We start from the raw sequence: 112,837 nt of genomic DNA, 5'->3' as shown, positions 1-112,837 counted from the left end.
AGGCCGCGAAGTTCGCCGGCGATGTCCTGGCGCCCCTGAACGTCGTCGGCGACCGCGTCGGCTCGAAGCTCAAGGACGGTACCGTCATCACCCCGCCGGGCTGGAAGGAAGCCTATCACGCCTGGGCGCAAGGCGGCTGGAACGCGCTGCCGGGGCCGGAGGCCTATGGCGGCCAGGCCCTGCCGACCTTGGTGCAGTCGGCCTGCACCGAAATGTGGAATTCGGCTGCCTTCGCCTTCGCGCTTGGCCCGCTGCTGACGGTCGGCGCGATCGAGGCGCTGCATGCCCATGGCTCCGACTATCTGAAGGAGACCTACCTCGCCAAGCTCGTCTCCGGCGAGTGGATGGGCACGATGAACCTGACCGAGCCGCAGGCCGGCTCGGACCTCAACGCGCTGCGCTCCAAGGCCGAGCGCGCCGGCGACGGCACCTACCGCATCAGCGGCCAGAAGATCTTCATCACCTATGGCGATCACGAGATGACGGACAATATCGTCCATCTCGTCCTTGCCCGCCTGCCCGATGCCCCTCCCGGCACGCGTGGCATCTCGCTCTTCCTCGTGCCGAAATTCTTGGTCAATGCCGACGGCTCGCTCGGCGCGCGCAACGATGTCCGCTGCACCGGCGTCGAGCACAAGCTCGGCATCCATGCCTCGCCGACCTGCGCGATGAGCTATGGCGATGAGGGCGGCGCGATCGGCTGGCTGATCGGCGAGGAGAATCGCGGCCTCGCCTGCATGTTCACGATGATGAACAATGCCCGCCTCAACGTCGCGGTGCAGGGCGTCGCCATCGCCGAGCGCGCCTACCAGCAGGCGCTTTCCTTCGCGCAGGAGCGCAAGCAGGGCACCGCGCTCGATGCGCCGAAAGGCGCGCCGATGAGCCCGATCATCGTCCATCCCGACATCCGCCGCATGCTGATGGAGATGCGCGCCAAGACGCAGGCTGCGCGCACGCTTTCCCTGCTGCTGGCCGCATTGCTCGACCGCTCGCATCGCGACCCCGACGAGGCCAGGCGCAAGGCGGCTGCCGAGCGGGCGGCGATCATCACGCCCATCGCAAAGGCCTACGCCACCGATATCGGTGTCGAGGTCGCCTCCACCGGCGTCCAGATCCATGGCGGCATGGGCTATGTCGAGGAGACCGGCGCCGCCCAGCACCTGCGCGATGCCCGCATCGCCACGATCTACGAGGGCACCAACGGCATCCAGGCGATCGACCTCGTGCTGCGCAAGCTGCCGCTCTCCAATGGCGACGCGGTCAAGGCGCTGATCGGCGAGATGCGCGGCGTCGTCGCGCAGGTGCGCGAGGCTAACACGCCTGGCTTCGGCCATAGCGCGGCCCGGCTCGGCGCCGCCGTCGACTCGCTGGAGCGCGCGACCGAATGGATGCTGGCGACCATGGGCATCGACCAGGCGAGCGCGCTCGCCGGCGCGACGCCTTATCTCAAGCTGTTCGCGCTCGCCCAGGGCGGCACCGGCCTCGCCAAGAAGGCGCTGGCGCTGCAGGGAGAGGATCAGGGTGCCGCGGCGCTCGCCACAGCCCGCTTCTATGCCGAGCACCATGTCGGCGAGGCCACGGCGCTGGAGTTGGCGGTGACCGAGGGCGCCGGCGCGGTCGAGGATTCGGCTGCGGTCTTCGCGGCGTGACGCTGTCCGCCGCGCCTGACCTATCGCACCGGCTTCCGCACCCGCATGTGCAGGAACAGCGGCGCGATATAGGTGTCGGCGAGATAGGGCACGGCCTTGGCCGTCTGCGCATCGACGCCCGGCTCGTGCATGTGCTCGATCCGGAGGCCGCTCGCGACGAGCAGGTTGATCCAGTCGCTCAGCGTGCGGTGGAAGCGCGGCACGCGGAACGGCTCGACCCTGGCCTTCTCCTCGGGCGGCGCGGCGCCGAAGCGCCAGCTCTCGATCTCGCCGTCGGTGACGCGAAAGTACTCGCGCACCTCGATGCCGAGCACCGTGCCCGTCTCGTCGCGCATCACCTTGCGACCGGGCGTGGCGAAGCAGGGATGCAGGATCGAGAACTGCAGGAAGCCGCTCGGCTTCAGCACCCGCTTGGCCTCGGCCAGCACGCGGTCCTGATGAGGCATGTCCATCAGCGACATGAAGGCGGTGGCGAAATCGAACGAGGCATCGGCGAAAGGCAGGGCCATGCCGTCGGCGACGCGGTAGTCGATCCCGAGCGGGTTGGCGGCCTCGGTTTCCCGCGCATGGCGGATGAAGGTGGGGGCGATGTCGATCGCGGTGACGCTGGCGCCGGCCTCAGCGAGCTTGCGCGTGTTCGAGCCCTCGCCGCAGCCGATGTCGAGGCCGTCCAGTCCGTCGATATCGGGCAGGTGCGTAAAGAAGGCCGGGGTATTCTGGGCATCCCGGTAGAGGTCGTAGCCGGCGCGCGCATGCCGGGTCCAGGTTTCGGCATTGGCCTCCCAGCAGGCTGCGACATCGCTCGCTTCCATGACCGTCCTCGCCGTTCGGGGGAGGGGGCTTCTAGCGGAGCTGCTCGCATTGCGCCAGCGGTATCGCCATGACCGATGACAGCCCGCAAAAGCCGCTAGCCGGCAAGGTCTGCCTCGTCGCAGGCGCCTCGCGCGGGCTGGGGCGCGGCATCGCGCGGGCGCTCGGCCAGGCCGGCGCCACCGTGATCGTCACAGGCCGCTCCAGCGAGGCCGGGCCGCGCACCGACCAGCGTTCGGAGACCTTCGAGGACACGGCCCGCGAGGTCGAGGCTTCAGGCGGCCGCGGCGAGCCCTATCGCTGCGACCATACCAATGAGCGCGAGGTCGATCAGCTCGTCGCCTGGTCCCTTCGGCGCTTCGGCCGGCTCGACTGCGTCGTCGATGCGGTCTGGGGCGGCAATGAGGGCTATGACGGCGAGCGCTATCCTGATGGCTCCGCCTTCGGCGCGCCGTTCTGGCGCCGCCCGGTGGCGCGGCTTGGCGAGAGCTTCGAGAGCGGCGTCTACGCGCAATTGCTGCTGGCGCGTGCCGTCGCGCCCGCCATGGTCCAGATGCGGCAGGGGCTGATCGTCACGGTGAGCTTCGACACCGCCGGCGGCTATCTCGGCGATGTCTTCTACGACCTGTCCAAGACAGCGATGAACCGGCTGACGCTGGCGATGGCGCAGGAGCTGAAACCCTATGGCGTCACCGCGCTGGCCTTGTCCCCGGGCCATGTCCTGACCGAGCGCGTGCGTGATGCTGGCATGGCCGCCGAGACCACCGAGACCCCGCTCTATGCCGGCCGCGCGGTCGCGGCGCTCGCCGCCGACCCCGATATCGCCCGCCACGCCGGCCAGGTGCTCCATGTCGCCGATCTGGCGCGCGCATATGGCTTTACCGATGCCGACGGCAGTCAGCCGGACCGGTTCATTTTGCAAGACTAATGAGGGAGGACACCATGTCGCTCAAGGGCAAGACGCTCTTCATCACCGGCGGATCGCGCGGCATCGGCCTCGCCATCGCCATCAGAGCGGCGCGCGACGGCGCCAATGTCACCATCGCCGCCAAGACGGCCGAGCCGCATCCCAAGCTGGAAGGCACGATCTATACCGCCGCTGCCGAGATCGAGGCCGCCGGCGGCAAGTGCCTGCCGCTGATGGTCGACGTCCGCGACGAGCAGAGCGTCGCTGAGGCGATCGCCAAGACGGCCGAGACCTTCGGCGGCCTCGACATCGTCGTGAACAATGCCAGCGCGATCTCGCTGACCAATACCCAGATGACCGACATGAAGCGCTTCGATCTGATGCACCAGATCAACACGCGCGGCACCTTCATGGTCTCGAAATATGCGATTACGCATCTGGAGAAGGCAGAGAACCCGCATATCCTGATGCTGTCGCCGCCGCTCGACATGAAGATGCGCTGGTTCGCGCCGCACCTGGCCTACACCATGGCGAAGTATGGGATGAGCCTGTGTGTGCTGGGCCTTGCCGGCGAGCTGGCGCCCAAAGGCATCGCCGTCAACGCACTCTGGCCGCGCACCACGGTCGCCACTGCTGCGGTGAAGAACCTGCTCGGCGGCGATAAGATGGTGCAGGCGAGCCGCACGCCGGAGATGCTGGCCGATGCCGCCTATATGGTCTTCAACAAGCCCTCGCGCAGCTTCTCGGGCAATTTCCTGATCGACGACAACTTCATGGCCGGCGAGGGCGTCACCGACTTCACGCCCTACCGGGTCGATCCGTCGGTGCCGCTGATGCCGGACTTCTTCGTGCCCGAGGAGATCAAGCCGCCTGAGGGGGTGAAGGGCGGCGTCTGAGCCGGAAGGCTCAGAACTCTTCCCACTCGCGGTCCCGCGCTCCGCCGTTCGCGACCTTGCGGGCGGGCATCGCAGCTGCCGGGGCAGGTTGTGCCTTCCGCGCCGGAATGCGCGGCGCCGAGCGGGTTTCCGACATGGCGGCCGCGGCGAGGTTGCGCAGGCGCTCCGGCTCGCTGGTCGAATGCGCAGTGCTGCCGGCGATGCGGAAGGCCGCGACGAGCTGATCGAGGCTGTGGATCTGGTCGGCGAGCGAAGCGGCCGAGGCGGCGCTCTGCTCGGCCAAAGCCGCATTCGCCTGGGTCATCTCGTCCATATGGGCGACGGTCTGGCTCATCTCGTCGATACCGTTGGCCTGTTCGCCTGCCGCTGCCGAGATTTCGACGACGGTCGCCGCGACCTGCCGGGAGGCGGTGACGATCTTGTCGAGCACCGTCCCGGCCGAGCGCACCAGCTTCACACCCTCCTCGATCTCGGTGGTCGAGGACTGGATCAGGGTCGTGATGTCCTTGGAGGCTTCGGCGGAGCGCTGCGCCAGCGTCCGGACCTCCGAGGCGACCACGGCGAAACCCTTGCCGGCATCGCCCGCGCGTGCGGCTTCCACCGCAGCGTTGAGCGCCAGCAGATTGGTCTGGAAGGCGATGCCGTCGATCACCGAGGTGATGTCGGTGATCTTGCGCGAGGCCGCCTCGATCCGTTCCATCGCCTCGACGGCGTTCTGCACGATCGCGCCGCCCTGCTGCGCTACGTTCGTGGCCTCGTCGGAGGACGATGCCGCCACCTTCGAGGAGCTTGCGCTGGCCTTGACCGAAGCTGCGAGTTCCTCGGTCGTCGCGGCCGTCTCCTCGAGCGAGGCGGCCTGCTCCTCGGTCCGCTTGGCGAGATCGTCGGCGCCCGCCTTGATCTCGCGAGCGGAGGCCGAGACCTGCGAGGTCGTCGCCTGGATGCCGCCGATCGTCTCCGAGAGGCGCTCGACCGTCTCGTTCACGGAGTGCTTGAGCTCGGCGAAGCGGCCCTGATAGCTGGTCGCGACGCGGCGGGTCAGGTCGCCCTGCGAGACCGACGCCAGAATGTCGGCGAACTCGGTGGTCGCGCCGTCGACCACGGCGTTGATCTGGTTGATGCCGTCGACCAGCTGCTGCATTTGCGCATCGGCGCTTTCCAGGCGCAGGCGCGCGCTGAAATCGCCCGCAGCCGCAGCCGCGACGACCGTGCCGACATCGCTGACCACGGCGACCATGGCTTCGGTCCGCGCCGCCCGCTCGGCCGCGGCGGCGCGCTCCTGCGCCTCCAGCGCCTGGACACGCAAACCGTTCTCCTTGAACACCCGGACGGCGGCGGCCATGCCGCCGATCTCGTCATTACGGCCGCTGTCGATGACCTCGGCGGTGAAGTCGCCCTGCGCCAGCTGCTTCATCGAGGCGGTCAGCGCAGTGATCGGGCGCGTCACGCGGCTTTGCACCAGCCAGAGCCCGATGAGTGCGAGCGCCAGCGCGGCCAGCAGGAGGAGGCCGTAGACGATGAGCGAGCGCATTGCCGCATCGGCCTTCGCGTCCGCCACATCCGAGACGACGTCAATGGCGCGGCTCGCCACGGCGCCGACTGTCTCGGAGGCGGCGACGATCTGGTTACGCCATTGATCGGGATTGATCGCAGGCTTGCGGCCGCCCGTCACGTTGGCGACGAGATCGGCCCGCGTCGCCTTGAAGGTGCCGCCGAAATAGGTGTTCTCGGCGGTGGTGAGCGCGTCCTTGAGCGCCTGCGGGGTGCTGGCCTGGCCGATGAGCTGCCTCACCACGCCCCAGGCGAACTCCATGCGCGCATCGTTGACGAGGACGGCATTGCTCTCCTTGGCGTCCAGCGGCCGGTCCTGGGCGACGGCGTTGTTGAGGACGATCGTCGACGATCCGCTGAGCGAGCGTGCGGCCCAGGCCATCGAGCGGACGGAGGTCAGGTTGGCGAAGCTGGCGTCAAGCGCGAGAATGCGTTCCTCCAGCGTCGCCGAGGCAGCCTCGAGCGCGCTCAGGAACTTGCCGGTCTGGGCCATGCTGGCCCCGGCCAGCTCCTTCTCCCGCGACTCCAGCGGCAGCTTCCAGTTGCCGTCGACCTTCGCGCGTAAGGGCTTGAGCGCTGCGACATGGCCGTCGATCTCGGTCGAGACGGTCTTGGCGACCTCATAGCCGTTGTCCCGGACGATCGTCTGGGCCGTGGCGATGGCGTCGTCCAGACGCTTTCGGCGCGTCAGCACGTCCTCGATCATCCCGGCGTTCTTGTCGGTCGGCATGGTCAGCGCGCTCGCGCCATTGCCGCGCTCGTAGCGCAGGTTCTGCAGCGCCGTGAAATAGGCCTTGTTCAGATCGGCGAGAGCGGACACCTCGACGGCGGTATTGTGGCGCGTCCAAGCCTGCCAGAGCGCCTGCGACGAGAGCGTGACGATCGCTGCGCTGGCAAGGCCGAGCACAGTCAGAAGCATAGTCTTGATGCTGAGATTCTTTGCGGCGTTGAGCATGACAAGTCCGGAGGGGCGACGGATTCGTTCAGCTTCTCATCCGGCGATTGATATTGTGCTAACCCTGCCGCAGCGCTGCCATATTTCTGGCCCGAGCGGGAATACCGCGGCGGGATCAGCCGCTGCCCCAGAACCGTCATCGGTTTGACACCGCCGGACGTTTGGAGTTGTTGCGGCACAAATCGCGCCTTGCGGTGCCCGATTCCGGACGACCGACCATGCTCCTGATCCACGGCATCTGCCAGACGAGCGGCGACAAGCTCGCGCCGCGCAACCTCATTGCCGAAGACGAGATCCCGCCGGGGTCGATCTGGATCGACCTGCTCAACCCGACGCCGGCCGAGGACGCCAGGGTCGAGCGCCATCTCGGCATCTCCATTCCGACGAAGGAGGAGATGCACGATCTCGAACCGTCCGAGATCATCTACGCCGAGAACGGCGCGCATTATATGACGGCGCGGATCATCTGCCAGTCCGACACAAACGTCCCGCGCCTCGCCGACGTCACCTTCATCCTGACCGAGAAGGCGCTGGTGACCGTGCGCTATGACGAGCCCGGCGCCTTCAACATCTTCAAGAACCGCGTCACCAAGCCGGGCGGCTGCGAGCTCGAGCCTGCCGGCGTCATCGAGGGGCTGATCGAGGCGATCGTCGACCGCGCCGCCGAGGTGCTGCGCGGCGTCGGCGATCGCGTCGACATGCGCTCGCGCCAGATCTTCGACGGCGACAGCGCCCATGTCGAACAGGGCCGCGTCTATCAGGCGGTGGTGCGCAAGATCGGCCAGTACGAGCACATCATCTCGAATGTCCGCGAGAGCATGGTCTCGGTCGAGCGCGTGCTGCTCTACCTCTCCGCCAATTTCAAGCGCACCAAGAAGGCGGCCGGCGGTTTCAACCCGGAATGGCGCTCCGCCTTGCGCGACGTTCAGGCGATCGAGGAGCATGCCACCTTCCTATCGAGCAAGCTGCAGTTCATGCTCGATGCGACGCTCGGCCTCGTCAGCATCGAGCAGAACAAGATCATCAAGCTGTTCTCGGTCGTCTCGGTCGCGCTGATGCCGCCGACCCTGATCGCCTCGATCTACGGAATGAACTTCAAGACCATGCCGGAGTTGGAATGGCAGCTCGGCTACCCGATGGCAATCGGCCTGATGATCCTCTTCGCCGTGCTGCCCTACATGTTCTTTCGCTGGAAAAAGTGGCTTTGACCGCGCCCGGGGCGCGCCCCTTCGGATAGCTTGCCCGGATGACGCTGCCACAGATTCTTTCTTGCTCACTAGTCGCCGCGATGATGGCCGCCTTCGTCTGGGGCAAGCTGCGCTATGATGTGGTCGCGCTCCTGGCCCTGCTGGCGGGCGTCGCGCTCGGCGTCGTGCCGGCCAGGGAAGCCTTCAAGGGCTTCTCCGACGACATCGTCATCATCGTCGCCAGCGCCCTGATCGTCAGCGCCGCGGTGGCGCGCTCCGGGCTGGTCGAGACCGCGCTCGCCCGCATATCCCCCTCACTGCGCTCGACGCAGGCGCAGGTCGCGGTCCTCGTCTTCGTCGTCGCCGCCATGTCGGCGATCATCAAGAACATCGGCGCGCTCGCGATGATGCTGCCGATCGCCTACCAACTCGCCCGCAAGGACGGGAAGTCGCCTTCGGTCTTCCTGATGCCGATGGCCTTCGCCTCGCTGCTGGGCGGCATCGTCACGCTGGTCGGCACCTCGCCGAACGTCATCGTCGCGCGCGTGCGGCAGGAGCTCGGCGGCGAGCCCTTCGCCATGTTCGACTTCACGCCAGTCGGCATCGGCATCGCGCTCGCCGGCTGTGCCTTCCTGAGCGTTGCCTACAGGCTGCTGCCGAAGGATCGCCAGGGCTCGCGCTCGCTCGACCAGGCTGTCGACATCAAGGACTATGTCACCGAGGCGCGTCTCCCCGAGAAAGGGGCGCTCACCGGCAAGACCGTCGCCGATCTCAGGAAGCCGGGCGATGGCGAGGTCGAGGTCGTCGCCATCCTGCGCGATGGCGAGCGCCGCCGGGCGCCGCTGCCCGATGCCAGCCTGCGCGCCGGCGACATCCTGCTGCTGCGCGGCGAGCCCAAGGCGCTGGAGCGCGTTGTCGCCGCGGGTGAACTCGAACTCGTCGGCCAGCATCGCTCGACGCAGAAGGAAGGTTCGCTCGATCCGGCCCGCACCGGCGAGGCGATCGTCACGCAGGGCTCGCTGCTCGAAGGTGTCAGTGCCGCCGAGATCGACCTGCACGCCCGCTTCCACATCAACCTGCTCGGCATCAGCCGCGCCGGCGAGCGCTTCACCGAGCGATTGCGGGACATCCGCCTGCGTGCCGGCGACGTCGTGCTGCTGCAGGGCGACGAGGACCTGCTGCCCGAGCGCCTGCGCGAGCTCGGCCTGTTGCCGCTGGCGGCGCGCAGCCTCCAACTCGGCAGTACGCGTCGCCGTCTGGTCACCGGCACGATCGTTGCCGCGACGGTCGTCGTCGTCGCGCTCGGGCTGCTGCCGGTGGCGATCGCCTTCTTCGCCGCTGCGGTGCTCCTGCTGGTGACGCGCGCCCTGACGCTGCGCGACGCCTATGACTCGGTCGAGGCGCCGATCCTGGTGATGCTGGCGGCGCTGATCCCGGTCAGCGACAGCCTGCGCGTCACCGGCGCGACCGATGTCTTCGCCGGCTTGCTGGCGCAGCTCGGCGCCGGCCTGCCCAGCTGGGGCGCGGTCGGGCTGATGCTCGTCGCAGCCATGGCGGTGACGCCCTTCCTCAACAATGCAGCGACCGTGCTGGTGATGGCGCCGATCGGCGCGGGCTTCGCCAAGACGCTCGGCTACAACCCCGACGCCTTCCTGATGGCGGTGGCGATCGGCGCGGCCTGCGACTTCCTCACCCCGATCGGCCACCAGTGCAACACGCTGGTGATGGGCCCCGGCGGCTACCGCTTCGGCGACTATGCGCGGCTCGGCGCGCCCTTGTCGCTGCTGGTCATCCTGCTCGCCGTGCCGCTGATCCTCTTCGTCTGGCCACTGCGCTGAACGGAGGCATTTGCGGACATAGAAACGAAGCTGGAGAAAATTATTCTCCGTGGAGTAGTTTCATGGAGAACGGTCCTGCTGTTCTGTCGGTGCAATATGGCCGTGTCTGGCTTCCCGCAGTTTGGTGCGGTGCTTATATAAGCGGCAGACATGTGCAGCCGCGCTGCGGCAATTTGACGAGTTTCCATCATGACCACAGTGACGCCCCGAGCCGGCGCGGCGACCGCCGGCCCCAAGCCATTTTTTGCGAGCTTCGGCTTTCAGGTCCTGGCCGCCATGGTGATCGGGCTCGCGCTCGGCTGGATCGCGCGCAATATCGGCCCCGATGCGGCCGGCCAGCCGAACTGGCTGACGACGACTTTGGCGACGACCGGCTCGATTTTCGTGCAACTGCTGCAGGCCTTGGTGCCGCCCCTGATCTTCACCGCGATCGTCGCCTCGATCAGCAATCTCAGGCAGCTCTCCAACGCGGCCGCGCTGGTCTGGCAGACATTGCTCTGGTTCGCCATAACCGCCTTCATCGCCGTGCTGATCGGCATCGCGCTTGGCCTGATCATCCAGCCCGGCATCAATTCCGGCGCGATCGCCGCCAGCGCCAAGGCGCCGGGCGCAGTCGGCTCCTGGCTCGACTTCCTGAAGGGCCTCGTCCCCGCCAACATGCTCGGCCTGCAGGCTACGACGAGGGTCGACGGCGGCGCGGCGACCACCCGCCTCGGCTTCAACGTGCTGCAATTGCTCGTCATCTCGATCGTCGTCGGCATCGCGGCGCTTAAGGTCGGCGAGCGCGCCAACAGCTTCCTCGCCTTCAACGAGTCGCTGCTGGCGATCACCCGCAAGATCCTGTGGTGGGTGATCCGCCTGACACCGATCGGCACCATCGGCCTGCTCGGCAATGCGGTGGCGCAGTATGGCTGGCAGACGCTGCAGCAGCTCTCTTGGTACGCCTTCGCGATCTATCTCGGCCTCGCCATCGTGCTGCTGATAGTCTACCCGGCGCTGCTCATCCTGCACGGCCTCTCGCCGCTGCGCTTCTTCGCCGGTGCCTGGCCGGCGATCCAGCTCGCCTTCGTCTCGCGCTCCTCGGTCGGCACCTTGCCGGTGACCGAAGCCGTGACCGAGAAGAGTCTCGGTGTGCCCAGGGAATACGCCGCCTTCGCCGTGCCGCTGGGCGCCACCACCAAGATGGATGGCTGCGCCGCGATCTACCCGGCGATCTCGGCGATCTTCGTCGCGCAGTTCTACGGCGTCCCGCTCGGCATCCAGGAATATGTGCTGATCGCCTTCGTCTCGGTGATCGGCTCGGCCGCGACCGCGGGCCTGACCGGCGCTACCGTGATGCTGACCCTGACCCTTTCGACCCTCGGCCTGCCGCTCGCCGGTGTCGGCCTGCTGCTGGCGATCGACCCGATCCTCGATATGGGTCGCACCGCCGTGAACGTCGCCGGCCAGGCCCTGGTGCCGACCATCGTCGCCAAGCGCCAGGGCATGCTCGACCAGGCGCAGTACGACCGCGCCGGTGATATCGAGGCGATCGACGCCGGCGCGCAGGTGGCATGACGTCGCCCAGTTACAGGCTGGTTGCGGGAAGCCGCTCCAGCCTGTCGCCGATCGCGATCGCTCCGCTTTCGATCACCCGCGCCGTGATGCCGCCATGGCCGCGCACGGCGTTGTAGCCGCCCTGGCCGAGAACCTCCTCCATCCGTGAGCAGGGATGGCATTCGCCGGTCCAGGCGAGGATGGCGCCGCCGAGGCGAAAGTGATGGCCCTTCAAGGTCGCGAGGTTGATGCCTTCGACGACGATGTTGCGGCGCAGCTGCTCCGCAGCGACCCCCTCCAGCCCGAGATGGCTGGCGATCGCTGCGAGATGTTCCCGCTGGATCAGCGTGACCTGCCGCGAGCCGCTCCGGCCGCTATAGCGATCGCCGACAAGGCCTTCCGCCGCACTCGCCGTGGCCGTCTCGACGCTGGTCATCGCAGCACGTCGTGCCGGTCGCAATCCGATCCAGACGATCCGACCTTGACGGATCGGCGCATTCAGCAGCGCGGAGAGAAGTGATCCGGTCGGCGGGCGCACGGCGTCTAGGCCATTACCTTCGTCAGCACGTCCTTCAGCCCGCCATCGCGCTCCAGCCAACCGGGCACCGGCAGGTTCTTCGAGCGCAGGAACTCCGGGTTGAACAGCTTCGACTGATAGCGCGTGCCGTAGTCGCAGAGGATGGTCACGATGGTGTGGCCGGGCCCCATCTGCTTCGCCAACCGGATCGCGCCGGCGACGTTGATGCCGGAGGAGCCGCCGAGGCACAGGCCCTCTTCCTCCAGCAGCTGGAAGCAGAGCGGGATCGCTTCCTCGTCGGTGATCTGGAAGGCGACGTCGATCGGCGCGTCCTTGAGATTCGCCGTGATCCGGCCCTGGCCGATGCCCTCGGTGATCGAGGAGCCCTCGGCCTTGAGTTCGCCGGTGGTGTAGTAGGCGTAGAGCGCCGCGCCCATCGGGTCGGCGAGGGCGATGCGGATCTTCGGGTTGAAGCCCTTCAGCGCAATGGCGACACCGGCGAGCGTCCCGCCCGTGCCGACGGCGCTGACGAAGCCGTCGACCTTGCCATCGGTCTGTTGCCAGATCTCCGGGCCGGTGGTCTCGATATGGCCCTGGCGGTTGGCGGTATTGTCGAACTGGTTGGCCCAGATCGCGCCGTTCGGCTCGGTTCGGGCCAGCTCTTCTGCGAGGCGGCCGGAGACCTTCACGTAATTGTTCGGATTGACGTAGCCGACGGCCGGGACCTCGACCAGCGTCGCGCCGGCGAGCCGCAGCATGTCCTTCTTTTCCTGGCTCTGCGTCTCCGGGATGACGATCACCGAGCGATAGCCGAGCGCGTTGCCGACGAGCGCGAGGCCGATGCCGGTATTGCCGGCCGTGCCCTCTACGATGACGCCGCCGGGGCGCAGCGCGCCGCTCTTCTCGGCGTCGCGGATGATGGCGAGCGCGGCGCGGTCCTTGACCGACTGGCCGGGGTTCATGAACTCGGCCTTGCCGAGGATCTCGCAGCCGGTTTCCTGCGAAGCGCGCTTCAATTTGATCAGGGGTGTGTTGCCGATCGCTTCGACGACGCCGTTGCGGATAGTCATGTCAGGCAACTCCAGCCATTTCCCTGTCGCTCGCCACCTGATAGGCCAAACCCGCAATCACGTCACGATCTGGAAACACATGTCCGCCCTCGCCATGAATGAAACGCTCGCGATCGCGCGGCTCGGCCAGCGCGGGGACGGCGTAGCCGAGACGACGGGCGGCCCGGTCTTCGTGCCTTTCGCCTTGCCGGGCGAGAGTGTGCGGGTCGTGCGCGACGGCGACCGCGCGCAGGTCGTCGAGATCCTGACGCCCTCGGCCTCGCGCGTTGCCGCGATCTGCCCGCTCTTCACCCGCTGCGGCGGCTGCGCGGCGCAGCATATGGGCGAGGGGCTCTATGCCGAATGGAAGCGCCAGCAAGTGGTGACGGTGCTCTCCCGCGCCGGGCTGGAGACAGAGGTGCTTCCTGTCGTCGATGCACATGGCGCTGGCCGCAGGCGCGTCACCTTCCACGCCAGGCGCGAGGATGAAGGCATGCGCGTCGGCTTCATGGTGGCAGGTACACACGACCTGATCGAGGTCGAAACCTGCCCGGTGCTGGCGCCGGGGCTGGAGCGGGCGCCGATCGTGGCGCAGCATCTCGCCAACCGCCTGCGCGCCTCGAACAAGCCGCTCGACATCCAGCTCACCGCCTCGCAGGCCGGGTTGGACGTCGACATCCGCGGCCACGGGCCAGCCGGCGACAGCCTGCGCCGGCAACTCACCGAAGCCGCCGAGCGGCTCGATCTCGCCCGGCTCGCCATGCATGGCGAGATCATCGTCGAGCGGCGCGCGCCCTTCCAGCTGATGGGCAAGGCCGCGGTGACGCCAGCCCCCGGCGGCTTCCTGCAGGCGACCGCGGAGGGCGAAGCGATCCTGTCGCGCCTGGTGCTCGAGGCGATCCCGAAGGCAAAGCGTGTCGCCGACCTCTTCGCCGGCTGCGGTCCGTTCAGCCTTCGGCTCGCCGAGAAGGCGCAGGTTTCGGCTTTCGAGAGCGACAAGGCCGCGATTCAGGCGCTGAGCCGGGCCGCCAACCATACGCAAGGCCTGAAGCCGGTTGCTGCGGAGGCGCGCGACCTCTTCCGCCGCCCCTTGCTGGAGCACGAGCTCAACGTTTTCGATGCCGTCGTGCTCGATCCACCCCGCGCTGGCGCGGAGGCGCAGGTCAGGCGCCTCGCGGTCTCGAAGGTGCCGCTCATCGCCTATGTCTCCTGCGATGTCGGCAGCTTTGCCCGCGACGCAGCGCTTTTGGTCGCAGGCGGCTATGCGCTTGAGCGCGTGACGCCGGTCGACCAGTTCCGCTATTCCGCCCATATCGAACTCGTCGGCGTCTTCCGCAAGGCCGCCGCCGGCCGCAGATAAGATCGCCTTGGAGGCAGGATGAGCGCGTCCGTTATCGAAGCTCTGGCCGGTATCGTCGGTGCCAGGAACGTCATCAGCGACCCCGACGCGATGGTGCCCTATCTCAAGGAATGGCGTGATCTCTTCCGCGGCAAGGCGCAGGCCGTCGTCCGGCCGGGCTCCGTGGCCGAAGTCTCGGCCGTGATGAGGTGGGCAAGCGAAAACGGCGCGACCGTCGTGCCGCAAGGCGGCAACACCGGCCTGGTCGGCGGGCAGATCCCGATCGCCGAGGGCCGGGAGATCATCCTCTCGCTGCAGCGGCTCGATAAGGTGCGCTCGGTCGATCCCGCGGGCGACACCATGACGGTCGAAGCCGGCGTCTCCTTGCAGCGTGCGCAGGAGGCGGCCGAGGCCGCAGGCCGGCTCTTCCCGCTTTCGCTGGCCTCCGAGGGCTCCTGCACGGTCGGCGGCAATCTGTCCACCAACGCTGGCGGCACGGCGGTGATCGCCTATGGCAATGCCCGCGAGCTCTGCCTCGGCCTCGAGGTGGTGCTGGCCGATGGCCGCATCTGGAACGGCCTGCGCCAGCTCCGCAAAGACAACACCGGCTACGACCTCAAGAACCTCTTCATCGGCTCGGAGGGTACGCTCGGCATCATAACCGCCGCCGTGCTGAAGCTCTTCCCGCTGCCGGCGGCGCGCGCCACCGCCTTCCTTGCCGTGCCCGATCCAGAGGCCGCGCTCGCCTTGCTGAACAAGGCAAAGGCCAGTGCCGGCGGCACGCTCACCACCTTTGAGATCATGCCGCGCATCGGCCTCGACTTCGTCGTCCGCCATGCCAGCGGCGCCCGCGATCCGCTTTCCGAGCCATCGCCCTGGTATGTGCTGATGGAGGTCAGCGCCCAAGCCGAAACCGGGCTTAGCGACGCCGTCGAGGCTTTCCTCGGCGAGGCGCTCGAGGAGGGTCTCGTGACCGACGCCGTGCTCGCCGGCTCGCTCGGCCAGCGCGCCGATCTCTGGAAGCTGCGCGAGATGCTCTCGGAGGTGCAGACCCATGAGGGCGGCTCGATCAAGCACGACGTCTCCGTGCCGATCCAGGCGACGCCGGAGTTCCTGAAGCGCGCGATCGCCGCTGTCGAGGCGCTGGTGCCGGGCTGCCGGCCGGTGCCCTTCGGCCATCTCGGCGACGGCAACATCCATTTCAACGTCAGCCAGCCGGTCGGGGCCGACAAGGCCGCTTATCTCGCCGGCTGGGGCGCGATGAACGAGGCGGTCCACGCCATCGTCACCGAGCTCAAGGGCTCGATCTCGGCCGAGCACGGCATCGGACGCCTCAAGCGCTCACTCCTGCCCGGCGTGAAGGACCCGGTCGAGCTGGACCTGATGCGGACGGTGAAGGCGGCGCTCGATCCCAAGGGTCTGCTCAATCCCGGTTCGGTGCTGTAGCGGGCGAGGGTCGTTGGAAGGCCGTGTCGCCCTTGGTGACGCGGCAGACCTCGGCGAGCGCCAGCACCAGATGGTACAGCACCCGGACAGGGACCCTGTCGCTGATCGGCTGCCCCCGGTGGTCGAGCTGGTTGACCCAGATTCCGCTCTCGCGATCGACGAAGTGCCGGAACATCAGGCGCAGATGCTGGTCGAGCCGTGCTGCGGCATCGGCGTCGCCCTCGAATTCGATGCGTGCGACGAGCGCCTTCAGGTATTCGGTCTGAGGCCAGAGCAGCGCAGCGCCGTTCAGCACGCGCCCTGCCGGGTCCACCTCGTTCACGACGAGCCGCAATGAACTGGCGGTAGCGTCGACCTGACGCTGCCCGAACGCATGGAGCTTGCGCGCCGTCTCGCGAGCTTCGGCCGACCCGGTCAATCGCTCATGGTGATAGAGCAGCCACGTCCACTCGAAATGATGGCCGGGCTCGCGGATCAGTCCGCGCGAGCCGGGGAGGGCCGCCCAGTCCTCGCCGAAGAACTCGCCGAGCGTGCCATTGGCGTCCAGCATCCGCTCCCGCATCAGCTGCACGAGCCTGTCGGCCGTCGACAGCCAGCGCGGGTCGTGCGACCTCGCCGCGAGGGCGTGGCAGGCCTCGAGCAGATGCATATGCGGGTTCTGCCGCCGCGGCTGCGTACCCAGCGTGTCCTCGCGAAAGCCCCCGGCGGGGTCGGCCAGCTCGCCATCAAGGAAGTCCATCACCTCGCCGGCGATTGCCAGCACGTCCGTCTCGCCGGTCGCCTTCGCGAACCAGCCGAGCGCGAACAGCACGAAGGCGAGGTCGTAGAAGTCGGTCTCGCCAACGACGATTTCGCCACGCTCAGTGCAGGAATGGACGAAGCGCCCGTCGGCGCGCCGGCAGGCGCCGGTCAGGAAGGCGAGGCCGTGGCGCGCGGCGGCAAGCGCCCCCGGGACCCCCAGCAGATGCGCGTGGCTGAAGACATAGGTCAGCCGGGCCGTGACCAGCGTCGTACGCAGGTCACTGGTCTCGGGCGTTCCATCCGGCCTGAGATACTCGACGAAACCGGGCCGCGACGGGTCGTAGGCGCGGGCGATCCAGCCCGGCAGCAATGTATCCGTCAGCCAGGACTGAAGATCGTCGGGGGCCGTGCTCACAATGCTTCCATCCTTGGCGCCGCCGGCGAAGGGCCTCGACGTGGCGCTGTGGCCGCTCAGGGCGTCGCGACATAGCCGTCGCGGCGCGGATCGCAGGCACCGGTCAGCCGCCCGCTCGCTGGATCGCGCGACACCGCCTGCATGCCGCCGACACGCATCGTCCAGCCGCCTTCATTGGCGAAGATGCCGTGCCCACGCTCGGCCAGCGCCGCGATCGTCCCGGCAGGAATGCGGTTTTCGACTTCGACCTCGCGGCCATCCCAGAGCCGGGCGCGCGGGGCCTCGATCGCATGCTGCAGCGGCAGCCCGAAATCGACATGCTGGACCATGGCCTGCACCTGCGTCTGCATGATGCCGTAGCTGCCGGGCGTGCCCAGCGCGAGGACCGGCGCACCGTCCTTGGTCGAGAGCGTCGGCGACATGCACATCGGCAGTTCCGAGCCGGGCAGCGAGCGGTTCGGGCTGCCCGGCTGGACATCGGCCCAATAGAGGAAGTTGTTGAGGGTGATCCCGGTGCCCGGCACCACGACTCCGCTGCCGAACGGGCTGCCGATGCTCTGCGTCACGCAGATCAGGTTGCCCTCGCGATCGGCGATCGAGAAGGAGGTGGTGTGGCCGGGGTCTTCGCCCGCTGGCGCCTGCGGCATCCATTGCTCGGTCGGGCCGTCGATCGGCTTGCCGTCGCGCACCCGCGCCCGTAGCCGTTCGACGAAGGCGTCGGACAGGATCTCGGCGAGCTTCTCGGGATTGGGGTTGTTGTTGTTGATCCGGACGCCGGCGGCGAGGCGGATGGCGCGGTAGACGATGTCGAGATGCTCGGTGCCGTTGCGTTCGAGCTTGCCGAGGTCGAAGTCGTCGAGGATGCGCAGGGTCAAGAGGAACTGGAAGCCCTCGCAGGCGGGCGGCGGCACATGCACCTGCCGGCCGCGATAGTCGGCGGCGAGCGGCTCGCGCCAGCGCGGGGCGACCTTGGCGAGATCGGACATGGTGAGCGTGCCGCCCTGCGCCTTGAGATGGCTTGTGATCGTCTCGCCGAGCGCGCCCCGATAGAGATGATCGGGGCCCTTGGCGGCGATGTCGCGCAGGGTCGCGGCCAGCTCGGGCTGGCGCAGGATCTGCCCGAGCGTGACGCTCGTCCCACCGTCGCGCAGATAGTTTCGCGCCCAGTTCTCGTAGAGATCGGGCCGTTCGCGCAGCAGGGGCGCCTGCTCGTTGAACTCGATCACGCCGAACTCGGCGATCGGGAAGCCGTCCTGCGCGAGCGCGATCGCCGGCGCCAAGATCTGCTCCAGCGAAAGGCGGCCATAGGCGCGGTTGAGCTCGCACCAGCCGGCGAGGTTGCCGGGCGGAGCGACGGCGAGCGCCCCGCGCTCGAGCTCGGAGCGCTGCGTGAAGCGTTCGAGCGGGAAGCTCTCCGGCACGGGCGGCACGAAATCGAGCACGCGGACGCGTTTCTCGGCAGCGACCCACATGATCGCCGACCCCATGCCGGCAAGGCTCGACATGAACGGCTCGACCACGTTGAGTGCGGACGCGACCGCGCCGACGGCATCGAAGACATTGCCACCCTGGCTGAGGATGCGCGCGCCGGCCTGCGCTGCCAGCGGGTGGGCAGCGGCGACCATGCCGTGCAGGGAGCTCATCGTCGGGCGGCGGCCATCCATGTCGTGCGTTCCCACTATTGGTCTCGTTTGGGACCAGAGTAAGCGCGCGGATATGGCCAGCGCTAGAACAGGCTGCCCTGTGCATCGTCGGGGCCGCCCCGACGGGAACGCATGGCAGGCTTGGGAGCAGGTGCCGGTTCCGAAGCAGGGTCGAACGGCTCCTGCACCGCCGGGCCGTCATTGGCGACCTTGTTCACGCCTGCGCCGAGTCGGAACATCTCGAAGAAATCGTCTGGTGGCGGGCGCATCAGGCTCTGCACGGCGGCAGGCTCCGCCGAAGGATCGAGCCAGGCATCAAACGCTTCGGGCGGCACGACGACCGGCGAGCGGTGATGGATCGCCGCCATCTGCCCGTTCGCCGGGCCAGTGACGATCGCGACCGTGTCGATCTCGGAGCCGTCCTGGCTGTGCCAGGTCTCCCACAGCGCCGCGAAGGCGAAGATGCCGCGATCCGGCCTGCGGAAGAGATAGGGCCTGTTCTCCTGCTGGCGGCCCTCGCCGAGGCGGTGCCATTCATAGAAGCCGTCGGCCGGCATCAGGCAGCGCCGGCGGGTGAGGGCGGCGCGGAAGGACGGTTTTTCGCTGGCACTCTCGCTGCGGACATTGATGACCAGAGGGTAGTCCTTGGGATCCTTGACCCAGCCGGGAATGAAGCCCCAGCGCATCAGGATGAACTGGCGCCGGCCCTCGTCGAGACGCACCACCGGCACCGGCTGCGTCGGCGCGATATTGTAGCGCGGCGGGAAGTTCGGCTGCTCGCGATAGGCGAAGGCTTCGCGCATCGCCTCCGGCGGCAGGGTAACGGCATAGCGACCACACATCCTCCGGTGTGTTCCGCCTTATCGTGACCGGATCAAGACTTTGTTTGCGGTTGGCACAGCATAGTCGCGGTGCTTCCGGGGCCTCTTCATGTCTGCTTCCGCCACCGAGACATCACCGACTGCGGTGAGCGGAGCTGCTCCGCAACTCTCGACCGACTACCTCAACCGGCACAGCGAGGCGCTGATGCTGCTGGAGATGGTGCCGATCGACCGCGAGATCGTCGGCGACCTCAAGGCCTGGCGCGCCCTCGGCTATGTCGAGCATTTCGCGGCCTCGCCGTTGCGCTGTGCAGGCGAGGCCATGGCGGCCTATCGCGGGCTCGATCAGAGCCATGCCCGCAGCTTCGATGCGCTCTGCGCCGCCATGGACCGCCTGATCTACACGGCGACGGCGCTGCTCGACGAGATGCCGGCGGAGGAGGATCCGGGGCTGATCGTCGACGTCGCCAGCCTGTCGCTGCGCCGCCTGATCGCCCGCGCCACCGCCTTCATCAACGCCAATGGCCAGGGCGAGGCGGCCTATATCGATCCAAATGCGGTACAGGCCGATATCGACGCCGTGATGGCGAGCTAAGCCTTTCGCTCGCCGCCAAGCAGGAATTCGCGGTTGCCGTCGCCGCCCTCGATCGGGGAGGGGATGAGTCCTGCAATGGCGAAGCCGAGGCCGGCGGCAGCGTCTGCGATCTCCATGCAGATCTGTTGCTGCAGTGCTTCGTCGCGCAGCACGCCCTTCTTCAGCGCCGAACGCTTCGTCTCGAATTGCGGCTTCACCAGCGCGACCAGCCGCGCCTCCGCGGCGAGCAGCGGCGCCACCGCCGGCAGCACGAGCTTCAGCGAGATGAAGCTGACATCGATCACCGCGAGCGCCGGTGCCTGTCCAAACAGGCCAGGATCGAGCGTGCGGATATCCTGGCTCTCCAGGCTGGTCAGGCGCGGATGGCCGTGCAGGCTCTCGTGCAGCTGCGCCTGGCCGACATCGACGGCATAGACATGCGCGGCTCCGCGCCGGAGCAGCACGTCGCTGAAGCCGCCGGTCGAAGCGCCGACATCGAGGCAGGTCAGTCCGTTGGGATCGAAGCCGAAGGCATCGAGCGCTGCGGCGAGCTTCACCCCGCCGCGTGAGACGTAAGGATGCGCCGCCTGCGCTTCGATTGCGGCCGTGTCGGGGACAGTCTCCGAAGCCTTTCGCAGCACGACACCGTCGGCGCGGACCAGGCCGGCGGCGATGGCGGCCTGCGCCCGCGCCCGGCTTTCGAACAGGCCGCGCTCGACCAGCAGCAGGTCGGCGCGCACCCGGCGTGGCAGGCCGGTGGTCACGGGTTCAGGCGCGGCGAATGACGCTGGCGGGGCCGAGCGCCTGTTCGACGGTGCGCACGATGCCCGCCGCATCGAGCCCGGCCTCGGCGTACATCGCCTCGGGTTTGTTGTGGTCCTGGAAGATGTCGGGCAGCACCAGGCTGCGGATCTTCAGGCCGCGATCGAGCGCGCCCTCGCGTGCCAGCAATTGCAGGACGTGGCTGCCGAAGCCGCCGACCGAGCCTTCCTCGACGGTGACCAGCACCTCGTGCTCCCTGGCGAGGCGCAGGATCAGCTCCTCGTCGAGCGGCTTGGCGAAGCGGGCATCGGCGACCGTCGTCGAAAGTCCGCGCTGGCCGAGCTGGTCGGCGGCGGACAGGCATTCGGCAAGGCGCGTGCCGAGCGAGAGCAGGGCGACCTGCGTCCCCTCCCTGACGATCCGGCCCTTGCCGATCGCGAGCGGGACGCCATGCTGCGGCAGCTCGACGCCGACGCCTTCGCCACGCGGATAGCGGAAGGCGATCGGCCCCTCGTCATAGGCGGCCGCGGTCGCGACCATGTGGGTCAGCTCGGCCTCGTCCGCCGCCGCCATCACCACCATGTCGGGCAGGCAGGCGAGATAGGCGATGTCGAAGGCGCCGGCATGGGTCGCGCCGTCGGCGCCGACCAGGCCGGCCCGGTCGAGCGCGAAGCGCACCGGCAGCTTCTGGATGGCGACGTCGTGCACGACCTGGTCATAGGCACGCTGCAGGAAGGTCGAGTATATCGCGCAGAAAGGCTTGAACCCTTCCGTCGCAAGGCCGGCGGCGAAGGTCACCGCATGCTGTTCGGCGATGCCGACATCGAAGGTGCGGCCAGGGAACTCGTTGCCGAAGGCGTCGAGCCCGGTGCCGGACGGCATGGCGGCGGTGACGGCGACGATCTTGTCGTCCTCGCGCGCCGCCTTGATCAGGGCGTTGGCGAAGACATTGGTGTAGCTCGGCGCATTCGCCGGCGCCTTGGCCTGCAGGCCGGTCACGGGATCGAACTTGACGACGCCATGATATTTGTCGGCGCTGGCCTCGGCCGGGGCATAGCCCTTGCCCTTCTGCGTCACGACATGGACGAGGATCGGCCCGGTCTGCGCATCGCGGACATTGCGCAGCACGGGCAGCAGATGGTCGAGATTGTGCCCGTCGATCGGGCCGACATAGTAGAAGCCGAGCTCCTCGAAGAGGGTGCCGCCGGTCCAGAAGCCGCGGGCATATTCCTCGGTACGCTTAGCTTTCTCATGGAAGAAGCGCGGCAGCCTCTCGGCGAGGTATTTGGCGACCTCGCGCAGCGAACGATAGGTCCGGCCCGAGACGAGGCGAGCAAGATAGGCCGACATCGCCCCGACCGGCGGCGCGATCGACATGTCGTTGTCGTTGAGGATGACGATCAGCCGCGAGCCCGTCGCCCCGGCATTGTTCATCGCTTCATAGGCCATGCCGGCCGACATGGCGCCGTCGCCGATCACGGCGATGACGTTGTTCTTGCCTCCGGCGAGATCGCGTCCGACTGCCATGCCGAGCCCGGCCGAGATCGAGGTCGAGGAATGGGCGGCGCCGAACGGATCGTATTCGCTCTCCGCGCGCTTGGTGAAGCCGGAGAGCCCGCCCGGCTGGCGCAAGGTGCGGATCTCGGCGCGCCGGCCGGTCAGGATCTTGTGCGGATAGGCCTGGTGGCCGACATCCCAGATCAACCGGTCCCGCGGCGTGTCGAAGACATGATGCAGCGCGACGGTGAGCTCGACCACGCCGAGCCCGGCACCGAGATGGCCGCCGGTGACCGAGACGGCGTCGATCGTCTCGGCCCTGAGCTCGTCGGCTAGCTGGCGCAACTGCGCATCGTCGAGCCGGCGCAATGCGGCCGGATCGGGCACCTTGTCGAGGAGCGGCGTGTTGGGGCGAGGCACGAGGCTGTCGGATCCTTCCCTGGGATGATCTGGAAATAGAGCCTGAGTGGCGCGCTGGCAAACCGGAGTTGGAAATCCGGCCGTCATCAGCGCGAGCGCCCTGCCTTCCCACGAAACGGGTGGCTCCCATGCCGGCAAGGCATTTTGGTGACCTCACAACCGCTTCCGAGGACACTAACGTCATGCAACCGGCCGATATCACGCCATTGCCGACGGCATTTCGCCGCATCGGCTGGTCCAATCTCTTTGCCCAGTTCTCGGAGCAGATCGCCTTGGCCGCGGCGCCTTTGGCCGCCGTTCTGCTGCTCGCGGCGGGGCCGGCCGAGACCGGCTGGCTGCAGACGGCGCAGACCTTGCCCTTTCTGCTGCTGTCGATTCCGGCCGGCCTGATGGTCGATCGCGCCTCGCGGCGGCGGCTCATGGTCGGCACGGAGGTATTGCGCGCGGTTTCGCTGCTGGCGATCCCGCTGCTGCTCGCTCTGGGCAGTCTCGACCTGACCTGGCTCGGCGTCCTCGGTGCGCTCGGCGCCGTCGGCACCGTCTGCTACAGCGTCGCCGCCCCGGCATTCGTCCCCTCGGTGGTGCCGCGCGCGCGGCTCGCCGACGCCAATCGCTGGTTGGAGCTGGCGCGCAGCGCCGCCTATGCCGGCGGTCCGGCGCTCGGCGGGGCGCTTGTCGGCTGGATCGGCATCTCGAGTGCCTATGGCCTTGCTGCCGGGCTCTCCATCTTCGCCGCGCTCCTGCTGGCCGGCCTGCCGAAGGACGAGGCACCGTCCGGCCCGCGGCGCGACCTGCTGCATGATCTCAAGGAAGGCGCGCGTTTCGTCGCCGGCCATGATCTGCTCAGGCCGATCCTGATGACGGCGGTGTTCTTCAACGTCTCCTGGTTCATCTTCCAGGCAGTCTATGTCGCCTATGCCGTCCAGAATCTCGGCCTCAGCGCGACGCAGGTCGGCATCACCCTGGGCATCTACGGCGCGGGTATGATCGTCGGCGCCGCATGCGCGTCCCAGGTCGCCCGGCGGGTCTCCTTCGGTACATTGATCCTGCTTGGGCCGTTCGCCGGCCTCTGTGCAGCCGGCGTGATGCTCGCGACGCTCTGGTTTCCCTCCATCTATCTGGTCGCGGCGAGCTTCTTCCTGTTCGGCGTCGGGCCGATCATCTGGTCGATCTCGACGATGACCCTGCGCCAGGCGGTCACGCCGAATGCGATGCTTGGCCGCGTCTCCGCGCTGATCATGACCGCGACCTTCGGCGCGCGCCCGGTCGGCGCCGCGATCGGCGCTACCGTGGCAACGCATCTCGGCATCGCCGCGTGCCTGCAACTGGCGACCGCCGGCTTCCTCATCCAGCTTCTCCTCATCGGCTTTTCACGGGTGCCGCGCTTGCGCGACGTCTCAGAGCTCGCCTGAGAAGGCGGGCTCAACCTCGGCCAGAGGCTGGCGTCGGCCGCGTCGCCAGCAGGACGCCAGCGACGATGAACGCGATCGAGATACCCTCTGCCGCTGTGGGGATTTCGCCAAGGACGATGATGGCGAGCAGCGAGGCGATGACCGGCACCAGCGCGATCATCGCCGCGGCTGCCGAAGCGCCGAGCAGCGTCACGGCGCGGTTGAAACTGATCAGCGCGACGATGCTCATCAACACGCCTTGATAGACGCCCTGGACTGCGATCTCGGCTGTCGGCGCCTGCCCGAGATGGCCGATGCCGAGGACGACATAGAGCGGAACGAAGATCAGGCCCGACCAGAAGCAGATCAGCGCCGCTGACTGCATCGGGTTGAGGCCGCTGCCGCGCAAGAGCAGCGTGTAACCGGCCCACATCGCCGCTGCCAGCGCCAGAAACCCGAGTCCGAGCAGGCTCGGCGCCACCCCGCCGCTGGATGCCGAGACGACCAGGCCGCAGAGTCCGGCGGCAATGGCGGCATAGCCGGCGAGCCTGGCCCTGCCGGGAGGCTGGCGCAGCAGCAGCCAGCCAAGCAGCCCGGCGAAGACCGGCATCAGGGTCGGCGTCACCGAGGCGGCGCGCCCGGCCGAGGTCATCTGCACGCCGAGCGCGACCATGGCCGCGAAGGGAGCGCCCCAGAGGACGCTGAAGATGAAGCCGTTGCGCCAGGCCTTTGGCGGCAGATCGCGCAGCAGCACCGGTGCCAGCAGGATCGCACCGATGCCGTAGCGCAGCGCGGTCAGGTCCCAGACGTTCAGGCTGCGGGTCACGCTGAAGCGCGTGACCACAAACCAGCCGGCGAAGATCGAGACCGTCAGCACCGCCCAGAGAAAGCCGATCAGCCGTTTGCGTGACGAACGCGCGCCATCCGAAGCATCCGGCGCGCCGTCCGGAGGGCGATCGGGAGATTCGGCCGGCATGTCGGTACGTTCAGCGCTCCGGCAGCGGAATGAACTCCTCCTCGTCGCCGGGGACGGTGTCGAAGCGGCCGGTCTTCCATTCCTGCTTGGCCTGGTCGATCCGCTCCTTCGATGAGGAGACGAAGTTCCACCAGATATGGCGCGGGCCGTCCATCGGCTCGCCGCCGATCAGCATCAGCCGGCTCTGGTCGACGGCGAGGATGGAGATCCGGTCGCCCGGCTTGAAGATCAGGAGCTGGCCGGCGCCGAACTCGTCGCCGGCGATGTCGATCTTGCCGGTGACGATATAGACGGCACGCTCGTGATAGTCGGGATCGAGCGGCAGGATCGCGCCCGGCGCCAGCACGGCCTCGGCGTAGAGCGTGTCCCAGGGGAATTTCACTGGAGAAGTCTCGCCGAAGGCCGAGCCCATGATCAGGCTGACGCGTTTTCCCTCTCCGACGATGCGCGGCAGCTCGGGCGCGGCATGATGGATGAATTCCGGCGCGATCTCCTCATGCGTCTTCGGCAGAGCGAGCCAGGTCTGGATGCCATAGAGCTTGGGCGCCTTAACGCGCTCTTCCGGCGCGGTACGCTCTGAATGGACGATGCCGCGCCCCGCCGTCATCAGATTGACCGCGCCCGGCCGGATCGGCAGCGCCGTGCCGAGCGAATCGCGATGCATGATCTCGCCGTCGAAGAGATAGGTGACGGTGGAGAGCCCGATATGCGGATGCGGGCGCACGTCGATGCCTTCGCCGAGCAGGAACTCGGCCGGGCCCATCTGGTCGAAGAAGATGAAGGGGCCGACCATCTTGCGCCCGATCGAGGGCAAGGCGCGGCGGACGGAGAAGCCGCCGAGATCATGCGCGCGCGGCACGATGACCTGCTCGAGCGCTTCGCAGGAGCGTGTATCGCCCGCGACAGGGTCATGATCGGGCAGCTGCGACATGGCGATGTCCTCCTGTGAAGGAAGGGAGACTGGCCCCGGATGCTGTGTACGGCAAGGGCACAGCCGGCCGCACGGGCTCGACGCCGATGCTGCGGGAAATTATCGATAATGCATGGCCAAAGAGAAATCAGAGACCCTGCCGGTCCGCATCAGCCGCATCCTCGCCGAGCGGATCATCTCCGGGCAGATCGAGCCGGGCGCGCGGCTGCGGCAGGACCATGTCGCGGTCGAGTTCGGCGCCAGCCATGTCCCGGTGCGCGAGGCCTTCCAGCGGCTGGAAGCACAGGGGCTCGCCGTCAGCGAGCCGCGTCGCGGCGTGCGCGTCGCCGCCTTCGACCTGCGTGAGGTCCGCGAGGTCGCCGAGATGCGTGCGGCGCTGGAGGTTCTGGCGCTGCGCCATGCCGGTCCGCATCTGACGCGCGCCATCCTCGACGAGGCCGAGGAAGCGACCCGCGCCGGCGATAATTCTCCGGATGTCCGCGCCTGGGAGGAGGCGAACCGGCGCTTCCACCGTTTGATCGTGACGCCCTGCGCCATGCCGCGCCTGCTTGCGGCGATCGACGACCTCCATGCCGCCAGCGCGCGTTTCCTGTTCTCGGCCTGGCGCTCGGACTGGGAGGCGCGCACCGACCACGACCACCGCGCCATCCTCGCCGCGTTGCGCGCCGGGCAGGTGGATGAGGCGGCAGCCATCCTCGCCCGCCATGTCCAGTGGATCGGCTCCAAGCCGGTGCGGACCGCCGCCGGCGGGACGCGGGACGTCTTTGCGATCCAGGGCTGAGGCCGGCTCGTCTGTCGGCGGGCAGGATCGCAGCGGAGTTGTGCAGCGATGCGCTCACGGATGAGCGCGCCGGACGCGCTTGCATTCCTGGAGCGGCTGTGGACTCTACGATAGATCAAGCTACAAAATTATCTATAATTATGGAATCGATGGAGACGATCTCGTGAGTGACCTCAGCTACGTTCCGCCTGTCCGCTTCAGCCCGCTCGGGCTGCAGGCGCGTCCGGTCCATATCAAGGCCGCCGCCGTCCTGCTCGGTACGCTCGTCCTGGCGATCGCCTCGCAGATCAGCGTGCCGATGCTGCCGGTCCCGATGACCATGCAGACGCTGGCGGTGATCCTGATCGGCGCGCTCTATGGCTGGCGGCTCGGCGCGCTCACCATCCTCGCCTGGCTCGGCGAGGCGGCGCTCGGCCTGCCCGTGCTCACCAATGGCAGCGGCGGCCTCGCCCCCTTCATGGGCCCGACCGCGGGATACCTTGCTTCTTTCCCCTTCGTCGCCGCACTGGTCGGCTGGCTTGCCGAGCGCGGCTGGAATGGCAACCGGCCGGCTTTCGCCTTCGCCGCGATGCTGCTCGGCCACGCGCTCTGCCTGCTGTTCGGCGGCCTCTGGCTCTCCACCCTGATCGGTGCGGAGAAGGCCATGCTCGTCGGTGTCGTGCCCTTCCTGCTCGGCTCGCTGGTCAAGTCGGGCTTGGGCGCCGCGATTCTGATGGCGCTCGTCCGCACGAACAAGGCCAAACGGGCCTAAGCTGACGCGATCCCGGCCGATCAAGCGTCCTGTCGCGCTTCGAGCCGGGCAAGCCGCGCGACATAGTGCGCGGCTGCCGCCGCCAGCGCCTCGGCGTCGGCCCGGCGCGCATTATAGATCAGGAACGGCTCCTGCCAGGCGAGGGCGCAGCGATGCGCCGTCGCCTGCAGCGGTTTCAGCAGCTCGCGCAGCGAGAACAGGTTGGCCCCGCTCGGCGTGTAGGCCTCGGGAACGTTACCGGCGGTCGCGGCGACCATGAGGGGCCGGCCGGCGAGCCTGGCGCCCTCAGCCTCGTAGTGGATGTAGAACATCCGGGTCAGCACCGCGTCCTGCCAGGCCTTGAGCAGCGGCGGCGTCGAATACCATTGCACCGGGAACTGCAGCACGATGCGCTCGGCGGACAGCAGCCGCGCGACCTCCACGTCACCGTCGATCCGCCCATCCGGATAGATCGCCTGCATGTCGATGACCTCCGTGCCCGGGCAGCTCCGCGCGGCCTCCGCCAATGCCCGGTTGGCGCGCGAGCTCTGATAATCGGGGTGGAAGAGCAGGATCAGCGTCTGCGTCATGGCGATCTCCTTCGGTTCGAAAGCAGGATGTCGCTGACCAAGAAATTACTCCAACGGATGATCGATATATCATATTATCGATATCATGAATTTACGGGCGATCGATCTCAACCTGCTCGTCATCCTCGACGCCTTGCTCGACGAGGCGCATGTCTCGCGCGCCGCCGAGCGGGTCGGCCTCTCGCAACCGGCTGCCTCCAGCGCCCTCGAACGCTGCCGCCATCTCTTTGGCGATCCGCTGTTGCTGCGGGGCAGGGGGCGGATGCGCCTGACCGCGAAGGCGCAGGCCCTGCAGCAGCCCTTGCGCGATATTCTCGGACAGGTAAGCGCGCTACTTGACGCGCCCGAGCCCGACCTCAAGAGCTTGGTGCGGACCGTCCGGGTCATGATGGCCGAATTGCCGCCGGCTCTGGTGACGGGCCGCGTCTATGAGCGGTTGAGACAGACCGCACCGGGCCTGACCCTCGCCATCCTGCCCTGGCAGGGTGCGCCGGCGACTCTGGAGGCCCTGGCGCAGGGGCGGGCCGACCTCGCCATTTCGGTCTTCCCGACGATCGACGCCGATTTCACCCGCCGGGGGCTGTTGCGCGAGCGTTATGTCGTGGCGATGCGCCGGGATCATCCGGCGGCAGCCGGCTTTGATCTCGACCGCTGGCTAGCCTTTCCGCATGTGCTGGTGTCCGGCCGCGGTGAGACGCATGGCCCGCTCGACGAGGCGCTCGCCCGGCTCGATCGCACGCGCCAGATCGGCCTGGTGGTGCCGAGTTTCCTCAGCGTGCCGCCCTTGCTGTTGGGCTCCGAGCTGATCGCGCTGCTGCCGAGCCGAATCTTGCCGCCGGAGGAGGCCGATCGCTTCGTCATCTTCGAGCCGCCGGTCCCAGTCGAGGGCTTTCCGCTGCATCTTGCCTGGCATCGGCGCAGCGAGCGTGATCCGGCCGTGCAGCACATTGCTCGACTGATCGAAGCCGTGCTCGGCGAAGCCGCTGCGGTCAGTCCGCCGGCCTGATGCTCGTCATGATGGCGCGGCCGGCCTGGTGACGCTCGCTACCGGTCTCGCAGGTCTTGCAGATCACGCCGAGATAGCGCCCGTCGATCACCGTCTCGGCGAACAGCCCGGACTTGTAGTTGTGGCGGGCGTCGGTCTCGATCATCCACCAGTCGCGCGTCCCGAGTGATACGCGCCCGAGTGGCTGCAGCACCTGCGCATCCTTGCTCGTGCTGCGCAAGACCGCGCGGATGCGGAAATAGCGGTCCATCGGTGCAGCATAGAGCGAGGCGAGCCGGGCGGCGTCATCGGCGCCCTCGACGGGCTGAGGCCGCATCAGGATCGTGCAGGTCTCCTGCGTGCGCTTGCAGGCCTCCGCCTCGCACACGAGCTGGACGCGGGTGCGCCCATCCTTGCCGGTCTCGCCTTCGGCGGTGCCGTCGATCCGCCAACCCTGCGGCAGGTCGAGCATCAGGCCATCCGGCAGTGGCAGGGGCTCTGCGCTCGCGGGGCTGGCCAGCAGCGCGCTGCCCAGCAGGGCGATGCAAAGCGCAATATCGCGGCTTCCGGTCATGCAGTGCCTCCGGCGCGGCCGATATGCGTGGCCGCCAGCCGATCGAAGAGCTGCATCTGGTCGGAATTGAGGACGCGCGCCGGCAGCAGCAGTGGATCGCCGCGGCGCAGAACGACGAAGATGTGGTCGCCGCGCCGCTCGATGCCCGTGAACGCCGCCCAGTCATAACAGCTCTCGATGCCGCGTTGCCGGCTCCTGATACTCTCCGGCGAGATCAGGACCCGGACCTCATCGTCGCTGGCCCGTCGATGCAGGGTCTTGCCGAGGCTTTTGGCATTGAGGCGCATGAACAAAGGCGTCGCGACATGGCCGACCAGGACCAGGCCGCAGAGCCCGGCCGTGATCGGCCAGAACGTCTTCACCGCCATCTCGGCGAAAAGCGGCAGGGCGAATTCGAAGGGCACGCGATCGGGATCGATGCTCCACAGCAACAGCATGACCGCCGGCACCAGCAGCAGCGCGAAGACGAGGCCGAATGCCGTCCGGCGCAGCAGGCGGCTGCGCGGCCAGAACCGCTCCTGCTGGCGGAGGGCCATCGCCGTGCGATCCTCGGGCGTCAGGCGAAAGCGCAGATCGAGAGGCGCTTCGTCGGCCGGTTCCTTTGCCGATTGCTCCGCTGCGTCGGTATCCGAAGGCTCCGCCTGGCCGATGAAGAACCCGCCCCAGTCCCGAAGATGCGCCTGCTGTTCGGCCGACAGGTCTCGCCTCGGCAGCGCGACGAGATCGTCGACCCCTTCGATCTCGATGAAGAAGTGCTCGGGACCTTCGGCCAGCTGGCGCAGGCGGCAGGCCGGGATATGGCTGCGATGGTGCGGCTCGCTGCTGTCGAGGCCGGCTTCATGAAAGCCATAGCTGCAAGGCGTCGCGGTCGTGAGGCCCTCGTTCCGATACCAGCGCCGCAGGCGACGGCGCGTGGAAAGGCCGAAGAACGCGTAGGCCATGACGCCCGCCAGGGCGAAAATCGCCAGGAGGATACCGGTCGGACCGAGCAGTGCGTCGAGGAAATTGCGGCCCATCAGGGCGTAGTCGCCGCGGCCGCTCCCACCCCAGGAGGTCGAGAGCTGCCCGAGGACGATCAGGAGCAGCGCGATGCCGGTGATGATCAGGACGTTGCGGCGCCGCGTCGCGATCAGGTCGCGGTAGAGATGCATCGCGGCTGCGACGCGGTCCTCGCCGGTCAGCGAGATCGCAAGCTCGAACGGCGGCGGGGCCGTGAGCGGCCTGCTCGCTACGGAGGGCGTAGTCCGCATCTCGCGGCGCGCCAGCTGCGCTCCTAGTTCCCGACGTCGAGCGGCTGGGTGCCGGTCGGCTTGCCGTCGGCGCCAAGCGTGATCTTCTCGATTCGGGCTTCAGCCTGCTTCAGCAGCGTATCGCAGCGCGCCTTCAGCGCTTCGCCGCGAGTGTAGATGTCGATCGATTCTTCCAGCGCGACGTCGCCGCGTTCGAGCCGGGCGACGATGGCTTCCAGCTCCTTCAGGGCCGCCTCGAAGGGCAGGCCGGCGACATCGGCATTGGTCTTGGCGTCGGTCACGGGCGCGATTCCTGTTGGGGGCTCGTTATCGACTGTGATGCCTGCTCCCGCAACCCTTTCGGGGCAGCAACCGCCAAGGCCGTCATCGCTCCTCAGAGCGTCACCGCAAATGAACGCAACGATTCGAAGGGCTCTTCGACTGCTAAAGAAGCGCAGGTCGTCCCGGGCGACCGCAGGGAGACCCGGGACCCATTCCGGAACTTTTATCGGTGAGGCTCAGGAATGGGTCCCGGATCTGCGCTTCGCTCCGTCCGGGATGACCGCGTCATGGATATCGAAGCCTGCCCCCTGAAAACCTGCGCATCATTTTGCCTCACATCGGCAGGGCCGAGGTCTTCTTGATCGTGCGCAGCGTCAGCGTCGACTGCACCCGGGTAACGCCGGGCAATTGCGTGATAATGTCGGTGTGGATGCGCTCGAAATCGGCGCTGTCGCGATAGATCACCCGCATCAGGTAATCATGCGCGCCGGCGAGCAGATGGCATTCGAGGATCTCCGGCAGGTCCTGCACCGCCTTCTCGAAGCTCTCCAGCGAGGCGCGGCCCTGCTGGTCGAGCGTGACGAAGACGAAGGCGGTGCCGGGGAAGCCGGCGATGCGCTCGTCGAGCATCATCACATAGCCGCGGATCAGCCCGCTCTCCTCGAGCTGGCGCACGCGGCGCAGGCAGGCGGAGGGCGAGAGGTGGACCTTGTCGGCGAGGTCCGAATTGGTGATCCGGCCATCCTTCTGGAGGATGCGCAGGATCGTCTTGTCGCGGGAATCGAGTTCGATCTGCATCGCTGGAGCGTCGTCCCGTGGGCCGGTACCGTCTGACGCGGTCACCGGAAAGCGCAGATGCTTCTGCGCAAAAAGCGCAGTTGGCAAGCATGATCTTGCGCGTGATCTCGCCAAATCCGCATGGCGGCGCTGTCGCGGCGTCTGAAGCCGCAGGATCGTGCGGCGCAGCATTCGCATTTTTCCTGCCTGGATCGCGGTGATGCGGCGCGTTCGAAACCACTGGAATGGCGGGTCTGGCCGTGGCGGCAAAATAGTTTACAACTGAACTATTCTATCCGGGACGCCGTCATGAATCTCTGGTTCCGCCTGATCTGGCTGCTGCTGACGCGGCCCTTCCAGCCGAAGCTGAAACCGCCCTTCGAGGCCTCGATCCTGCCTTTCCGGGTCTGGCCCCATGATCTCGATACCAGCCTGCATATGAACAATGCGCGCTATTGGGGGCTGATGGATCTCGGCCGCACGGACCTGATGTTGCGCAGCGGCCTGTGGCGCGCGGTCCTGCGCCATGGCTGGGTGCCGGTGGTCAATTGCGGCACGATCCGTTTCCGCCGCGAGGTTCGCCTGTTTCGCGCCCTCCGGCTGGAGACGCGATTGCTCTGCTGGAGCGAGGGCTGGGTCGTGATCCAGCACCGTGTCCTGGCGGACGGGCGCGACGGCAGCGAGATCGTCGCCGCGGTCGCGCTCGTGCGGGCGGCGCTCTACGACCGCAAGGGCAGAGCCTATGTGCCGGCCGAGCGCCTCTTCGCCGAGATGGGCGTCACTGCCCAAAGCCCGGAGCCGAGCCCGGAGGTTGCCGCCTTCCTTGCGGCCGAGGAGGCGCTGCGGCAGGCCGGGGGCTCAACCGGACAGACGCCGGCCGAGCCTGTGCCAGAGTGAGGCGAAGGCCGCCAGCGCCAGCGCGCCAGGCAGGACGACGAGCACAAGGAAGTCGAAGCCGAGCTGCTGGTCGACGATCAGCAGGGGATCGATGCCCGCCGGTGGATGCATCGTCCGGGTGACGTGCATCAGGAAGGCGGAGAGGCCGACGGAAATGGCGATAGCAAGGCTCGAATGCCCTGCCACCGATAGCACGGCGTAGCCTGCCAGGCTGGCGACGAGGTGTCCGCCGATCAGGGCGCGAGGTCTGGCCGGCGCCGCGTCCGGCAGCGACAGCACCAACACGATCGATGTGACGAAAGGAATGAGACCGAGCGGCCGCCCGGCCATGGCGGCAGCCTGTTCCATCGCAGCGATGGCAAGGGTCGTCCCGGCGCCCGCCAGCAAGCCGAAGGGCAGCGTGCGCCGCAGAGCGGTGAGAAGGGATTCCATCGCTGTCAGATCACTCCGCCGCCAGCCTTGTCGCGCGCCATTGCGCCAGCAGCGCCCGCAGCGCGCCTGGCTTGAGCGGCTTGTTCAGCACATGGATGTCGAGCGCTGCCGCCTCCTCGCGCACCTCCGGCGAGCGGTCCGCCGTCAACAGGATCGCCGGCAGCCCGCCGACGCTTTGTCGCAGCGCCGAGATCACTGCGATCCCGTTTTCGCCATGGTCGAGATGGTAGTCGGCGATCAGCACATCCGGCGCGCCGGTCGTGGCGATGAGCGCCGAGGCTTCGTCGAGACCGCCTGCGGTCTCGACCTTGCAGCCCCAGCCGCCGAGCAGCAGGCGCATGCCGTCGAGAATCGTCGGCTCGTTGTCGATGGCGAGCAGCTTGAGGCCCGCGAGTTGGCTGCTGGACGGGGTGCCGCGCGCAGCCGACGCCGTCGCCATCGCCGGCAGCGGTGCGGCCCGCGGCACCAGGATCGAGAAGCGTGTGCCGCGCCCGGGCGTCGAGGCGAGAGCGAGCTTGTGGTCAAGGGTGCGCGCGATCCGCTCGACGATCGAGAGGCCGAGGCCGAGGCCGCGCGCCACCTTTGCGCCCTGGTCGAGGCGCTGGAACTCGCGGAACACGGTCTTCTGTTTGCTCGCGGGGATGCCGAGCCCCGTATCGAGCACCTCGATCGAGACTTGCCCGTCGCGCCGGCGGCAGCCGACCAGCACCTTGCCATTCGGCGTGTATTTGATCGCGTTCGAGACGAGGTTCTGCAGCAGGCGGCGCAACAGGCGCCGATCGGAGCGGACGGTCGCAGCGGTCGTCACGAAGACGAGCTGGAGCCCCTTCTCCTGAGCGCTCGGCTCGAACTCGCGCTGGAGCTGGCGCATCAATTCGTCGAGGCGGAAGGCGCTGATCTCCGGCTTGAGCGCGCCGCCGTCGAGTCTCGATATCTCGAGCAGGGCGGTCAGGATCTCCTCGACCGCGTCGAGCGAGGCGTCGATGTTCTCCGCGAGATCGGGCTGCGCACTGCTGCGATCGCGCTCGACGAGGGCGGATGCGTAAAGCCGCGCGGCGTTCAGAGGCTGCAGGATGTCGTGGCTGGCGGCGGCGAGGAAGCGCGTCTTCGAGGCGTTGGCCTCGTCGGCCTCGGCCTTGGCGCGCTGCAATTCGGTGTTGACGTGCCTGATCTCCTCGGTGCGCTCGGCGACGCGCTTTTCCAGGGTCTCGTTGGTCCGCTCCAGCTCCTCCTCGGCCGCGACCGCATCGGTGATGTCGGTATAGGTCGTGACGATGCCGCCATCCGGCAGCGGGTTCGAGCGGATCTCGATGACATTCTTCGACGGGTAGAGCTTGAGGCGGACCGGTTCGCGGTCGTTGACGAAGCTCTCCAGCCGCGCCGCCATCAATTCGTCGTGCCGGCCGGCGCCATAGGCGCCGCGTTGGGCGTTGTAGCGCACGATCTCGTCGAGCCCCGTGCCGAAGCGCACCAGCGAGGGCGGCAGGTCGTAGAGCTGGATGAACGCCTTGTTCCAGGCGAGCAGCCTGAGGTCGCGGTCGAGCACGGTGATGCCCTGGCCGGCATGGTCGAGACCGTTCTGGAGGATATCGCGATTGTATTGAAGCGCCGCCGAAGCGTCGTCCAGCAGCTTGAAGGCGGCCTCTGTCGAGAGATTGCGCCGCTTCAGCAGCAGCGACAGCACGAGGCGGGAGGAGGCTGCACCGATCGCGGAGGAGAGCAGGTGCTCGCCGAAGCGCAGCATGTGGATGTCGGCCTCGCGCGTGCCGGTCAGCACCTCGCCGCGCGAATGGGCGAAGCCTTCGAAGGCGCGCTGCGTCCGTTCCTGGCCGAGATAGCGGCCGATCGTCGATTGCAGCTCGGCTTCGGTGACGCTGGAGCGCCAGAGCGAGAAGGACTGGGCCATGGTCGCCCGGTCCGACTCGACGAAGGCGTTGGCCTGCAGCCGCTCCATCGCGCTTGCCGGCCGCAGCATCGAGAAGCCGAGATAGCAGGCCAGGTTGATGCCGAGGCTCCAGAGCACGCCATGCGGCAGGGCCGGCAGCGACAGGCCGAACAGCGCCTCCGGCCGCAGGGCGGTGATGCCGAGCGGCCCGTGCGCGACGATGTCGGCCCAGTAGCCGCCCGGATTGGCAAGGCTCGGTATCAGCAGCGTGTAAAGCCATGTCAGCAGGCCGGCCGACAGGCCGGCTGCCGCGCCAAGCGCGGTGCCGCGCCGCCAGATCAGCCCGCCGAAGAAGGCCGGTGCGATCTGCGCCGTGGCGGCGAAGGAGAGCAGGCCGATCGAGACCAGCGCCGCCTCGCCGGCGGCGCGGTAATAGGCATAGCCGAGCAGGATCACGGCGACGATCGCGCCCCGCCTGATATGCACGACCTGCGAACCGAGATCGCCGCCGGTCGGGCCGCTGCGGCCCTCGCCGCCCTCGATCAGCGCCGCGGCGCGCTCGGGATCGACGCTGACGCCGCGTCCGCGCAGCAGCAGCGGCGTGACGAGATGGTTCGAGATCATGATCGCCAGCGCGACCGAGGCGACGATCACCATCGCGGTGCCCGCCGAGAGCCCGCCGATGAAGACCAAGAGGGCGATCAGGCCGGCCTGCTTCTCCAGCGGCAACAGCAGCACCGTCATGTCGCGGTCGACGCCCGAGCCGGGGAGCAGCACCTCGCCGGCGGCCGCCAGCGGCAGCACGAACAGGTTGATCAGCACGAGGTAGAGCGGGAACATCCAGGCGGCGCGGCGCACGTCGCGGACGTCGCGGTTCTCGACGATCGCCATGTGGAACTGCCGCGCCAGCAGCAGCGCGGCGCAGGAGGACAGCGCCGTCAGCGTCAGGAACATCGGCCAGCTCGATGTCCGCTCCCAGATCGGCGGCCTGTCGCCCGCGGCCTTGGCCGCCTGGGCAAAAAGATCGCCGGCCCCGTCGAACAGGCCGTAGACGACGAAGACGCCGAGCGCGAGGAACGCGACGAGCTTGACCAGCGACTCCGCCGCGATCGCCAGCACCAGCCCGTCCTGGTGCTCGGTCGCGTCGATATGGCGGGTGCCGAAGGCGCAGGCGAAGCCGGCGAGCACCAGCGCGACGAGGAAGGCAAGGTCGCTCAGCACCGGTATGTCGGTCATCGGCGGCGGCCCGCCGGCCGCGGCGAAGAACACCGAGAGCGAGTTCGCCACCGCCTTCAATTGCAGGGCGATATAGGGCAGGGCGCCGACCACCGCGACGATGCAGACCAGTGCCGCGACCCGCTCGCTCTTGCCGTAGCGGGCGCCGACGAAGTCGGCGATCGAGGTGATGTTCTGCGACTTGGCGATGGCGACGATGCGGGCGACGAAGCGGTGCCCGAGCCCGATCACCAGCGCCGGGCCGACATAGATGCCGAGGAAGTCGAAACCGGCCCGGTTGGCGAAGCCGACCGAGCCGTAGAAGGTCCAGGAGGTGCAGTAGACGCCGAGCGCCAGCGCATAGATCGTGGTCCGCGCCCGGCCGCTCATCAGCCGGCGCCCCGCCGTGTCCGCGAGATGGGCGATCGCGAACAGCACGCAGAGATAGCCGAGCGCGCTCAGGACGACGGACCAGGCCGGGAGCATCCCACCTCCTTGCAACGGCGATCGCCGGCAAATCTATCGCCGCGGCGCTGCCGCCGCCATCGGCCTTTCGGCCTGTCCTCAGGCGGCTGCCTGGACCTGCGCCAGCCGTTCCAGCCGCCGCTCGCCCCAGGCATGCATGGCGCGGACGATCTCTTCGAGCGAACGGCCTTCCTCGGTCAGGGCATAATCGACCCGCGGCGGAACCTGCGCATAGACCGTCCGCAGGACGAGTCCACACTCCTCCAGCTCGCGCAACTGCCGGGTCAGCATGCGCTGCGTCGCGCTCGGAAGCTTGCGCCGGATCTCGTTGAAGCGCAGCGTGCCGGAGAGCAGGTGGTAGACGATCACGCCCTTCCACTTGCCGTCGATCAGGTCGAGCGTCACCTCGACGGGGCAGCCGGCGGCGCAGTCGTAGCGCTTCTTCGTCTTCAACATCCGACAGTATCCATTGTGATACTACTGGTCCGATTTGTGCGTATTGCAGCTCCTGAGCCTAACAGTATGTCAGGGCCTGCAACAGGAGATTTTCCGATGAAGGCCGTCGGCTACCGCGCATCCCATCCGATCGAACATCCCGAGGCGCTGCTCGACCTCACACTCGACAAGCCGGAGGCGGCCGGCCGCGACCTGCTCGTCAGGGTCGAGGCCGTCTCGGTCAATCCGGTCGACACCAAGATGCGCCTGCGCTCGCAACCCGAGGCTGGTGGCGTGAAGGTGCTCGGCTGGGACGCCGCCGGCACTGTCGAGGCGGTCGGCCCGGATGCGACGCTGTTCAAGCCGGGTGACAAGGTCTTCTACGCCGGTGCGATCGGCCGTTCCGGTACGAATGCCGAATACCATCTGGTCGATGAGCGCATCGTCGGACGCCGGCCGGCCTCGCTCTCGGTCGCGGAGGCGGCGGCGCTGCCGCTGACCGCGATCACCGCCTGGGAGGCGCTGTTCGACCGGCTCAACATCCGCAAGCCGGTTGCTGGTGCTGCGAACGCGTTGTTGATCGTCGGCGGTGCCGGCGGCGTCGGCTCGATCGCGATCCAGCTCGCCAAACGGCTCAGCAGCGTCACGGTGATCGCGACCGCCTCGCGGCCGGAAACGCAGGACTGGGTCAGGGAGCTCGGCGCCGACCACGTCGTCGACCACACCAGGCCGTTGGCCGCTCAGGTCGCCGGGCTCGGCATCGGCGCGCCGGCCTTTGTCTTCTCGACCACGCAGACCGACCGGCATTTCGACGAGATCGTCGAACTGATCGCGCCGCAAGGCCGCTTCGGCCTGATCGACGATCCCGCGCCGATCGACGTGATGAAGCTGAAGCGCAAGAGCGTTTCGCTGCACTGGGAGCTGATGTTCACGCGCTCGCTCTTCGCCACCCCCGACATGATCGCTCAGCACGAACTGCTCAACGAAGTCGGCGCCATGGTCGATGCCGGCAAGCTCCGGACCACGCTCGGCGAGCATTTCGGCCGGATCGATGCGGCCAATCTCAGGCGCGCCCATGCCTTGCTCGAAAGCGGCAAGGCCAAGGGCAAGATCGTGCTCGAAGGCTTTTGAGGGAGGCGTTGCGGCAGGACCGGATCGCTGCCGCAACGTTCGTCGTCGCGCGATCTTCGCAGATTGGATGATTGCAGCCTGGAATCGGTCTTTTCCGTGAGAAAATGCCGAGGAAAACGGCCGGAAGCCTGCTTCCACCACGAGTGTCGCTGGTCTAGCGTGCGCGCGGGGGCGGCATTGCGCAGCGTGATGCCGAAGACTGGCCAGGCATTCGGAAAGGCGCGCCATGATCAAGGAATTCAAGGAGTTTGCCCTGAAGGGCAATGTCGTCGATCTCGCCATCGGCGTGATCATCGGCGCTGCCTTCGGCAAGATCGTCGAATCGCTCGTCGGCGACATCATCATGCCGCTGATCGGCGCCATCGGCAGCGTCGATTTCTCCAACTACTTCATCGGGCTCAACAGCGCCGTCACCTCCCCGGTCCTCGCCGATGCCAAGAAGCAGGGCGCCGTCCTTGCCTATGGCAGCTTCATCACCATCGCCGTCAATTTCATGATCATCGCCTTCGTGCTGTTCATGGTCGTCAAGGGCATCAACCGGCTCAAGCGCAAGGAAGCCGCCGCTGCTCCGGCCGAGCCGGCGGCCCCGGCGCAGGATGTCGTCCTGCTCGGCGAGATCCGCGATCTGCTGAAGCAGAAGGCCTGACGCGCATTTCGAGGGGTGCCGGCTCGTCGGCACGCCTCGCGATCCATCACTGCGACCGATCGGGTCGATCTCGTCAATTCATGCCGCCAGGGCGCGATCTGCGTTAGATTGGCCTGCATGTTTCTCGCGACGGATCGCCTGAAGGATCGCTCATGAACATGCACGCACCGGCCGGCACCAGCCTGATCGCCGATTTGCGCCCCGAGGCGCGCAACGCGCCCGAGAGCGGCATCGTCGAGGTCGTCAATCACGGCCGGCTCAAGCCAGGGCTGATCCCGCTCTGGGTCGGCGAGGGTGATCTGCCGACGCCGGACTTCATCGTCCGCGCCGCCAACCAGTCGCTCGCCGACGGCGAGACCTTCTACACCTGGCAGCGTGGCATTCCGGAGCTGCGCGAGGCGCTGGCACGCTATCACAGCGCGCTCTATGGCCGCCCCTTCGCCATGGACCGCTTCTACGTCACCGGTTCCGGCATGCAGTCGGTCCAGATCGCGGTCCGGCTGATCGCCGGCGTCGGCGACGAACTCATCATCCCGACCCCGGCCTGGCCGAACTTCGCTGCTGCCATGGGCATTGCCGGCGCCAACCCGGTCTGCGTTCCCATGCAGTTCAAGGATGGGCGCTTCACGCTCGACCTTGAGAAGCTCGAAGCGGCGATCTCGCCGCGCACCCGCGCCTTCGTCATCAACTCGCCGGCCAACCCGACCGGCTGGACCGCGACCCGTGACGAGCTCGCCGCGATCCTCGCCATCGCTCGCAAACATGGCATCTGGATCATCGCCGACGAGATCTATGCCCGCTTCGTCTATGACGGTTCGCCCCGTGCGGCCTCGTTCCACGACGTGATGGAGCAGGAGGACCGCATCCTCTTCGTCCAGACCTTCTCGAAGAACTGGGCGATGACCGGCTGGCGCGTCGGCTGGATCGAGGTGCCGCCCGCTTTCGGCCAGATCGTCGAGAACCTGATCCAGTACTCCACCTCCGGCTCGCCGGTCTTCGTCCAGCGCGCCGCCATCGCGGCGCTGGAGGAGGGCGAGCCGTTTGTCGCGCAGCAGATTGCCCGCGCCACCGAAGGGCGCCGCATCGTCGCAGAGGGGCTGAAGGCGACCAACCGCGTCGAGCTGCAGGCACCGGACGGCGCCTTCTACCAGTTCTTCAGCGTCGACGGCTGGACCGATTCCCGCAAGCTGGCGATCGAGCTGGTCGACACGGCCAATGTCGGCCTGGCACCGGGCACCGCTTTCGGTCCTGGCGGCGAGACCGGCCTGCGCTTCTGTTTCGCCCGCAAGGCTTCGGATCTCCGTGAGGCGGTGGCGCGGCTGCAGAAGGCGCTGGCGGGCTGATATCGGCGGCGGTCATGCCCCGCTTGCGTCAGGGGCGTTTGACCTGAGCGTCAGCCGCCTCCATTGATGCCCGATGCGTCCTGACGGCGCATCGCGAGCCTCATGCCTGTTCCGAGCTACGTCCCCTATCATCTGCGCACCTTGTCGCGTGAAGCGGCGGTGATCGCTTGTGCGGCGGTCGGCGGCACGCTCTTTACCTTGCTGGGGGTACCGGCGGCCTGGCTCTCGGGCTCGATGCTGGTGGTCTCGATCTTCGGCATCACCCGGCCGCTGCCGGACCTTCGCCGCCCCTGGTTCGATTCGACCATGGTGATGTCCGGCGCGCTGATCGGCTCGGCGGCGACGCCCGAGGCGCTCGCCGCGACGGCGCGTTATCCCGGCTCACTCTTGGTGCTGGTTGTCGGCCTCCTCGCCATCATGCTGGCGACCGGCGCCTATCTGCGCTTCGTCGCACGCTGGAGCTGGATCGATTCGCTCCTCGCCGCCGCGCCTGGCGCGCTCTCGGCGGTGATCTCGGTGGCGCAGGACAAGGGCGCCAATATCGGCCGCATCGCTGCGATCCAGCTCTTCCGCATCCTCGTCCTGGTCGCGGTGCTGCCCAGCATCATGAAGCTGAGCAGCGGCGGCACCCCGCTCTCGCTGCCGCCTCCGGTCGCGATCGCCAGCGTCGGCGACCTGGCGCTGCTGCTCGGCAGCGGGCTGGTCACCGGGCTGATCTTCGAGCGCATCGGTATCACCGCGCCCTTCATCCTCGGGGCGACACTGGCGAGCGCCCTGTTGCACGGCACCGGCCTCGTCCACGGCACCATGCCGCCGGAGATCGCGATCGCGGTGATGGTCATGCTCGGCGCCGCGATGGGCGGGCGCGTTTCCAATCTGAAGCGGGGCGAGATCGCGGCGCTGTTCCCGCTCGCGATCGGGGGCTTCGTCGTCTCGATGGCGGTGGCTTTCGCCTTCGCCTGGCCGGCGGCCTGGCTCGCCGGCGTGCCCTATGCCAGCGCCATGGCCGCCTTCGCACCGGGCGGGCTCGAGGCGATGGCGATGCTTGCCTTCGCCATGGGGCTCGACCCGCTCTATGTCGGAGCGCATCACCTTACACGCTTCATGCTGCTCGGGCTCCTGATGCCGTTCCTCGTCGGCTGGGTGCAGCCGGAGAAGCCTTCTGCGCCATAGCGGCGGCCCGGAGCCTGCCAAGGCCGGCTCCGGGGCAGGGGTCAGTCCAGGCTGATCGTGGTCAGGTCCTGGAACCAGTGCTGGGCCAGCACGAACTGCTTGATCTTCGGCGAGAGCACATGCGGGTTGGTGTCGTGCACGACCCAGACCAGAACCGCGTCGTCGACGATCTGCGCATGCGCCCTGGCCAGCAAGGCGTCCTGCCGGGCGACGTCGAAGGTCTTCATCGCCTCGTCGAGCAGCCCGTCGACCACGGGGCTCGCATAGCCACCCCAGTTCACGCCGACCGGCGCTGCCTGGTTCGAGTGGAAGAACCGGATGATCGCATAGAGCGGATCGGAGGTGACATAGGCGATGTTGTTCGAGCTGATGCCCGCGTTGATCTCGTCCTTCGCCCCCTTGCGCCAGTGGGTGTACAAAAGTTCGAGCTCGACCACCTTGAAGTCGATCTCGATGCCGACCTCCTTCAGGTTCTGCTGGATGAACTCGTTCATGGGCAGCGACAGCATCTGGCCGGTGCCGCCCTGCGCGATCACGAAGGTCGCCTTCAGCGGCTTGGCGGGCGAGTAACCGGCTTCCGCCAGCAACTTCTTGGCTGCTTCGGGGTCGTACTTGATCTCGAAGCCGGGCTTTCCGAACCACGGGCTCGCCGGATCGACCTGGCCGACGGCAGGCTTGGCGAGGCCGTTCATCAGCGCAACCACGCCATTGCGGTCGATCGCCAGGTTCATCGCCTTGCGCAGCCGAATATCGGTCCAGGGCGAGCCGGGAAGCACGCTGAGATGGTAGTTCCAGACATGCGGCGTGACGTTCTCGACGATGCGCATGCCGGCCCGCTTCAGCTGCGGCACGGTGTCGGGAGCCGGCGTCTCGATCAGGTCGACCTGGCCCGCGATCAGAGCATTGGTCCGCGCCAGCACTTCCGGCATCGGTACGAGCACCAGCTTGTCGACCTTGGCCAGCCGGTCCTTGTTCCAGTAATCCGCGTTCTTGCTGAGCTCGGCGAGTTCGCGCGGCACCAACCGGGTCAGCTTGAACGGGCCCGTGCCGGAGGGCTCTCGAGCGAACTTGTCCCAGTCCCGGCCGAGCTTCTCGTATTGCGCCGGGCTCGACACCAGGAACCAGAGCATCTGGTAGGGAAAGAAGGAGTCGACCGTCTTGGTCGTGATCTCGACCGTCTTGGCGTCGATCTTGCGCCAGCTCGCGATCGAGGGCAGGCGCGGCTTGACCTGCGCCGCCTGGCGCCGGTCGTAATGCGCCGCCTTCTCGTCGAGCACCTTGTCGAGATTCCAGACGACGGCGTCGGCGTCGAAGGCGCTGCCGTCATGGAATTTCACGCCCTCGCGCAGCGTGAACAGCCACTTCGTCGGATCGGCAGGATCGACCTTCCAGCCCGTGGCGAGCCCCGGAACCAGCTTGCCCGGCCGGTCGCCGATATTCATCTCCCAGGCGACCAGCGGATCGTAGAGCGTATAGCCCGTGAATTTATAGGCGCCCGCACCGCGATCGGGCTGGCCGGAGGTCAACGGTATGTCCGCCATCGAGATGCCGTAGCGGACGACCGTCTCGGCCAACGCCGGACTGGTCAGGAAAAGGGCGATGAGGGCGGACCCCGCCAAGCGTTTGAGCATTGCGCGCACCGGTGTGAGGAGTGGTGCGCCATCTCGGCAAAAGCCGTGCCATCTGGAACCTTCGGTCGGGCGACTATGGCCCTCGTCAGCGCTCAGCCGACGCCGTTGGTGTGGGTCATCAGCGCATAGAGCGATGTGGTCCCGCAGATGAACAGGCGGTTCCGCTTCGGGCCGCCGAAGCAGAGATTGGCGACCACCTCCGGCACCAGCACCTTGCCGATCAGCGTGCCGTCCGGGTCGAAGACGTGGAGACCGTCGGCGGCGCTGCTCCAGAGCCGGCCTTCGACGTCGAAGCGGAATCCGTCGAACAGCCCGGCCGTGCAGGTGGCGAAGACCGAGGAAGCGCCTAGCGTTGCGCCGTCGCCGGTTACCGCGAACTTGCGGATATGGCGCGGACCGTTCTCCGGATCATGGCTCGCCCCGGTGTCGGCGATGTAGAGCGCGCTTTCGTCGGGCGAGAAGGCAAGGCCGTTCGGCTTGACGAAATCATCGGCGACGATGGCGATCTCGCCGCTGTGCGGATCGATGCGGTAGACATTGCAGCGGCCGATCTCGCTCTGCGCCTTGTCGCCCTCATAGTCGGTCAGGATGCCGTAATCGGGGTCGGTGAACCAGATCGCGCCGTCCGACTTCACCACCACGTCGTTGGGCGAATTCAGGCGCTTGCCCTGGTAGTGGCTCGCCAGCACGGTGACGGAGCCGTCATGCTCGGTGCGCGTCACCTGTCGCCCGCCATGCTCGCAGGTGACGAGCCGGCCCTGCCGGTCGACGGTGTTGCCGTTCGAATTGCGCGCTGGCTGGCGGAACGTGCCGACCTCACCGGTGAGGGCGTCGTAGCGCAGCATCCTGTTGTTGGGGATGTCGGACCAGACCAGCGTCTGGTGCGCGGGGAACCAGGCCGGGCCTTCCGACCAGCGCGCGCCCGTCCACAGCCGCTCCATCCGGGCCGAGCCGGGCACGATCCGATGGAAGCGCGGGTCGAGCACCTCGACGCGAAAACCCTCGATGAAACCGAATGTCATGCCTGTCCTCCCTTGGTGGCGGGAGGATCGGCGATCATGGCCGTGGAGGCAATCGCGTGAGGAACACAGCCCGCATGCTCGGGCGTCATTCTCGGGCTTGGCTAGGAGCGTTCGAAGGTGACGGCCTGCCGACGCAGGCTGGCTCGCGCAGATGACAGGCGCGGGGAACCCTTCTCCCGTGTGGGAGAAGGGCAGGGATGAGGGCCTGCCCTATCCGATTGAGGTCGCAGCGGTGCCGTTGCGTTCAGATGATCAGCGGCGGTCCCTCACCCCTGCCCCTCTCCCATCCGGGAGAGGGGTTCCCCGCGCTTAATCACTCAGCCGCGACGAGCTCCGGTGCCACCGCTTCCCCGATCCCTGCCTTGGCCAGCTTCTCCGGCAAAGGCCCGCCGGTCGCCCAGTCGAGCAGTTCGGCCGTGTGCAGGATCGGCGTCGTCGCGCCGCGGTCGGCGAAACCCTTCGCGATCTGGGTGATGCAGCCGATATTGCCGGTGGCGACGAGGTCCGGCCTGGTGCGCTGGATGTTGCCGACCTTGCGCTCGCGCAGCTGCCCGGCGATCTCCGGCTGGAGGATGTTGTAGACGCCGGCCGAGCCGCAGCAGATATGGCCCTCCGGCACCTCCTTGACCCGGAAGCCGGCCCGCGCCAGCAGGCGCTTCGGCCCGTCCTTGAGCTGCTGGCCGTGTTGCATAGAGCAGGCGGAGTGGTAGGCGACGGTCAGGTCGAAGCTGCGGGTTGGCGCGATCTCCAGCGTCTCGACGAACTCGGTCACGTCCTTGGCGAGGCCGGCGACCTTCGCCGCCTTCTCCGCATAGGCCGGCTCATTGCGGAACATGAAGCCGTAATCCTTGATCGTGGTGCCGCAGCCCGACGCCGTGATCAGGATCGCATCGAGACCCTCGCCATCGATCTCGGCCATCCAGACGTCGATATTGGCGCGGGCGAAGGCGAGCGCGTCATGCTCGCGGCCCATATGGTGGACGAGCGCGCCGCAGCAGCCCTCGCCCTTGGGCAGTATCACCTCGACGCCATGTCGGGTCAGCAGGCGGATCGTCGCCTCGTTGATGCCGGGATCGAGCACCGGCTGGGCGCAGCCCGAGAGAATGGCGACGCGCTTGCGACGCTCGCCCTCGGCCGGGAAGGAAGCTGGCCCTTCCATCGAAGAGCGATCGGGCAGGCTCCAGGGCGCCAGCGCCAGCATTGCCTTCAGCCGATCGCCGACGACAGGCAGCGACCCGAGCACGCCCGCCAGCGGCTTGCCAAGCCGCGCCGCCAGCATGGCGAGACGGAAGCGGCCGGGATAGGGCAGGATCGCCGACAGGATCGCCCGCAGCGTCCGGTCGACGACGGGCCGTTCATAGGTCTCCTCGATATGGGCGCGGGCATGGTCGACCAGGTGCATGTAGTGCACGCCCGATGGGCAGGTCGTCATGCAGGAGAGGCAGGACAGGCAGCGGTCGACATGCTTGACCACGTCCGGCGTTGCCGGCTTGCCGCTCTCCAGCATGTCCTTGATCTGGTAGATGCGCCCGCGCGGCGAATCGAGCTCGTCGCCGAGCAGCAGATAGGTCGGGCAGGTCGCGGTGCAGAACCCGCAATGCACGCAGGTGCGCAGGATCTTCTCGGAGGCCGGAAGACGCGGGTCTGAGGCGAGAAGCTCGGGCGTGAAGTTGGTCTGCATGATCCTACACCGTCATGCTCGGCCTTGTGCCGAGCATCCACGTCTTGAACACCGCCTTCGCGAAAGGAAGACGTGGATGGTCGGGACAAGCCCGACCATGCCGACGACACGCCATCTCACACCCCCGCATACATCCGGCCAGGCTCGAACACGCCCTCCGGATCGAAGCTCTTCTTAATGCCCGCCGTCACCCGCATCAGCGGCTCGGAGAGCGGCTCGAAGACGGGAACCGCCGCCCGCACCGCATCGGGCGCCCGCACCAGCGTGGCATGGCCGCCGAGCGGCTTCAGCGCGGTGCGGATCGCTGCCGCTCCGGCATCGCCATCGGCTGCCACGGCGAGCCAGATCAGGCCGCCGCCCCAATCGTAGAACCAGCGCGCGCCGGGTACCATGCGCGCGATCGCGGCGGTCGCTTTCGGCCCGTTAGTCGGTGCAAGCGAAAGCCGCCAGACGGCCTCCGGCGTGCCGGCGAAGAAGGCTGCATCCCTGACCTCGCGCCAGAGCGCGTCCGAGGCGCGGCCCTCGATCAGCTGCGGCCGGCCGTAGCCTTTGAGCAGGCGCGCGAGCTCGGCGGCGCGGTAGCTGATCGAGGCGGAGAAGTTCTCAAGCCTGAGCAGCGTGCGCGCGTGCTCCGCGCCGACGCCGGCCGGCAGATGCGCCGCAGCCATCGGCTCGAAAGGCGAGCCGAGCGCTCCCGACAGCAGCGCCACCGCGGCCTCGTCGGCGAGGTCCTCCCAGATCAGGGTGACGATGCGCTCCGGCCGCGGCAGCACGCGGAAAGTGACTTCGGTCAGGAAGCCGAGCGTGCCGAAGCTGCCGGAGACGAGTTTGACCAGGTCGAGGCCGGTCACGTTCTTCATCACCCGCCCGCCGGATTTTACCAGCTCGCCACGGCCATTGATCAGCTTGATGCCGATCAGCGAGTCGCGAGCGGCGCCGGCATTGATCCGCCGTGGGCCCGAGATGTTGCCGGCCGCGATCGCGCCGATCGTCGGCTCGCCCTCCGTGCCGAACAATGCGCGATGGTCCATCGGCTCGAAGGGCAGCATCTGGCCGCGGCTTGCCAGCGTCTCCTCGATCAGCTTCAGCGGCGTGCCGGCTTTTGCGCCGATCACCATCTCGGAGGGTTCGTACAGGGTGATGCCGGTAAGTTCGGCGCTCGAAATCGTGCTGACGGCGTTGTCCGGCCGGCCGAGACCGGAACGGGTGCCGCCGCCGCGGATGGCGAGCGGAACGCGCGCCTCGACGATAGAGGCGACGACGGCGCAGGCCTGCGCCTCTGTGGTGGGTGTGTGGAGCATCAGGCACCAACCGCTGTCATTCCGGGGCTTCGCATCGCGAAGAACCCGGAACCCACGACTGGGCATCGCCGGTCAGGACAGCCTTTCATAGAAATCCTTCCATTCCGGATTCATGTCTTCGATGAGCTTGATCTTCCAGGCTCTGCGCCACTTCTTCAGGACCTTTTCTCGGTCGATCGCATCCCTCACATCTTCGAACTGCTCGTACCAGACCAGTCTGTCCACCCCGTAGCGGCTCGTGAAGCCGATGTTCCGTTTCGATTTGTGCTCATGGGCACGTCTTGCCAGATCGTTGGTGATGCCGAGGTAGAGCGTACCGCTTCGTTTGCTGGCCATGAGGTAGACGAAATACGCCATCCGCTCACCCGGTCGTGGGTTCCGGGTTCTCGCTGCGCGAGCCCCGGAATGACAAAGCTCAGGCCGCGATCCGCCCTTCCAGCGGGAACACTTTCGCCGGGTTCATCAGCCAGCGCGGATCGAACACGGCCCTGACCCGTTGCTGCTGGTGCAGATCGGCCTCGTTGAACTGGACCGTCATCAGGTCGCGCTTCTCGATGCCGACGCCGTGCTCGCCGGTCAGGCAGCCGCCGACCTCGACGCAGAGCTTGAGGATGTCGTTGCCGGCGTCCTCCGCCTTCTGCGCCTCGACCGGGTCGTTGCAGTTGTAGAGGATCAGCGGGTGGAGATTGCCGTCGCCGGCATGGAAGACATTGGCGACGCGCAGTCCATAGCCCTTGATGATCTCGTCCATGCGCTCGAGCACGAAGGGCAATTGCCCGGTCGGGATCGTGCCGTCCATGCAGATATAGTCGGCAATGCGGCCGGTGGCGCCGAAGGCGGATTTGCGGCCCTTCCAGATCGCCGCCGTCTCCATCGCCGACTTGCTCTCCTTGACCGTGCCGACGCCGTGCTCCCTTGCGATCGCGACGATGCGGGCGAGTTGGGCATCCATCTCGGCCTCCGAGCCCTCGACCTCGATGATCAGCAGCGCCCCGCAATCCATCGGATAGCCGGCATGGGCGAAGGCCTCGCAGATCTCGATCGCCGGCTTGTCCATGAACTCCATCGCCACCGGAATGATGCCGGCGCCGATGATGGCGGCGACCGCCGCACCGGCCTCGACGCTGGTCGGGAAGCCGAACAGGACGGGCCGCGCGCCTTCCGCCTGGCGCAGGATGCGCACCGTCGCCTCGGTGACGATGCCGAGCTGGCCCTCCGAGCCGACGATCAGGCCGAGCAGGTCGTAGCCGGGGGCGTCGAGGTGACCACCGCCGATCTCGACGATGCTCCCATCCAGCATGACCAGGGTGACCCCCAGCACATTGTTGGTGGTGACGCCGTATTTCAGGCAATGGGCGCCGCCCGAGTTCATCCCGATATTGCCGCCGATCGAGCAGGCGAGCTGCGAGGACGGATCGGGCGCGTAGAAGAACCCGTCTGCCGAGACGGCGCCGGTGACGGCGAGATTGGTGACGCCGGCCTGCACCTTCGCCACGCGGTTGGCGTAGTCGATTTCCAGGATGCGGTTCATCTTGGAGACGCCGATCACCACCGCGTCCTCCTGGGGGATCGCGCCGCCGGCTAGCGAGGTGCCGGCGCCGCGCGGCACCACCGGCACGCCCTGTTCGGAGCAATAGCGCAGCACAGCCGCGACCTCCCGCGTGGTTGAAGGCAGCACGACCGCGAGCGGCATGCGGCGATAGGCGGTCAGCGCGTCGGTCTCATAGGGACGCCGCTCGTCCTCGGAGGTGATCAGCGCGTCGGCTGCGACCAGTTTGGCGAGGCCCGAGATGATGGCGTCGCGGCGGGCGAGGATGCCGGCATCGGGCGCCGGAAAGGCGATCGCACTCATGACACTCCGTCCTCACCCTCTCCGGTTCTCGCACGACTCTAGAATACTTCCACAGGGGATGCAGCGGGGCTAACGTGCATGATTATTTCCAAAACGGAAAAGATGGTGGACGCATGGACAGATTCGGCGACCTCGACGTCTTCGCCCATGTCGTCACCGCCAGGAGCATGTCCGCCGCCGCACGCGAACTCAATCTCTCGCCGGCCGTCATTTCCAAGCGCATCCGCCGCCTGGAGGACCGGCTCGGCGTGCGCCTGCTCCAGCGCACCACCCGGCAACTCTCGCTGACAGAAGCCGGCCAGGGCTTCTATGAGCGCGTCGTCTCGATCCTCGGCTCGATCGAGGAGGCGGAGGCCTGGGTCGCCAGCGGCACAGGGCAGGCCCGCGGCACCCTGCGCGTCTCGGCGCCGACCTCGTTCGGGCGGATGCATGTCGCGCCGCATCTCAAGCCCTTCCTCGACGCCAACCAGGCGGTGAATGTCGAGCTGATCCTCAGCGACGCCTTCGTGGACATCGTCGCCGACGGCTTCGACGTCGCGATCCGGATCGCAGACTTGCGCGATTCCAGCCTGGTGGCGAAGCGGCTGGCGCCGAACCACCGCGTGCTTTGCGCGACGCCGGGCTACCTCGCCGCCCGCGGCATCCCCGGGACGATCGAAGACCTCGCGCGCCACACCCTCATCGCCCACAACGCCGACCAATGGCGTCTCGACGGACCGGAGGGCCAGGTGACGGTCAAGATCAACGGCCAGCTGCGCACCAATTCCAGCGAAGTCGTGCGCGAGGCTCTATTGGCGGGCGTTGGCATCGCACTGCGCTCGACCTGGGATGTCGGGCCGGAGCTGAAATCGGGCGCCCTGGCGCGGGTGCTGCCGGCCTATTCGGTCGGCAAGCGCGTCGCGGTCTACGCGGTCTATCCGAGCCGTCGGCACATGGAGCATAAGGTCCGCGCCTTCGTCGATTATCTCGCCGAGCTTTACGGGGCGACTCCGTACTGGGATGAAGGATTGGCGTTGTAGAAAGCGCTTGCGTCGGGAGGATCGTGGCCGCCAATATCATCTTAATATTGGCCGGAGTGCCTCTATCCTTTCCATGCCGCAACGGAATTGATGCCCATGACGGATTGTCTCAGCTCGCGTTTCGTCGCTTTGGCATCTCTCACCCTGCTTTCTGCTGCCGCGGCGACACCGGCAGCCGCACAGATTCGGATCGACAGGGACCAGACCGGGCGCGTCGTCGCGATCACCGGTCTGCCGACCGGCTCCGGCTGTGTCCGCGGCACAGGCACGGGGCAGGTCGTCGACCGCGCGGTCGAGAAGGGCGAGCTGCAAGGCTTCACATTCAACGAGCCCCCCTATGACGACAGCTACATCAATCTGCCCGCGGCCTACGACATCAGGGATCGCGCAGCCTATGCCCGTCTGCAGGCCGCGTTCGACGACCTGTTCCGCAAGGGTGCCCGCCTCAAGATCAGGTCTGTCGCGTGCGGAGCGGCCGGCCGGATCGTCAAACTGGTGTCGGCCACGCTCGTCGACGGTCCCCCGGCGCCAAAGGCAGTGGCTGTCCCGGCTCCAGCTCCGGTTCCCAATCCCGCCACACCCGTTGCTCCGCAGCCAGCTCCCGTCGCGGCCGAGCCTGTCGATGCTCTGCTGCGATCCCCCGACAGCCCGGCAAAGCCAGCCGAAGTCCCGAAGGTCGACGAGCCACCCGCTGCTGGCGCCAGCCAGCCGAAGCATGCGGCCGAGCAGCCACCGGCTGCGGCGAGCGAACCAAAGCCGGCGGCGGAAACTCCGCCGGCCGCTCCGCGCAAGCCCTCGCGCTGGCGGCTGACCCAGCCGACGAAAGTCCAGGTCGACATCTCGATCAGCTCGAATGACCGGGCTTTCAGCCTCTCGCTCAGTTGCAGCAAGGGTTCGAAGGGTGGCGTTGACATCAGCAACTGGTTCCTGCCGCCCGGCAACTGGTCGATCTCGAACTCGCCGACGCCGGTCTCGATCGACGGGCGCCCGCAGCGCTGGGAAGTCGGAGGCGCGGACGAGGGCCTCGTGTTCAGCGATGGCGAATTCAATGGCATGGCGACGCTTTCGCCCGGCGCGCGCGACCAGCTCGCACGCGGCCAGCGCTTCGTCGTGAGCGGCCGCATGGATCGCGGCGGCAGGCCGCGCGAGGCCGTTTTCGACATATCCAACAGCGAAGAGGTTTTCGCCGCCTTCGATGCGCGCTGCCGGGCGTTCCGTCGCTGAGATCCTGCTTATGGCTGGTGACCCTGCGAGGGCGAGTGCCGTCGCAGCGGCCCGCGAATGATGCGCCTAGCCGGATTGCGCGGCCGTGCTTGCCCCAAGCGGCGGTCCGGTCTAACCCGCTCGGACATCGATCAGCATTGACTTACCGAGTTCCCCGCCATGTCCGCCGACAAGTCCGCCCCTGCCAAGCTGAAGGCCCGCCAGCCGCGCGGTTTCGTCGATCGCGGCCCGGCCGATGTCGCCGCTACCGAGCGCATGCTCGCCGTGATCCGCGAGAGCTTCTCGCTCTACGGCTTCGATCCGGTCGAGACGCCCTTCGTCGAATACACCGACGCGCTCGGCAAATTCCTGCCGGACCAGGACCGGCCCAACGAGGGCGTCTTCTCCTTCCAGGACGATGACGAGCAGTGGCTCTCGCTGCGCTATGACCTGACGGCGCCGCTCGCCCGCTATGTCGCCGAGAATTACGACGCGCTGCCAAAACCCTATCGCAGCTACCGCGCCGGCTATGTCTTCCGCAATGAGAAGCCGGGCCCGGGACGCTTCCGCCAGTTCATGCAGTTCGATGCCGACATCGTCGGGAGTGGCACGGTCGCCGGCGATGCCGAGATCTGCATGCTCGCCGCCGACACGATGGAGAAGCTCGGCATCAAGCGCGGCGACTATGTCGTCAAGGTCAACAACCGAAAAGTGCTCGACGGGGTGATGGAGGCGATCGGCCTCGGCGGCGAGGAGAATGCCGGCCGCCGGCTGACGGTGCTGCGCGCCATCGACAAGCTCGACAAGTTCGGACCCGAGGGTGTGCGCCTGCTGCTTGGCGAGGGTCGCAAGGACGAGAGCGGGGATTTCACCAAGGGGGCGGGTCTGAGTGAAGACGACGCCGACATGGTGCTCTCGCTGGCTGCGCTTCAGAGTGGGGAAGTCACGGAGTTGCAAGAGGTTGGTGGCGGCAAATTCGTCGAAACCAACAAGGGCGTGCTCGGCGGTATGCGTACTCATTTCGGAAATAATGAAACGGCGGCGGCTGGAATTTCCGAGCTTGAGCAGATTGCGAAGCTCGTCGAAGCAGCGGGTTATGATCGCGGTCGCATCCGCATCGACCCCTCCGTCGTCCGCGGTCTCGAATACTACACTGGCCCGGTCTACGAGGTGGAGCTGACCTTCCCGGTCACCAATGAGGACGGACAGGTCGTCCGCTTCGGCTCGGTCGCGGGCGGCGGGCGCTACGACGGCCTCGTCGGCCGCTTCCGGCCCGAGCCCGTGCCGGCGACCGGCTTCTCGATCGGCGTCTCCCGGCTCTATTCGGCGCTGAAGGCGGTGAAGTCGCCGATCGTCGACCAGAAGAACGAATTGCCGCTCGTCGTCGTCACCGCGATGGACAACAAATCGCCGGAGTTCATGCCGGCCTATCAGGCTTTCGTCGCGCAGCTTCGGCAGGCCAAGGACGAGCATGGCAGGGCGCTCTGCCGGGCCGATCTCTATCTCGGCTCCTCCGGCTTCAACGCCCAGATGAAATATGCCGACCGCCGCGGCGCCGTCTGCGCAATCATTCAGGGTTCCTCGGAGCGCGAGGCCGGCACGGTGGTGATCAAGGACCTGATCCTCGGCGCCGAACTCGCTGCAGCGGGCCGCGACGTCAAGGACTCGGCCGAGCACAAGGAGCGCCAGGCGCAGGCGCAATTCTCCGTGCCGGTGGCCGAGTTGGTCGAAGAGGTGAAGCGGGTGTTGGCGCGACATCGCTAGCTCCCTTCTCCCCTTGCGGGAGAAGGTGCCGGCAGGCGGATGAGGGGTCGCGCTGCGCTTGTTCCGTGGCGCTCCACTCGCTCCTTCTGGAATGTGGCGCGACCCCTCATCCGTCTCGGCTTCGCCGAGCCACCTTCTCCCGCAAGGGGAGAAGGGAAGGGCGGTCTCCGGATTCCCGTTCACCCAATTCCCTAAAAACCGTCGAAAATCGCGGGCGTCCCTGCTAGGACGGCGCCGCAACAGGGTTTTTGTAAAGTGCCGGCCATGCGCTCAAAGCTCGAGACCGTGATCGCGCCGTTCGAGCGCGAGGGCTACAGGCGCGCCGAGCCGGCGATCCTGCAGCCCGTCGAGCCCTTCCTCGACCTCTCCGGCGAGGATATCCGCCGCCGCATCTTCCTGACGCAGGACGATGACGGGCGCGAATGGTGCCTGCGGCCGGAATACACCATCCCCGTCGCGCTGGCGCATATCGCCGCTCATGCCAGCGAGCCGGCGTCCTACGCCTATGCCGGCCCGGTCTTCCGCATGCGCGGCGCCAACGAGCCGAGCGAGTTCGCCCAGGCCGGCCTCGAATCCTTCGGCCGCAGCGATTTCGCTGCCGCCGATGCCGAGATCATGGCCCTGACGGTCGAAGCCGCCGCCGCACTCGGCCTGAGCCGGCCGCGCCTGTTGATGGGCGATGTCGCGCTTTTGACCGCGCTGCTCGATCGGCTCGGCGTGCCGCAGGCCGCCCGCCGCCGGCTGATGCGCGCTGTGGCGCAAGGCAAGGGCGCCGACGCCGTCGCCGCGCTCGAGCCGCCTGTGAACGAGGTCGAGCATGCCCATGCCGGCCTGCTCAAGGCGCTGGAGGGGCAGGATCCCAAGGCGGCGCGCGCTTTCGTCGAGGACGTGCTCTCGATCGCCGGCATCTCGACCGTCGGCGGCCGTTCGGCCGGCGACATCGCCGAGCGCTTCCTGGCGCGCGCCGCCGAGCGAGACAATCCGGTCAATGGCGAGGCGAGCGGCGTGATCGCGCATGCGCTGGCGATCGGCGGCGATCCGGACGGCGCCTCCGCCGCCCTCCGTAAGCTTGCCGGCGAGGCCGGGCTCGATCTCTCCGCCGCGCTCGATGCCTTCGACGAGCGCACCGGCTTCCTCGCCGCACGCGGCGTCGATGTCGGCAGCATCTCCTTCTCGGCCGGCTTCGCCCGCAATCTCGACTACTACACCGGCTTCATCTTCGAGTTGCACGATCCGGCCCGGCCGGATCTGAAGCCAATCGCCGGCGGTGGCCGCTATGACGGCGTGCTGCAGCGCCTCGGCGCGCCCGCGGCGGTGCCGGCCGTCGGTGCCTCGCTCTGGCTCGATCGTCTCGCGGGAGGCAAGGCATGAGCGGGACGGACAAGATGACCAACGACGCGCCGCTGGTTCTCGCAGTGCCCTCCAAGGGCCGGCTGCAGGAGAACGCCACCGCCTTCTTCGGCCGCGCCGGCCTCTCCTTCGTTCAGGCACGCGGCCAGCGCGAGTACCGCGGCCAGATCGCCGGGCTCGGCGGGGCCGAGGTCGCCTATCTCTCGGCCTCCGAGATCGTCGCGCAGCTTTCGTCCGGCTCCGCTCATCTCGGCATCACCGGCGAGGACCTCGTGCGCGAGCAGGTCGCCGATGCCGATGCCAGCATGGTCATGCTGGCGCCGCTGGGCTTCGGCCACGCCAATGTCGTCGTCGCCGTGCCACAGGCCTGGATCGATGTGCGCACCATGGCCGATCTCGACGACGTCGCCGCGACCATGCGCGCCCGCACCGGCCGTAAGCTGCGCGTCGCCACCAAATACGTGAACCTGACCCGGCGCTTCTTCGCCAATCACGGCCTCGCCGACTACCGCATCGTCGAGAGCCTGGGCGCGACCGAGGGGGCTCCGGCCGCAGGCACCGCCGAGATCGTCGTCGACATCACCACCACCGGCGCGACGCTGACGGCGAATGCGCTGAAGGTGCTGGACGACGGCGTGATCCTGGCCTCGGAGGCCAATCTCGTCGCATCCGTACGTGCGCCATGGGGCAAGCAGGCGCGCGATGCCGCCGCCGCCATCCTGTCGCGCATCGCGGCCGAGGAGGAGGCGCGCTCGGTGCGCGAGGTCCGCGCGGTGCTCAACGCCGTCTCGCCCCAGCGGCTCGGCGAGATCGCGCATCGGCTCGGCGCGCGCCTGCCTTTCGGCACCGCCAGTGGTGAAGGTGTCATCACCTTGCACTGCCCGCGCAAGGCGGTGTTCCCGCTGGTCGAGGAGCTGAGCAAGGCCGGTGCCGACGACATCACCGTACGGGCGCTCGACTATGTCTTCCGCCGCTCCAACCCGCTGATCGAGCGGCTGCTGGCGAGAATCTGACGCGCTTTCCGTTCGGCTGGTAACAGCCGAACGAACAGAATTCGCGCAAACTCAAAGACGAACATGTTCTCATCGCAAAAGTGGTGCCCACTTTTGCGGAACATGTTCAGACGCCGGATTCCCGACGCAATGTCCGGGTAGTTCGGCCGGGCGAGGCGATTTCGGTGCAAGGCGTGCCAAAAGCGGTGGGATCGAGACTTGCGCTCGCCACCACGATCGGTGCAGTGGAAAGTATCGGGTTCTCCTACGGGCTGTCGCTCTTTCCAATCGGGGTCTGGACCAGTTGAATACGCAGTCGCGCCTTGGCCTCCTGGCCGCTCTCGCTCTCTCCCTGTCGCCGGTTCTGGTGAGCGATGCGCTCGCGCAGCGTCGCCAGCAGATGCCGTCTCGTAGTGAGCAGCCGCAGGACGCTCCGCCGCCGAAGCAGGAAAAGAATTTTCCGTTCGACGCCTCCTGGACGGCGACCCAGCTGAACGGCAAGCCGATCAACAGCTTCAAGGCAACGCTGAAGGTCGATTCCAACCTGCGTGGCACCGGCTTTGCCGGCTGCAACACCTTTTCGGCCTCGGCCTATCCGCTGCGCCAGCAGGGCTTCGCCGTCGGCCCGATCGCGGTGACCAAGGCCGCCTGCGACAAGAGCGTCGCGGATTTCGAGCGCAGCTATCTGATGGCGCTGCGCACCGCACGGCAATGGGACCTGGTCGAAGGCCGTCTCGTCATCAAGACGGGTGCCGGCGAAATCCGCTTCGACCGCGGTATCTGAGGCGGCACCCGCCCTTCTCCCCTTGCGAGAAGGTGGCCCGAAGGGCCGGATGAGGGTGCGCTCAGGTTGGGAGGGGGCCGCCTCCACACGACGCACGGCCAGCGACCTGCGTTGCGAGACCCCTCATCTTCACCCTGTCCCGCGAGGGGAGAGGGACAGGTCGCTGTGGTTACCTCGCCTCCGCCATGGCCTTCGCCTTCGGGCTGAAGGTGCCGTCGGCGTTCTTTTCCATTGCGACCAGCCCGTCGTGCAAAGCGCGCAATGTCGAGCGGTGACCGATCGAGACGATGCTGGTCTGCGGCAGTTCGCGCCGGATCATCGCATAGATCTCGTTCTCGAGCGTTTCGTCGAGCGAGGCGGTCGCTTCGTCGAGGAAGAGCCAGTCGGGCTTGGCCAGCAGCGCACGGGCGACCGCGAGCCGCTGCTGCTCGCCGCCGGAGAGGCGCTGGCCCCAGAGGTCGACCTCATCGAGCCGATCGGTGAGATGGCCGAGCTTGACCTTCTCCATGGCTGCGCGGATGTCGGCATCGCTGAAGGCGTTCGGCTCTGCGGGGTAGGACAGCACCGCCCGCAGGGATCCCTGCGGCAGATAGGGCCGCTGCGGCAATAGCAACATGGTCTGGCCGGCGGGCGCCGCTACCTTGCCCTTGCCGAAGGGCCAGATGCCGGCAAGCGCCCGGAACAGGGTCGACTTGCCGGAGCCCGAGGGGCCGACGACCAGCGTCGAATGACCCGCAGGCAGGGTCAGGTCGGATGCGTTCACGATCGGCTGGCCATTCGGCAGGGTGAGCGACAGCGTCTCGATCGTCGTGTCCGTGCCGGCCTTCTGCGCGATGTCGATCCCGGCGTCTGCGCCGCCGGCGCCCTGCGCTTCCGCCTGGGCGATCGCAGCCTCGAAGGTGGTGAGGCGGTTGATCGAGGCGACATAGGAGGCGATCGACTGGTAGCGGTCGATGAAGAACGACATCGCCGTCTGCACCCGGTCGAAGGCCGAGGCGACCTGGGTCATGATGCCGAGCGTGATCTTGCCCGAGAAGTAATGCGGCGCGAGCAGGATGTAGGGCACGACGACATTGGCTTGCGCGAAGGACAGGGTGAAGGTCGTCAGCCGCACCCGCGCCCAGACCAGCCGGTAGAAGTTCTGGACGATGTCGCCGAAGCGTTCGGTGAGGTGGCGCTGCTCGGAGGTTTCGCCGCGCATCAGGGCGATCTGCTCGGAATATTCGCGCAGGCGGGCCAGCGAATAGCGGAAATTCGCCTCGCGCCGCTCCTGTTCGAACTCGAGGCCGATCATCGGCCGGCCGATGAGATGGGCGATCCAGGTCGCGGCGACCGAATAGATCAGCGCCATCCAGAAGATGAAGCCGGGAATGCTGATCTCGGTCCCCGGCACGACGCTGGCAACCGGGATCGACCAGAGGATGATCGAGAACGAGACCAGCGTCGATACCTGCGTCAGCAGCGGCAGGGCGAAGCTGTAGGTCTGGTTGACGAAGGCGCGCGTGTCTTCGGCGATACGCTGGTCGGGGTTGTCGGCGGTGTGGGCGAGCGAGACCCGGTAGTGATTGGCGTTGCGCAGCCAGGCCGCGCTGAAGCTCTCCGCCATCCAGCGGCGCCAGCGGATCAAGAGCGTGTAGTTGGCGATCATCTCGATCAGGTTGGAGATGACGAAGATCGCGGCCCAGACGCTGAAGACGTAGATCAGCTGGTACCAAAAGGTCGCCGCGTCCTTCTCCTGGATCGCGTTGTAGAAATCGCGGTTGAAGAAGGAAAGGCGCAGCGAAATGCCGACCTGGATCTGGTTGAGCACCACGAGGAAGACCAGCAGCGCGATGCCGAGGCGGCCCGTGCCGATCGAGAAGGGCTTCACCGGCCAGAGCTGCGCCGTGGTCGCTTCCGGCGCCTCGAAATAGGGCGAAGCCAGCCGGGCGATGCGCCGGATCGCCGGGATGAACGAGATCGCATAGACGAGGATGCCGAAGACGGCGATCGTCGTCGGCAGGCTCGCCGGCGGTGCGATCGCCTGCCAGCCGGCCGGCCAGAAGCCGACTTGCGCCAGCACCGCGCCGGCACCGGTCGCGACGTATTCCACTGCGAAGATGACCGAGAAGATTTTCAGGAAGGTGCTGATCTCGGTAGCCCGGAAAGTGGCGAATGCCAGCAGCAGGCCGACGGCGCCGAGACCGAGGATGCCGTGGCTGCCGCTTTGCTGGCCGACCACGAGCGCGATCACGGCAAGCGCGGCGACGGCGAAACTCAACAGGCGCATGGCATCGTCCTTGTCGGGGAATCAGCGCGGGAGACGCGCTGCCTGGAAGAAAGCGTTGTAGATCAGCCCTGCGCACAAAAAAGGCCCGGCTCAAGTCCGGGCCGCGCTTTTTCAGCGTTTTGTGATGGGCTTCAGTCCTTGTCGACCGAATAGGCGCCTGCGCCGGCCGCGAACAGCACGAGGAAGCCGCCGGCCACGGCAAGGTTCTTCATGAACAGGAGCTGCTGCATCGGCTGCGCCCAGTTCATGTGGAACAGCACCGAGGCCACGATGGTGAAGGCGAACAGGGCGAGGGCGACGAGGCGGGTCTTGAAGCCGACGACGATCATCAGGCCGCCGATCAGCTCGACGATGATGACGAGTGGCAGCAGGATGCCGGGCACGCCGGCCGAGGCCATGTAAGCTTGCGTGCCGGCATAGCCGCTGATCTTGGACCAGCCGGCAAGCACGAACATCAGGGCGAGCAGGATGCGGCCGATCAGCTTGGCGGCATCGCCCAAAGCAGGGTTGTTCATGAAAGGGACCCCCGAAAGCAGAGCGCGGCAGGATGCCGCACCAGCTGCGATCTAGGGCCTACAACCAAAGTCGATGCAAGCGCGTGGCTTCACATGCCTGTGCAAAGTCGAGTCGCTTAGGCAGCTACTCGCTTGCCGGCCTGCCCGGACGCGCGTGCTTCGCCTATCGCTTCGGCGATCGAGGCGCGCACGGCCTCCCAGCTCAACGAAAACACGTGGAAGCCCTGGTCGGAGATCCGCTCTTCGGAGAAATCCTTCATCACCCGCTGGATCAGCAGGTTGAGGTCCTTCCGGCAGCCGTGCAGCGTCGCAAGGTCATCTGCCTCCTGCGCCCGCGACGCGATGTCGATCAGCTTGTCATTGTAGGCGCTGACCCGGACCTTGCGTCGGTTGCGGATCTGCAGCCGCAGCATCATCACGCCGGAATACGCGATGGTCAGCATCGAGATCATGAAGGTGATCTCATCGCGATAGCGCACCAGAAGGAACGGCCTGGCGCCGTCGTAATAGGCTTTTGCGCCAGCATGGATCGCCACGGATGGGCCGTTCTGTGCCGGCCGCGCGATACCCGCGGCGAGCGGTGTCCGGAAGGCGAGACGCAACTGCTCTTCGAACAGGATGCGTGTCAGTTCCTCGACGGCGGCGTCCGGCACTTTGACGCCCGCAACAAGATTGATTCCGATCGCCAGCGTCGGCGTGTCCTGCTCGGGGACTGGCGGATATCCCTGATAGGTCCCCTGGCTGATGCTGCTTTCGCTGACATAGGGCTTCACCAGCTTGATCGCTGAGGCCTGCTCGACCGGCACGAAGAAGAGCCCGTCGCCGCGTTGCTGCAGGCGCCGCATGACCTCGACAGTGGCGGGATCGCGTAGTGCCCTGACGAAGGCGATCGCGTCGATCTCGCCGCGCTCCAGTGCTGCGAAGTTGTCGTTGACGGGGCCGGCGCTGACCTTGATCTCGGCCAATGGCAGGTCGTGATGCTGCGCGAGTGCGAAGAAGTTCTGATTGCCCGAGGTGCCTTCCGGCGGAAGGGCGAGGCGCTTGCCGGCAAGATCCCGCAGGCTCCGGATGCCGGACGAGCGGCGCGCGATCAGCTGGAAATGTTCGCGCGCAACGACTGCGACGGCCCTGACGGTCGGCGCGGTCATGATGTCGGCTTGCACCGAGGCGAGGGCCGCCTTGCCGTCGGCAACCAGGCGCGCATTCGTCGCCGAGCCGTCGGTATGTACGATCTCGAGGCGGATGGTCTTCGACTGCGTCGCGACAAGATCGCGGACCTCGCCCATCAGCTGATCGACGTTGCCGCCCTTTCCGCCAACCGCGACCGACAGGATGGTGGGCGGGGCGTCTCGGAAGGCGTACCAGCCGCTCGCGGCCGCGGCCGCTACCGCCAGGAAGCCGATCATGGCGTAGACGCCGACAATCACAGCAGACCGCCGAACCATTGATGATCTCCGCTCCGCCCGTCGCGCGGGTATGCCTCATTGTGGCGCGCGATGGCGAAAGGCCGGCCCGACTCACGGGGAGCGGGATAGTCGTGCGATGTCTGCAGTTGGAAGAACCTTGCGGCAGCTGGCAAGATTGTCCGGGTCGATATCGCCAGGATCTTGGGTGATGTGACGAAAAAGGCCCGGCTTGCGCCGGGCCTTCCATAGTTGAGCCTGGTGGCCTGGATCAGAAGTCCATGCCGCCACCGAAACCGGGCTTGCCCGGTTTCGGGAGTTAATGTCTGGGGCGTCTGGACTTCCTCAGAAGTCCATGCCGCCCATGCCGCCGCCGCCCATCGGGGGCATCGGGGCGTCCTTCTTCGGCGTCTCGGCGATCATCGCCTCGGTGGTGATCAGCAGGCCGGCGATCGAAGCCGCGTCCTGGATCGCCGTGCGCACGACCTTGGTCGGGTCGATGATGCCGGCCTTGACCAGATCGCCGTACTCGCCGGTCTGGGCGTTGTAGCCCCAAGCGTAGTCCTTCGACTCCAGCAGCTTGCCGATCACGACCGCGCCGTCACCGCCGGCGTTGTCGACGATCTGGCGGGCCGGAGCAGCGATCGCCTTGCGGACGATCTCGACGCCGGTCTTCTGGTCGTCGTTCTGGGTCTTGATCGACTTGACCGAGTTCAGGGCGCGCAGCAGGGCGACGCCGCCGCCCGGCAGGATGCCTTCTTCCACCGCAGCGCGGGTGGCGTTCAGGGCATCGTCGACGCGATCCTTCTTCTCCTTGACCTCGACCTCGGTCGCGCCGCCGACGCGGATGACCGCGACGCCGCCGGCGAGCTTGGCCAGACGCTCCTGGAGCTTCTCACGGTCGTAGTCCGAGGTGGTCTCCTCGATCTGCGCCTTGATCTGCGCAACGCGGCCCTCGATGTCCTTCTTCTTGCCGGCGCCGTCGATAATCGTGGTGTTCTCCTTCTCGATGCGCACCTTCTTGGCGCGGCCGAGCATCTGGAGCGTCACGGTCTCGAGCTTGATGCCGAGGTCTTCCGAGATCATCTGGCCGGCGGTCAGGATCGAGATGTCCTCGAGCATGGCCTTGCGACGATCACCGAAGCCCGGAGCCTTGACGGCCGCGACCTTCAGGCCGCCACGGAGCTTGTTGACGACGAGCGTGGCCAGAGCCTCGCCCTCGACGTCCTCGGCGATGATCAGCAGCGGCTTGCCGGTCTGCACGACGGCCTCGAGGATCGGCAGCATCGCCTGGAGCGACGACAGCTTCTTCTCGAAGATGAGGATGTAGGGGTCCTCGAGCTCGGCGACCATCTTCTCGGCGTTGGTGATGAAGTAGGGCGAGAGGTAGCCACGGTCGAACTGCATGCCCTCGACGACGTCGAGCTCGGTCTCGGCGGTCTTGGCTTCCTCGACGGTGATGACACCCTCGTTGCCGACCTTCTGCATCGCGGTCGAGATCATCTTGCCGACCGACTCGTCGCCGTTCGCCGAGATGGTGCCGACCTGCGCGACTTCCGCGTTCGAGGTGACCTTCTTCGAGTTCTTCTTGAGGTCGGCGACGATGGCCTCGACGGCCAGGTCGATGCCGCGCTTCAGGTCCATCGGGTTCATGCCGGCCGCAACCGACTTGGCGCCTTCACGGACGATCGCCTGGGCGAGCACGGTGGCGGTGGTGGTGCCGTCGCCGGCATGGTCGTTCTGGCGCGAAGCGACTTCGCGGACCATCTGAGCGCCCATGTTCTCGAACTTGTCGGCGAGCTCGATCTCCTTGGCGACGGTGACGCCGTCCTTGGTGATGCGCGGGGCGCCGAACGACTTCTCGATCACGACGTTGCGGCCCTTGGGACCCAGCGTGACCTTCACGGCATTGGCGAGGATGTCCACGCCGCGCAGCATCTTGTCGCGGGCGTCGGTGGAAAAGCGAACTTCTTTGGCAGCCATGAGACTACTCCTGATTGAACTCTACGGACGGGTGGGCGCCTGGCTGCTCAGCCGACGATGCCCATGATGTCGGATTCCTTCATGATCAGGAGATCCTGGCCGTCGATCTTGACCTCGGTGCCGCTCCACTTGCCGAAGAGGACGCGATCGCCCTTCTTGACATCGAGAGCAACCAGCTTGCCGGCGTCGTCGCGGGCGCCGGGGCCGACTGCGACGATCTCGCCTTCCTGGGGCTTTTCCTTGGCGGTATCGGGGATGATGATGCCACCCTTGGTCTTCTCTTCGCCATCAAGGCGACGGACCACAACGCGGTCATGCAGCGGACGGAACTTCATGGTTCTGTCTTCCTCTCGGTCTTATTCTGGACGGGCTCGAATTTGCCCGTGAAAGGGGTCTGTTAGCAGTCTCACCGAGTGAGTGCTAACCGACGTGGCGGAGATAGGCCCGAGGGCTGCCGGAGTCAAGGAATCCGCTGCGTAAAAGGTGAACGCGATGACTGCCGCCATCTGCCCTGCTGCGGCCGGACACTAAACCCGCTATCGTGGCGGGATGACGACGCCAGTCCCTGATCTCCCTCTCGACGACATCGCCCGTTCCTGTGTGGTGCTGCATGTCCGCATGACGGCACGCGCCGTCACCCGCGCCTATGACGAGGCGATGCGGCCGAGTGGCTTGAAGATCACCCAGTTCGTTCTGCTCTCGGCGCTTTCGACCGGCGCCTGGCGCTCGGTCACCGAGCTCGCCGACCGCTTCGCGCTGGAGCGGACCTCGCTGACGCGCAACCTGCAACTGCTTGCTGCCGAGCAGCTGATCGAGCCGGTCGACTGCAAGGGTAGGGCGCTGACCTATGCCGTCACGCAGAAGGGCCGCGCCGCGATCGAGGCGGCGATCCCTTACTGGCGCGCGGCGCAGGACAGGATCGAGGGCGGGCTCGGCCAGGAACGCTGGAGCGAGACGCGCGACAGTCTCAAGGCAATCCGGCGGGCGGCGAGGGAAGTCGGCTGATCTCGCACCAGCCGGCTTGACCGCTATCCAGCTCCATCCATATCGTGCATCTACACGATAGAGATGGAGCGCAGCCGTGTCCCGCAAGGTCGGAGTCGTCAGTCGTGATGTCCTGCTGGCGGAGGACGGCGCATCCTTCCTGCGCGGGATGATCGAGGGACGCCATCCCGGCCCGCCCTTCGCCGATGCGATGGATTTCGATATCGCCGAGGTCGAGGAGGGCCGGGTGGTCTTCGTCGGCACGCCCTCGCCGCGCTTCTTCAACCCGCTCGGGACGATCCACGGCGGCTGGACGGCGACGATCCTCGATTCCGCCATGGCTTGCGCCGTGCATTCGACGCTGCGGGTCGGCGAGGGCTACACCACGCTGGAGATGAAGCTGAACTATGTCCGCCCGGTCATGCCTGCCAGCGGCCCGGTGCGCTGTGAGGGCAGGCTGATCCATCGTGGCGGTTCGGTCGCGACCAGTGAAGGCAAGCTGGTCGACGCAGCAGGCAAGCTGTTGGCGCACGGGACCGAGACCTGCATGATCTTCGGCGGCAAGCGCTGAATGTTGCTCACGCGATGCGATAGGCGCCCGGACTCACGCCCATCACCCGCCTGAAGCGGCGGTTGAAGGTTGAGAGGTCGCCGAAGCCGCAATCGAAGGCAATGCCCGCGATCGGCTGGTCCGTCCGGCGCAGCAGCACGGCCGCTCGGTGCAGGCGGGTGCGCAGCACATATTGATGCGGCGTCATCCCGGCCACCGCCCTGAACGTCCGCAGGAAATGATAGGGGCTCATCGCCGCCTGCCGCGCCAGCTCATCGATCGGGAGAGCGTCCTCGCAATGCGCTTCGATATGGCGCAGCGCCCGCGTGATCCGGCGTTCGTCGCGGGCGCTTGGCGTCCCGATCCCGGGTTTTGCGCCTGACAGCACGCTCGCCACGGCGCCGCCGAGGCGCAGCGCCGTTTCCTCCAGCCTCTCGGGCTCGTCCGCGGCGATTTCCGCTTCGGCGACGACACTGGCGAGCACGGGCAGCGCCGGCAGATGCGGCTGCGCGAAGTCCAGCCGCCGGGCGCCCGGCACGGCCGCGACGATGCCTTCGAGCCAGGCCGGCTCGAACTGGAAGGCGAGGCAGCGGTCGCCGGCCGCATGCTCATGGCCGCATTCGAAGCAGGCGCCGCGATTGCCGAGCAGCAGCGCGCCCGGCGCGAGCACGGCGCTGCCTTGCGTCGAGCGGTAGCGGAAGGAGCCGCTGCGGACGATGGCGATGCAGTGCTGCGGGTGCGCTTCCTCGAAGGCGCGATCGTCCGGGCCGGCCGTGCAGACAATGTCGCTGACCCGCCAGCCGGAGCCTGATGCCAGGAGATGGGCGGTCGCCGTCATGGTTCGCGAGTTTAGCAGTTTTTCCCAAGCGCGGCCCGAGGCTCCGGGTCAAGCTGGACACCAACTTGGTCCAGACGGAGCACGATCATGACAGCAGCGCCATCGACGCTGGCCGATGCCCTCATCGCGACCGGGCCGGACCCTGACCTCGCCGGCAAGCTCGCCCTCTACGGCCAGTTCGTCGGCGCGTGGACGATGGCTGCCGTGATGCACACCGATGACGGCCAGCGCCATGAGGCCAAGGGCGGGATCCATTTCGGCTGGGTACTCGGCGGGCGCGCCGTGCAGGATGTCTGGGCGCTGCCGGGCTTCTTCCACGGCACGACGCTACGCATCTACGACCCCGGCGAGGATGCCTGGCACATCCGCTGGAACGACCCGCTCAAGCAGTACTACACGCACCAGATCGGCCGGGCCGAGGGCAACGACATAGTCCAGCACGGCAGGCTGGACGACGGCACCGCGATCCGCTGGCGCTTCACTGAGATCACGCGGGATTCGTTCCACTGGATCGGCGACCGCTCGCGCGATGGCGGCGGGAGCTGGCAGCTCCAGGCCGATTTCCGCGCAAAGCGCATCAAAGCCTGAGAGGGAGGAAACAGGCCATGTTCGACCATGTCTCGATCGGCGTTCGCGAGATCGCCCGCACGAAGTGCTTCTACGACGCCGCACTTGGCGCTCTCGGCTATGGTTGCCTCAGTGCCGACGAGAGTTCGCTCGGTTATGGCAAGGAAAGCGTCGGGCTCTGGATCGGCGCGGTCTCGGCGCCGGTGCCGCCGGACCGCGACTCCAATCTGCACTTCTGTCTCGTCGCGCCGACACGCCAGAGCGTCGACGCTTTCCACGCGGCGGCGCTCGCGGCGGGCGGCACCGACAACGGCAAGCCGGGCCTGCGCGACTCCTATGGCCCCGACTATTACGCCGCCTTCGTCGTCGACCCCGACGGCTACCGGCTGGAGGCCTATTGCGGCAAGCCGGCCTGAGGCTCTCGCAGCAGGGCTAATGCTCGGGCGGCAGGTCGTGTGCTGCCCATTCGCTGCGCGGGATCGCCGCGCCGACGCGGAACTGGAAGCCGGCGACCTTGCCGTTTGCCGCCATCTCGCAGCGAAAGCGCAGGCCGTACCATTGCTTGCGGCTGCGGAAGGCGGCGCCCTCGGCTTCGAGGGCGCCCTTGGTCAGCTTCGTGCTGGCCATGGCATAGGCGACGACGCGATCCGGCTCGAACTCCGCCTTCCAGGCATGGATCTGGCTCATCGCCTCGAGATTGCAAAGCTGCTCGATGCGCTCGCTCGCCTCGAGCGTCTTCAGCGCCTCACGCGCGCCGCGGCTGCGCGGATTGGCCAGCACGCTTTCAGAATGCAGCGTCCGGGCGGTGATCATCGCTGGCGGCTCGGCCGGTGGTGGAACGGGCCGGCTGGCTGGCTTTTCCGGCTGCGTAGTGGGGGGAGCCGGCTGCGGAGGTGACGCGATCTCGGCTAGGGGAGGAGCGGGCGCCTGGGCCGGAGCGGGAGGCGCCAGCGACTCCGGCGCAACCAGTTCGACCTCGATGCTCGTCTCGATCGGCGGTGTGAAGCTGCTGAGCGTCCGGATGGCGAGGAGGAGGCCGAACAGGAGATGAACGCAGAGCGCGGCGGGAAGGCCGGGTTCGCGCAGGACGCGAGCAGCGGTGCCGGCGCGCTGCATGCTTCGGTCAATCGCAGTCGGACAGGAATGCAAGCATGGCGGGCGGTCTCTCCCTTCGCATTGCCTCGTGCAGAAGCCGACCAAGCCGGCGAATTCGTGGCGACTATCAGCGCCGGCTGACGGCGAGGGCGCCGGCGACGATCAGGACCGCACCGGCATAGGTGGTCCAGAGCGGCACTTCGCTGAAGACGAACCAGCCGAGCAGGCTCGCCCAGACCAGCGCCGTGTACTCGATCGGCGCCAGCCGCGAGGCCGGCGCCCGGGCGAAGGCCGAGGTCAGCGACAGATGCCCGGCGACGCCGAGCGCGCCGGCGGAGAGATAGGTGGCGAGGTCGCCACCGCTCATCGGCTGGAAGACGTACCAGGCCGGCCAGGCCAGGCAGAGCGCCGGCCCGGCGTTCTGGAACAGCACGATGATCGCCGGATGCTCCTTCACCGCGATCGTGCGCAGCAGGATCAGGTTGAAGGCGTAGGAGATCGCCGAGACGAGTGCCGCGGCGACGCCGAGCTCGGCACCAGTGACGCCGCCCTGCAGGCGCGGCCAGACCATCACCAGCATGCCGGCGAGGCCGAAGCCGAGCGCCTGCAGGATGCGCCCGTCGAGCCGTTCCTTCAGGATCAGCGCTCCGAGCAGGGCGACGAAGACCGGGGCGAGGAAGGAGAGCGTCAGCGCCTCCGCCAGCGGCAGCACCGAGATCGAATAGAAGAAGCTGCCGGCGGTGAGGATGACCAGCGGGATGCGGATGCTGTTGCCGATCAGGCTCGTGCGCGTCGGCCGTGCCGGCCGCAAGACCGCGACGACGACGATCGCGCAGACGGCGCCCGCGGCAAAGCGCATGAACAGCGCCAGCAGGAACGGGTGCTGCTGCATCTGCGCCTTGATCACCGCATCCATCGCGGTGAGCAGCGCGATGCCGAGAACCGCCCGCAGCGCGGTATTGAGATTCATGACTGCGCCGGGGCGAGCGGCTTGCGGAAATGGTATTCCCAGGTCGAGGAGATGTCGGCGAGGTAGCGCTCGCCCGGCCAGCGCACGAAGCCGAGCTTCTCGTAGAAGCGGTGGCCGCGGGCGAATTTGCTGTCCGACCACAGCATCATCTCGCCATAGCCGCCGGCTTCAGCGAAGGCGAGGGTGCGGGCGAACAGGGCCTGCGCCAGCCCGCTGCCGCGCTGGCTCGGATCGGCATAGACCTTGAATAGCTCGACCGCATTCTGGTCCGGCACCGGCACGACGGCGATCGAGCCGACGATGCGCCCGCCCGGCCCATCCGCGACCCAGAGCTTGCCGCCCTTTTGCGCATAGTGGCTGGCGGGGCGGCGCAGCTCCGGGAATTCCGACCAGTCGAACCAGCAGTTCGGATATTCGGCGAAGGTCGCGGCGATCAGGGTGGCGAGCGGCTCCGAATCGGCGTCGGTGGCGTCGCGAAGGGCAGGCAGGGCGGTCATGATCGATCGCTTAGGGCCAAATCCGGTCTGCTGCAAAGATGGGGCGCTCGCGCTCCTGCCATGCCGTTATCGCAGCAATGCGAGGGCGGCGTCGGCCGTCAGCTTCAGCGCTGCCGCCGCAAGCAGCAGATAGCAGGCGAAGAACAGTCGTTTCTGGTCGAGCCGCTCGTGCAGCCAGCGGCCGATCCAGACGCCGATCGGCGCTGCCGGCAGCAGGGCGAGCGCGGCCCAGAGCGCCTGCGGCTGCTTCAGGCCGAGCGCCAGATAGGGCGGCAGCTTCAGGATGTTGCCCAGCATGAAGAAGGCGATGGTCGTGCCGACGAAGGCGGTCTTGGAAAGCCCTCGTGCCAACAGATACATCGCGACCGGCGGGCCGCCGGCATGGGCGACGAAGGTGGTGAAGCCCGAGGCCGTCCCGGCCAGCAGCGCGAGCGGGGGCGAAACTCGCAATTGGCCGGCAGGCGCGGTCCGGCCGCGCAGGAACCAGTGTGCCGTGAAGGCGAGAGTGATGACGCCGATGATCAGCGTGACGATGCGGGCGTCGACGATCAGGAAGACGGCATAGCCGATCGCGATGCCGACGATCAGGCCGGGGATCAGCCAGGCGAGATCCGGCTTCGACCAGGTCGAGACACCGAAGCTGCCGATGGCGACAAGGTCCATCGCGGCGATCAGCACCGCCACCATGATTGCGCCCTGCAGGGGATCGACGACGAGCGCCAGCAGCGGCACGCCGAGGATGGCGAGGCCGCCACCGAAGGCGCCCTTGCCGATGCCCATCAGCAGGGTCGTGGTCCAGCCGACCAGGTAGAAGATCGGATCGCTCGGCATAGGCTCAGTCTGTCGCCAAGGCGCAGAGCGAGGCTGCGCCAGTTTCCGCTTGGACGGGCGGGGTTTGGCGGCTAGGCGGGATCAGCGCAGTCATGCGCGGCCGGTGCTGAGTCGGCTTGCCCCTTTGCGATGGCGTCATGACCGTACTCCTGCCCTTCGTGATCAATGCCGGGCTGAACTTCGTCCTCGGGCTGCTCATCGCCTATTTCCTCGGGCCCGCCGAATTCGGCCGCTACGCCATCGGTGCGGCGATGCTCGTGCTGCTCAACACCGCGCTGCTCGACTGGATCAGGCTCTCGGCTGTCCGTTTCTACTCGCAGAAGACCCGCGAGGAACAGCCGCAGATCCGGGCGACCCTCGATGTGCTGAGCGCGGGGATCACGCTCGCCTTGTGCGGCATCCTGGTCGCGGCGGTCGTCGCGGGCGTCGATTTCGGACTGCCGGTCATGCTCGTCGCCGGCTCGGTGCTGGGCGGCATCTGCGCCGGCCTGTTCGACTACCACGGCGCCATCGCCCGGGCCCGTTTCCTCGATGCCGCCTATGCCCGCCTGATCATCGTCAAGAACGTGCTCGCCTTGCTGCTGATGGTCGGCGGCGCCTGGTGGACGCGCGACGCGACGGTCGTGATGTTCGGCGGCGTCCTCAGCGCCATGGCGGCCCTGCTCGCGGTGCGGCGGGCGCTGGCGGATGGGCCGCTCGCCTGGTCGGCGGCGCGGCGCGATCTGGCATCGGACTTCGCGCGCTATGCGCTGCCGATCGTCGGCGCAAACGCGATCTATTCGCTGATCCCGCTGCTCAATCGTTCGCTGCTGGCCGACAGCAACGGCTTCGCCGAAGCCGGCTATTTCTCGCTCGCCGCCGATATGGGGTTGCGCCTGTTCGGCATGCTCGCCACGACGCTGGAGATCGTCATGCTGCGCGAAGTGCTGCGGCTCGACGAGACCAAGGGTGTGCGCGCGGCGCAGAAGCGCATCGCCGCCAATTTCGTGATCGTGCTGATGGTGTCGCTGCCGGTGGCCGCCGGCCTCTTCCTGGTCTTGCCGGCTTTCGAGGCGCTGCTCGTGCCGGCGAAGTTCCATGGCCATTTCTCCGGCTATCTGCAGCTGCTTCTGCCGGGCCTCGTCGCGCTCGCTGTCTTCGCCGCCGGCATCTACCCGGTCTTCCTGCTCGGCAAGCGCACCGGCCTGGTGACGCTGGCGGCCCTCGCAGGTCTCCTCGTCAACCTCGCTCTGGTCTTCGCCGCCGGCGCGCTCGGTCCGGAACGCTATGCGCTCGGCCAGACCCTCAGCTTCCTCGTGGTTCTCGCCATCACCGGCTGGGTCGGCCTGCGCTCGCTCCCGGTCTCCCTGAACTGGCGCGAGATCGGCATTATCGTCGCAGCGGTCATCGCCATGGCGATCGTCGTCTGGCCGCTCTCCGGCCGGCTCTCTCCTATGCCCGAACTGCTGCTGCAGGGCACGCTTGGTCTTGCCGTCTATGGCGGGCTGATGCTCACCTTCGACGTGGCCCGCTGCCGGACGCTGTTGCGGCTCTGGCTCGCCATGCGCAAGAGTCGGCGCTGATGGGGGGCGTGAACCGGGCGTTTACCGCGTTTGCTCGGGGATCGCTAAGGTTAACCCCGGGAAGTTGAGCGATCAGGCCGGTTCCGGGGCTGATAGAGTCAACGATTCACCATTCATTTCAACGCATCGCCTCACGCTTCAAGCCTGTTGCGTAAAGAGAGTTGCGTCATGCGTTCGCTCTATCTCGTTCCCTTTGCTGCGCTCGGCGGCTTGCTGTTGTCGGGCCAGGTCTATGCCGAGACCTATTGGCGCCCGGCCGATCCCATGGTCACGCATTCGGCCGGCCGCGGCCAATATGGCGGCGGCTTCATCGAGATGATGATGACTGGCCAGGACCCGACCGACTATGGCCGGGGCGGGGCGGTCTACAACCGCCCGCAGCGCGGCGCCTATGGCCAGCAGCCGGCGATGCGCCGGCTCTCCGACTACGAGGCGCCGGTGCCGATCCAGGGCGATCCGATGGAGCCGCGCCGCGAACGCCGCTCGGCTGCGCTCGGCGAGCCGATCCCGGCGGAGCGGCCGATCGCGCGCACCCTCGACCCGCGCTTCCAGAAGCAGGAAGTCGCCTATGATGGGCCGCACAAGCCCGGCACCATCGTTATCGATACGCCGCGCCGCTTCCTCTTCCTGGTCCAGCCCGGCGGCCGCGCTCTGCGCTATGGCATCGGCGTCGGCCGGCCCGGCTTCGAATGGGCCGGCATGAAGGCGGTCACCCGCAAGGCGGAATGGCCGAGCTGGACGCCGCCGGCCGAGATGCTGAAGCGCCGTCCCGATCTGCCGCGTTTCATGGCGGGCGGCCCGGAGAACCCGCTCGGCGCGCGCGCCCTCTATCTCGGCTCCTCGCTCTATCGCATCCATGGCACCAACGAGCCGAACACAATCGGCCAGGCGGTGTCCTCCGGCTGCATCCGGATGAACAACGAGGATGTTGTCGATCTCTACGAGCGCGTCCGCGTCGGTGCCAAGGTCTTCGTGATCTGAGGTCGGCCGCACCCGTCCGACAAGAAAGGCCCGCCTGTCGCCAGGCGGGCCTCGTCGTTTCAGCGGACCATGTCAGGCCTCAGGCCCAGTCGTCGTCGCCGCCGCCGCCCATGCCGTCATCGTAGCTGCCATCGTCGTAGTTGGCGTCCTGATAGGTCGGCTCCTGATAGGCCTGCTGCGGCTCCGCCGCCGGCTGCTGGTCAGCCGCCGTCTGCGTGTTCTGGGCAGCTTCGTCGTTCTGCCCGGTGTCCTTGTTCTGAGCGGTGCTCGCTTCGGCCGGCTTGGTCTCGCTTGCGGCGCTCTTGTTACCGCCGAGCGCGTTCATCAGCATGTTGCCGGCGACCATGCCGCCGGCGACGCCGGCTGCCGTCGTCAGCGCGCTCGCCATGAAGCCGCCGCCTCGGGCCGGAGCCTGGGGTTGGGCTGCCTGGTTCTGCCAGGTGCCGGGGGCGGGAGCCGCCCCCATGCCTTGCTGCGGGGCCATGCCCTGCTGCGGCGCTGCGGCCTGGCTGCCCCAGGGCGGCGAAGCCGGCTGCGGCGCGGCGCGCTGCGGGAAGGACGGCACAGAGCCGGAGCGGGCCGGCTGGCTCGCGCCACCGCCGAAGATGCCCGACAGGAAGCCGCCGGACTGCTGCGACGGAGCAGGAGCGGGCGGCTGGCTGCGCAATTGCTGGATCTCGGCCTGCAACTGCTCGATCTGGCCCTGCAGGCTGGTGAGCGCCTGCTCCTGGATGTAGACCGACTGCGCCATCGCATAGACGGCATAGGGCTGCTCGCGCAGCCTGTCGGCGATGAAACGTTCAGCCTCGGGGTCGCGCGGCTGGTTTTCCGCCTGACGCAGGCGATCGAAAATCCCGGCGATCACGTCGCGTTCTTGCGGCGTCATCGTCATCTCCTCTCATGGTGGACAAGGCGGTCGCCCTGTCGCTCCGAAAGGTGGTGACGGCTTATGACGCTATCAAGGCGAACGCCCGGCGCCTTTCTGTCGCGTCGCCAGGGAACGTGCTTCAGGCGTTACCTACGTTCACATAGGTGAAGCCGCGCGCGTGCATCTCGCCGGAGCGGTAGATGTTGCGCAGGTCGATCACGACCGGATGCCGCAGCGCCGCCTTGACCCGATCGAGGTCGAGGGCGCGGAAGGCGTCCCATTCCGTGACGATCACCAGCGCATCCGCGCCGTCGAGGCAGGCATAGGCGTCGGGCGCGTAGGCGATCTCCGGCATCAAGGACTTGGCACTGTCCATCGCCTCGGGGTCATAGGCGACGATCTCGGCGCCAGCGTCGAGGAGCGCCGTCACGATTGACAGCGAGGGCGCCTCGCGCATGTCGTCGGTGTTCGGCTTGAAGGCGAGGCCGAGGATGGCGATGCGCTTGGCCCGGACCGAGCCGCCGCAGGCGGCGATGATCTTGCGCGCCATCGCACGCTTGCGCTGGTCGTTGACCGCCACCACCGTCTCGACCAGGCGCAAGGGGCTTTCCATGTCCTGCGCGGTCTTGATCAGCGCGAGCGTGTCCTTCGGGAAGCAGGAGCCGCCATAGCCGGGGCCGGCGTGCAGGAACTTGCCGCCGATGCGGTTGTCGAGGCCGATACCGCGCGCCACCTCCTGGACATTGGCGCCGACCCGCTCGCATAGGTCCGCCATCTCGTTGATGAAGGTGATCTTGGTCGCGAGGAAGGCGTTTCCGGCGTATTTGATCAGTTCGGAGGTTCGCCGCGCGGTGAACAGCAGAGGCGCCGCATTGAGGTAGAGCGGCCGGTAGAGATCCTCCATCACCTTGCGGGCGCGATCGTCCTCGGTTCCGATCACGATCCGGTCCGGGCGCTTGAAGTCGGCAATCGCGGCGCCTTCGCGCAGGAACTCCGGATTGGAGACGACGGCGAAATCGGCATCGGGTCGGGTTTCGCGCATGATCCGCTCGACCTCGTCGCCGGTGCCGACCGGCACGGTCGACTTGGTGACGACGACCGTGAAGCCGTCGATCGCCGCGACGACGTCGCGCGCCGCCTGGTGGACATAAGACAGGTCGGCATGGCCGTCGCCGCGGCGCGAGGGCGTGCCGACCGCGATGAACACGGCATCGGCCGCCGCCACAGGCCCGGCGAGCTCGGTGGTGAAGGAGAGCCGCCCAGCACGGACATTGTTGGCGACGAGGTCGTCGAGGCCGGGTTCGTAGATCGGGATCTCGCCGCGCTTCAGGGCGGCGATCTTGCCGGCGTCGGTGTCGACGCAGGTCACCTCATGGCCGAAATCGGCGAAGCAAGCTCCGGAGACCAGGCCGACATAGCCTGAACCGATCATCGTCACGCGCATCTGGCGGTCTCATCGTCTCGTCGGCGGGCTGCCGACCGGCAGGGCGTAGCGCAAAACCGCGTCGAGGCAAATCGCAGCCGCCCGGGGCTGGAGGAGTAGCCCGATCTGGCGAAGGGACCGTGACGGCGCGGCGGCGACATGAAAAAGGGCGGCTGCGAGCCGCCCTTCTCGAAGTAGTCGACTGTCGCGGCCGCGAGCCTCAGATGTCGTCCGGGGGCAGCGGCGCGTCGGTCTCGTCGATCTGCGGCTCCCCGATTGGGTTGCGGTTCAGGACGACCACGGGAGTCCCGGTCGGGACGCGGCTGTAGAGGTCGATGATGTCCTGGTTGAACAGGCGGATGCAGCCCGACGACACCGCCTTGCCGATCGACCAAGGCTCGCTGGTGCCGTGAATGCGGTAGAGCGTGTCCTGGTTGCCCTGGTAGAGATAAAGGGCGCGGGCGCCGAGCGGGTTCTCGATGCCGCCGGCCATGCCGCCGGCCCAGCGGGCGTTCCGCTCCGGCTCGCGGGCGATCATCGCGGCGGTCGGCGTCCAGCGCGGCCACTCGGCCTTGCGGGCGACGGTAGCGCGACCGCGCCAGGACATGCCTTGCTTGCCGACGCCGATGCCGTAGCGGATGGCGCGGCCGTTCTCGCGGACGAGGTAGAGATAGCGGGCCGAGGTGTCGACCACGATCGTGCCGGGCCGCTCCGTGGTCCGATATTCCACTTCCTGGCGCAGGAAGCGCGTGTCGACCTCGTCGATATCGGTTGCCGGCAGCGGATGCCGCTCGTCGGGCCGCTCGTCATACATCGACAGGAAGGCTGCGTTCTGGTGAACCGGGGTCCGGGCTTCGTAGGGCTGCTGCGGGCCGCTGACACAGCCGGCGAGGCCGACGGGGACGAAGGCCGAGACCATCGTCAGGAAGCGGCGGCGGGAACAGGCGGTGGCGGCGTCGGGCAGGTGGGCGGACATGACTCGGCTCTTGGATTGGGCGGCGGCTGGCAGCGAAAACAGGCGAATTGCCGACAAGTTCCAATGATCCTCGCCGGCTGGTCCTTTTCAATTCACGGTCTCGCGTGGCGCCGGGGTGAACAGCATGTGGCGAAATTGTGGCCGGCGCAGAGCGTGGCCGGAATGCCACAGTGCGACATGCCGCACCTGCATGTCGCACTGGCTGCCACCCTGTGTAGGTAGTTGCTCAACTATGCAGCTGAAAGGCGAGGAGTTGCCGAGTTTTACTGCAGTTTCCCAAGGGAAGGCGGGCTGTCTTAAACGGCCTTTAACCACTACCGGCAAAGCTTTTTAAGCCTTGTGGGCTTCGGTGCCGGGTCATGCCGAACGTTTAAGTGCGGGTCAGTCTTCGATCGCGCAGAAAAGTACGAGCAAGAATATGAAATCGATCCGCTTCAAGGTGCTGGCGATGCTGGGGATCGTCGCCGCCGGTGCGATCCTTTCCGCAGTCCTGAGCCTCTACGCATTGTCACGTTCCGGCGACCTCAACGCGCGTTCCGACGTTCAGGGCGAGATCGCATTGCTCACCGAGCGGCTCAACACGCAGGTCTTCGCCGTGGTGATGGATTCCCGCGGCATCTACATGTCGAAGGACGCCAAGGAGGCAGAGGCTTTCGCCAAGCCGAAGGAGGCGCGCTTCCCGGTGATGCGCAAGCTTGCCGCCGACCTGGTTGCGCTCGTGCCGGCCCAAGAGCGCGAGACCGCGCTCAAGCTGCAGAAGCTGGTCGAGGAGTTCATCACTTTCCGCGGCGAGCTGATTCGCCTCGGTCGCGAGGTCTCGACCGCGGCGGCCAATCAGCAGGGCAACAACGATGAGAACCGCGCCAATCGCAAGGCGTTGAACGACCAGCTCGTCGCTTTCGGCAAGCGCAACGAAGAGGTCGGGAACCGGCTCTCCGAAGAGGCCGCTGCCTTCACGCGCCAGGTCCAGTGGATTCTCCCGTCAGTGCTGTTCGCCGCCCTGCTGGCTTCGGTCGCCGCGGCGCTGCTGTTCGCACAGCGTTCGATCACGCGTCCGCTGCTCGATCTCAGCGCGAGCATGAGCCGCCTCACCGCTGGCGAGACCCAGATCGAGGTGCCGCACACCAAGCGCCGCGACGAGATCGGCGAGATGGCGCGGGCCGTGGCGGTCCTGCGCCAGAGCACCGAGCAGGTCGCGCTGCTGCAGGAGCAGGAGCGGGCCGCCGCGGCGGACCGGATTCGCTCCGCCGACGCGATGTCGGTTGTGGTGTCGGATGTCGGCGAGGTCGTCGCGGCTGCTGCCGCTGGTGATTTCTCGGCACGGCTCAAGGTCGAGGATGCCGACGAGCAGATGCAGAAGCTCGTTGCCGGCATCAATGAGATCAATGCCGTGGTCGACGGCGCCACCACCGAATTCGTCGATGTACTGCAGGCGCTCGCCGCGGGTGATCTGACCCGCCAGGTGCCGACCGCCTATCGCGGGCGCTTCGCTGAGCTCAAGGACGCGGTCAACGAGACGATCGCCCGCCTCTCTGCCACGGTGTCGACGATCCAGGTGACGGCGTCGGATGTCGGGATTGCGGCGCGCGAGATTAACACGGGCGCCGACGATCTGTCGAAGCGCACCGAGGAGCAGGCCTCCTCGCTCGAGGAGACCGCGGCGACGACCGAAGAGCTGGCGGCCTCGGTGAAGGCTTCGGCCCAGGGTGCGCGCCAGGCGGCGGCGGTCGCCGAGGAGGCGATGAAGGCGGCTCAGGACGGCGGCGCCATCGCCGGCGAAGCGGTCAGCGCCATGGCGCGGATCGAGGACGCCTCGCGCAAGATTTCCGACATCATTCGGGTGATCGACGACATCGCCTTCCAGACCAACCTGCTGGCGCTGAACGCGGCTGTCGAGGCGGCAAGGGCCGGCGATGCCGGCAAGGGCTTCGCCGTGGTCGCGAGCGAAGTGCGCACGCTCGCCCAGCGCTCCGGCGAGGCGGCCAAGGACATCTCCGGGCTGATCTCATCGTCCAATGCCGAGGTCGAGGCGGGGGTGAAGCTGGTGCGCCGGGCCGGCGAGTCGCTGGAGACGATCCTGGCGGCGTCGCGGAAGGTCACCGGCACGATCCAGGAGATCTCGGCGGCGGCGGGCGAGCAGGCCAACGGCATCGAGGAGATGAGCCAGGCGGTCGCCCATCTCGACGAGATGACGCAGGCCAATGCGGCGCTGGCCGAACAGAGCGCCGCCTCGGCGGGGGCGCTGTCGGGCCGGATCGGCGAGCTCAATACGCTGGTGGCGAGCTTCCGCACCGGCAACCCCGCCCACGGCACCATGGCGCCTGCACCGGCCTTCGCCGGCCCCGGAACGCGTCCGGCTGCCCGGCCGGCGATGCGCGCGCCCGCACGCCCTGCCGGCGCCACGCCGCATGCCGCCGGCCCCGCGGATCGTGGCAGCGGCCTGGCGCCCGAGCCGGAGCGTTTGCGCCAGCTCGCCGAAGCCGCCTTCGCCCAGAGCAAGGCCGCTGCGCCCCAGCCCCGCAAGGCCGCGAGCGGACGCGCCAGCGATGCGGGATGGGAGGAGTTCTGAGGGGCTTAAGCCGAGCGCAGGCTCGGTGTGGCGGCCGAAAGCATGGTCTTGGCCATCAGCTCGTAGAGCTCGGTCCAGGCTGCCCGGGTCTGGGGTGTGAAGTCGGGCCCCAGCGAGGTCTCGAGGGTCCAAAGCAGCGCGCTGCCGACTGCGTCATAATGCTCGGGCTGAACGCCGTAGCCTTGATGACGCTCGCCAAGACGGTTGAGCAGGACCTTGAGACCGCCGGGATCGTTCAGCGTGGCGAGCGCGACCATCAGCGTCTCCATCAGCTTGGCCGCCTGGGTCTCGATATCGGTCTTGAAGAGGGCACGTGCGCCGGGCGTCGTGGTGAACAGCCGCTCATAGAACAGGCACGCTGTCTCGATCTTGCGCCGATGCAGCTGCGCAAAGCTCGACCGGACAAGCGCGATATCTTGCGGCGTCACGACTCGTCCCTTTTCAGCGCGGCGGCATGAGGGATCGTCGCAGGAAGTGTCCGCCAAGATGCGCGAAAATGCAACCTGGAGTTAACGAACCGCTACGCTGCAGTCGCAGCGTCGCTACGAGGCCGGCAGGCCAGCCGATCTGGTCAGGCCGAGCCGCTCGCGGGCGAACCAGCGAGCCAGCATCAACGCGGCGACAATCGCGAGGCCGGTCGCGAGCCCGATCCAGATGCCGACGCCGGCGAGCGGTGTCAGGAAGCCGAGCGCCGCCGAGAGCGGCAGGCCGATGCCCCAGTAGCCGAGGCCGGCGAACAGCATCGGCACGCGCGTGTCGCGCAGGCCGCGCAGGATCGAGACCCCGACCACCTGGATGCCGTCGACGATCTGGAAGATCGCCGCATAGAACAGGAACACCATAGCGAGCTCTGCCACTTCGGCGGCGCGCGGCTTGCCGGCGTCGAGGAACGGAACGACGAGCCAGTGCGGGATCAGCAACATCAGCAGGGCGGTGAAGCACATGAAGGCGGTCGCGAGCGCGAGCGCCGTCGCGCCGGCCCGGGCGATGCCTTCTTCGTCGCCGGCGCCGAAGGCGCGCCCCACTCTGACGGTTCCGGCCTGGCCGATGCCCATCGGCACCATGAAGCAGAGCGAGGCGATCTGGATCGCGATCGCATGGGCAGCGAGCGAGGTCGGGCCGAGCAGGCCCATCAGGAAGGCGGCGCCGTTGAAGATCCAGACCTCGAAGCCGACGGTGGTGCCGATCGGCAGGCCCATCCGCCAGAAGGCGCGATAACGGCTCCAGTCCGCCCGCCAGAACCGGCCGAACAGATGATAGCGCCGGAAGCGTCGGTCGAGCGAGACCACCAGCGCGAGGCCGGCGAACATCAGGGTCGAGGCCAGCGCCGTGGCCATCCCGGAGCCGGGCAGGCCGAGCGCCGGGAAGCCGAGCCGCCCGAACATCAGCACCCAGTTGGCGAAGGCGTTGAAGCCGACCGCAAAGAGCACGGTCACGAAGACCCAGAACGGCCGCTGTAGCGCTGCGAGGAAACCGCGCAAGGTGAGATAGAGGTAGAAGGGCAGGAGCCCCCACTGCAGCGTGTGCAGGTAGGAAGCGGCAGCTTTTGCCAGCGCCGGATTCTGGCCCATCGCCGTCAGGATCGCCTCGGCTTGCCAGAGGCAGAGCCACATTGGGCCGGCCATCGTCGCCGCTACCCAGAAGCCCTGTCGCACCGTGCGGCGCACGTCGCGGACCGAATGCCGATTCCGCCCGAGCTCGATCGCGACCATCGGTGCGACGGCGGCCATCACACCGATGCCGAAGATCAGGAAGGCCATGTAGAGGTTGGAGGCGAGCGCGCCGGCAGCCAGCGAGTCGGGGCCCAGATGGCCCATCATGATCACGTCGGTCGCCGTCATCGCCGTCTGGGCGACATTGGTCAGCACCATCGGCCAGCTCAGCGCCAGCATGGCTTTGACCTCGGTGAGCCAGGGGCTCCCCGAGCGATAGGGCAGGGCGATCTGCGACATGATGACTGCCTTTTATCTGGGCAGATTGCTCCTTCAAAGTCCTCGCCGCGCCGGGGCGGGCCGCGCCCTGCGCGTGGCGCGCTGCCGGCACGCGTCGTGTCACCCAATCTGCCTCTTGCGCGCGGGCGCCCGTTCCGGCCTGCTGGGTCCAGACCAGAGCGCCTATGGAGAGCCGACGCGATGAGCACCAATCTGCGGATCGATGGGGAGCGCCTGCTCTCGCGGCTTGCAGCCCTGTCGAGGATCGGGGCGACGCCGGAAGGCGGCTGCCGGCGCCTTGCGTTGACGGATGAAGACAAGCAGGGGCGGGATTGGCTGGTCGGCGAACTGAAGGCGCTCGGCCTCGATGTCCGCGTCGATGCGATCGGCAACATCGTCGGCATTCTCAAGGGGCAGGAGGACGGGCCGGCAGTGATCATGGGCTCGCATATCGATACGGTCGGCACCGGCGGGCGCTTCGACGGCGCGCTCGGCGTGATCGGCGGCGTCGAGGTGCTGGCGGCCTTGCGCGATGCCGGTGTGACGCCGAAGCGCGACATGGCCGTGATCGCCTTCACCAATGAGGAGGGCGCTCGCTTCCATCCCGACATGCTCGGCTCCTATGTCTGGGCCGGCGGGATGAGCGTCGAGGCTGCCCATGCCGAGAAGGATTCCGACGGCGCCGGGCTCGGCAGCGAGTTGAAGCGCATCGGCTATCACGGTGCCGAGCAGCCCGGCTTCCTGCCGGCGCATGCCTATCTCGAGCTGCATATCGAGCAGGGGCCGGTGCTCGAGAGCGAGGGCGGCGGCCTCGGCGCCGTCACTGGCATCCAGGCGATCTGCTGGCTCGAACTGACGCTTACTGGCCGGCCGAGCCATGCCGGCACCACGCCGATGCGCTACCGCAAGGATCCCGGCCTCGCCGCTGCCCGCATCAACATCTTCGCCAACGAACTGACCAAGACGATCCCGGGCCAGCTCGCCAATTCAGGCGTGATCCGCACCTGGCCCGGCAACGTCAACGTCGTGCCCGAGACCGTCGTGATGACGCTCGATTTGCGCAATCCGCTCGATGCGCCGCTGGCAGAGGCCGAGGCCGCCGTCCGCAAGTTCTGCGCCGAATTGTCGGCTCGCGACGATATTTCGATCAGCTTCCGCGATCTCGCCCGCTTCCCGGCGACGCCCTTTGCCGAGGAGCTGATCGCCAGTGTCGAGGCGAGCGCCGCCGAGTTCGGCTTACCCATCCGCCGGATGATCTCGGGGGCCGGTCATGATGCGCAGATGATGTCGCGGCTCTGCCCGACCGCGATGGTCTTCATCCCCTCGATCGGCGGACTCTCGCACAACCCGGCGGAGCTCAGCAGCGACGACGACATGGTTGCCGGCGCCAATGTCCTGCTCAGCGCCGCCTGGCGCGCCGCCAACGCCTGAGGGGGATTTTCCTATGACCACCATCGCTTCGCTGTCCGCCGCCGAGCTCGGCTATCTCTACGCCGCGCGCGAACTCTCGCCGGTCGAGGTCGCCAGGGACGCGCTCGCCCGCATCGAGCGCTTCGAGCCGGAGGTGAACGCCTTCGTCGTCCGCGACGAGCCCGTGACGCTCGCCATGGCGCAGGCTGCGGAGAGCCGCTGGCTGAAGGGCGAGGCGCTTGGCCCGCTCGACGGCGTGCCGGTGACGATCAAGGACAATCTCGGCGTCGCCGGCTGGCCGATGCGGCGTGGTTCGGCGCTGGCTTCCGATGCGCCGTTCCAGGAGGACGCGCCGGCGACGGCGCGGCTGCGCGAAGCCGGCTGCGTCTTCCTCGGCAAGACCACCATGCCGGAGTATGGCTGGAAGGGCGTCGGCGATTCGCCTTTCTCCGGCATCACCCGCAATCCCTGGGATGTCTCGACCGGGCCGGGAGGCTCCTCATCGGGTGCAGCCGTGGCCGCAGCGCTCAATCTCGGCTGCATCCATCTCGGCACCGACGGCGCCGGCTCGGTGCGCATCCCTGCCGCCTTTTGTGGCGTCTTCGGTCTCAAGCCGACCTATGGCCGCGTGCCGGCCTGGCCCGCCTCGGTCATGGGCTTCCTCGCCCATCTCGGGCCGCTGACCCGCACCGTGCGCGACTCGGCCCTTGCGATGAACGCGATCGGCCAGCCCGATGCGCGCGACATGACCGCTTTCAAACATCCCCCGCCCGATTTCACGGCCGGGCTCGATCGCGGCGTGCGCGGCCTGCGCATCGCCTGGTCACCACGGCTTGGCGGCGATGCGCTGGTCGACCCCGAGGTCGCGGCTCTGACGCATGCGGCGGCGCTGACCTTCCGCGAACTGGGGGCGACCGTCGAGGAGGTCGATCCCGGCTTCGACGATCCGATCGAAACGCTGATGACGCTTTGGTCGGCCGGCGCGGCGCTGGCCCTGCGCAGCACCGATGCGGCGGGGCGCGCGCAGATGGATCCCGGCCTCGTAGCCGTCGCCGAGATGGGTGAGCGGATTGAAGGCGCTGCTTACGTCGATGCCCTGCTCTATCAACGCAATGCGCTTGCCTATCAGATGGCGCAGTTCCATGAGCGCTTCGATCTCCTGCTGACGCCGACGCTGCCGCTGCCGGCCTTCGCGGTCGGCAGGAACACGCCCGGGCATGGCGGCTATGGCGAGGACTGGACGCGCTGGACGCCGCTGACCTACCCCTTCAACATCACCCAGCAGCCGGCCGCCGCAGTGCCCTGTGGGCTGACCTCGGCCGGATTGCCGGCGAGTCTGCAGATCGTGGGGGCATTCGGGAATGATGCGCTCGTCATGCAGGCGGCTGCATCGTTTGAATCCGCGCGTCCGTTCGCGCGCGTCGATGCGCCGATCAAATCGATTTAGGCGGATCGGCGCAATTTTCTGCGCCTGTCCCCCGGCTTCGCGTGTCGTTTGCTTGCAAACGATGTCGTGAGCCGCAAACCGGTTCCGTCTGGCACGAACCGTGCAGGGCCAATTCTTGTCGTAGCGACCCGTCAAGCGTGTTGTCAGGCGCAGATTTTTCTGCCCACACTCTAGGCAAGGTCGCCCGATCAGAGGCCGCCGCCGCTTCAGGGGAGAGTACAAGATGGACCGCAGGAATTTTCTGAAGACCGCCGCCGGCACCGGCGTTCTGGCAGCAACCGGCGGCCTCGCCATGCCAGCGCTCTCGCAAGGCGCGGCGGCCAAGACGCTGCGCTTCGTGCCGCAGGCCAACCTCGCCAATTTCGACCCGATCTGGGGGACGCAATACGTCGTCCGCAATGCCGCAGCCCTGGTCTGGGACACGCTCTACGGCATCGATTCGAAGTTCCAGCCGCAGCGCCAGATGGTCGAGGGCGAGGAGGTCTCCTCCGACGGCCTGACCTGGACCTTCAAGCTGCGTTCCGGCCTCAAATTCCATGACGGCACGCCGGTGCTCGCCAAGGACGTGGTGCAGAGCCTGAAGCGCTGGCAGGCCCGCGACCCGATGGGCCTGATGATCAAGGCGATCGAGAACGAACTCGCCGCCGTCGACGACCGAACCTGGACCTGGAAGCTCAAGCAGCCCTTCCCGAAGATGCTGCTGGCGCTCGCCAAGAACAACGCGCCGTGCTCCTTCATCATGCCCGAGCGCATCGCCAAGACCGATCCGTTCACGCAGATCACCGAGTATGTCGGCTCCGGGCCGATGAAGTTCGCCCGCAGTGAATGGGTGCCGGGCGCCAAGGCGGTCTTCGAGAAGTTCGCCGACTATGTGCCGCGCTCCGAGAAGGCAGATTGGCTCGCCGGCGGCAAGAACATGCTGGTCGACCGGATCGAGTGGGTGATCATCCCCGATGCCGCGACCGCGGCAGCCGCGCTGCAGAGCGGCGAGGTCGACTGGTGGGAGACCCCGCTCTCCGACCTCGTGCCGGTGCTCAAGGCTCACAAGGACATCAGCGTCGATATCGGCGATCCGCTCGGCAATATCGGCGCCTTCCGCATGAACCACCTGCATCCGCCCTTCAATAATCTGAAGGTGCGCCAGGCGGTGCTGACGGCGATGAACCAGGAAGACTTCATGCGCTCGATCGTCGGCGACGACGACAAGCTCTGGAAGCCGCTGCCCGGCTTCTTCACGCCGGGCACCCCGCTTTATACCGAGGCGGGCGGCGACATGCTGAAGATGAAGAACGTCGCGGCCGCCAAGAAGCTCATCGCCGAGTCCGGCTACAATGGCGAGCCGGTGATCTGCGTCGTAGCGCAGGACATGTCGGCGACCAAGGCGATGGGCGACGTCACGGCCGAGCTGCTCAAGAGCATCGGCCTGAAGGTCGATTTCGTCGCCACCGACTGGGGCACGGTCGGCGCACGGCGCGCCCAGAAGACCCCGCCGAGCCAGGGCGGCTGGAGCATGTTCCACACCTGGCATGCCGGCGCCGACTGCATCAATCCGTCCTCCTACACGGCGATCCGGGCGAATGGCGACAAGGCCTGGTTCGGGTGGCCGGACGTGCCGGCGGTCGAGACCGAGGTCACCAATTGGTTCAACGCCAAGGATCAGGCCGAGGAGAAGGCGGCGATGGACCGCCTCAACAAGGCCGCCGTCGAGAACGTCGTCTATGCGCCGACCGGCTTCTATCTCGGCTACCAGGCCTGGCGGAAGAACGTCACCGGCGTGACCAGCGGCCCGCTGCCCTTCTTCTGGGGCGTGTCGAAGGCCTGAGACCGAGCAAGCCTGCGGCCCGGCTGATCCCGGGCGGCAGGCTCCAATCAAGCCGCCGGATGTGTCGGGGTTGCCATTCCGACAACTCCGGCGCCAGTAGCGGCAACTCAGGGGTTCGATGCTCGCTTTCATCGTCAGACGCATTATCTCGACGATACCCGTCATGGCTTTCGTGGCGCTGTTCGTCTTCTCGCTTCTCTACATCGCGCCGGGCGATCCGGCGGCCGTGATCGCCGGCGACCAGGCCTCACCCGCAGACGTCGAGCGCATCCGCGCCAGCCTGGGCCTCGACCGACCCTATCTGGTCCGCTTCGGCGAATGGTTCTTCCGGGTGTTGCAGGGCGATCTCGGCACCTCGATCTTCACCTCGCTGCCGGTGACGCAACTGATCGCCCAGCGCATCGAGCCGACCTTGTCGCTGATGGTGCTGACGCTGATCCTGGCGGTTTCGATCGCCGTGCCGCTTGGCGTCATCGCCGCCTGGAAGGCCGGCACCTGGGTCGACCGCGCCGTGGTCGGCTTTGCGGTCTTCGGCTTCTCCGTGCCGGTCTTCGTGATCGGCTACCTGCTCGCCTACGTCTTCGCGCTCAAGCTCGACTGGGTGCCGGTGCAGGGCTACACGCCGATCTCGCAGGGTATCTGGCCTTGGTTCAAGAACTTGATCCTGCCCTCGATCACGCTGGGCACGGTGTATATTGCGCTGATCGCGCGCATCACCCGCGCGACCATGCTGGAGGTGCTGCAGCAGGACTATGTCCGCACCGCTCAGGCCAAGGGCGTCGGCAACCGTGACGTGCTCTTCCTGCATTCGCTGAAGAACGCGGCGGTGCCGGTCGTCACCATCATCGGCATCGGCGTCGCGCTGCTGATCGGCGGCGCCGTCGTCACCGAGAGCGTCTTCGCCATTCCTGGCCTCGGCCGGCTGACGCTCGATGCCATCCTGCGGCGCGACTATCCGGTCATCCAGGGCGTCGTGCTGATCTTCTCGTTCGTCTACGTGCTGGTGAACCTGGCCGTCGACCTGATCTACACCCTCGTCGATCCGAGGATACGCTATTGACCGCTCCAGCTGCCCCACTGCCTCTGGCGGATGAAATCGGCGCGGGCGTCAAGCCGCCCAAGCGCTCTTATCTGCGCAAGCACCCTTCGGTCGCGATCGGCGGCTTCCTGCTGCTGGCGATGATCTTCATCGCCGTCTTCGCGCCACTGCTCTTTACGGTCGATCCGACGGCGATCTCGACGGCGCGGCGTACGCGCGTGCCGTCCGAGCTCTACTGGTTCGGCACCGACATGCTCGGGCGCGACATCTATTCGCGCGTCGTCTACGGCGCCCGCGTCTCGCTGATCGTCGGCTTCTCGGTCGCGATCCTGGCCTCGATCGCCGGTCTGGCGATCGGGCTGTTCTCCGGCTTCGTGCGCTGGGCCGACGGCATCGTCATGCGCGTCATCGACGGCATGATGTCGATCCCGCCGATCCTGCTCGCCATCGCTCTGATGGCGCTGACGCGCGGTTCGGTCGGCAACGTCATCCTCGCCATCACCATCGCCGAGATTCCGCGCGTCGCCCGTCTTGTTCGAAGCGTCGTGCTCTCCCTGCGCGAACAGCCCTATGTCGAGGCGGCGATCTCGAACGGCGCCCGCGTGCCGCGCATCATCATCAAGCACATCCTGCCCAACACGATCGCGCCGATGACGGTGCAGGCAACGTATATTTGCGCCAGTGCCATGATCATCGAGGCGATCCTGTCCTTCATCGGCGCGGGCGTGCCGCCGGCGACCCCGTCCTGGGGCAACATCATGGCCGAGGGCAGGGCGCTCTGGCAGGTCAGGCCGCACATCGTCTTCTTCCCGGCGCTGTTCCTCTCGATCACCGTGCTGGCCGTCAACCTGCTTGGCGACGGATTGCGCGACTCGCTCGACCCGCGCCTGGCCAAGAGCATCTGAAGGCGGTTCGACGTCATGTCCTGCGCTGTCGTCGGGCCTGGTCGAAGCCCGACCCGCTTAGCGAATTGGCCCGCCTATGGGCCCATTCATTTTCCTGGCGATGCCGTCGCTCTCGGTGATGGCATCGTCGAGCGCGCGTCAGGCGCGCAGGTCCAGGACGACTTCCCCGGACACCGCGTCGGTGACGCCGAGGCCATTGCCGAGGTCCTCGAGCGTGTCGCGGAAGCTGCCGAGCGTCGCGATCATCTGATCGCGGGCGCCCTTCAAGGCGGCGAGGTCCTCCCATTCGCCGATCAGGCAATAGGCGTGGTCGCCGGTCTTGATGATGTGGCCTCGCGCAAGGCCGGGCCAATTGGCTTTGCCTTGGCGGTGGGCGTCGAGGAATTCGGCCTCACGCCCGGGCTTGATGCGGAAGCGGACGACATTGAACGTGGCCATGACTTTGATCCGCAGCTCGATGCTGCCCCGGCAGCCGCGGCCGGCGCTTCCGGACCGAGCCCAGAGGGAACGCTCGACGCTATTGCCGTAACGGCAACTGCGCAATGGCGCACACGGATAACCGCGTCCGCCTCGCGCAGCATCCTCGAGCAACGACCAAGCACAGCAGGAGCCTTCCGATGCCTCGTATCCTGACCGTCGGCGCAGCCCAGCTCGGGCCGATCCAGCGCGAGGAGAGCCGCAGCTCTGCCGTCGCCCGCATGATCGAGCTGATGCGCCAGGCGAAGGCGAATGGCTGCGACCTCGTCGTCTATCCCGAGGCGGCGCTGACCGCCTTCTTCCCGCATTGGTGGATCGATGACGAGGCCGAGATCGACTCCTATTTCGAGAGCGCCATGCCATCGAACGAGACGGCGCCGCTCTTCGCGGAGGCCGAGCGGCTCGGCATCGGCTTCCATCTCGGCTATCCGGAACTGGCTTTCGAGGACGGCCGCAAGCGCCGCTTCAACACCGCGATCATGGTCGACAAATCGGGCCGGATCGTTGGCAAATACCGCAAGATCCATCTGCCGGGGCATCCCGAGCATCGGCCGGACGCCGTCTTCCAGAATCTCGAGAAGCGCTATTTCGAGACCGGAAATCTCGGCTGGCCGGTCTGGGAAACAATGGGCGGCCGGCTCGGCATGATGATCTGCAACGACCGGCGCTGGCCCGAGAGCTATCGCGTCATGGGGCTGCAGGGCGTCGAGATGATCGTGCTCGGCTACAACACGCCCAAGCACAACCCGCCGGCGCCCGATCACGACCGGCTCGGCAATTTCCACAACCAGCTGGTGATGCAGGCCGGCGCCTATCAGAACGCGACCTGGGTGGTCGGCGTCGCCAAGGCGGGATTGGAGGCCGGCGTCGACCAGATCGGCGGCTCCTGCATCATCGCCCCGACAGGCGAGGTGGTGGCGCAGGCGGTGACCGAGGATGACGAACTCGTCGTCGCCCGCTGCGATCTCGACCTCGGCAACAGCTACAAGAACTCGACGTTCAATTTCGCCAAGCATCGCGAGCCGCAAACCTACGGCATGATCGTCGAGCGCAAGGGCGCGGTGATCGCTTAAGTTTACCGTCATTCACAAGGGCGATACGGCCAGTTTCGCCTGAACGCGAAGCGTCCGTCCGCCTGGTTTCCCCAAGGAGCAGTCATGACCCACGATCTCATCCTCAAGGGCGGACGGGTGATCGACCCGTCGCAGAAGCATGACGGCGTCCTCGACGTCGCCTTCACCGGCGGGAAGGTCTCGGGTTTCGGCAAGGACCTGAAGGGAGCCAAGGAAGTCCGCGACGTCTCGGGCTACATCGTCACGCCGGGCCTGATCGACCTGCACACTCATGTCTACTGGGGCGGCACTTCGCTCGGCATCGACGCCGACGAGTTCTGCCGCGCCTCCGGCGTCACCACCTCGGTCGATACCGGCTCGGCCGGGCCCGGCAACTGGCCGGGCTTCCGCAAGCATGTGATCGAGAAGAGCCAGGCGCGCATCCTCGCCTATCTCCACGTCTCGCATGCCGGCATCTATGGCTTCGACCACCGCGTCATGGTCGGCGAGAGCGGCGATCTTCGCCTGATGAATCCGATCGATTGCGTCGAGGTCGCCGACAAGAATCGCGACCTGATCGTCGGCATCAAGGTCCGCGTCGGCCTGCACGCCTCCGGCACGTCCGGCACGGTGCCGCTCAACATCGCGCTGCAGGTCGCCAACGAGGTCGGCATGCCGCTGATGTGCCATATCGACCATCCGCCGCCGTCCTATGAGGAGGTGCTCGCCATGCTGCGCCCCGGCGACGTGCTGACCCACGCCTTCCGCCCCTTCCCGAATGCGCCTGCGACGGCACAGGGCACGGTGAAGCCCGAGGTGGTCGCCGCCCGCAAGCGCGGCGTCATCTTCGACATCGGCCACGGCAAGGGCTCGTTCTCGTTCAAGACGACGCGCGCCATGCTCGCCAACGGCTTCGAGCCGGACGTGATCTCCTCGGACGTGCACAAGCTCTGCATCGACGGCCCGGCCTATGACCAGGTCACGACCATGTCGAAGTTCCTGTGCATGGGCATGAGCCTGAACAATGTGATCGCCGCCTCCACCGTGAATGCGGCGATGGCGCTGAAGCGGACGGAATACGGCTCGCTCAAGGTCGGCTCGCTCGGCGATGCGACCGTGCTCACCGTCAAGGAAGGCAAGTTCGACTATGTCGACGTCGTCGGCGAGCACCTGATCGGCGATCGCAAGATCGTCTCCGAGGGCGTGGTGCTGAAGGGCGCCTGGTGGCACCCCAAGCGCAGCAACAAGTTCAGGAAGGTCGAGGCGGCGTAGGAAACGGGCGTCATTCTCGGGCGAAGCGAAGCGCAGACCCGAGAATCTCATGATGAGAAGGAGCCAATCCGCGCCCTTCCGGCCAGAGATGCTCGGGGCAAGCCCGAGCATGACGCGTGATCGCTCCGATGAGCATATCCTCACCCTCCTGGCGCCCCATGGCAGCCGCCGACCTGCCGGCCATCATGGCGGTCGCGGGACAGGTGCATCCGGACTATCCGGAAGGCGAGGCCGTCTTCGCCGAGCGGCTCGCGCTGCATCCGGCCGGCTGCCTCGTGCTGGCGGGCGGCGAAGGGCTCGGCGGCTATGTGCTGAGCCATCCCTGGCGGCTCGGCCAGGTGCCGGCGCTCGACAGCCTGCTCGGCGCTTTGCCGGGCGATGCCGATGCCTATTACATCCATGACCTCGCTTTGCTGCCCTGCGCACGGGGCGGTGGCGCCGCCTCGGCATGCGTCGATCGGCTGGCAGCGCATGCCCGCGATTCAGGCTTTGTCCGCATGGCCCTGGTCGCGGTCGGCAACTCGGCCGGCTTCTGGCGTCGCCAGGGCTTTCGCGAGGCGCATGACGAAGCCCTTGCCCGCAAGCTTGCGAGCTATGACGATGCGGCCCGCTATCTGGTCCGCGATTTGAAAGACGATTGGAGAAACGCATGAGTGCCGATGACAAGCTCAGGGAATTGGGCCTGACCCTGCCCGACGTCCCGACTCCGGTCGCGACCTATGTCAGCTTCAAGCGCGTCGGCGACTTCATCTACCTCTCCGGGCAGGGCCCCAAGCGCGCCGACGGCACCTATCCGACCGGCAAGGTCGGCGCCGACGTCTCGATCGAGGACGCCTATGAGCACGCCAAGCAGACCGGCCTCGGCCTGCTCGCGGCAATGAAGAAGGCGGCCGGATCGCTCGACAAGATCGAGGTGGTGAAGCTGCTCGGCATGGTCAACGCCGCGCCCGATTTCGCCCAGCATCCCAAGGTCATCAATGGCTGTTCGGACCTGTTCGTCGCCGTGCTCGGCGAGAACGGCCGCCATGCCCGCTCCGCCGTCGGCATGGGCTCGCTGCCGAACAACATGACCGTCGAGATCGAAGTCATCGTCCGGGTGCTGCCGTGACCGCGCTCGCAGACGAGATCGCCCGCGTCTACGGCACGCCGGCGGTCGTCATCGACCTCGACAAGGTCGAGGCCAATATCGCCCGGCTCCAGGCCGCCTGCGACGCTGCCGGCGTCGCCAACCGCCCGCATATCAAGACGCACAAGTCGCCTGAGCTGGCCCGGCTCCAGGTCGCCGCCGGCGCGCGCGGCATCACCTGCCAGAAGCTCGGCGAGGCCGAGGTCATGGCCGATGGCGGCATCGACGACATCCTGATCAGCTACAACATTCTGGGTGAGGAAAAGCTGGGGCGTCTCGGTGCCTTGCAACGCCGCGTCCGCATGATCGTCGCGGCCGATAATCCCGTCACCATCGCCGGCCTGCCGAAGGCCGCCGAGATCGCCGGGCGCAATCTCGAGGTCGTGGTCGAGTGCGATACCGGCCGCAAGCGCGCCGGCGTCGAGACGCCGGGCGAGGCGGTCGAACTCGCCAGGCAGATCGCGGCCTCGAAGGGCCTGACCTTCGCCGGCTTCCTGATGTATCCGCCCGAGACGGGCTGGCCGGCGACGCAGGATTTCCTCGACACCGCCAATGCCGGCCTGCGCGAGGCGGGGCTGGAGGCAGGCATCGTCTCGACCGGAGGCTCACCCAATATCCCGAATATCGGCAAGCTCAAGGGCTCGACCGAGCATCGCTCGGGCACCTCGATCTTTAACGATCGCATGCAGATCGCGGCGGGGGTGGCGGCGCTTGAGGACTGCGCGCTGACCGTCTACGCGACCGTGGTCAGCCGGGCCGGGCCGGAGCGCGGCATCCTCGATTCCGGCTCGAAGACGCTGACCAGCGACAAGGGCGGGCTCGACGGCCACGGCTACATCCTCGAATACCCGCTGGCCAGGATCGCCCAATTCGCCGAGGAGCACGGCTTCCTCGACCTGTCCGGCAGCAATGAGCGGCCCAATGTCGGCGAAGTCGTGCGGGTGGTGCCGAACCATGTCTGCGTCGTCGTCAACATGGTGGACCGGCTGGTGACGGTGCGCGGCGACAAGCTCATCGGCGAACTGCCGGTAGCGGCGAGGGGGAAGCTGACCTGAGGATTACGAGGCGAGACGGCTCTGAAGGGCGCGGGGAACCCTTCTCCCGTGTGGGAGAAGGGCAGGGATGAGGGCCTGCCCTATCCGGAGAGGTCGCAGCGGCGCCGTTGCGTTTGAGTGGTCAGCGGCGGGCCCGCACCCCTACCCCTCTCCCATCCGGGACAGGGGATCCAGCGCCTCACGTTTGCGACGCGATCCTTGCTACCCCTTCCCGCGCTCCTCCAGGAAGGCGACCAGGTCTCGCCGCACCAGCTCGATATGGTCGACGAGGAGGCGGCACGCCTCCTTCATCGCTCCGGCACGGCTGAGCCGGATCAGCTCGTTGTGCTCGATCCGCGCCCGCTCGATCGATGAACTGTGCTGCAATTGCAACCGCGTATAGCGATCGCTGGTCTGCAATAGCCCCGCGACGATCGCGAGCGTGCGCGGCTGCGTCGCGCGGGCATAGAGCGCCATGTGGAAATCGGCGTTGAGCAGCCCCCAGCGGCTGATGTCGCGCGCCGTCATCGCCTCCTCGAAGGCGGCTTCCATTCCGGCTACCGCGTCGAAGTCTTCAGCCGTCAGCACCGGCACCGAACTCGCCAGCAGCCGCGGCTCCAGGAGCTTTCGCAGCTCGAAGACGTCGTTGATCTCGTCGAGCGACAGCCCTGAGACAATTGCGCCCTTGTGCGGGACGATCCTGACGAAACCCTCCGCCTCGAGCTGGAACAGCGCCTCGCGCACGGGGATGCGGCTGACCTCATAGGCCTGCGCCAGCGCGTCCTGCCGCAATTGCGAGCCGGCCGGATAGCTGCCGGCGAGGATCTCCTGTCGCAGGCGATCGACGATCGCCGAGGCAAGGGTGCGGTGTTTCAGGGGAGGTGACATCGACTGCACCGTAGTGGATCGCCGCACGAAAAACCATTGACACGTAGATTTTATACAATCTACAAAGTGGCAAGGGGAAGGCAAGTATGAACAACGAAGCTGTCGCGGCGAAACGCCGCTCCATGGCCGTGCCGGAGGCGATCGTCGCCGTGTCCGGAGGCCTGCTCAGGGTCGAGCATCGCGCTATCCAGGCGCTGATGTTCCTGCTCTCGGCGCTGATCCTGCTCAACGTCGTCACGCGCTACACGGGCTACCCGATCTACTGGATCGACGAATCCGCGGTTTACAGCGTCGTCTGGCTGACCTTCATCGGCGCTTCCGCCATGACGCGCATGCGGCTCGATTTCGCAGTGACCATGCTGACCGAGCGCTTCTCGGCGCGTGGCGCCGCGATCTTCCGGGTGATCGCAACGCTCGGCGTGGTCCTGTTCGGCGTCGCCCTCGGGGTGATGTGCTGGCTCTGGCTCGATCCGGTCGGCATCGCCCAGGCCGGCTTCGACGCCAGGGACTATGCCGGCCAGTCGTTCAACTTCATCTACACCGAGCGGACCCAGACGCTGAACTGGCCGACCTGGGTGATCTACCTGATCATGCCGCTCTTCGCCTTCACCATGACGCTGCATGCGCTGGCGAACCTGTTCGAGGATCTCGGCCTGGTCGCGAAGCAGGAGCTGCCCGGCTTCGCTGCCGCCAATGCCGACGGGGTGGTGAACTGATGGCACTCACGGTTGGAGCCTTCTTCGGCATCATGCTGGCCGGCGTGCCGATCGCGCTATGCCTGTGCCTGGGCGCCCTCATCTACATGGCGGCGGCCGGCAATATGCAGTTGCTGCCGAACTATCCGCTGCAGATGTTCGGTGGTGTCGACAGCTACGGGCTGATCGCGATCCCGCTTTTCATCCTGATCGGCGAGATCATGAATGGCGGCGGCATCACCCGCCGCATCGTCGACCTCGCCATGGCCTTCGTCGGCTCGCTCAAGGGCGGGCTGGCCTATGTCAATATCCTCGCCAACATGTTCGTCTCCTCGATCCTTGGCTCGGCGACGGCCCAGGTCGCGATCATGGCGCAGGTCATGGTCCCCGAGATGGAGCGCAAGGGCTACGACAAGGACTTCGCCGCCGGCCTCACCGCCTATGGCGGCATGCTCGGGCCGATCATCCCGCCCTCGGTGATGTTCGTCGTCTACGCCGTGCTGGCGCAGGTCTCGGTCAGCGATATGCTGATGTCCGGCATCGTGCCGGGCGTGCTGCTGACGCTGCTGTTCTTCCTCGTCATCGCCGGCATGGGCTTCGTCTACAACTATCCGGCCGGCGACAAGCTCTCCCTGCGCGAGCGGGTCAAGATCGTGCTGGGCGCCGCGCCGACGCTGCTGATCCCGATCGTGATCGTCGGCTCGATCCTCGGCGGCTTCGCCAATGCGACGGAAGCGGCCGCGGTCGGCTCGGTCGCGGCGGCGCTGATCGGTTGCTACTGGACCAAGGAGCTCAAATTCAAGCAGATGCCGCAGATGATGCTGCGCGCCGGCGTCTACTCGGCGATCGTGCTCTTCCTCGTCGCCGCTGCCGCGGTGTTCTCCTGGGTGCTGGTCTACGGCAAGGTCCCGCAGGCCGTCGCCGCCTCGATCCAGGCGATCGCCAAGGATCCGGTGACATTCATGCTGCTGGTCAACGTCATCCTGCTGGTCATCGGCACGGTGATCGACGGCATTCCCGGTCTGATCATGACGGTGCCGATCCTGCTGCCGATCGCGGCCGAGGTCTACAACATCGACCCCCGCCATTTCGGCGTGGTCGTGGTGATCAACCTCGTGCTCGGCCTGCTCTCGCCGCCGGTGGGCCTGTGCTTCTTCGTCGCCGCCGCGGTGACGGGGGCCAAGCCCGGCAGGATGTTCATGGTGACCCTGCCCTTCTTCATCATCTCCTGCGTCCTCCTGGTCCTGCTTTCGATCTATCCATGGCTCTCGCTGGCCCTGGTGAAGTGAACCTGCCTGCCAACCAATAAGGGGAGTTCCGTCATGACCATTTCACGCCGTCATCTCATCGCAGCCGCTGCGACCCTGCCGATCGCCAAGCCGGCGCTGCTGCTCGCCCAGAGCAAGGAGCTGCGCCTCGGCATCCTCACCCCGAACGGCCATCCCTGGAACGTCGCGGCCGTGAAGGTCGGCGAGCGCCTGAAGGCCGAGACCAATGGCCGGCTGAACCTGACGGTCTTCCATTCCGGCCAGCTCGGCAACGAAGCGGCGATGCTGCAGCAGATGCAGTCCGGCGCGCTCGACCTCGGCTGGATCATGGCCGCTGAGCTTGGTTCGCGCGTTCCGGCGATCGGCGCGATCACCGCGCCCTATATCGTCGACTCCACTGCCAAGATCGCCAAGCTGGTGCGCGATCCCGTCGCGATGAAGCTGTTCGATGTTCTGCCGCGCGAGACCGGTTGCGTCGGCATGGCCTGGGGTATCACCGGCATGCGCGCCGTCTTCTCCGCTAAGGAGATCGACGGTGTCGCCGGGATCAAGGGCATGAAGCTGCGCATCAACCCGACCCCGGTCTATCGCGATTTCTACCAGCTGCTCGGCGCCGCGCCGACCCCGATCCCGACGCCGCAGGTCTTCGACGCGATGACCAACGGCCAGGTCGACGGGCTCGAGGCGGATCTGGAGTTCTCCTGGAACCAGCGCTTCGACAAGGTCTCGAAGACCATCCTGCAGATGAACGCGATCTTCATGCCGGTGATCGCGCTCGCCTCGGGTCGTGTCTGGCAGGGCATGCCGGCGGCCGACCGCGAGCTGATCCAGAAGACGGTCCGTGCCGCGCTCGACGAGCAGATCGACGCACTCGCGGTTAACGAGCCCAAGCTGGTCGAGCAGTTCAAGGCGGCCGGCGCCAACTTCAAGCTCGCCAATCCGAAGGATGCCGAGGCCGTCGTCGCCGAGTTCGACAAGATCTGGCTGCCCAAGGCGCCGGTGCTGGCCGACCTGCGCAAGGCCGGCAAGGCGATCACGGCCTGATTTTTTCAGCTATCATCCCGGCTGCGGGCGCTCCGCCCGCAGCCGCATTTCCTCCCGCGAGCGGATACCTGCCATGACCAAGAACATCTTCAGCGGTACGATTCCCGCCCTGATGAGCCCCACCACCGCCGCGGGCGACGTCGACTACGCCGAGCTGGTGCGCACCGGCCGCCATCTGATCGACGCCGGCATGTCGGCGGTCGTCTATTGCGGCTCGATGGGCGACTGGCCGCTGCTCACCGACGAGCAGCGCATGGAAGGCGTCGAAGCCCTGGTGAAGGGCGGCATCCCACTGATCGTCGGCACCGGCGCGCAGAACCCCAAGCGCGCCGCAGCGCTCGCCGCCCATGCCAAGAAAGCGGGGGCGCAGGGCCTGATGGTGATTCCGCGCGTGCTTTCGCGCGGCTCTTCGCTCCAGGCGCAGCGCGCCCATTTCGAAGGCATCCTGGAAGCCGCGGTCGACCTGCCCTCGGTGATCTACAACAGCCCCTATTACGGCTACGAGACCAAGGCCGACCTGTTCTTCGCGCTCAATCAGCGCTTCCCGCATCTCGTCGGCTTCAAGGAGTTCGGCGGCGGCGCGGCGCTGACCTATGCGGCCGAGCATATCACCAACCGTGATCCCAAGCTGACCCTGATGGTCGGCGTCGACACGCAGGTGACGCACGGCTTCATCCGCTGCGGCGCCAGGGGCGCGATCACCGGTATCGGCAACGCCCTGCCCAAGGAGGTGCTGCACCTCGTCGCGCTCTCGCAGAAGGCCGCCGCCGGCGACCCGCAGGCCGAGCGTGATGCGCTCGAACTGGAGCGGGCGCTGTATGTGCTGTCGTCCTTCGACGAGGGCGTCGACCTCGTACTCTACTACAAGCACCTGATGGTGCTGGAAGGCCACAAGGCCTATGAGCGCCATTTCAACGACGCTGACAGGCTTTCCGATGCCCAGCGCAATTATGTCGAGACCGAATGGCGCCGCTTCAAGAGCTGGTACGCCAAATGGGCGGCCGAAGGGCGCGCTGCCAAGGCGGCTTGAGCAAGGTCGTCATTCTCGGGCGGCGCGCAGCGCCGACCCGAGAATCTCATGACCAGAAGACACTGGTTTCCGAGATGCTCGGGTCAAGCCCGAGCATGACGATCGACTGCCGCGATCGTTATTCAGGATGCCGCGCGTTCCACGCCTCGGCATATTCGGCACACAGCCGGTCGAGCTCGGCCCGGTCGGTCACGCCGGCAGGCCGCGCCCGCGAAGGCGAGGCCTGCTGGAACGGCACTGAGCGCTGATGCGCCACCCGCCAGATCCGGCGCAATTCGGTGAGCGGCTCGGCATGGTCGTCGACCCGAATGTCGAAGCTCGGCACCGGCTCACCTGCCCAGATCCTAATCGCGCAGGATTGCCGGCCGCGCTTGTCGCCGCCGGCCTTCTCGCCGGCTTCGAGCGCGACCAGCAGGCGCTCGTCGAAGTCGAGCCCCGAATTCTCGACATAGGCCTTCAGCGTCTCCTGGACGACCTCCGGCCCCGCCAGCATGTTGCCGGCGACCGAGACCTGCGGCCCGTTCACCGCCCCGCACCAGTCGATGCAGGCATTGCCGGTATAGGACGCGGTGCGGCCATCGCGGTCGATCAGGTGCAATTGCCGATGCGCCCTGCCTTCGTCCGCAGAGGTCAGGTTGGCGATGATCTCGACCGAGGATCGCCCCTCCTGAAGCAATCTCAGGCCGTCGACGCCGTAGAGCGGGTTTACGAAGGCCTGGGTCGCGATCGCGCCGACCCGGCCGCAGCCATAGGGTACGCGCGCGCCGACGGCGAAGGCGCAAGTGGAGACGGCGACGCCATAGGCGCCGGTCGCGGCGTCGCGAGCGACGATGGACCATGTCATGGAAGAAGGCCTCCTACCGCCCGGCGGCGTAGGCCTGCATCAGACGCGGCGTCGCGGCGGCGCGCAAGAGCCCGTCGGCGCTCTTCTCGGCTGCGGTCAGCCGCCCCACCGTCCAGGCCGGCGCCTTCTCCAGCCTGTGGCCGCGCCGGGTGAGCTCGGCCAATGTCGCCTCGCCGACGCTCTCCTCGACAGTGAGATGCCCCGGCCGCGCCTCGCGCGGATAGAAGGTCGAAGGGAAGTGCTGGGTGTGGAACAGCGGCAGGTCGATCGCCTCCTGCAGATTGAGGCCGTGATGCACCCGGCGCAGGAACATGCCGAGCTGCCACTGCTCCTGCTGGTCGCCGCCCGGCGTGCCGAAGGCGAGGCGCGGCTGTCCGTTCTCGAAGGCGATGGTCGGGGTCAGCGTCGTGCGCGGGCGCTTGCCGGGCGCCAGCGAGGACGGCAGGCCCTCTTCGAGGAAGAAGGCCTGGGCACGCGAGTTCAGCGGGAAGCCGAGCTCCGGGATCACCGGCGAGGATTGCAGCCAGCCGCCCGAGGGCGTCGCCGCGACCATGTTGCCCCAGCGGTCGATGACGTCGATATGCACGGTGTCGCCGCGCCGCGACGAGGCGACCATCGAGGCCAATGTCGGCTCGCCGACGGTCGCGCCGCCCTTGGCACCATGCTGGCCGGCGATCCGGATATTGGCGAGCGCCTGCGCGACCTGCGCCTCGAAGCCGGCGACTGCGCCTGGACGGATTTCGAGCGAGGCCTCGTTGCCGATCAGCTCGCGCCGGCCGCGGGCATAGTCGTCCGACAGCAGCGTCGCCAGCGGCACCTTCACGAAATCGGGATCGCCGTAATAGGCCTCGCGATCGGCGAAGGCGAGCTTCATCGCTTCCGCGACGTGATGGATGAACTCCGGGCTCGCCGGACCCATGGCGGAAAGATCGAAGCCTTCGAGGATCTTCAGCGTCTGCAGGAACACCGGACCCTGGCCCCAGGGGCCGATCTTGAAGACCTCCCAATCATGGTAGGTCACGCTCGCCGGCGCCTCGTAGTGCGGCGTCCAGCCGGCCATGTCCTGCGCGGTGAGCAGGCCCTTGTGCCGGCGGCCGGTCGAATCCATCGGCGCTTCCGTGCGGCAGAAGGCGTCCATCGCTTCGGCGACGAAGCCCTTGTACCAGGCATCGTAGGCAGCCTGGATCTGCTTCTGCCGGTCGCCGCCGACGGCCTCCGCCTCGGCGAGGATGCGCTTGTAGGTGTTGGCGGCGGCCGGATTGCGGAAGAGCTCGCGGCCCTTCGGGACATTGCCGCCGGGCAGGTAGACTGCGCCCGAGGTCGGCCATTCCTTGGTGAAGAGGTCGCTCAGGCCCGCGATCGTGTCGGAGACGCGCGGCAGCATCGGATGGCCGTTCTCGAAATAGCCGATCGCCGGCTCCAGCACCTCGCGCAGCGGCAGGCGGCCATGGTCGCGCAGCATCGTCATCCAGCCGCCGAAGGCGCCGGGGATCACGGTCGAGAGCAGGCCGTCGCCGGGGATGATGTCGATGCCAAGATCCTTGTAGGCCTTGATCGTCGCCGCTGCCGGCGCGGGCCCCTGGGCGCAGAGCACTTCGACCTTTTTCGTCTCAGCCGAATAGAACACCGCCGGCATGTCTCCCGCCGGGCCGACGAGGTGCGGCTCGACCACCTGCAGCACGAAGGCGGCGGCGGCGCAGGCATCGAAGGCGTTGCCGCCCTTCTCCAGCATTGCCATGCCCGAAGCGGTCGCGAGCCAATGCGTCGAGGTGACGACGCCGAAGGTGCCGAGGATCTCGGGGCGGGTGGTGAACATGGTCGGTTCCTTAGGCGGTGAGGTCAGGATTCTTTGGGATCGAGCGCGTCGCGCAGGCCGTCGCCGAGCAGATTGAAGCCCAGGACCGCCAGGAAGATGGCGACGCCGGGCGCCACCGACATCCACGGCGCCTGCTCCATGAAATTCTTGGCGACGTTGAGCATCTGGCCCCAGGACGGGGAGGGCGGCTGCTGGCCGAGGCCGAGGAAGGAGAGAGCGGCCTCCAGCACGATCGCCTGCGCCATGAACAGCGTGGACTGCACGATGATCGGCGAAAGTGTGTTCGGCGCGACATGGCGGAACAGGATGTAGAGCTTGCCGCCGCCGATGGCGCGGGCACCGTCCACGAACTCCTCGTTCTTGATCGCCAGCACCTGACCGCGCACGAGCCGGATCAGGATCGGTGCGAAGGAGAGACCGATCGCGATCATCGCATTGGTCAGCGACGGGCCGAGCACGGCCGCGAGCGCGATCGCCAGGATCAGGAACGGGCAGGCGAGCAGGGCCTCGGTGACGCGCGAGATCACCGCGTCGATCCAGCCGCCATACCAGCCGGCGATCAGCCCGATCGGGACGCCGACCGCGAGCGCGATCGCGACCGAGACGATGCCGGCGAGCAGCGAGGCCTGCGCTCCGAAGATCAGCCGCGAGACCTGGTCGCGGCCGAGCTCGTCGGTACCGAACCAGTATAGCTCGGACGGCGGCTTGCGGATGGCGAGGAAATTCGATTTCAGCGGGTCGGCGAGCGGCAGCAGCGGCGCCAGCAGCGCCATCGCGACGAAGATGAGCACGATCAGGCCGCCGATCCGGGCCGAGCGGCTGCGCATCAGCTTGCGGAGGGAGCCGCGGCCCTGAAAGGTCGCCCCGGTGGCACGGACGGTCATGGCGCCCATCAGCCGTCCCTCAGGCGCGGATTGACGAGGATGTAGAGGACATCGGCGAGGAGGTTCATGATGATGAAGCCGATCGCGGTACAGAGCACGACACCCTGGACGACGCCGTAATCGCGGTTGAAGACGGCATCGACGATCAGCTTGCCGAAGCCGGGGATGGTGAAGACCTGCTCGGTCAGCACTGCGCCGGCGAGCAGTTCGCCGAACAGGATCGTCGACAGGGTGATGATCGGCACCAGCGCGTTGCGCAGCGCGTGCCGGTTGATCACGGCGTCCTCGGCCAATCCCTTCGCGCGCGCAGTCCGGACATAGTCGGATTGCAGCACTTCGAGCATGGCCGAGCGGGTATGACGCATCAGCGATGCGGCGAGCCCGCCGCCGAGCACGAAGGCCGGCATGATCAGCCGCTCGATCGCGGCGCGCGGATCGCTGAAGATCGACTCGAAGCCCGAGGCCGGCAGCCAGCGCAACTCGACCGAGACCAAAAGGATCAGCATGATCCCGAGCCAGAAATGCGGGACCGAGAGGCCGAACAGTGCCACCGCGCTGGCGGAATAGTCGGCGATGGTATCCTTGCGCCTGGCGGCGATGATGCCGGCGGGGATGCCGATGCCCACCGCGACCAGCATCGAGGCGACGGCGAGCTGGAAGGTGACGCCGAGCTTCTGGATGATGAGCCCCAGCACAGGCTCGCCGGTCCGCAGCGAGCGGCCGAAATCGCCCTGGATCACCTGGCCGAGCCAGGCAAAGAACTGCACCACGATCGGATCGTCCATCCGGTAGATCTGGCGCAGGCGCGCGATCACCTCGGGGTCGCGCTCCTCGCCGGCGATGACCAGGAACGGATCGCCCGGCAGCGCCCGTTGCAGGGCGAAGACGAACAGCGACACCAGGAACAGCGTCGGGATCGCGATCAGGAGGCGCCGGCCGATCAGGGCGAGCATGGCTGCCGGTCGCCATTGCAGGCCGGGGAGGGAGCGCGGCTGCGCTCCCTCGTCTCGGATGAACGTGTCACGACCGCTTCAGCCCCGAAAGCCGGATCATCCCGTCGGGATTGATGACGAAGCCCTGGATGTTCGAACGCAGCGCGAAGAAGACGGTCTGGTTGTAGAGATAGACGATCGGCAGTTCGTCCTGCAGGATCTTCTGTGCCGCGTCGTAGCGCTTCTTGCGCTCGGCGACGTCGTAGATGGTGCGGGCTTCGTCGAGCAGCCTGTCGACCTCGGCGTTGGAATACTTGCCGTCGTTCTGGTTGCCCTTGGTGGTGACGAACTGGTGGATGTTGCCATCCGGGTCGATGCGGCCGGACCAGCCGATGCGGCTCATCTGGAACTTGCCCTGCTGCTGGTCGCGCAATTGGCTGGCGAACTCGCTGGAGCGGATCTGGATGTCGATGCCGGCCTCCTGCGCCATCGCCTGGATCACCTGGCCGAGCTGGGCGTCGACGGGGTTGTTGGTGACGAAGAGCTCGACCGATACCTTGCTCTGGCCGGCTTCCTTCAGCAGCGCCTTGGCCTTGGCGACATCGCGCTCCGGCACGGGCAGGGCGGCGGAAAGGTATTGGTTGCCCGGGTTGAAGGGCTGGTTCATCGGCGCATAGAGCCCTTCGAACACCACCTGGCTCAGCACCTTCCGGTCGATCGAGAGCGACAGCGCCTGCCGGACGCGCTTGTCCTTGCCCATCGGCTGGTTGGCAGCGTCGCCATGATTGGTGTTGATGGTGATGCCCTGATAGCCGAGGTTCGCCGTGCTCTGGACCTTCAGGCTTTTGTCGCCCTGGGCCGATTTCACATCGGTCGGGGCCAGCCGTTCCAGCATGTCGAGTTCGCCGGCGCGCAGGTTAGCGAGGCGGACGGTGGTGTCGGGGATGGCGCGGTAGACGATCCGGTCGAACTGGTACTTGTCGGCCTCCCAGTGCCCTTTGAACTTCTCCAGCACGATCCGGTCGTTCTGGACGCGCTCGACGAACTGGTACGGGCCGGAGCAGATCGGCTTGGCGGTGATGTCGGGACCGAGGCTCTTCGGCGACAGCATCATGCCGGCGCGGTCGGTGAGCTGGGCGAGGAGCGTCGCATCGGGGCGCTTCAGCTTGAGGACCAGCGTCGCCGGATCGGGCGCGCTGACGCTCTCGACCGAGGCGAGTTCGGATTTGCGCAGCGAATCCGGCAGCGTCATCGCCCGTTCGAGATTGGCCTTGGCCGCCTCGGCATTGAACGTCTCGCCGTCATGGAACTTGGCGTCGGTGCGCAGCTTCATCGTCAGTGTCAGGCCATCGCCTGAGAACGACCATTCGGTCGCCAGCCGCGGGATGATCTTCAGCTCGGGATCGATATCGACGAGCCGGTCGCACAGGCCCATGAAGACGATGCGGCCGACGAAGGTGCGGGCCTTGTGCGGGTCGAGCATGTCGGGGTCCTCCTGGAGCCCGATCCGCAAGGTCGACGGCGATTGAGCTTGGGCTGGACATGCGGCGAGGCCCAGCAAGGCCGCCGACGCCAGCAGAACGATACGCTTCATGGCTGTTCCCCTGATTGTTTTGTGTTGATCCTGGCCCGCTGAATGGCGCTCGCTCGCTCTTCGGCGCTTGCGGGAGTTCCGCGGGTCATTCTGAGTTGGTCCCATTCGGTACCAAGCTGGCGCATTTTTCGGTGATCGTCGATAGGCTCGGCTTGCTCCGGCCGGGCGTTGCCGCGAACATTCCACGCCACCGCGATTGGTGCAATGGATACAGTGTGACGATTGGGTACCGCCGGTGCTCGCATGGCGGCAGGGCGACCAAGGTCTGTCGCCGCTCGCACGAATTCTGGTATGCAAGATTCCGCCGACGACGCGCGAATTCGAGGCGCGGGGCACAGGAAAGGTCTAGCGATGCTGCTGGGTGTGATTGCCGACGACATGACGGGCGCGACCGACGTCGCCCTGATGCTGAACCGCGCCGGGATGCGTACGGTCCAGGTCATCGGTGCTCCCGCAGCCGGCGCCAAGCTGCCTGAAGCGGATGCCGTGGTCGTCGCGCTGAAGTCGCGCACCAATCCCGTCGCCGAGGCTGTCGCGGATTCGCTCGCTGCCTGCGAGGCGCTGCTCGCGGCCGGCGCACGGCAGATCCTGTTCAAATACTGCTCGACCTTCGACTCGACCGCGCAAGGGAATATCGGTCCGGTCGCCGACGCGCTGATGCAGCGCCTCAATGCCCATCAGGCGATCGTCTGCCCGGCCTTCCCGGCCAATGGCCGCTCGATCTTCCAGGGCTACCTCTTCGTCGGCGAGGTGCCGCTGCACGAGAGCTCGATGAAGGATCATCCGCTGACGCCGATGCGGGACTCGAACCTGATGCGGCTGATGGGCGCGCAGACCGCGCACAAGGTCGGACTCGCCTCCTATGCCGCCGTCAACCAGGGCGCCGCAGCCGTGCGCAAGCGCCTGGCCGAGCTGGCGGCCGATGGCGTGCGCTATGTCGTCGCCGATGCGCTCGACAATGGCCATCTGATGGTGCTCGGCGAGGCCATTTCCGATCATGTCCTGCTTACTGGCGGCTCCGGCATCGCGATGGGCCTGCCCGAGAATTTTCGCAAGGCGGGCCACTTGCCCTGGCGCGAGACCGCGACGCATCTCGCCGCGCCGGCTGGCCGCGCCGGCATCATTTCCGGCAGCTGCTCGACCGCGACGCGTGGCCAGATCAAGGCGGCGCTCGCGGCTGGCATTCCCGCACTGAAGGTCGATCCGCTGGCGTTGGCCAGCGGCAAGCAGACGGCGAAGGAGCTGGCGGACTGGGCTCTGGCCCAGCCCGTCGACAAGCCCTTCCTCGTCTATTCCAGCGACGATCCGGCCGAGGTCGCGTCGGTGCAGGACAAGCTCGGCCGCGACAGGGCCGGCGAGATCGTCGAGCATGCGTTCGCCGAGGTCGCGCGGCAGCTGAACGCTGGTGGTGTGACCCGCCTGCTCGTCGCCGGCGGCGAGACTTCCGGCGCGGTCGTGCAGGGGCTTGCCATCCGCACCCTGGAGATCGGCCCGGAGATCGATCCGGGCGTGCCCTGGACCCGCGTCGTCGACGGGCCGGAGATGGTGGTCGCACTGAAGTCGGGGAATTTCGGTGCGCCTGATTTTTTCCTCAAGGCGTGGGACTTGCTCCGATAGAACCATTTGCCGAGGCTGGGAGGCAGATCCGATGGTCAACATATCGCATGAGACACCCGAGGCGACCGAGCGCCGACTGCTGCAGGTAACGACGCAGGCACGGCTTCAGGTCTATAGCGACACGTACGCATTCCTGGAGTTTCCGCTGTCGGCCTTTCCGGGCGCGGTGCGGCCCGACGCGCTGGCTCTGGTCCGCGATGATCAAGTCTGGAGCCAGCTCGTCCCCTGCGACGATGCGAACGAGGAATTGTTCGGCCTGTTTCGGTTTCACTTCCCGGCCGGCGCCGACAACAGCGGCTTTGTCGGTTGGCTGGCCAGCCGCTTCAAGCAGCGCTTCGGCACAGGGGTCTTTGTCACCTGCGGACAGAATCGCCTTGACGGGGGCATTTTCGACTATTGGGGTGTGCCAGTCGCCCTCGCTGCCGCGGTCATCGCCGAGGTCAACGCATTGGTGGAAGGAACCGCCGGCTGATATTCGCCGCAGGGCCGTACGTTTGCACTGCAGCGAACTCATATAGGATAGGCGGAGCAAGCGAGGCATTCGGAGGTGCAAATGGCGTTTCTTGGCGATCTCCTGACCAGCGTCGCCGATCGCGGCCGGGCGCTGATCAATTTCGAGCGCTTCGCCTCGAACCGCCGCCGGCCGCTCGACAAGCTCTGCGAGGACCTGCTCTCGGGCCGCGGCGAGGCCACGGGCATGGCGCTGGCCCAGGCCGTGCTGGAGGATTGGCAGCAGCTCGACGAGGCTGGCCGGCTCGCCTTCTTCCGCCTGCTGCAGGAGCGCTTCGGCCCCGATCGCGAACGGCTTGACGCCGCGCTGCAGCATTATCGCGACAATCCCGACGCCGAGGCGATCGGGCAGCTCCATCTCGCCTCCGAACCCCGCCGGCAGGAGCTGTTCCGCCGGCTCAACCTCGCTCCCGGCGGTACGCATGTGCTGGTGCGCATGCGCGAGAGCCTGTTCGAGGCGATGAAGCAGGAGCCGGAGCTCAAGGCGGTCGATGCCGATTTCCGGCATCTGTTCGGCTCCTGGTTCAACCGCGGCTTCCTGGTGCTGCGCCGGATCGACTGGACCACGCCGGCCAATGTGCTGGAGAAGATCATCCGCTACGAAGCGGTCCACGCCATTAAGGACTGGGACGATCTGCGCCGCCGGCTCGAGCCGGCCGACCGGCGCTGCTTCGCCTTCTTCCATCCGCAGCTGATCGACGAGCCCCTGATCTTCGTCGAGGTGGCGCTGACCCGCGAGAGTCCCAGCCGCATCGTCGACGTTCTGAGCGAGGATCGCGAGGTCCTGTCGGCCTCCTCGGCCACCACAGCGGTGTTCTACTCGATCTCGAACTGCCAGGAGGGCCTGCGCGGCATCTCCTTCGGCAACTTCCTGATCAAGCAGGTCGCCGAGGACCTGAAGCGGGAACTACCGGGGCTCGACGTCTTCGTCACGCTCTCGCCGGTGCCGGGCTTCGCCCGCTGGCTGGGTCCGGCGCTGGCCGAGCCGGCAGAACTTGGCCTGACCAATGAGGAGGCGGCGCTGCTGATGCAGGCGCCGGCGGAGATCGCGGCGCAGGATGAGGTCACCCGCGCCCGCCGCGACAAGCTGCTCGGCCAGATGATGGCGCAGTACATGCTGCGGGCGAGGACATCGTCAGGGCGCGTGATCGATCCGGTCGCCCGTTTCCATCTCGGCAATGGCGCGCGGCTGGAGCGCATCAATGTCGGCGGCAATCTCTCCGACCGGGGCCTGCGCGAGTCGCATGGCGTGATGGTCAACTACCGCTATGAGCTCGATGACATCGAGGCCAATCACGAGGCCTTCGCCAGCCGTAACACCGTCGTCGCCTCCTCCTCGGTGAAGAAGCAGCTTCGGCCCGCGACCAAGTGAACACAGACAACGGAAACGCCTGAAAGGACCCGAAATCATGGGCAATCATCTGTTCGACCTGATCAAGGCCCGCATGCCGGCGCCGACCGCGCCCTTCGCGTTGCTCGATGACGGCCGGACTTATTCCTACGCCGACATGGTCGCGGTCTCCGCCCGCTTCGCCAACGCGCTGATGGCGCTCGGCGTGAAGCCGGGCGACCGGGTCGCCGTCCAGGTCGAGAAGAGCATCGAGGCACTGATGCTCTATCTCGGCACGGTTCGTGCCGGCGCGATTTTCCTGCCGCTCAACACCGCCTATACCCCGGCCGAGATCGAATACTTCCTCGGCGATGCCGAACCGGCCGTCTTCGTTTGCGATCCCGCCAAGGCGGAGGCGCTGAACCCCTTCGCCGACAAGGCCGGGGCCAAGCTGGAGACGCTCGGCGTCGGCACGGGCAGCCTGCTCGACAAGGCCAATGCCGCCTCGGCCGAGTTCGCCGACATTGCGCGCGTCGCCGATGATCTTGCCGCCATCCTCTACACCTCCGGCACGACCGGGCGCTCCAAGGGCGCCATGCTCAGCCATGACAACCTCGCCTCGAATGCGCTGGCGCTGGTCGACTACTGGCGCTTCACCAAGGCCGACGTGCTGCTGCACGCCTTGCCGATCTTCCACACTCACGGGCTCTTCGTCGCGACCAACGTGATCCTGTTCGCCGGTGCCGCAATGATCCTGCTGCCGAAGTTCGATCCGGAGCAGGTCTTCAAATACCTGCCCAAGGCCACCAGCATGATGGGCGTGCCGACCTTCTACGTCCGGCTCCTGCAGGATCAGAGGCTGAGCAAGGAGACGACGAAGCACATGCGCCTCTTCGTCTCCGGCTCGGCGCCGCTGCTGGCCGAGACGCATCGCGAATGGCGCGAGCGCACCGGCCACGCCATCCTCGAGCGCTACGGCATGACCGAGACCAACATGAACACCTCGAATCCCTATGACGGGGACAGGGTGGCCGGCACGGTCGGCTTCCCGCTGCCCGGCGTACTCGCGCGCGTCACCGATCCGGAAAGCGGCAAGGAGCTCGCCCGTGACGAGATCGGCATGATCGAGGTCAAGGGCCCCAACGTATTCAAGGGCTATTGGCGCAATCCCGAGAAGACCAAGGCTGAGTTTCGCGCCGATGGCTTCTTCATCACCGGCGATCTCGGCAAGATCGATCCGGCCGGCTATGTCCACATCGTCGGGCGCGGCAAGGACCTGATCATCACCGGCGGCTACAACGTCTACCCCAAGGAGGTCGAGGCCGAGATCGACGATATGCCGGGCGTGATCGAGAGCGCCGTGATCGGCTGCCCGCATCCGGATTTCGGCGAGGGCGTCACCGCCGTGGTGGTAGCCAAGCCCGGGGCCGATATCAGCGCCGCCGGCATCGCCAAGGCCCTGGAGCAGCGCCTCGCCAAGTTCAAGCAGCCCAAGCAGGTCTTCGTCGTCGCCGACTTGCCGCGCAACACCATGGGCAAGGTCCAGAAGAACCTGCTGCGCGAGCAGTACAAGGACATCTATGCCAAGCAGCTCAAGGCGGGGGAGTAGGAGCTATCCTTCGAATGGAGGACGCGATCAGGCGTTTCCGGAGCAAGGATCGGTGCAGCGATATCCGCACCGTCCTTCGGAGATTATCATGCGACGCATCCTCCTGCCGCTCCTTGCAGCCCTCTTCGGTTCGGCAGGGATCGCCTCGGCCGCTACTGATTGCCGCAGTGCACTGACCGGGCGCTGGGCCACCAAGGGCGACGTCGCCATGGGGCCGATGAAGGTCAAGGTCGACAATCTCGACGCCTACAACGCCGACGGCTCCTTCAGGGCCGTCCGCCGCTTCGTCAATCAGGAAGGGAAGTGGGAGGAGCAGGTGACCTCCGGCCAATGGACCACCAAACCCGGCGCCGGTGCCGGAGAGTGCGTGCTGGAGATGTCCAGCAAGAGCGAGTTCGGCAATTCCAGCTCGTCGACGACCGTAACCGTCGTCGACCGCAACACCTTCCGCTCCTTTGGTGTTGACGCCAAGCGCGTTAGGTAAGCACCGCTCAGGGGCCAATCGGCGCCTTCAAGTCGATCGTCTCGCCATCCGCCGGGATCAACAGACGCTCGCGGCCGATGCCGCGGGCTTCGGCCGCTTCGCGCAACGCCTGCCGGCTGACCGTTGCGTGATCGAGCGCTTCCATGTGGACGGCGACGATCACCGCCTGCGGCGCCTGCTCGGCAAGGTCGAGCGTCTGCTGCGCGTCCATGACGATCAGCGTGCCGTCCCAGAGCGCACCGCAGGAATGGGTGACGATCACATCGGGCTCGGCCTTGGCGACGGCCTCCTGCAGCGGCGGATAGAGCACGCTGTCGCCGCACCAGTAGACGGACGGCTCGCCGGGCGCTTCCAGGGTGAAGCCCATCACCTTGCCCATCACCTCGACGACCGCCCCGGTACCGTGCTGGGCCGGCTGCGGCTTCACCACGATCGGCCCGATCCGGATGAAGCATTCGAGCGGCTCGACATTGCTGAAGCCGGCCGCCCTGATCGCCTCTTCATTGCCGGGCTGGCAGATCAGCGGAATGTCTTTGGGGATCCTCGCTTTGGCGACCTCGTCGAAATGGTCGGCGTGCAGATGCGAGACGATGACATGATCGACGCCGGCGAGGATCTCCTCGATCGGTTCGGGCAGGTCGACCATCGGGTTCTGCGACTTGCCGGCGATCGAGCGGCGGCTGAGCTTCTCGCCGAAATCGGGATCGATCAGCAGGGTCTTACCGGCGTAGCTCAGCTTGAGCAGGGCGTTGCGCAGGAGTTTGAGCTGCATGGCGGCTCCGCAGTGCGAGGGATCGGTTTGCCCGATCCTTCGCCGGATGCCGCGGCCACGACCAGTTCCAATTTGTGAAGCAAACTGCATCGCGGCGTTGGATGCCTGCATTGTCAGGGAGATTTTCCACGCGCGGTCATCGGGACGTGGAATTTGCCTCCTACGACCCGCCGGCGCGAGAAGATCTCTGCGAGCGGGCTACCGAGATTGTGTTCCGCCGGATGCTGCTCAGGCTGCGAACTGGCCGTAAGGCACGGTGTTGCGGGCCGTCCTGAGCGCGCTCGCCCACCAATGGAGCTGTCCGAGCATGGTCGCCATCGCCCGCTCGGCACGGTCGGCGTCCCGCAGGCGACCAGTCTCGTCGAACTGGTCCCAGGCATTGGCGAAGCAGACGCCGTCGCGGATCGTCGCGGCATGCAGTTCGGCAAAGACAAGCCGCAATTGCTCGACGGCGCGCAAGCCGCCGGAGACGCCGCCATAGGAGACGAAGCCGACCGGCTTGCCGCGCCATTGTGCGCCGGTCCCGTCGATCAGCGCCTTCAGCGGGGCCGGGAAGCTGCGATTGTATTCGGGCGTGACCACGATGAAGGCGTCGGCGCGGCCGAGCCGCTCTGTCTGCTCGACGAGGTCGTGCGCGCCGGGGTCGACGCTCTCGACGCAGAACGGGCCGTCGCCCTCGATCTGCGCGATCGTCCAGCCGGCGACCTTGGTGCACAGGCGCCCCTGGCGCGTGCTGCCATAGATCACGGCAACCTTGATCTGGGGGATGAGCGGGCGATGCATGGGAAGGCTCCGAGGGGCTGGCGATGCAGCGGAGCGACCTCTATAAGACCTCAAGTAAGGTTAAGGTCAAGCGCCATGAAGCACCCAGCCCGCAATCCCTTTGCCGACGATCTCAGCGTCGGCCAGGTCGCGAGCCGCAGCGGCATCGCGGTCTCGGCGCTGCACTTCTACGAGGCCGAAGGGCTGATCCGCAGCCGCCGCAATGCCGGCAACCAGCGCCGCTATCCGCGCGAGGTGCTGCGCCGTGTCGCCATCATCAAGGTGGCGCAGCGCACCGGCATCCCGCTCAAGACCATCCGCGAGGCCTTCAAGGCGCTGCCGCAGGAGCGCACGCCGACGGCGGAGGACTGGAGCCGGCTCTCGGCCGCCTGGAAGGAGGAACTGGAGCACCGCATCGACCGGCTGACGCGCCTGCGCGACCACCTCAACGACTGCATCGGCTGCGGCTGCCTCTCGGTGAAGAGCTGCCCGCTGCACAATCCCTGGGACGAGCTCGGCAAGCAGGGGGCGGGGCCGAGGCTGCTCGATCCGGATTGATGCGCTCACCCCGCCTTGTGCAGCTTCGCCAGCGGAAACCGCGCCACATCCGCCAGCAGTTCGATGAAGCCTCTGGCCTGAAACTCGGCTGTCGCCTTGCCCTTCTCTGCCGTGGCGAGGCTGGCATCGCCCGCCGCGCCAGAAGGGTGAACGTCCTGCGCCATCCAGGCGAAGGGATGCGCGCCGGTCGGCCGCAGCCATCTATAGCCCTCATCCGCCATCTCGACCGTGCGCGGCACGAAGCGCTCGGCCTTGCTCATGTCGACGAGGTCGGGCCGGAAATGCAGCATCAGCGAGGTTTCGATGTCGCCGGCATGGATGCCGTGCCTGGCGTCCATCTCGCCATAGAGCTCCGGCGGCAGCCCAAAATTGCTCCAGGAGGTCGAGACCGCGAACATCCCCTGGCTGACGCGCAATTCGCGCGCTACCACCTTCATCGGGTCGACATTGCCGCCATGCGAGGTGACGAGCACGAGCTTGCGCAGGCCGGCGCGCTTCACGCTCTCGCCGATCTCGATCCAGCTGCGGATCGCGCTCTCCCACGAGATCGTCAACGTGCCCGGCGAATGCAGGTGCTCGTTCGACTTGCAGATCGCCTGCGTCGGCAGCACCAACGCGTCGAGCCCGGCAGGAACCTGCGGCATGGCGAGCGCCAGCATCGCGTTCATCACGGTGGTGTCGACCGACAAAGGCAGGTGCGGGCCGTGCTGCTCGATCGCGGCGAGCGGCAGCACCGCGATGGTCGCCTCGGGCGAGAGGCCGGCGAAGTCGGTGGTCTTCAGGTCGCCCCAGAAGCGTGCGCTCATGTCTCGAGGTCTCGTCGGTCAGGGTGCGGGCAGACCCCGCGATTCGTGCCTGCTGCCTCAGGGCGACAGGACTGCCCAGCATAGTGGCCGCGAATGACGAGGGAAGGGCTGGTGGCATGCGCATGCCATGCGGGCCGGAGCCTCGCCGGCAAAGCCTGTCTGTGCGAAAGCCGGCGACGGCGCATTTCCAGCGGCCCACAGGCCGTGGCATACAGGCTATCTGCTGGATGCAAGGGTTGTGCGGTCCGGCGACAGGTTCGCGACATGATGGAGGGGGTTAGGCCATGACGATGAAATATCGCCTCGACCGGCGCGCTGCGCTTGGCTTGCTCGGCGGCTCGGCCGCCTCGGTGCTGATCCCGGTGCCGGGCGCGCGTGTCAATGCGCAGACCCTCGACAAGGTCAGCTACCAGACCAACTGGCGCGCCCAGACCGAGCATGGCGGCTTCTATCTCGCCGCCGCCAACGGCATCTACAAGAAGTACGGGCTCGACGTCGACATCCGCCCCGGTGGCCCGCAGCAGAACCCGACCCAGCTCCTGCTCGGCGGCCGCGTCGACATGATCATGGGCAATTCGCTGGAGGCGCTGAGCTTCGCGCAGGAGAACCTGCCCTTCCTCGTCATCGCCTCGATCTTCCAGAAGGACCCGCAGGTCCTGATCTCGCATCCCGGCCAGGGCAACGACTCGCTCGCCGCCCTCAAGGACAAGCCGATCCTGATCGCGGCGCAGGCCCGCGTCGGCTTCTGGCCGTTCCTGAAGCTGAAATTCGGTTATCGGGACGAGCAGATCCGGCCCTACACCTTCAACATGGCGCCGTTCCTGGCCGACAAGAAGCTGACCCAGCAGGGCTTCCTCTCCTCCGAGCCCTTCGTCATCCGCAAGGCTGGCGTCGAGCCCGTCGTCCATCTCCTCGCCGATGCCGGCTTCGAGAACTACAACACGACGATCACGATCTCCCGCAAGATGGTGCAGGAGAAGAAGGAGATCGTGCAGCGCTTCGTCGACGCGACGGCCGAGGGCTGGGCCGAATACATGAAGGGTGGCCCGAACATCGCCGCCGCCAATGCCCGGATCCTGAAGGACAATCCCGACATGGATCAGGAGAAGATCGACTACGCCCTCAAGGTGATGAACGACAACGGCATCGTCGCCTCGGGGGATGCGAAGACGCTCGGCATCGGCGCCATGACCGACGCGCGCTGGGAAAGCTTCGCCAAGACCATGACCGAGGCCGGCGTCATCCCCGCGGGCGTCGACGTGAAGAAGGCCTACAGCCTGGATTTCATCAACAAGGGCGTCGGCAAGCCCTGAAATGCGTCATGCTCGGGCTTGTCCCGAGCATCTCTTGCCGGAGATTCTCGGGTCTGCGCTCCGCTGCGCCCGAGAATGACGGCCTTTCACACAACGGATCGTCAGGCCTTTGGACACAGCCTATCTGAGCACACATCCGGCGGGGGGGCAGGCGAGCGGGGCTCCGCTCGTCTCGATCCGGCGGGTCTCCAAGCAGTTCGCCAACGGCACCATCGCCGTGCGCGATGTCGATCTCGATCTCGGCACCGGCGAGTTCGTCAGCCTGCTCGGCCCCTCCGGCTGCGGCAAGTCGACTTTGCTGCGCATGATCGCCGGGCTGGGCAGCCCCTCCACCGGCACGATCGACTGGCCCGGCTCGAGTGAGGACAAGGCAGGGCGCGATCTCGGCTTCGTCTTCCAGGACCCGACGCTGATGCCCTGGGCCAATGCGCTGTCCAATGTCATGCTGCCTCTGACGCTGAAGCATGTGCCGAAGCGCGAAGCCGAAGCGCGCGCCGCCGAGATGCTGGCGCTGGTTGGTCTCAAGGGCTTCGAGACATCCTATCCGCGCGAGCTCTCAGGCGGCATGAAGATGCGGGTCTCGATCGCTCGAGCGCTGGTGATGCGGCCGAAGATCCTCCTGATGGACGAGCCTTTCGCCGCGCTCGACGAGATCACCCGCCATCGCCTCAACGACGACCTCCTGAACCTGTGGTGGCGCGAGCGCTTCACCGCCGTCTTCGTCACCCATTCTGTGTTCGAGTCGGTCTATCTCTCGCAGCGCATCGTGGTGATGGCAGCCCGACCCGGCCGCGTCATGGCCGATCTCGACGTCTCCGCGCCCTATCCGCGCGACGAGCTGTTTCGGACCTCGGCCGAATACGCCCATCTCTGCCGGCTGGCCTCCGGCAAGCTCAAGGAGGCGATCGGCGCATGAGCTCTCCGTCCTCCGCGGCTGCCGTGCCGCATGACGGCACCGATGCCGAAGCCCGTCCGCTTGCGCTTGCCGAGCCCCCCATCCTCGGCCTGCCGGTCAGCTTCTGGCCGCGCATCCTCGCCCCGATCTTCGTCGGCATCCTGGTGCTCGGCCTCTGGGAGTTCGCCGTGCGCTGGAACGAGGTGCCGTCCTATGTGCTGCCCGGGCCGCTTCTGGTCGGCCAGACCCTGATCGCCGATTGGGGCACGCTCTCGGCCTCGCTCTGGATCACCTTGCGCATCACCTTCATGGCGCTGGCGGCGGCGGTGATCGTCGGCGTCGCGCTTGCTGTGCTCTTCACTCAGTCGAAATGGCTTGAGATGGCGCTGCTGCCCTATGCGGTGATCCTGCAGGTGACGCCGATCGTCGCGATCGCGCCGCTGATCATCATCTGGGCCGGCGACATCAACCTGTCGCTCTTGATCTGCGCCTGGATCGTCGCCTTCTTCCCGATCCTGTCGAACACCATCCTCGGGCTGAACTCGGCCGATCACAACCTGATCAATTTCTTCCAGCTGCATGGCGCGACGCGCTGGCAGACGCTGCGCTATCTCAAGCTGCCGGCGGCGCTGCCCTATTTCCTCGCAGGTCTCAAGATCTCGGGCGGGCTCGCGCTGATCGGCGCCGTCGTCGCCGAGTTCGTGGCGGGGACGGGCGGTTCGGAATCGGGGCTGGCATACCGCATCCTCGAGGCCGGCTATCAGCTCAAG

The 112,837-nt window shown here is 67.1% G+C and carries 104 protein-coding genes (2 of these 104 running past the window's edge); 54 read left to right on the top strand and 50 right to left on the bottom strand.

Translation table 11 applies throughout. The features are described 5' to 3' along the window. A protein-coding gene (locus BMZ21_RS07290) for an acyl-CoA dehydrogenase family protein (RefSeq protein WP_091831362.1) crosses the window boundary here: on the top strand, positions 1-1,649 show its 3' portion. It extends 127 nt beyond the left edge of the window; the window shows 1,649 of its 1,776 coding nt (coding positions 128-1,776); its start codon lies beyond the left edge, outside the window; its stop codon occupies positions 1,647-1,649. A 20-nt stretch (positions 1,650-1,669) separates the two neighbouring features. On the opposite strand, the gene BMZ21_RS07285 is transcribed toward BMZ21_RS07290, so the two are convergent. Further along, positions 1,670-2,461, bottom strand: coding sequence for a class I SAM-dependent methyltransferase (locus BMZ21_RS07285; RefSeq protein ID WP_091831360.1), 792 nt, complete (start codon positions 2,459-2,461; stop codon positions 1,670-1,672). Positions 2,462-2,529: 68 nt separating this feature from the next. Here BMZ21_RS07285 and BMZ21_RS07280 point away from each other — a divergent pair, with 68 nt between their 5' ends. Together BMZ21_RS07280 and BMZ21_RS07275 are read left to right on the top strand one after the other, a co-directional pair. Next, on the top strand, positions 2,530-3,387 hold the full coding sequence (locus tag BMZ21_RS07280) for an SDR family NAD(P)-dependent oxidoreductase (RefSeq protein ID WP_091831358.1): 858 nt from the start codon (positions 2,530-2,532) through the stop codon (positions 3,385-3,387). Positions 3,388-3,401: 14 nt separating this feature from the next. Then, a complete protein-coding gene (locus BMZ21_RS07275; RefSeq protein ID WP_091831356.1) occupies positions 3,402-4,262 on the top strand; it encodes an SDR family oxidoreductase in 861 nt (286 codons plus the stop codon). 10 nt (positions 4,263-4,272) lie between these two features. On the opposite strand, the gene BMZ21_RS07270 is transcribed toward BMZ21_RS07275, so the two are convergent. Continuing rightward, a complete protein-coding gene (locus BMZ21_RS07270) occupies positions 4,273-6,768 on the bottom strand; it encodes a methyl-accepting chemotaxis protein (RefSeq protein WP_091831354.1) in 2,496 nt (831 codons plus the stop codon). A 218-nt stretch (positions 6,769-6,986) separates the two neighbouring features. On the opposite strand from BMZ21_RS07270, the gene BMZ21_RS07265 reads away from it, so the two are divergent. From BMZ21_RS07265 to BMZ21_RS07255, 3 genes are all read left to right on the top strand, one after another. Next, on the top strand, positions 6,987-7,976 hold the full coding sequence (locus tag BMZ21_RS07265) for a magnesium transporter CorA family protein (RefSeq protein WP_091831352.1): 990 nt from the start codon (positions 6,987-6,989) through the stop codon (positions 7,974-7,976). Between the two features lie 38 nt (positions 7,977-8,014). Further along, a complete protein-coding gene (locus BMZ21_RS07260) occupies positions 8,015-9,793 on the top strand; it encodes an SLC13 family permease (protein WP_091831350.1) in 1,779 nt (592 codons plus the stop codon). Between the two features lie 189 nt (positions 9,794-9,982). Beyond that, the gene (locus BMZ21_RS07255; RefSeq protein WP_091831348.1) at positions 9,983-11,350 is read left to right on the top strand and encodes a dicarboxylate/amino acid:cation symporter; all 1,368 of its coding nucleotides are present in this window, start codon (positions 9,983-9,985) and stop codon (positions 11,348-11,350) included. A 10-nt stretch (positions 11,351-11,360) separates the two neighbouring features. Here BMZ21_RS07255 and BMZ21_RS07250 read toward each other — a convergent pair whose 3' ends face one another. After that, on the bottom strand, positions 11,361-11,765 hold the full coding sequence (locus BMZ21_RS07250) for an MOSC domain-containing protein (RefSeq protein ID WP_091831346.1): 405 nt from the start codon (positions 11,763-11,765) through the stop codon (positions 11,361-11,363). A 107-nt stretch (positions 11,766-11,872) separates the two neighbouring features. Further along, positions 11,873-12,916 (bottom strand): cysteine synthase A, encoded by a 1,044-nt coding sequence (locus BMZ21_RS07245; RefSeq protein WP_091831344.1) that lies wholly within the window; start codon positions 12,914-12,916, stop codon positions 11,873-11,875. Positions 12,917-12,995: 79 nt separating this feature from the next. Between BMZ21_RS07245 and BMZ21_RS07240 the strand changes: the two genes are divergently transcribed. Together BMZ21_RS07240 and BMZ21_RS07235 are read left to right on the top strand one after the other, a co-directional pair. Then, positions 12,996-14,255 (top strand): class I SAM-dependent RNA methyltransferase, encoded by a 1,260-nt coding sequence (locus BMZ21_RS07240; RefSeq protein ID WP_091831342.1) that lies wholly within the window; start codon positions 12,996-12,998, stop codon positions 14,253-14,255. Between the two features lie 18 nt (positions 14,256-14,273). Next, positions 14,274-15,680 carry an FAD-binding oxidoreductase gene (locus tag BMZ21_RS07235; RefSeq protein ID WP_091831340.1) on the top strand — a complete coding sequence of 469 codons (1,407 nt, stop codon included), beginning with the start codon at positions 14,274-14,276 and terminating at the stop codon, positions 15,678-15,680. Here BMZ21_RS07235 and BMZ21_RS07230 read toward each other — a convergent pair. From BMZ21_RS07230 to BMZ21_RS07220, 3 genes are all read right to left on the bottom strand, one after another. Beyond that, positions 15,658-16,836: an AGE family epimerase/isomerase gene (locus tag BMZ21_RS07230; RefSeq protein ID WP_167561564.1), complete on the bottom strand. Its 1,179-nt coding sequence runs from the start codon at positions 16,834-16,836 to the stop codon at positions 15,658-15,660. The genes BMZ21_RS07235 and BMZ21_RS07230 overlap by 23 nt on opposite strands. Before the next feature lie 56 nt (positions 16,837-16,892). Then, on the bottom strand, positions 16,893-18,500 hold the full coding sequence (locus BMZ21_RS07225) for a gamma-glutamyltransferase family protein (protein WP_091831336.1): 1,608 nt from the start codon (positions 18,498-18,500) through the stop codon (positions 16,893-16,895). Between the two features lie 62 nt (positions 18,501-18,562). Continuing rightward, a complete protein-coding gene (locus BMZ21_RS07220; RefSeq protein ID WP_091831334.1) occupies positions 18,563-19,321 on the bottom strand; it encodes an SOS response-associated peptidase in 759 nt (252 codons plus the stop codon). A gap of 88 nt (positions 19,322-19,409) precedes the next feature. Here BMZ21_RS07220 and BMZ21_RS07215 point away from each other — a divergent pair, with 88 nt between their 5' ends. After that, complete coding sequence (locus BMZ21_RS07215; protein ID WP_143079663.1) at positions 19,410-19,895, top strand: hypothetical protein; 486 nt, start codon at positions 19,410-19,412, stop codon at positions 19,893-19,895. On the opposite strand, the gene BMZ21_RS07210 is transcribed toward BMZ21_RS07215, so the two are convergent. Next, positions 19,892-20,638: a TlyA family RNA methyltransferase gene (locus tag BMZ21_RS07210; RefSeq protein ID WP_244543735.1), complete on the bottom strand. Its 747-nt coding sequence runs from the start codon at positions 20,636-20,638 to the stop codon at positions 19,892-19,894. The genes BMZ21_RS07215 and BMZ21_RS07210 overlap by 4 nt on opposite strands. A 4-nt stretch (positions 20,639-20,642) precedes the next feature. Further along, on the bottom strand, positions 20,643-22,553 hold the full coding sequence (gene dxs, locus BMZ21_RS07205; protein WP_091831328.1) for a 1-deoxy-D-xylulose-5-phosphate synthase: 1,911 nt from the start codon (positions 22,551-22,553) through the stop codon (positions 20,643-20,645). Between the two features lie 182 nt (positions 22,554-22,735). Here dxs and BMZ21_RS07200 point away from each other — a divergent pair, with 182 nt between their 5' ends. Then, positions 22,736-23,965: an MFS transporter gene (locus BMZ21_RS07200; RefSeq protein ID WP_091831326.1), complete on the top strand. Its 1,230-nt coding sequence runs from the start codon at positions 22,736-22,738 to the stop codon at positions 23,963-23,965. A gap of 10 nt (positions 23,966-23,975) precedes the next feature. On the opposite strand, the gene BMZ21_RS07195 is transcribed toward BMZ21_RS07200, so the two are convergent. Next, positions 23,976-24,920, bottom strand: a complete 945-nt coding sequence (locus tag BMZ21_RS07195) for a DMT family transporter (protein ID WP_091831325.1) — start codon at positions 24,918-24,920, stop codon at positions 23,976-23,978. Between the two features lie 10 nt (positions 24,921-24,930). Next, positions 24,931-25,851 carry a pirin family protein gene (locus BMZ21_RS07190; protein ID WP_091831323.1) on the bottom strand — a complete coding sequence of 307 codons (921 nt, stop codon included), beginning with the start codon at positions 25,849-25,851 and terminating at the stop codon, positions 24,931-24,933. Positions 25,852-25,963: 112 nt separating this feature from the next. Here BMZ21_RS07190 and BMZ21_RS07185 point away from each other — a divergent pair, with 112 nt between their 5' ends. Next, positions 25,964-26,632 carry a GntR family transcriptional regulator gene (locus tag BMZ21_RS07185; RefSeq protein ID WP_091831321.1) on the top strand — a complete coding sequence of 223 codons (669 nt, stop codon included), beginning with the start codon at positions 25,964-25,966 and terminating at the stop codon, positions 26,630-26,632. A gap of 163 nt (positions 26,633-26,795) precedes the next feature. Then, positions 26,796-27,383, top strand: coding sequence for a biotin transporter BioY (locus BMZ21_RS07180; protein ID WP_091831319.1), 588 nt, complete (start codon positions 26,796-26,798; stop codon positions 27,381-27,383). Between the two features lie 20 nt (positions 27,384-27,403). Here the strand turns inward: BMZ21_RS07180 and BMZ21_RS07175 are convergent, their stop codons facing one another. Then, complete coding sequence (locus tag BMZ21_RS07175) at positions 27,404-27,952, bottom strand: NAD(P)H-dependent oxidoreductase (RefSeq protein WP_091831317.1); 549 nt, start codon at positions 27,950-27,952, stop codon at positions 27,404-27,406. A gap of 85 nt (positions 27,953-28,037) precedes the next feature. Here BMZ21_RS07175 and BMZ21_RS07170 point away from each other — a divergent pair, with 85 nt between their 5' ends. Beyond that, positions 28,038-28,958: a LysR family transcriptional regulator gene (locus BMZ21_RS07170; protein WP_091831315.1), complete on the top strand. Its 921-nt coding sequence runs from the start codon at positions 28,038-28,040 to the stop codon at positions 28,956-28,958. On the opposite strand, the gene BMZ21_RS07165 is transcribed toward BMZ21_RS07170, so the two are convergent. The 4 genes from BMZ21_RS07165 to BMZ21_RS07150 all read right to left on the bottom strand — a co-directional run bounded on the left by BMZ21_RS07165 (position 28,942) and on the right by BMZ21_RS07150 (position 31,820). Then, positions 28,942-29,511: a hypothetical protein gene (locus tag BMZ21_RS07165; RefSeq protein WP_091831313.1), complete on the bottom strand. Its 570-nt coding sequence runs from the start codon at positions 29,509-29,511 to the stop codon at positions 28,942-28,944. The genes BMZ21_RS07170 and BMZ21_RS07165 overlap by 17 nt on opposite strands. Beyond that, the gene (locus BMZ21_RS07160) at positions 29,508-30,761 is read right to left on the bottom strand and encodes a YcxB family protein (RefSeq protein WP_091831311.1); all 1,254 of its coding nucleotides are present in this window, start codon (positions 30,759-30,761) and stop codon (positions 29,508-29,510) included. The genes BMZ21_RS07165 and BMZ21_RS07160 overlap by 4 nt, the downstream gene beginning before the upstream one ends. A gap of 23 nt (positions 30,762-30,784) precedes the next feature. After that, on the bottom strand, positions 30,785-31,042 hold the full coding sequence (locus BMZ21_RS07155) for an exodeoxyribonuclease VII small subunit (RefSeq protein ID WP_091831309.1): 258 nt from the start codon (positions 31,040-31,042) through the stop codon (positions 30,785-30,787). 313 nt (positions 31,043-31,355) lie between these two features. Beyond that, positions 31,356-31,820 (bottom strand): Lrp/AsnC family transcriptional regulator, encoded by a 465-nt coding sequence (locus BMZ21_RS07150; protein WP_193219601.1) that lies wholly within the window; start codon positions 31,818-31,820, stop codon positions 31,356-31,358. Positions 31,821-32,108: 288 nt separating this feature from the next. Between BMZ21_RS07150 and BMZ21_RS07145 the strand changes: the two genes are divergently transcribed. Further along, positions 32,109-32,696, top strand: a complete 588-nt coding sequence (locus BMZ21_RS07145; protein ID WP_091831307.1) for a thioesterase family protein — start codon at positions 32,109-32,111, stop codon at positions 32,694-32,696. Here the strand turns inward: BMZ21_RS07145 and BMZ21_RS07140 are convergent. The 3 genes from BMZ21_RS07140 to BMZ21_RS07130 form a co-directional block, all read right to left on the bottom strand. After that, on the bottom strand, positions 32,658-33,128 hold the full coding sequence (locus tag BMZ21_RS07140; protein ID WP_091831306.1) for an HPP family protein: 471 nt from the start codon (positions 33,126-33,128) through the stop codon (positions 32,658-32,660). The two genes, BMZ21_RS07145 and BMZ21_RS07140, sit on opposite strands and share 39 nt — an antisense overlap. Before the next feature lie 10 nt (positions 33,129-33,138). After that, positions 33,139-36,714 carry a PAS domain-containing hybrid sensor histidine kinase/response regulator gene (locus BMZ21_RS07135; RefSeq protein WP_091831304.1) on the bottom strand — a complete coding sequence of 1,192 codons (3,576 nt, stop codon included), beginning with the start codon at positions 36,712-36,714 and terminating at the stop codon, positions 33,139-33,141. Positions 36,715-36,792: 78 nt separating this feature from the next. Further along, positions 36,793-37,149 carry a winged helix-turn-helix transcriptional regulator gene (locus tag BMZ21_RS07130; RefSeq protein ID WP_091831302.1) on the bottom strand — a complete coding sequence of 119 codons (357 nt, stop codon included), beginning with the start codon at positions 37,147-37,149 and terminating at the stop codon, positions 36,793-36,795. 96 nt (positions 37,150-37,245) lie between these two features. Here BMZ21_RS07130 and BMZ21_RS07125 point away from each other — a divergent pair, with 96 nt between their 5' ends. From BMZ21_RS07125 to BMZ21_RS07110, 4 genes are all read left to right on the top strand, one after another. Then, a complete protein-coding gene (locus BMZ21_RS07125; RefSeq protein ID WP_091831300.1) occupies positions 37,246-38,259 on the top strand; it encodes a zinc-binding alcohol dehydrogenase family protein in 1,014 nt (337 codons plus the stop codon). A 226-nt stretch (positions 38,260-38,485) separates the two neighbouring features. Beyond that, entirely contained in the window at positions 38,486-38,905 is a 420-nt protein-coding gene (gene mscL, locus BMZ21_RS07120) for a large conductance mechanosensitive channel protein MscL (protein ID WP_091831298.1), read from the top strand. Between the two features lie 152 nt (positions 38,906-39,057). Further along, on the top strand, positions 39,058-40,248 hold the full coding sequence (locus BMZ21_RS07115; RefSeq protein ID WP_091831296.1) for a pyridoxal phosphate-dependent aminotransferase: 1,191 nt from the start codon (positions 39,058-39,060) through the stop codon (positions 40,246-40,248). Between the two features lie 102 nt (positions 40,249-40,350). Further along, entirely contained in the window at positions 40,351-41,421 is a 1,071-nt protein-coding gene (locus tag BMZ21_RS07110) for an AbrB family transcriptional regulator (RefSeq protein ID WP_091831294.1), read from the top strand. A gap of 41 nt (positions 41,422-41,462) precedes the next feature. Here the strand turns inward: BMZ21_RS07110 and BMZ21_RS07105 are convergent, their stop codons facing one another. From BMZ21_RS07105 to BMZ21_RS07080, 6 genes are all read right to left on the bottom strand, one after another. Continuing rightward, positions 41,463-43,052, bottom strand: coding sequence for an ABC transporter substrate-binding protein (locus tag BMZ21_RS07105; RefSeq protein WP_091831292.1), 1,590 nt, complete (start codon positions 43,050-43,052; stop codon positions 41,463-41,465). Between the two features lie 92 nt (positions 43,053-43,144). Further along, on the bottom strand, positions 43,145-44,074 hold the full coding sequence (locus BMZ21_RS07100) for an SMP-30/gluconolactonase/LRE family protein (protein WP_091831290.1): 930 nt from the start codon (positions 44,072-44,074) through the stop codon (positions 43,145-43,147). A gap of 313 nt (positions 44,075-44,387) precedes the next feature. Further along, complete coding sequence (gene glcF / locus BMZ21_RS07095) at positions 44,388-45,755, bottom strand: glycolate oxidase subunit GlcF (protein WP_091831288.1); 1,368 nt, start codon at positions 45,753-45,755, stop codon at positions 44,388-44,390. Between the two features lie 116 nt (positions 45,756-45,871). Then, entirely contained in the window at positions 45,872-47,059 is a 1,188-nt protein-coding gene (locus BMZ21_RS07090) for an FAD-binding protein (protein ID WP_091832365.1), read from the bottom strand. A 69-nt stretch (positions 47,060-47,128) separates the two neighbouring features. Then, complete coding sequence (locus tag BMZ21_RS07085) at positions 47,129-47,413, bottom strand: GIY-YIG nuclease family protein (protein WP_091831286.1); 285 nt, start codon at positions 47,411-47,413, stop codon at positions 47,129-47,131. Between the two features lie 58 nt (positions 47,414-47,471). Continuing rightward, on the bottom strand, positions 47,472-48,908 hold the full coding sequence (locus BMZ21_RS07080) for an FAD-binding oxidoreductase (RefSeq protein WP_091831284.1): 1,437 nt from the start codon (positions 48,906-48,908) through the stop codon (positions 47,472-47,474). Positions 48,909-49,021: 113 nt separating this feature from the next. Here BMZ21_RS07080 and BMZ21_RS07075 point away from each other — a divergent pair, with 113 nt between their 5' ends. From BMZ21_RS07075 to BMZ21_RS07050, 6 genes are all read left to right on the top strand, one after another. Continuing rightward, positions 49,022-49,927, top strand: coding sequence for a LysR family transcriptional regulator (locus BMZ21_RS07075; protein WP_091831282.1), 906 nt, complete (start codon positions 49,022-49,024; stop codon positions 49,925-49,927). Positions 49,928-50,023: 96 nt separating this feature from the next. Then, a complete protein-coding gene (locus BMZ21_RS07070; protein ID WP_091831280.1) occupies positions 50,024-51,151 on the top strand; it encodes a hypothetical protein in 1,128 nt (375 codons plus the stop codon). A 159-nt stretch (positions 51,152-51,310) separates the two neighbouring features. Beyond that, on the top strand, positions 51,311-52,894 hold the full coding sequence (hisS, locus tag BMZ21_RS07065) for a histidine--tRNA ligase (RefSeq protein WP_091831278.1): 1,584 nt from the start codon (positions 51,311-51,313) through the stop codon (positions 52,892-52,894). A gap of 264 nt (positions 52,895-53,158) precedes the next feature. After that, positions 53,159-54,265 carry an ATP phosphoribosyltransferase regulatory subunit gene (locus tag BMZ21_RS07060; RefSeq protein ID WP_091831276.1) on the top strand — a complete coding sequence of 369 codons (1,107 nt, stop codon included), beginning with the start codon at positions 53,159-53,161 and terminating at the stop codon, positions 54,263-54,265. After that, positions 54,262-55,257 carry an ATP phosphoribosyltransferase gene (hisG, locus tag BMZ21_RS07055; protein WP_244543734.1) on the top strand — a complete coding sequence of 332 codons (996 nt, stop codon included), beginning with the start codon at positions 54,262-54,264 and terminating at the stop codon, positions 55,255-55,257. The genes BMZ21_RS07060 and hisG overlap by 4 nt, the downstream gene beginning before the upstream one ends. A 283-nt stretch (positions 55,258-55,540) precedes the next feature. Further along, the gene (locus tag BMZ21_RS07050) at positions 55,541-56,020 is read left to right on the top strand and encodes an META domain-containing protein (RefSeq protein ID WP_091831274.1); all 480 of its coding nucleotides are present in this window, start codon (positions 55,541-55,543) and stop codon (positions 56,018-56,020) included. A gap of 169 nt (positions 56,021-56,189) precedes the next feature. On the opposite strand, the gene BMZ21_RS07045 is transcribed toward BMZ21_RS07050, so the two are convergent. The 5 genes from BMZ21_RS07045 to groES form a co-directional block, all read right to left on the bottom strand. Further along, positions 56,190-58,289, bottom strand: coding sequence for an ABC transporter ATP-binding protein/permease (locus BMZ21_RS07045; RefSeq protein WP_091831272.1), 2,100 nt, complete (start codon positions 58,287-58,289; stop codon positions 56,190-56,192). 131 nt (positions 58,290-58,420) lie between these two features. Further along, the gene (locus BMZ21_RS07040; RefSeq protein WP_280141474.1) at positions 58,421-58,825 is read right to left on the bottom strand and encodes a DoxX family protein; all 405 of its coding nucleotides are present in this window, start codon (positions 58,823-58,825) and stop codon (positions 58,421-58,423) included. Positions 58,826-58,920: 95 nt separating this feature from the next. Further along, a complete protein-coding gene (locus tag BMZ21_RS07035; protein WP_091831268.1) occupies positions 58,921-60,249 on the bottom strand; it encodes a TAXI family TRAP transporter solute-binding subunit in 1,329 nt (442 codons plus the stop codon). A 303-nt stretch (positions 60,250-60,552) separates the two neighbouring features. After that, complete coding sequence (groL, locus tag BMZ21_RS07030; RefSeq protein ID WP_091831266.1) at positions 60,553-62,190, bottom strand: chaperonin GroEL; 1,638 nt, start codon at positions 62,188-62,190, stop codon at positions 60,553-60,555. Positions 62,191-62,237: 47 nt separating this feature from the next. Then, positions 62,238-62,525: a co-chaperone GroES gene (groES, locus tag BMZ21_RS07025; protein WP_091831264.1), complete on the bottom strand. Its 288-nt coding sequence runs from the start codon at positions 62,523-62,525 to the stop codon at positions 62,238-62,240. Between the two features lie 214 nt (positions 62,526-62,739). On the opposite strand from groES, the gene BMZ21_RS07020 reads away from it, so the two are divergent. Together BMZ21_RS07020 and BMZ21_RS07015 are read left to right on the top strand one after the other, a co-directional pair. Beyond that, a complete protein-coding gene (locus tag BMZ21_RS07020) occupies positions 62,740-63,195 on the top strand; it encodes a MarR family winged helix-turn-helix transcriptional regulator (protein WP_167561563.1) in 456 nt (151 codons plus the stop codon). Positions 63,196-63,271: 76 nt separating this feature from the next. Beyond that, positions 63,272-63,745 (top strand): PaaI family thioesterase, encoded by a 474-nt coding sequence (locus tag BMZ21_RS07015; protein ID WP_244543733.1) that lies wholly within the window; start codon positions 63,272-63,274, stop codon positions 63,743-63,745. Positions 63,746-63,752: 7 nt separating this feature from the next. Here the strand turns inward: BMZ21_RS07015 and BMZ21_RS07010 are convergent, their stop codons facing one another. Next, positions 63,753-64,562, bottom strand: coding sequence for an AraC family transcriptional regulator (locus BMZ21_RS07010; RefSeq protein WP_091831261.1), 810 nt, complete (start codon positions 64,560-64,562; stop codon positions 63,753-63,755). 87 nt (positions 64,563-64,649) lie between these two features. On the opposite strand from BMZ21_RS07010, the gene BMZ21_RS07005 reads away from it, so the two are divergent. Beyond that, positions 64,650-65,150: a hypothetical protein gene (locus BMZ21_RS07005; protein WP_091831259.1), complete on the top strand. Its 501-nt coding sequence runs from the start codon at positions 64,650-64,652 to the stop codon at positions 65,148-65,150. Positions 65,151-65,167: 17 nt separating this feature from the next. Further along, on the top strand, positions 65,168-65,545 hold the full coding sequence (locus tag BMZ21_RS07000; RefSeq protein ID WP_091831257.1) for a VOC family protein: 378 nt from the start codon (positions 65,168-65,170) through the stop codon (positions 65,543-65,545). A 16-nt stretch (positions 65,546-65,561) separates the two neighbouring features. On the opposite strand, the gene BMZ21_RS06995 is transcribed toward BMZ21_RS07000, so the two are convergent. The 4 genes from BMZ21_RS06995 to BMZ21_RS06980 form a co-directional block, all read right to left on the bottom strand. Further along, on the bottom strand, positions 65,562-66,245 hold the full coding sequence (locus BMZ21_RS06995; RefSeq protein WP_091831255.1) for a DUF930 domain-containing protein: 684 nt from the start codon (positions 66,243-66,245) through the stop codon (positions 65,562-65,564). Positions 66,246-66,351: 106 nt separating this feature from the next. Further along, positions 66,352-67,194 carry a DMT family transporter gene (locus BMZ21_RS06990; protein WP_091831253.1) on the bottom strand — a complete coding sequence of 281 codons (843 nt, stop codon included), beginning with the start codon at positions 67,192-67,194 and terminating at the stop codon, positions 66,352-66,354. Further along, positions 67,191-67,691, bottom strand: a complete 501-nt coding sequence (locus BMZ21_RS06985; RefSeq protein WP_091831251.1) for a GNAT family N-acetyltransferase — start codon at positions 67,689-67,691, stop codon at positions 67,191-67,193. Before BMZ21_RS06985 ends, BMZ21_RS06990 begins: the two co-directional genes overlap by 4 nt. A gap of 66 nt (positions 67,692-67,757) precedes the next feature. Next, entirely contained in the window at positions 67,758-68,522 is a 765-nt protein-coding gene (locus BMZ21_RS06980) for a sulfite exporter TauE/SafE family protein (RefSeq protein ID WP_091831249.1), read from the bottom strand. Between the two features lie 137 nt (positions 68,523-68,659). On the opposite strand from BMZ21_RS06980, the gene BMZ21_RS06975 reads away from it, so the two are divergent. Next, the gene (locus BMZ21_RS06975) at positions 68,660-70,084 is read left to right on the top strand and encodes a lipopolysaccharide biosynthesis protein (RefSeq protein WP_091831247.1); all 1,425 of its coding nucleotides are present in this window, start codon (positions 68,660-68,662) and stop codon (positions 70,082-70,084) included. Between the two features lie 168 nt (positions 70,085-70,252). After that, positions 70,253-71,065, top strand: coding sequence for a L,D-transpeptidase (locus tag BMZ21_RS06970; RefSeq protein WP_425285413.1), 813 nt, complete (start codon positions 70,253-70,255; stop codon positions 71,063-71,065). Between the two features lie 79 nt (positions 71,066-71,144). Here BMZ21_RS06970 and BMZ21_RS06965 read toward each other — a convergent pair whose 3' ends face one another. The 3 genes from BMZ21_RS06965 to BMZ21_RS06955 all read right to left on the bottom strand — a co-directional run bounded on the left by BMZ21_RS06965 (position 71,145) and on the right by BMZ21_RS06955 (position 74,275). Then, positions 71,145-71,951 (bottom strand): DUF2076 domain-containing protein, encoded by an 807-nt coding sequence (locus BMZ21_RS06965; protein ID WP_091832353.1) that lies wholly within the window; start codon positions 71,949-71,951, stop codon positions 71,145-71,147. A gap of 121 nt (positions 71,952-72,072) precedes the next feature. Further along, positions 72,073-73,377 carry a UDP-glucose dehydrogenase family protein gene (locus BMZ21_RS06960; protein WP_091831245.1) on the bottom strand — a complete coding sequence of 435 codons (1,305 nt, stop codon included), beginning with the start codon at positions 73,375-73,377 and terminating at the stop codon, positions 72,073-72,075. 199 nt (positions 73,378-73,576) lie between these two features. After that, the gene (locus BMZ21_RS06955; RefSeq protein ID WP_244543770.1) at positions 73,577-74,275 is read right to left on the bottom strand and encodes a L,D-transpeptidase; all 699 of its coding nucleotides are present in this window, start codon (positions 74,273-74,275) and stop codon (positions 73,577-73,579) included. A 475-nt stretch (positions 74,276-74,750) separates the two neighbouring features. On the opposite strand from BMZ21_RS06955, the gene BMZ21_RS30285 reads away from it, so the two are divergent. Beyond that, the gene (locus tag BMZ21_RS30285; protein ID WP_091831241.1) at positions 74,751-76,901 is read left to right on the top strand and encodes a methyl-accepting chemotaxis protein; all 2,151 of its coding nucleotides are present in this window, start codon (positions 74,751-74,753) and stop codon (positions 76,899-76,901) included. 5 nt (positions 76,902-76,906) lie between these two features. Here the strand turns inward: BMZ21_RS30285 and BMZ21_RS06945 are convergent, their stop codons facing one another. Both BMZ21_RS06945 and BMZ21_RS06940 read right to left on the bottom strand, forming a co-directional pair. Then, a complete protein-coding gene (locus BMZ21_RS06945) occupies positions 76,907-77,329 on the bottom strand; it encodes a globin domain-containing protein (protein ID WP_091831239.1) in 423 nt (140 codons plus the stop codon). Between the two features lie 114 nt (positions 77,330-77,443). Continuing rightward, positions 77,444-78,853, bottom strand: a complete 1,410-nt coding sequence (locus BMZ21_RS06940; protein ID WP_244543732.1) for an MATE family efflux transporter — start codon at positions 78,851-78,853, stop codon at positions 77,444-77,446. A 180-nt stretch (positions 78,854-79,033) separates the two neighbouring features. Here BMZ21_RS06940 and BMZ21_RS06935 point away from each other — a divergent pair, with 180 nt between their 5' ends. The 5 genes from BMZ21_RS06935 (at position 79,034) to BMZ21_RS06915 (ending at position 85,455) form a co-directional block, all read left to right on the top strand. Beyond that, on the top strand, positions 79,034-80,263 hold the full coding sequence (locus BMZ21_RS06935) for a M20 family metallo-hydrolase (RefSeq protein ID WP_091831237.1): 1,230 nt from the start codon (positions 79,034-79,036) through the stop codon (positions 80,261-80,263). Positions 80,264-80,276: 13 nt separating this feature from the next. Next, positions 80,277-81,689 carry an amidase gene (locus BMZ21_RS06930; protein WP_091831235.1) on the top strand — a complete coding sequence of 471 codons (1,413 nt, stop codon included), beginning with the start codon at positions 80,277-80,279 and terminating at the stop codon, positions 81,687-81,689. A gap of 223 nt (positions 81,690-81,912) precedes the next feature. Further along, a complete protein-coding gene (locus BMZ21_RS06925; protein ID WP_091831233.1) occupies positions 81,913-83,511 on the top strand; it encodes an ABC transporter substrate-binding protein in 1,599 nt (532 codons plus the stop codon). Positions 83,512-83,629: 118 nt separating this feature from the next. Continuing rightward, the gene (locus BMZ21_RS06920) at positions 83,630-84,571 is read left to right on the top strand and encodes an ABC transporter permease (protein WP_091831231.1); all 942 of its coding nucleotides are present in this window, start codon (positions 83,630-83,632) and stop codon (positions 84,569-84,571) included. After that, positions 84,568-85,455, top strand: coding sequence for an ABC transporter permease (locus BMZ21_RS06915; protein WP_091831229.1), 888 nt, complete (start codon positions 84,568-84,570; stop codon positions 85,453-85,455). The genes BMZ21_RS06920 and BMZ21_RS06915 overlap by 4 nt, the downstream gene beginning before the upstream one ends. A 138-nt stretch (positions 85,456-85,593) precedes the next feature. Here the strand turns inward: BMZ21_RS06915 and BMZ21_RS06910 are convergent, their stop codons facing one another. Then, the gene (locus tag BMZ21_RS06910; protein ID WP_091831227.1) at positions 85,594-85,893 is read right to left on the bottom strand and encodes an antibiotic biosynthesis monooxygenase; all 300 of its coding nucleotides are present in this window, start codon (positions 85,891-85,893) and stop codon (positions 85,594-85,596) included. 179 nt (positions 85,894-86,072) lie between these two features. On the opposite strand from BMZ21_RS06910, the gene BMZ21_RS06905 reads away from it, so the two are divergent. The 5 genes from BMZ21_RS06905 (at position 86,073) to BMZ21_RS06885 (ending at position 90,437) form a co-directional block, all read left to right on the top strand. After that, the gene (locus BMZ21_RS06905) at positions 86,073-87,005 is read left to right on the top strand and encodes an N-carbamoyl-D-amino-acid hydrolase (protein ID WP_091831225.1); all 933 of its coding nucleotides are present in this window, start codon (positions 86,073-86,075) and stop codon (positions 87,003-87,005) included. Positions 87,006-87,089: 84 nt separating this feature from the next. Further along, positions 87,090-88,256, top strand: a complete 1,167-nt coding sequence (locus tag BMZ21_RS06900) for an amidohydrolase/deacetylase family metallohydrolase (RefSeq protein ID WP_091831223.1) — start codon at positions 87,090-87,092, stop codon at positions 88,254-88,256. Positions 88,257-88,414: 158 nt separating this feature from the next. Further along, positions 88,415-88,909 (top strand): GNAT family N-acetyltransferase, encoded by a 495-nt coding sequence (locus tag BMZ21_RS06895; protein ID WP_091831221.1) that lies wholly within the window; start codon positions 88,415-88,417, stop codon positions 88,907-88,909. Then, entirely contained in the window at positions 88,906-89,364 is a 459-nt protein-coding gene (locus BMZ21_RS06890) for a RidA family protein (RefSeq protein ID WP_091831219.1), read from the top strand. The genes BMZ21_RS06895 and BMZ21_RS06890 overlap by 4 nt, the downstream gene beginning before the upstream one ends. Continuing rightward, on the top strand, positions 89,361-90,437 hold the full coding sequence (locus tag BMZ21_RS06885; protein ID WP_091831217.1) for an alanine racemase: 1,077 nt from the start codon (positions 89,361-89,363) through the stop codon (positions 90,435-90,437). The genes BMZ21_RS06890 and BMZ21_RS06885 overlap by 4 nt, the downstream gene beginning before the upstream one ends. A 201-nt stretch (positions 90,438-90,638) precedes the next feature. Here BMZ21_RS06885 and BMZ21_RS06880 read toward each other — a convergent pair whose 3' ends face one another. Further along, positions 90,639-91,304, bottom strand: coding sequence for a GntR family transcriptional regulator (locus BMZ21_RS06880; protein ID WP_091831215.1), 666 nt, complete (start codon positions 91,302-91,304; stop codon positions 90,639-90,641). Positions 91,305-91,390: 86 nt separating this feature from the next. Here BMZ21_RS06880 and BMZ21_RS06875 point away from each other — a divergent pair, with 86 nt between their 5' ends. From BMZ21_RS06875 to BMZ21_RS06860, 4 genes are all read left to right on the top strand, one after another. Beyond that, entirely contained in the window at positions 91,391-92,020 is a 630-nt protein-coding gene (locus tag BMZ21_RS06875; protein WP_091831213.1) for a TRAP transporter small permease, read from the top strand. Beyond that, positions 92,020-93,288 (top strand): TRAP transporter large permease, encoded by a 1,269-nt coding sequence (locus BMZ21_RS06870; protein WP_091831211.1) that lies wholly within the window; start codon positions 92,020-92,022, stop codon positions 93,286-93,288. Before BMZ21_RS06875 ends, BMZ21_RS06870 begins: the two co-directional genes overlap by 1 nt. Positions 93,289-93,321: 33 nt before the next feature. Then, the gene (locus tag BMZ21_RS06865; RefSeq protein ID WP_091831209.1) at positions 93,322-94,311 is read left to right on the top strand and encodes a TRAP transporter substrate-binding protein; all 990 of its coding nucleotides are present in this window, start codon (positions 93,322-93,324) and stop codon (positions 94,309-94,311) included. A gap of 73 nt (positions 94,312-94,384) precedes the next feature. Next, entirely contained in the window at positions 94,385-95,341 is a 957-nt protein-coding gene (locus BMZ21_RS06860; protein ID WP_091831207.1) for a dihydrodipicolinate synthase family protein, read from the top strand. A 118-nt stretch (positions 95,342-95,459) separates the two neighbouring features. Here BMZ21_RS06860 and BMZ21_RS06855 read toward each other — a convergent pair whose 3' ends face one another. The 5 genes from BMZ21_RS06855 to BMZ21_RS06835 all read right to left on the bottom strand — a co-directional run bounded on the left by BMZ21_RS06855 (position 95,460) and on the right by BMZ21_RS06835 (position 101,411). After that, positions 95,460-96,185, bottom strand: coding sequence for a DUF1028 domain-containing protein (locus BMZ21_RS06855; RefSeq protein ID WP_091831205.1), 726 nt, complete (start codon positions 96,183-96,185; stop codon positions 95,460-95,462). Between the two features lie 13 nt (positions 96,186-96,198). Beyond that, a complete protein-coding gene (locus tag BMZ21_RS06850; RefSeq protein WP_091831203.1) occupies positions 96,199-98,001 on the bottom strand; it encodes a gamma-glutamyltransferase family protein in 1,803 nt (600 codons plus the stop codon). Positions 98,002-98,024: 23 nt separating this feature from the next. Further along, entirely contained in the window at positions 98,025-98,894 is an 870-nt protein-coding gene (locus BMZ21_RS06845; protein WP_091831201.1) for an ABC transporter permease, read from the bottom strand. Further along, on the bottom strand, positions 98,894-99,838 hold the full coding sequence (locus BMZ21_RS06840; protein ID WP_091831199.1) for an ABC transporter permease: 945 nt from the start codon (positions 99,836-99,838) through the stop codon (positions 98,894-98,896). The genes BMZ21_RS06845 and BMZ21_RS06840 overlap by 1 nt, the downstream gene beginning before the upstream one ends. Positions 99,839-99,905: 67 nt before the next feature. Then, positions 99,906-101,411: an ABC transporter substrate-binding protein gene (locus BMZ21_RS06835; protein ID WP_091831197.1), complete on the bottom strand. Its 1,506-nt coding sequence runs from the start codon at positions 101,409-101,411 to the stop codon at positions 99,906-99,908. A 351-nt stretch (positions 101,412-101,762) separates the two neighbouring features. On the opposite strand from BMZ21_RS06835, the gene otnK reads away from it, so the two are divergent. From otnK to BMZ21_RS06810, 5 genes are all read left to right on the top strand, one after another. Next, positions 101,763-103,028: a 3-oxo-tetronate kinase gene (gene otnK, locus BMZ21_RS06830; RefSeq protein WP_091831195.1), complete on the top strand. Its 1,266-nt coding sequence runs from the start codon at positions 101,763-101,765 to the stop codon at positions 103,026-103,028. 31 nt (positions 103,029-103,059) lie between these two features. Beyond that, positions 103,060-103,500 carry a DUF6196 family protein gene (locus BMZ21_RS06825; RefSeq protein WP_091831193.1) on the top strand — a complete coding sequence of 147 codons (441 nt, stop codon included), beginning with the start codon at positions 103,060-103,062 and terminating at the stop codon, positions 103,498-103,500. Between the two features lie 81 nt (positions 103,501-103,581). After that, a complete protein-coding gene (locus tag BMZ21_RS06820) occupies positions 103,582-104,910 on the top strand; it encodes a malonyl-CoA decarboxylase (RefSeq protein WP_091831191.1) in 1,329 nt (442 codons plus the stop codon). A gap of 37 nt (positions 104,911-104,947) precedes the next feature. After that, on the top strand, positions 104,948-106,477 hold the full coding sequence (locus BMZ21_RS06815; protein WP_091831189.1) for a malonate--CoA ligase: 1,530 nt from the start codon (positions 104,948-104,950) through the stop codon (positions 106,475-106,477). Between the two features lie 88 nt (positions 106,478-106,565). After that, positions 106,566-106,961 carry a hypothetical protein gene (locus BMZ21_RS06810; protein ID WP_091831187.1) on the top strand — a complete coding sequence of 132 codons (396 nt, stop codon included), beginning with the start codon at positions 106,566-106,568 and terminating at the stop codon, positions 106,959-106,961. A 7-nt stretch (positions 106,962-106,968) separates the two neighbouring features. Here BMZ21_RS06810 and BMZ21_RS06805 read toward each other — a convergent pair whose 3' ends face one another. Beyond that, positions 106,969-107,733, bottom strand: a complete 765-nt coding sequence (locus tag BMZ21_RS06805) for an MBL fold metallo-hydrolase (protein WP_091831185.1) — start codon at positions 107,731-107,733, stop codon at positions 106,969-106,971. A 228-nt stretch (positions 107,734-107,961) separates the two neighbouring features. After that, a complete protein-coding gene (locus tag BMZ21_RS06800; RefSeq protein WP_091831183.1) occupies positions 107,962-108,516 on the bottom strand; it encodes an NADPH-dependent FMN reductase in 555 nt (184 codons plus the stop codon). Between the two features lie 75 nt (positions 108,517-108,591). On the opposite strand from BMZ21_RS06800, the gene soxR reads away from it, so the two are divergent. After that, positions 108,592-109,053: a redox-sensitive transcriptional activator SoxR gene (gene soxR / locus BMZ21_RS06795; RefSeq protein ID WP_091831181.1), complete on the top strand. Its 462-nt coding sequence runs from the start codon at positions 108,592-108,594 to the stop codon at positions 109,051-109,053. Positions 109,054-109,058: 5 nt separating this feature from the next. On the opposite strand, the gene BMZ21_RS06790 is transcribed toward soxR, so the two are convergent. Beyond that, positions 109,059-109,859: a creatininase family protein gene (locus BMZ21_RS06790; RefSeq protein WP_091831179.1), complete on the bottom strand. Its 801-nt coding sequence runs from the start codon at positions 109,857-109,859 to the stop codon at positions 109,059-109,061. Between the two features lie 284 nt (positions 109,860-110,143). On the opposite strand from BMZ21_RS06790, the gene BMZ21_RS06785 reads away from it, so the two are divergent. From BMZ21_RS06785 to BMZ21_RS06775, 3 genes are all read left to right on the top strand, one after another. Beyond that, on the top strand, positions 110,144-111,172 hold the full coding sequence (locus BMZ21_RS06785) for an ABC transporter substrate-binding protein (protein WP_091831176.1): 1,029 nt from the start codon (positions 110,144-110,146) through the stop codon (positions 111,170-111,172). A 109-nt stretch (positions 111,173-111,281) separates the two neighbouring features. Next, complete coding sequence (locus tag BMZ21_RS06780) at positions 111,282-112,088, top strand: ABC transporter ATP-binding protein (protein ID WP_244543731.1); 807 nt, start codon at positions 111,282-111,284, stop codon at positions 112,086-112,088. Next, positions 112,085-112,837: the 5' portion of an ABC transporter permease gene (locus tag BMZ21_RS06775; RefSeq protein WP_091831172.1), read on the top strand. The gene runs 129 nt beyond the window's last position; the window shows 753 of its 882 coding nt (coding positions 1-753); its start codon is at positions 112,085-112,087; the stop codon falls past the right edge of the window. The genes BMZ21_RS06780 and BMZ21_RS06775 overlap by 4 nt, the downstream gene beginning before the upstream one ends.

Source organism: Allobosea lupini (assembly GCF_900109525.1).
GTDB lineage: Bacteria > Pseudomonadota > Alphaproteobacteria > Rhizobiales > Beijerinckiaceae > Allobosea > Allobosea lupini.
This window is presented reverse-complemented; position numbering and strand designations above follow the sequence as displayed.

Coding starts and splice junctions, on each gene's coding strand:
- BMZ21_RS07285 (WP_091831360.1), bottom strand. CDS start 2,461: ATGGAAGCGAGCGATGTCGCAGCCTGCTGGGAGGCCAATGCCGAAACC.
- BMZ21_RS07280 (WP_091831358.1), top strand. CDS start 2,530: ATGACCGATGACAGCCCGCAAAAGCCGCTAGCCGGCAAGGTCTGCCTC.
- BMZ21_RS07275 (WP_091831356.1), top strand. CDS start 3,402: ATGTCGCTCAAGGGCAAGACGCTCTTCATCACCGGCGGATCGCGCGGC.
- BMZ21_RS07270 (WP_091831354.1), bottom strand. CDS start 6,768: ATGCTCAACGCCGCAAAGAATCTCAGCATCAAGACTATGCTTCTGACT.
- BMZ21_RS07265 (WP_091831352.1), top strand. CDS start 6,987: ATGCTCCTGATCCACGGCATCTGCCAGACGAGCGGCGACAAGCTCGCG.
- BMZ21_RS07260 (WP_091831350.1), top strand. CDS start 8,015: ATGACGCTGCCACAGATTCTTTCTTGCTCACTAGTCGCCGCGATGATG.
- BMZ21_RS07255 (WP_091831348.1), top strand. CDS start 9,983: ATGACCACAGTGACGCCCCGAGCCGGCGCGGCGACCGCCGGCCCCAAG.
- BMZ21_RS07250 (WP_091831346.1), bottom strand. CDS start 11,765: ATGACCAGCGTCGAGACGGCCACGGCGAGTGCGGCGGAAGGCCTTGTC.
- BMZ21_RS07245 (WP_091831344.1), bottom strand. CDS start 12,916: ATGACTATCCGCAACGGCGTCGTCGAAGCGATCGGCAACACACCCCTG.
- BMZ21_RS07240 (WP_091831342.1), top strand. CDS start 12,996: ATGTCCGCCCTCGCCATGAATGAAACGCTCGCGATCGCGCGGCTCGGC.
- BMZ21_RS07235 (WP_091831340.1), top strand. CDS start 14,274: ATGAGCGCGTCCGTTATCGAAGCTCTGGCCGGTATCGTCGGTGCCAGG.
- BMZ21_RS07225 (WP_091831336.1), bottom strand. CDS start 18,500: ATGGATGGCCGCCGCCCGACGATGAGCTCCCTGCACGGCATGGTCGCC.
- BMZ21_RS07220 (WP_091831334.1), bottom strand. CDS start 19,321: ATGTGTGGTCGCTATGCCGTTACCCTGCCGCCGGAGGCGATGCGCGAA.
- BMZ21_RS07215 (WP_143079663.1), top strand. CDS start 19,410: ATGTCTGCTTCCGCCACCGAGACATCACCGACTGCGGTGAGCGGAGCT.
- BMZ21_RS07200 (WP_091831326.1), top strand. CDS start 22,736: ATGCAACCGGCCGATATCACGCCATTGCCGACGGCATTTCGCCGCATC.
- BMZ21_RS07195 (WP_091831325.1), bottom strand. CDS start 24,920: ATGCCGGCCGAATCTCCCGATCGCCCTCCGGACGGCGCGCCGGATGCT.
- BMZ21_RS07190 (WP_091831323.1), bottom strand. CDS start 25,851: ATGTCGCAGCTGCCCGATCATGACCCTGTCGCGGGCGATACACGCTCC.
- BMZ21_RS07185 (WP_091831321.1), top strand. CDS start 25,964: ATGGCCAAAGAGAAATCAGAGACCCTGCCGGTCCGCATCAGCCGCATC.
- BMZ21_RS07175 (WP_091831317.1), bottom strand. CDS start 27,952: ATGACGCAGACGCTGATCCTGCTCTTCCACCCCGATTATCAGAGCTCG.
- BMZ21_RS07170 (WP_091831315.1), top strand. CDS start 28,038: ATGAATTTACGGGCGATCGATCTCAACCTGCTCGTCATCCTCGACGCC.
- BMZ21_RS07165 (WP_091831313.1), bottom strand. CDS start 29,511: ATGACCGGAAGCCGCGATATTGCGCTTTGCATCGCCCTGCTGGGCAGC.
- BMZ21_RS07160 (WP_091831311.1), bottom strand. CDS start 30,761: ATGCGGACTACGCCCTCCGTAGCGAGCAGGCCGCTCACGGCCCCGCCG.
- BMZ21_RS07150 (WP_193219601.1), bottom strand. CDS start 31,820: ATGCAGATCGAACTCGATTCCCGCGACAAGACGATCCTGCGCATCCTC.
- BMZ21_RS07145 (WP_091831307.1), top strand. CDS start 32,109: ATGAATCTCTGGTTCCGCCTGATCTGGCTGCTGCTGACGCGGCCCTTC.
- BMZ21_RS07140 (WP_091831306.1), bottom strand. CDS start 33,128: ATGGAATCCCTTCTCACCGCTCTGCGGCGCACGCTGCCCTTCGGCTTG.
- BMZ21_RS07135 (WP_091831304.1), bottom strand. CDS start 36,714: ATGCTCCCGGCCTGGTCCGTCGTCCTGAGCGCGCTCGGCTATCTCTGC.
- BMZ21_RS07130 (WP_091831302.1), bottom strand. CDS start 37,149: ATGTTGAAGACGAAGAAGCGCTACGACTGCGCCGCCGGCTGCCCCGTC.
- BMZ21_RS07125 (WP_091831300.1), top strand. CDS start 37,246: ATGAAGGCCGTCGGCTACCGCGCATCCCATCCGATCGAACATCCCGAG.
- mscL (WP_091831298.1), top strand. CDS start 38,486: ATGATCAAGGAATTCAAGGAGTTTGCCCTGAAGGGCAATGTCGTCGAT.
- BMZ21_RS07115 (WP_091831296.1), top strand. CDS start 39,058: ATGAACATGCACGCACCGGCCGGCACCAGCCTGATCGCCGATTTGCGC.
- BMZ21_RS07110 (WP_091831294.1), top strand. CDS start 40,351: ATGCCTGTTCCGAGCTACGTCCCCTATCATCTGCGCACCTTGTCGCGT.
- BMZ21_RS07105 (WP_091831292.1), bottom strand. CDS start 43,052: ATGCTCAAACGCTTGGCGGGGTCCGCCCTCATCGCCCTTTTCCTGACC.
- BMZ21_RS07100 (WP_091831290.1), bottom strand. CDS start 44,074: ATGACATTCGGTTTCATCGAGGGTTTTCGCGTCGAGGTGCTCGACCCG.
- glcF (WP_091831288.1), bottom strand. CDS start 45,755: ATGCAGACCAACTTCACGCCCGAGCTTCTCGCCTCAGACCCGCGTCTT.
- BMZ21_RS07085 (WP_091831286.1), bottom strand. CDS start 47,413: ATGGCGTATTTCGTCTACCTCATGGCCAGCAAACGAAGCGGTACGCTC.
- BMZ21_RS07080 (WP_091831284.1), bottom strand. CDS start 48,908: ATGAGTGCGATCGCCTTTCCGGCGCCCGATGCCGGCATCCTCGCCCGC.
- BMZ21_RS07075 (WP_091831282.1), top strand. CDS start 49,022: ATGGACAGATTCGGCGACCTCGACGTCTTCGCCCATGTCGTCACCGCC.
- BMZ21_RS07070 (WP_091831280.1), top strand. CDS start 50,024: ATGACGGATTGTCTCAGCTCGCGTTTCGTCGCTTTGGCATCTCTCACC.
- hisS (WP_091831278.1), top strand. CDS start 51,311: ATGTCCGCCGACAAGTCCGCCCCTGCCAAGCTGAAGGCCCGCCAGCCG.
- BMZ21_RS07060 (WP_091831276.1), top strand. CDS start 53,159: ATGCGCTCAAAGCTCGAGACCGTGATCGCGCCGTTCGAGCGCGAGGGC.
- hisG (WP_244543734.1), top strand. CDS start 54,262: ATGAGCGGGACGGACAAGATGACCAACGACGCGCCGCTGGTTCTCGCA.
- BMZ21_RS07045 (WP_091831272.1), bottom strand. CDS start 58,289: ATGCGCCTGTTGAGTTTCGCCGTCGCCGCGCTTGCCGTGATCGCGCTC.
- BMZ21_RS07035 (WP_091831268.1), bottom strand. CDS start 60,249: ATGGTTCGGCGGTCTGCTGTGATTGTCGGCGTCTACGCCATGATCGGC.
- groL (WP_091831266.1), bottom strand. CDS start 62,190: ATGGCTGCCAAAGAAGTTCGCTTTTCCACCGACGCCCGCGACAAGATG.
- groES (WP_091831264.1), bottom strand. CDS start 62,525: ATGAAGTTCCGTCCGCTGCATGACCGCGTTGTGGTCCGTCGCCTTGAT.
- BMZ21_RS07020 (WP_167561563.1), top strand. CDS start 62,740: ATGACGACGCCAGTCCCTGATCTCCCTCTCGACGACATCGCCCGTTCC.
- BMZ21_RS07010 (WP_091831261.1), bottom strand. CDS start 64,562: ATGACGGCGACCGCCCATCTCCTGGCATCAGGCTCCGGCTGGCGGGTC.
- BMZ21_RS07005 (WP_091831259.1), top strand. CDS start 64,650: ATGACAGCAGCGCCATCGACGCTGGCCGATGCCCTCATCGCGACCGGG.
- BMZ21_RS07000 (WP_091831257.1), top strand. CDS start 65,168: ATGTTCGACCATGTCTCGATCGGCGTTCGCGAGATCGCCCGCACGAAG.
- BMZ21_RS06995 (WP_091831255.1), bottom strand. CDS start 66,245: ATGCAGCGCGCCGGCACCGCTGCTCGCGTCCTGCGCGAACCCGGCCTT.
- BMZ21_RS06990 (WP_091831253.1), bottom strand. CDS start 67,194: ATGAATCTCAATACCGCGCTGCGGGCGGTTCTCGGCATCGCGCTGCTC.
- BMZ21_RS06985 (WP_091831251.1), bottom strand. CDS start 67,691: ATGACCGCCCTGCCTGCCCTTCGCGACGCCACCGACGCCGATTCGGAG.
- BMZ21_RS06980 (WP_091831249.1), bottom strand. CDS start 68,522: ATGCCGAGCGATCCGATCTTCTACCTGGTCGGCTGGACCACGACCCTG.
- BMZ21_RS06975 (WP_091831247.1), top strand. CDS start 68,660: ATGACCGTACTCCTGCCCTTCGTGATCAATGCCGGGCTGAACTTCGTC.
- BMZ21_RS06970 (WP_425285413.1), top strand. CDS start 70,253: ATGCGTTCGCTCTATCTCGTTCCCTTTGCTGCGCTCGGCGGCTTGCTG.
- BMZ21_RS06965 (WP_091832353.1), bottom strand. CDS start 71,951: ATGACGCCGCAAGAACGCGACGTGATCGCCGGGATTTTCGATCGCCTG.
- BMZ21_RS06960 (WP_091831245.1), bottom strand. CDS start 73,377: ATGCGCGTGACGATGATCGGTTCAGGCTATGTCGGCCTGGTCTCCGGA.
- BMZ21_RS06955 (WP_244543770.1), bottom strand. CDS start 74,275: ATGGTCTCGGCCTTCGTCCCCGTCGGCCTCGCCGGCTGTGTCAGCGGC.
- BMZ21_RS30285 (WP_091831241.1), top strand. CDS start 74,751: ATGAAATCGATCCGCTTCAAGGTGCTGGCGATGCTGGGGATCGTCGCC.
- BMZ21_RS06940 (WP_244543732.1), bottom strand. CDS start 78,853: ATGTCGCAGATCGCCCTGCCCTATCGCTCGGGGAGCCCCTGGCTCACC.
- BMZ21_RS06935 (WP_091831237.1), top strand. CDS start 79,034: ATGAGCACCAATCTGCGGATCGATGGGGAGCGCCTGCTCTCGCGGCTT.
- BMZ21_RS06930 (WP_091831235.1), top strand. CDS start 80,277: ATGACCACCATCGCTTCGCTGTCCGCCGCCGAGCTCGGCTATCTCTAC.
- BMZ21_RS06925 (WP_091831233.1), top strand. CDS start 81,913: ATGGACCGCAGGAATTTTCTGAAGACCGCCGCCGGCACCGGCGTTCTG.
- BMZ21_RS06920 (WP_091831231.1), top strand. CDS start 83,630: ATGCTCGCTTTCATCGTCAGACGCATTATCTCGACGATACCCGTCATG.
- BMZ21_RS06910 (WP_091831227.1), bottom strand. CDS start 85,893: ATGGCCACGTTCAATGTCGTCCGCTTCCGCATCAAGCCCGGGCGTGAG.
- BMZ21_RS06905 (WP_091831225.1), top strand. CDS start 86,073: ATGCCTCGTATCCTGACCGTCGGCGCAGCCCAGCTCGGGCCGATCCAG.
- BMZ21_RS06900 (WP_091831223.1), top strand. CDS start 87,090: ATGACCCACGATCTCATCCTCAAGGGCGGACGGGTGATCGACCCGTCG.
- BMZ21_RS06895 (WP_091831221.1), top strand. CDS start 88,415: ATGGCAGCCGCCGACCTGCCGGCCATCATGGCGGTCGCGGGACAGGTG.
- BMZ21_RS06890 (WP_091831219.1), top strand. CDS start 88,906: ATGAGTGCCGATGACAAGCTCAGGGAATTGGGCCTGACCCTGCCCGAC.
- BMZ21_RS06880 (WP_091831215.1), bottom strand. CDS start 91,304: ATGTCACCTCCCCTGAAACACCGCACCCTTGCCTCGGCGATCGTCGAT.
- BMZ21_RS06875 (WP_091831213.1), top strand. CDS start 91,391: ATGAACAACGAAGCTGTCGCGGCGAAACGCCGCTCCATGGCCGTGCCG.
- BMZ21_RS06870 (WP_091831211.1), top strand. CDS start 92,020: ATGGCACTCACGGTTGGAGCCTTCTTCGGCATCATGCTGGCCGGCGTG.
- BMZ21_RS06865 (WP_091831209.1), top strand. CDS start 93,322: ATGACCATTTCACGCCGTCATCTCATCGCAGCCGCTGCGACCCTGCCG.
- BMZ21_RS06860 (WP_091831207.1), top strand. CDS start 94,385: ATGACCAAGAACATCTTCAGCGGTACGATTCCCGCCCTGATGAGCCCC.
- BMZ21_RS06855 (WP_091831205.1), bottom strand. CDS start 96,185: ATGACATGGTCCATCGTCGCTCGCGACGCCGCGACCGGCGCCTATGGC.
- BMZ21_RS06850 (WP_091831203.1), bottom strand. CDS start 98,001: ATGTTCACCACCCGCCCCGAGATCCTCGGCACCTTCGGCGTCGTCACC.
- BMZ21_RS06845 (WP_091831201.1), bottom strand. CDS start 98,894: ATGGGCGCCATGACCGTCCGTGCCACCGGGGCGACCTTTCAGGGCCGC.
- BMZ21_RS06840 (WP_091831199.1), bottom strand. CDS start 99,838: ATGCTCGCCCTGATCGGCCGGCGCCTCCTGATCGCGATCCCGACGCTG.
- BMZ21_RS06835 (WP_091831197.1), bottom strand. CDS start 101,411: ATGAAGCGTATCGTTCTGCTGGCGTCGGCGGCCTTGCTGGGCCTCGCC.
- otnK (WP_091831195.1), top strand. CDS start 101,763: ATGCTGCTGGGTGTGATTGCCGACGACATGACGGGCGCGACCGACGTC.
- BMZ21_RS06825 (WP_091831193.1), top strand. CDS start 103,060: ATGGTCAACATATCGCATGAGACACCCGAGGCGACCGAGCGCCGACTG.
- BMZ21_RS06820 (WP_091831191.1), top strand. CDS start 103,582: ATGGCGTTTCTTGGCGATCTCCTGACCAGCGTCGCCGATCGCGGCCGG.
- BMZ21_RS06815 (WP_091831189.1), top strand. CDS start 104,948: ATGGGCAATCATCTGTTCGACCTGATCAAGGCCCGCATGCCGGCGCCG.
- BMZ21_RS06810 (WP_091831187.1), top strand. CDS start 106,566: ATGCGACGCATCCTCCTGCCGCTCCTTGCAGCCCTCTTCGGTTCGGCA.
- BMZ21_RS06805 (WP_091831185.1), bottom strand. CDS start 107,733: ATGCAGCTCAAACTCCTGCGCAACGCCCTGCTCAAGCTGAGCTACGCC.
- BMZ21_RS06800 (WP_091831183.1), bottom strand. CDS start 108,516: ATGCATCGCCCGCTCATCCCCCAGATCAAGGTTGCCGTGATCTATGGC.
- soxR (WP_091831181.1), top strand. CDS start 108,592: ATGAAGCACCCAGCCCGCAATCCCTTTGCCGACGATCTCAGCGTCGGC.
- BMZ21_RS06790 (WP_091831179.1), bottom strand. CDS start 109,859: ATGAGCGCACGCTTCTGGGGCGACCTGAAGACCACCGACTTCGCCGGC.
- BMZ21_RS06785 (WP_091831176.1), top strand. CDS start 110,144: ATGACGATGAAATATCGCCTCGACCGGCGCGCTGCGCTTGGCTTGCTC.